The 98,144-nt window shown below is 66.5% G+C and carries 84 protein-coding genes (1 of these 84 cut by a window edge); 45 read left to right on the top strand and 39 right to left on the bottom strand.

Going from position 1 to position 98,144, the window contains the following annotated elements; all coding sequences use genetic code 11:
* A partial coding sequence (locus KYC_RS30115) for a contact-dependent growth inhibition system immunity protein (protein WP_420796102.1) occupies positions 1–92 on the bottom strand: 92 nt, incomplete at its 3' end.
* 233 nt (positions 93–325) lie between these two features.
* Entirely contained in the window at positions 326–1,354 is a 1,029-nt protein-coding gene (locus tag KYC_RS04900; RefSeq protein WP_008159441.1) for an NADP-dependent oxidoreductase, read from the bottom strand.
* 113 nt (positions 1,355–1,467) lie between these two features.
* Here KYC_RS04900 and KYC_RS04895 point away from each other — a divergent pair, with 113 nt between their 5' ends.
* Positions 1,468–2,367: a LysR family transcriptional regulator gene (locus KYC_RS04895; protein WP_008159439.1), complete on the top strand. Its 900-nt coding sequence runs from the start codon at positions 1,468–1,470 to the stop codon at positions 2,365–2,367.
* 24 nt (positions 2,368–2,391) lie between these two features.
* On the opposite strand, the gene KYC_RS04890 is transcribed toward KYC_RS04895, so the two are convergent.
* The gene (locus tag KYC_RS04890) at positions 2,392–3,105 is read right to left on the bottom strand and encodes a hypothetical protein (RefSeq protein ID WP_238531885.1); all 714 of its coding nucleotides are present in this window, start codon (positions 3,103–3,105) and stop codon (positions 2,392–2,394) included.
* A 125-nt stretch (positions 3,106–3,230) separates the two neighbouring features.
* Between KYC_RS04890 and KYC_RS04885 the strand changes: the two genes are divergently transcribed.
* Both KYC_RS04885 and KYC_RS04880 read left to right on the top strand, forming a co-directional pair.
* Positions 3,231–3,974, top strand: coding sequence for a DUF899 domain-containing protein (locus tag KYC_RS04885; RefSeq protein WP_008159433.1), 744 nt, complete (start codon positions 3,231–3,233; stop codon positions 3,972–3,974).
* A gap of 117 nt (positions 3,975–4,091) precedes the next feature.
* Positions 4,092–4,670: a hypothetical protein gene (locus tag KYC_RS04880; protein WP_008159428.1), complete on the top strand. Its 579-nt coding sequence runs from the start codon at positions 4,092–4,094 to the stop codon at positions 4,668–4,670.
* Between the two features lie 3 nt (positions 4,671–4,673).
* Here KYC_RS04880 and KYC_RS04875 read toward each other — a convergent pair whose 3' ends face one another.
* Positions 4,674–5,723 (bottom strand): glycosyltransferase family protein, encoded by a 1,050-nt coding sequence (locus tag KYC_RS04875; RefSeq protein ID WP_008159427.1) that lies wholly within the window; start codon positions 5,721–5,723, stop codon positions 4,674–4,676.
* A 145-nt stretch (positions 5,724–5,868) separates the two neighbouring features.
* Here KYC_RS04875 and KYC_RS04870 point away from each other — a divergent pair, with 145 nt between their 5' ends.
* The 5 genes from KYC_RS04870 to KYC_RS04850 all read left to right on the top strand — a co-directional run bounded on the left by KYC_RS04870 (position 5,869) and on the right by KYC_RS04850 (position 8,738).
* A complete protein-coding gene (locus KYC_RS04870; RefSeq protein ID WP_043517548.1) occupies positions 5,869–6,462 on the top strand; it encodes a BPSL1445 family SYLF domain-containing lipoprotein in 594 nt (197 codons plus the stop codon).
* 67 nt (positions 6,463–6,529) lie between these two features.
* Complete coding sequence (locus tag KYC_RS04865; protein WP_008159425.1) at positions 6,530–7,021, top strand: nucleoside deaminase; 492 nt, start codon at positions 6,530–6,532, stop codon at positions 7,019–7,021.
* A 186-nt stretch (positions 7,022–7,207) separates the two neighbouring features.
* Complete coding sequence (locus KYC_RS04860; protein WP_008159424.1) at positions 7,208–7,879, top strand: hypothetical protein; 672 nt, start codon at positions 7,208–7,210, stop codon at positions 7,877–7,879.
* A gap of 26 nt (positions 7,880–7,905) precedes the next feature.
* Positions 7,906–8,385 (top strand): hypothetical protein, encoded by a 480-nt coding sequence (locus KYC_RS04855; RefSeq protein WP_008159423.1) that lies wholly within the window; start codon positions 7,906–7,908, stop codon positions 8,383–8,385.
* Positions 8,382–8,738 carry an SH3 domain-containing protein gene (locus KYC_RS04850; protein ID WP_008159421.1) on the top strand — a complete coding sequence of 119 codons (357 nt, stop codon included), beginning with the start codon at positions 8,382–8,384 and terminating at the stop codon, positions 8,736–8,738. The genes KYC_RS04855 and KYC_RS04850 overlap by 4 nt, the downstream gene beginning before the upstream one ends.
* A 10-nt stretch (positions 8,739–8,748) precedes the next feature.
* Here KYC_RS04850 and KYC_RS04845 read toward each other — a convergent pair whose 3' ends face one another.
* On the bottom strand, positions 8,749–9,711 hold the full coding sequence (locus KYC_RS04845; RefSeq protein WP_008159417.1) for a GlxA family transcriptional regulator: 963 nt from the start codon (positions 9,709–9,711) through the stop codon (positions 8,749–8,751).
* A gap of 102 nt (positions 9,712–9,813) precedes the next feature.
* Here KYC_RS04845 and KYC_RS04840 point away from each other — a divergent pair, with 102 nt between their 5' ends.
* Together KYC_RS04840 and KYC_RS04835 are read left to right on the top strand one after the other, a co-directional pair.
* Positions 9,814–10,506: a GNAT family N-acetyltransferase gene (locus tag KYC_RS04840; RefSeq protein ID WP_008159415.1), complete on the top strand. Its 693-nt coding sequence runs from the start codon at positions 9,814–9,816 to the stop codon at positions 10,504–10,506.
* A 156-nt stretch (positions 10,507–10,662) separates the two neighbouring features.
* Positions 10,663–11,964 (top strand): UDP-N-acetylglucosamine 1-carboxyvinyltransferase, encoded by a 1,302-nt coding sequence (locus KYC_RS04835; protein ID WP_008159414.1) that lies wholly within the window; start codon positions 10,663–10,665, stop codon positions 11,962–11,964.
* Here KYC_RS04835 and KYC_RS04830 read toward each other — a convergent pair.
* Positions 11,961–12,611 (bottom strand): DsbA family oxidoreductase, encoded by a 651-nt coding sequence (locus KYC_RS04830; RefSeq protein ID WP_008159412.1) that lies wholly within the window; start codon positions 12,609–12,611, stop codon positions 11,961–11,963. The two genes, KYC_RS04835 and KYC_RS04830, sit on opposite strands and share 4 nt — an antisense overlap.
* Before the next feature lie 172 nt (positions 12,612–12,783).
* On the opposite strand from KYC_RS04830, the gene KYC_RS04825 reads away from it, so the two are divergent.
* Complete coding sequence (locus KYC_RS04825; RefSeq protein ID WP_008159411.1) at positions 12,784–13,365, top strand: YceI family protein; 582 nt, start codon at positions 12,784–12,786, stop codon at positions 13,363–13,365.
* 76 nt (positions 13,366–13,441) lie between these two features.
* On the opposite strand, the gene KYC_RS04820 is transcribed toward KYC_RS04825, so the two are convergent.
* From KYC_RS04820 to KYC_RS04800, 5 genes are all read right to left on the bottom strand, one after another.
* Complete coding sequence (locus tag KYC_RS04820; RefSeq protein WP_008159410.1) at positions 13,442–14,746, bottom strand: alpha/beta fold hydrolase; 1,305 nt, start codon at positions 14,744–14,746, stop codon at positions 13,442–13,444.
* A gap of 10 nt (positions 14,747–14,756) precedes the next feature.
* Positions 14,757–15,746, bottom strand: a complete 990-nt coding sequence (locus KYC_RS04815) for a Bug family tripartite tricarboxylate transporter substrate binding protein (RefSeq protein WP_008159409.1) — start codon at positions 15,744–15,746, stop codon at positions 14,757–14,759.
* Between the two features lie 197 nt (positions 15,747–15,943).
* Positions 15,944–16,501: a DUF1415 domain-containing protein gene (locus KYC_RS04810; protein ID WP_008159402.1), complete on the bottom strand. Its 558-nt coding sequence runs from the start codon at positions 16,499–16,501 to the stop codon at positions 15,944–15,946.
* Between the two features lie 69 nt (positions 16,502–16,570).
* Positions 16,571–18,043: a M20 family metallopeptidase gene (locus KYC_RS04805; RefSeq protein ID WP_008159400.1), complete on the bottom strand. Its 1,473-nt coding sequence runs from the start codon at positions 18,041–18,043 to the stop codon at positions 16,571–16,573.
* Positions 18,044–18,121: 78 nt separating this feature from the next.
* Entirely contained in the window at positions 18,122–19,039 is a 918-nt protein-coding gene (locus KYC_RS04800) for a LysR family transcriptional regulator (protein ID WP_008159398.1), read from the bottom strand.
* Between the two features lie 167 nt (positions 19,040–19,206).
* Between KYC_RS04800 and KYC_RS04795 the strand changes: the two genes are divergently transcribed.
* Together KYC_RS04795 and KYC_RS04790 are read left to right on the top strand one after the other, a co-directional pair.
* Complete coding sequence (locus KYC_RS04795; RefSeq protein WP_008159397.1) at positions 19,207–20,163, top strand: alpha/beta hydrolase; 957 nt, start codon at positions 19,207–19,209, stop codon at positions 20,161–20,163.
* Positions 20,164–20,182: 19 nt separating this feature from the next.
* Positions 20,183–21,166 (top strand): Bug family tripartite tricarboxylate transporter substrate binding protein, encoded by a 984-nt coding sequence (locus KYC_RS04790; RefSeq protein ID WP_008159391.1) that lies wholly within the window; start codon positions 20,183–20,185, stop codon positions 21,164–21,166.
* A gap of 86 nt (positions 21,167–21,252) precedes the next feature.
* Here KYC_RS04790 and KYC_RS04785 read toward each other — a convergent pair whose 3' ends face one another.
* A complete protein-coding gene (locus KYC_RS04785; protein WP_008159390.1) occupies positions 21,253–22,881 on the bottom strand; it encodes a methyl-accepting chemotaxis protein in 1,629 nt (542 codons plus the stop codon).
* Between the two features lie 172 nt (positions 22,882–23,053).
* Positions 23,054–27,103 carry a phosphoribosylformylglycinamidine synthase gene (purL, locus tag KYC_RS04780; RefSeq protein ID WP_008159389.1) on the bottom strand — a complete coding sequence of 1,350 codons (4,050 nt, stop codon included), beginning with the start codon at positions 27,101–27,103 and terminating at the stop codon, positions 23,054–23,056.
* Positions 27,104–27,461: 358 nt separating this feature from the next.
* On the opposite strand from purL, the gene KYC_RS04775 reads away from it, so the two are divergent.
* The 3 genes from KYC_RS04775 (at position 27,462) to KYC_RS04765 (ending at position 30,398) form a co-directional block, all read left to right on the top strand.
* A complete protein-coding gene (locus tag KYC_RS04775) occupies positions 27,462–28,004 on the top strand; it encodes a TRAP transporter small permease (protein WP_043517547.1) in 543 nt (180 codons plus the stop codon).
* The gene (locus KYC_RS04770) at positions 28,001–29,299 is read left to right on the top strand and encodes a TRAP transporter large permease (protein ID WP_008159387.1); all 1,299 of its coding nucleotides are present in this window, start codon (positions 28,001–28,003) and stop codon (positions 29,297–29,299) included. The genes KYC_RS04775 and KYC_RS04770 overlap by 4 nt, the downstream gene beginning before the upstream one ends.
* A 70-nt stretch (positions 29,300–29,369) precedes the next feature.
* On the top strand, positions 29,370–30,398 hold the full coding sequence (locus KYC_RS04765) for a DctP family TRAP transporter solute-binding subunit (protein WP_008159385.1): 1,029 nt from the start codon (positions 29,370–29,372) through the stop codon (positions 30,396–30,398).
* A gap of 119 nt (positions 30,399–30,517) precedes the next feature.
* On the opposite strand, the gene greB is transcribed toward KYC_RS04765, so the two are convergent.
* The 3 genes from greB to KYC_RS04750 form a co-directional block, all read right to left on the bottom strand.
* Complete coding sequence (greB, locus tag KYC_RS04760) at positions 30,518–31,069, bottom strand: transcription elongation factor GreB (protein ID WP_008159383.1); 552 nt, start codon at positions 31,067–31,069, stop codon at positions 30,518–30,520.
* A gap of 68 nt (positions 31,070–31,137) precedes the next feature.
* Positions 31,138–31,983, bottom strand: a complete 846-nt coding sequence (locus tag KYC_RS04755; RefSeq protein WP_008159381.1) for a 3',5'-nucleoside bisphosphate phosphatase — start codon at positions 31,981–31,983, stop codon at positions 31,138–31,140.
* Positions 31,984–32,051: 68 nt separating this feature from the next.
* The gene (locus KYC_RS04750; protein ID WP_008159378.1) at positions 32,052–32,984 is read right to left on the bottom strand and encodes an alpha/beta fold hydrolase; all 933 of its coding nucleotides are present in this window, start codon (positions 32,982–32,984) and stop codon (positions 32,052–32,054) included.
* Between the two features lie 200 nt (positions 32,985–33,184).
* Here KYC_RS04750 and cfa point away from each other — a divergent pair, with 200 nt between their 5' ends.
* On the top strand, positions 33,185–34,378 hold the full coding sequence (cfa, locus tag KYC_RS04745) for a cyclopropane fatty acyl phospholipid synthase (protein ID WP_100148255.1): 1,194 nt from the start codon (positions 33,185–33,187) through the stop codon (positions 34,376–34,378).
* Positions 34,379–34,440: 62 nt separating this feature from the next.
* Here the strand turns inward: cfa and KYC_RS04740 are convergent, their stop codons facing one another.
* Positions 34,441–36,066: a GMC family oxidoreductase gene (locus tag KYC_RS04740; RefSeq protein WP_008159372.1), complete on the bottom strand. Its 1,626-nt coding sequence runs from the start codon at positions 36,064–36,066 to the stop codon at positions 34,441–34,443.
* 207 nt (positions 36,067–36,273) lie between these two features.
* On the opposite strand from KYC_RS04740, the gene KYC_RS04735 reads away from it, so the two are divergent.
* Positions 36,274–37,161, top strand: coding sequence for a LysR family transcriptional regulator (locus KYC_RS04735; protein WP_008159370.1), 888 nt, complete (start codon positions 36,274–36,276; stop codon positions 37,159–37,161).
* Between the two features lie 9 nt (positions 37,162–37,170).
* Here the strand turns inward: KYC_RS04735 and KYC_RS04730 are convergent, their stop codons facing one another.
* From KYC_RS04730 to KYC_RS04720, 3 genes are all read right to left on the bottom strand, one after another.
* Positions 37,171–39,573, bottom strand: a complete 2,403-nt coding sequence (locus KYC_RS04730) for a TonB-dependent siderophore receptor (protein ID WP_008159367.1) — start codon at positions 39,571–39,573, stop codon at positions 37,171–37,173.
* Positions 39,574–39,775: 202 nt separating this feature from the next.
* Positions 39,776–40,777: a FecR family protein gene (locus KYC_RS04725; protein ID WP_008159365.1), complete on the bottom strand. Its 1,002-nt coding sequence runs from the start codon at positions 40,775–40,777 to the stop codon at positions 39,776–39,778.
* A 91-nt stretch (positions 40,778–40,868) separates the two neighbouring features.
* Positions 40,869–41,369: a sigma-70 family RNA polymerase sigma factor gene (locus tag KYC_RS04720; protein WP_043517543.1), complete on the bottom strand. Its 501-nt coding sequence runs from the start codon at positions 41,367–41,369 to the stop codon at positions 40,869–40,871.
* Between the two features lie 402 nt (positions 41,370–41,771).
* On the opposite strand from KYC_RS04720, the gene nirB reads away from it, so the two are divergent.
* The 6 genes from nirB to KYC_RS04690 are packed head-to-tail and all read left to right on the top strand — an operon-like array spanning position 41,772 to position 49,379.
* Positions 41,772–44,333, top strand: coding sequence for a nitrite reductase large subunit NirB (gene nirB / locus KYC_RS04715; protein WP_008159361.1), 2,562 nt, complete (start codon positions 41,772–41,774; stop codon positions 44,331–44,333).
* Entirely contained in the window at positions 44,333–44,683 is a 351-nt protein-coding gene (gene nirD / locus KYC_RS04710) for a nitrite reductase small subunit NirD (RefSeq protein ID WP_008159359.1), read from the top strand. The genes nirB and nirD overlap by 1 nt, the downstream gene beginning before the upstream one ends.
* 49 nt (positions 44,684–44,732) lie before the next feature.
* Positions 44,733–45,545: a formate/nitrite transporter family protein gene (locus KYC_RS04705; RefSeq protein WP_008159357.1), complete on the top strand. Its 813-nt coding sequence runs from the start codon at positions 44,733–44,735 to the stop codon at positions 45,543–45,545.
* A gap of 16 nt (positions 45,546–45,561) precedes the next feature.
* Positions 45,562–47,313 carry a bifunctional protein-serine/threonine kinase/phosphatase gene (locus tag KYC_RS04700; protein ID WP_008159355.1) on the top strand — a complete coding sequence of 584 codons (1,752 nt, stop codon included), beginning with the start codon at positions 45,562–45,564 and terminating at the stop codon, positions 47,311–47,313.
* 16 nt (positions 47,314–47,329) lie between these two features.
* On the top strand, positions 47,330–48,103 hold the full coding sequence (gene cobA / locus KYC_RS04695) for a uroporphyrinogen-III C-methyltransferase (RefSeq protein WP_008159353.1): 774 nt from the start codon (positions 47,330–47,332) through the stop codon (positions 48,101–48,103).
* A 13-nt stretch (positions 48,104–48,116) separates the two neighbouring features.
* Positions 48,117–49,379 (top strand): nitrate- and nitrite sensing domain-containing protein, encoded by a 1,263-nt coding sequence (locus KYC_RS04690; RefSeq protein ID WP_008159351.1) that lies wholly within the window; start codon positions 48,117–48,119, stop codon positions 49,377–49,379.
* Positions 49,380–49,385: 6 nt separating this feature from the next.
* Here the strand turns inward: KYC_RS04690 and KYC_RS04685 are convergent, their stop codons facing one another.
* The 5 genes from KYC_RS04685 to KYC_RS04665 form a co-directional block, all read right to left on the bottom strand.
* Positions 49,386–50,912, bottom strand: coding sequence for an MFS transporter (locus KYC_RS04685; protein ID WP_008159349.1), 1,527 nt, complete (start codon positions 50,910–50,912; stop codon positions 49,386–49,388).
* Between the two features lie 7 nt (positions 50,913–50,919).
* Positions 50,920–52,092 carry an HlyD/EmrA/EmrK family protein gene (locus tag KYC_RS04680; protein WP_008159346.1) on the bottom strand — a complete coding sequence of 391 codons (1,173 nt, stop codon included), beginning with the start codon at positions 52,090–52,092 and terminating at the stop codon, positions 50,920–50,922.
* A 62-nt stretch (positions 52,093–52,154) separates the two neighbouring features.
* Positions 52,155–53,645, bottom strand: a complete 1,491-nt coding sequence (locus tag KYC_RS04675) for an efflux transporter outer membrane subunit (protein ID WP_008159345.1) — start codon at positions 53,643–53,645, stop codon at positions 52,155–52,157.
* A gap of 73 nt (positions 53,646–53,718) precedes the next feature.
* Positions 53,719–54,174, bottom strand: a complete 456-nt coding sequence (locus KYC_RS04670; RefSeq protein ID WP_008159343.1) for a MarR family winged helix-turn-helix transcriptional regulator — start codon at positions 54,172–54,174, stop codon at positions 53,719–53,721.
* 117 nt (positions 54,175–54,291) lie between these two features.
* Positions 54,292–56,313 carry a transcriptional regulator gene (locus KYC_RS04665; RefSeq protein WP_238531884.1) on the bottom strand — a complete coding sequence of 674 codons (2,022 nt, stop codon included), beginning with the start codon at positions 56,311–56,313 and terminating at the stop codon, positions 54,292–54,294.
* Positions 56,314–56,450: 137 nt separating this feature from the next.
* Here KYC_RS04665 and KYC_RS04660 point away from each other — a divergent pair, with 137 nt between their 5' ends.
* Positions 56,451–57,299, top strand: a complete 849-nt coding sequence (locus tag KYC_RS04660; RefSeq protein WP_008159339.1) for a class I SAM-dependent methyltransferase — start codon at positions 56,451–56,453, stop codon at positions 57,297–57,299.
* A gap of 246 nt (positions 57,300–57,545) precedes the next feature.
* On the opposite strand, the gene KYC_RS04655 is transcribed toward KYC_RS04660, so the two are convergent.
* Positions 57,546–58,607, bottom strand: a complete 1,062-nt coding sequence (locus tag KYC_RS04655; RefSeq protein ID WP_008159338.1) for a LacI family DNA-binding transcriptional regulator — start codon at positions 58,605–58,607, stop codon at positions 57,546–57,548.
* Positions 58,608–58,719: 112 nt separating this feature from the next.
* Here KYC_RS04655 and KYC_RS04650 point away from each other — a divergent pair, with 112 nt between their 5' ends.
* The 5 genes from KYC_RS04650 to KYC_RS04630 all read left to right on the top strand — a co-directional run bounded on the left by KYC_RS04650 (position 58,720) and on the right by KYC_RS04630 (position 64,881).
* The gene (locus KYC_RS04650; RefSeq protein WP_008159336.1) at positions 58,720–59,742 is read left to right on the top strand and encodes a TRAP transporter substrate-binding protein; all 1,023 of its coding nucleotides are present in this window, start codon (positions 58,720–58,722) and stop codon (positions 59,740–59,742) included.
* A 9-nt stretch (positions 59,743–59,751) separates the two neighbouring features.
* Entirely contained in the window at positions 59,752–61,632 is a 1,881-nt protein-coding gene (locus KYC_RS04645) for a TRAP transporter large permease (protein ID WP_008159334.1), read from the top strand.
* Positions 61,633–61,703: 71 nt separating this feature from the next.
* Positions 61,704–62,243, top strand: coding sequence for a VOC family protein (locus tag KYC_RS04640; protein ID WP_008159332.1), 540 nt, complete (start codon positions 61,704–61,706; stop codon positions 62,241–62,243).
* 20 nt (positions 62,244–62,263) lie between these two features.
* Positions 62,264–63,541, top strand: a complete 1,278-nt coding sequence (locus KYC_RS04635) for a ribulose-bisphosphate carboxylase large subunit family protein (RefSeq protein WP_008159330.1) — start codon at positions 62,264–62,266, stop codon at positions 63,539–63,541.
* The gene (locus KYC_RS04630; protein ID WP_008159328.1) at positions 63,538–64,881 is read left to right on the top strand and encodes a four-carbon acid sugar kinase family protein; all 1,344 of its coding nucleotides are present in this window, start codon (positions 63,538–63,540) and stop codon (positions 64,879–64,881) included. Before KYC_RS04635 ends, KYC_RS04630 begins: the two co-directional genes overlap by 4 nt.
* Positions 64,882–64,944: 63 nt before the next feature.
* Here KYC_RS04630 and KYC_RS04625 read toward each other — a convergent pair whose 3' ends face one another.
* On the bottom strand, positions 64,945–65,433 hold the full coding sequence (locus KYC_RS04625) for a sigma-70 family RNA polymerase sigma factor (RefSeq protein WP_008159326.1): 489 nt from the start codon (positions 65,431–65,433) through the stop codon (positions 64,945–64,947).
* A gap of 122 nt (positions 65,434–65,555) precedes the next feature.
* Between KYC_RS04625 and KYC_RS04620 the strand changes: the two genes are divergently transcribed.
* Positions 65,556–66,569 carry a FecR family protein gene (locus KYC_RS04620; RefSeq protein ID WP_043517538.1) on the top strand — a complete coding sequence of 338 codons (1,014 nt, stop codon included), beginning with the start codon at positions 65,556–65,558 and terminating at the stop codon, positions 66,567–66,569.
* A 134-nt stretch (positions 66,570–66,703) separates the two neighbouring features.
* Entirely contained in the window at positions 66,704–69,163 is a 2,460-nt protein-coding gene (locus KYC_RS04615; RefSeq protein WP_167310235.1) for a TonB-dependent siderophore receptor, read from the top strand.
* Between the two features lie 39 nt (positions 69,164–69,202).
* Here KYC_RS04615 and KYC_RS04610 read toward each other — a convergent pair whose 3' ends face one another.
* Positions 69,203–71,710, bottom strand: coding sequence for a DNA internalization-related competence protein ComEC/Rec2 (locus KYC_RS04610; RefSeq protein ID WP_238531883.1), 2,508 nt, complete (start codon positions 71,708–71,710; stop codon positions 69,203–69,205).
* A 107-nt stretch (positions 71,711–71,817) separates the two neighbouring features.
* Here KYC_RS04610 and KYC_RS04605 point away from each other — a divergent pair, with 107 nt between their 5' ends.
* A complete protein-coding gene (locus KYC_RS04605; protein WP_043517537.1) occupies positions 71,818–72,756 on the top strand; it encodes a LysR substrate-binding domain-containing protein in 939 nt (312 codons plus the stop codon).
* Positions 72,757–72,789: 33 nt separating this feature from the next.
* Here KYC_RS04605 and KYC_RS04600 read toward each other — a convergent pair whose 3' ends face one another.
* From KYC_RS04600 to KYC_RS04580, 5 genes are read right to left on the bottom strand one after another with little or no spacing between them, the layout of a single operon-like run.
* A complete protein-coding gene (locus KYC_RS04600; RefSeq protein WP_008159314.1) occupies positions 72,790–74,334 on the bottom strand; it encodes a M81 family metallopeptidase in 1,545 nt (514 codons plus the stop codon).
* Between the two features lie 11 nt (positions 74,335–74,345).
* Positions 74,346–75,938, bottom strand: a complete 1,593-nt coding sequence (locus KYC_RS04595) for an ABC transporter substrate-binding protein (protein ID WP_043517535.1) — start codon at positions 75,936–75,938, stop codon at positions 74,346–74,348.
* Positions 75,939–75,983: 45 nt separating this feature from the next.
* Positions 75,984–77,834: a dipeptide ABC transporter ATP-binding protein gene (locus KYC_RS04590; protein ID WP_008159309.1), complete on the bottom strand. Its 1,851-nt coding sequence runs from the start codon at positions 77,832–77,834 to the stop codon at positions 75,984–75,986.
* A gap of 3 nt (positions 77,835–77,837) precedes the next feature.
* Positions 77,838–78,671 (bottom strand): ABC transporter permease, encoded by an 834-nt coding sequence (locus KYC_RS04585; RefSeq protein ID WP_008159307.1) that lies wholly within the window; start codon positions 78,669–78,671, stop codon positions 77,838–77,840.
* Complete coding sequence (locus KYC_RS04580) at positions 78,671–79,612, bottom strand: ABC transporter permease (RefSeq protein ID WP_043517533.1); 942 nt, start codon at positions 79,610–79,612, stop codon at positions 78,671–78,673. The genes KYC_RS04585 and KYC_RS04580 overlap by 1 nt, the downstream gene beginning before the upstream one ends.
* A 434-nt stretch (positions 79,613–80,046) precedes the next feature.
* On the opposite strand from KYC_RS04580, the gene KYC_RS04575 reads away from it, so the two are divergent.
* The 7 genes from KYC_RS04575 (at position 80,047) to KYC_RS04545 (ending at position 87,953) form a co-directional block, all read left to right on the top strand.
* A complete protein-coding gene (locus KYC_RS04575; RefSeq protein ID WP_008159303.1) occupies positions 80,047–80,619 on the top strand; it encodes a DUF3455 domain-containing protein in 573 nt (190 codons plus the stop codon).
* 23 nt (positions 80,620–80,642) lie between these two features.
* A complete protein-coding gene (locus KYC_RS04570; protein ID WP_008159300.1) occupies positions 80,643–81,263 on the top strand; it encodes a sigma-70 family RNA polymerase sigma factor in 621 nt (206 codons plus the stop codon).
* The gene (locus KYC_RS04565; RefSeq protein WP_008159297.1) at positions 81,260–82,003 is read left to right on the top strand and encodes an anti-sigma factor; all 744 of its coding nucleotides are present in this window, start codon (positions 81,260–81,262) and stop codon (positions 82,001–82,003) included. The genes KYC_RS04570 and KYC_RS04565 overlap by 4 nt, the downstream gene beginning before the upstream one ends.
* Positions 82,004–82,175: 172 nt before the next feature.
* Positions 82,176–82,886 (top strand): ABC transporter ATP-binding protein, encoded by a 711-nt coding sequence (locus tag KYC_RS04560; protein WP_008159296.1) that lies wholly within the window; start codon positions 82,176–82,178, stop codon positions 82,884–82,886.
* Positions 82,883–84,271: an ABC transporter permease subunit gene (locus KYC_RS04555; RefSeq protein ID WP_008159294.1), complete on the top strand. Its 1,389-nt coding sequence runs from the start codon at positions 82,883–82,885 to the stop codon at positions 84,269–84,271. Before KYC_RS04560 ends, KYC_RS04555 begins: the two co-directional genes overlap by 4 nt.
* A gap of 10 nt (positions 84,272–84,281) precedes the next feature.
* Entirely contained in the window at positions 84,282–85,742 is a 1,461-nt protein-coding gene (locus KYC_RS04550) for an ABC transporter permease subunit (protein WP_008159292.1), read from the top strand.
* 42 nt (positions 85,743–85,784) lie between these two features.
* On the top strand, positions 85,785–87,953 hold the full coding sequence (locus KYC_RS04545) for a TonB-dependent receptor (RefSeq protein WP_008159290.1): 2,169 nt from the start codon (positions 85,785–85,787) through the stop codon (positions 87,951–87,953).
* Positions 87,954–88,008: 55 nt separating this feature from the next.
* Here KYC_RS04545 and KYC_RS04540 read toward each other — a convergent pair whose 3' ends face one another.
* The 5 genes from KYC_RS04540 to KYC_RS04520 form a co-directional block, all read right to left on the bottom strand.
* Positions 88,009–89,328, bottom strand: a complete 1,320-nt coding sequence (locus tag KYC_RS04540) for an MFS transporter (protein ID WP_008159288.1) — start codon at positions 89,326–89,328, stop codon at positions 88,009–88,011.
* Between the two features lie 44 nt (positions 89,329–89,372).
* Positions 89,373–89,846 (bottom strand): RidA family protein, encoded by a 474-nt coding sequence (locus KYC_RS04535; protein ID WP_008159286.1) that lies wholly within the window; start codon positions 89,844–89,846, stop codon positions 89,373–89,375.
* The gene (locus KYC_RS04530) at positions 89,843–90,910 is read right to left on the bottom strand and encodes a DUF4392 domain-containing protein (protein WP_008159283.1); all 1,068 of its coding nucleotides are present in this window, start codon (positions 90,908–90,910) and stop codon (positions 89,843–89,845) included. The genes KYC_RS04535 and KYC_RS04530 overlap by 4 nt, the downstream gene beginning before the upstream one ends.
* Positions 90,911–90,916: 6 nt before the next feature.
* Positions 90,917–91,915 (bottom strand): threonine ammonia-lyase, encoded by a 999-nt coding sequence (locus KYC_RS04525; protein ID WP_008159281.1) that lies wholly within the window; start codon positions 91,913–91,915, stop codon positions 90,917–90,919.
* Positions 91,916–92,105: 190 nt separating this feature from the next.
* Complete coding sequence (locus KYC_RS04520) at positions 92,106–93,035, bottom strand: LysR family transcriptional regulator (RefSeq protein ID WP_008159278.1); 930 nt, start codon at positions 93,033–93,035, stop codon at positions 92,106–92,108.
* Between the two features lie 93 nt (positions 93,036–93,128).
* On the opposite strand from KYC_RS04520, the gene KYC_RS04515 reads away from it, so the two are divergent.
* From KYC_RS04515 to KYC_RS04500, 4 genes are all read left to right on the top strand, one after another.
* The gene (locus KYC_RS04515; RefSeq protein ID WP_081477987.1) at positions 93,129–94,109 is read left to right on the top strand and encodes a LysR substrate-binding domain-containing protein; all 981 of its coding nucleotides are present in this window, start codon (positions 93,129–93,131) and stop codon (positions 94,107–94,109) included.
* Between the two features lie 125 nt (positions 94,110–94,234).
* Entirely contained in the window at positions 94,235–95,212 is a 978-nt protein-coding gene (locus tag KYC_RS04510) for a Bug family tripartite tricarboxylate transporter substrate binding protein (RefSeq protein WP_008159275.1), read from the top strand.
* Between the two features lie 48 nt (positions 95,213–95,260).
* Complete coding sequence (locus tag KYC_RS04505; RefSeq protein WP_008159272.1) at positions 95,261–96,547, top strand: M28 family peptidase; 1,287 nt, start codon at positions 95,261–95,263, stop codon at positions 96,545–96,547.
* A gap of 88 nt (positions 96,548–96,635) precedes the next feature.
* Complete coding sequence (locus KYC_RS04500; protein WP_008159269.1) at positions 96,636–97,085, top strand: PA2169 family four-helix-bundle protein; 450 nt, start codon at positions 96,636–96,638, stop codon at positions 97,083–97,085.
* A 58-nt stretch (positions 97,086–97,143) separates the two neighbouring features.
* Here KYC_RS04500 and KYC_RS04495 read toward each other — a convergent pair whose 3' ends face one another.
* Positions 97,144–97,779, bottom strand: a complete 636-nt coding sequence (locus KYC_RS04495; protein ID WP_008159267.1) for a glycoside hydrolase family 19 protein — start codon at positions 97,777–97,779, stop codon at positions 97,144–97,146.
* A 175-nt stretch (positions 97,780–97,954) separates the two neighbouring features.
* Between KYC_RS04495 and thiM the strand changes: the two genes are divergently transcribed.
* Positions 97,955–98,144: the start of a hydroxyethylthiazole kinase gene (thiM, locus tag KYC_RS04490; protein ID WP_337999268.1), read on the top strand. The gene runs 440 nt beyond the window's last position; only the first 190 of its 630 coding nucleotides appear in the window; it begins with the start codon at positions 97,955–97,957; its stop codon lies off the right edge, out of view.

The following is a 98,144-nucleotide window of genomic DNA, read 5'->3' as shown; positions in this document are numbered from 1 at the left end:
TAGCAAAGGGCCACCTCCTCTATGGTCTCGCCAAAAAGGTCATAGTCCTGATGAAAGTACCCACCCAGCAGTGCGTTTAGCGCGGGATACATCTGCAAGTTCACTGTCATTTGGGTCCCAATGTCACAAAAGGCAGTAGCGCTGACAATCAGGGTTGTCTGAAGCTGGGGGGATTAATTTCTTAGCTATCAGCGTCATAGAGAGAGAGGCCATGCACTCGGCGACGCACTGCCCGCGTTACGAATGATGTTCATAACGCCGCCCCCCCAAGAATCCTGGGCGGATCTTGGGGGCTCAACGCAGCAAAATCTGCCAACTCCGGCCGCTACGCCCCCACCCGCACCACCAGCTTCCCGAAGTTCTTCCCTTCCAACAGCCCGATGAACGCGTCCGGCGCCTGCTCCAGTCCGTCGACGACATCCTCGCGCCAGCGCAGTTTGCCTTCCCGTATCCACCCCGACGCCACGCGCAGGAATTCGTCTTCCTGTTCGCGCGGGAAGTCGTACACGATGAAGCCGCGCATCGTGATGCGCCGGGCAAGAATCTCGCGCATGGTCGCGGGCAGGCGGTCCGGGCCGTTCCTGTCGGCCGGGCCGTCGTTGTAGTTCGCGATCAGCCCGCACACCGGCACGCGGGCGAAGTCGTTGAGCAGCGGCAGCACTGCGTCCCACACATGGCCGGCGACGTTTTCGAAGTAGACGTCGATGCCGTCGGGGCAGGCCTCGGCCAGTTTCTGCGCGAAGTCGGGCGCCTGGTGGTCCACGACGGCGTCAAAGCCCAGTTCGTTTTTTACGAAGGCGCACTTTTCGGGGCCGCCGGCAATGCCGACCACCCGCGCGCCCTTGATGCGCGCGATCTGGCCGACGACCGAGCCGACCGCGCCGCTGGCGGCCGCGACGACAACGGTTTCGCCCGGCTTGGGCTGGCCGATGTTGAGCAGTCCGACGTACGCCGTGAGGCCAGGCATGCCCAATACGCCCAGCGCGGTGGACGGCGGCGCAATGGCGGGATCGAGACGGCGCAGTCCGCTACCGTCGGACAGCGCGTAGCGCTGCCAGCCGGCTTCGGACAGGACGATGTCGCCTTCGCGCCAGTCGGGGTGGCGGGACGCCTTGATGCGGGCGACGGTGGCGCCCACCATGACATCGCCCAGCGCGATGGGCGGCGCGTAGGATTTGGCGTCGCTGACGCGCCAGCGCATGTAGGGGTCCAGGGACAGGGTCTGGACCTCCAGCAGGACCTGGCCGTCGGCCGGTTCGGGAATGGGTGCGCGTTCGACGCGGAAGTCGGTGGGCTTGGGGCGGCCGACGGGCCGGGAAGCCAGGACGACGCGCAGGTTTTGGGAATCAGGCATGGGGTGAATCTCCGTGGATAAGGTCAGCCAATCAGCGGCAGGACTTCATCCTAGGCACCGCCCAGAGATAAAGGTAGACTGATACCTCATATACCAGACTTCATGGATTGATAATGTCAGGCGATTTCGACCCAGCCCTGTTGCGCACCTTTGTGGCGGTCTGCCAGCACGGCAGCCTGAGCCGCGCCGCGGATCACGCCGGGCGGGCGCAATCTGCGCTCAGCACGCAGATCCGGCGGCTGGAGGAAATGGTAGGCAAGCGGCTGCTGCACCGCACGGGCCGGGGGATGTCGCCCACGACGGAAGGCGAGCTGCTGTTGAGCTACGCCAACCGCATTCTGGCGCTGGGCGAAGCCGCGGCGGCGCGGCTGCGCGAACGCGCGGTGGCGGGCAGCGTGCGTATCGGCCTGTCCGAGGACGTTGCCGTGACGGCGCTGCCGGCGGCGCTGGGACGGTTGCGGCGCTCATGTCCGCAATTGCACCTGGAGGTCGTGATCGACGATGGCGAGCGGCTTGCCGCACGCTGGCAGGAAGGCACGCTGGACGTGGCGGTGGGCGCCTGCGCCGGGTTCGTGGACGAACCCATCGAGTCCTGGTCCGTGGACCTGCATTGGGTGTGCGGCATCGACGAGACGCCCGATCCGCACCAGCCGCTGGACGTGATCGTGTACGCGGAACCGTGTTCGTGGCGCCGGCTGGCGTTCGACGCGCTGACGGCGGCGGGCCGGGACTTCCGGGTCTCGCTGACCAGCCACAACGTGGGCGCCACCATCGCGGCCGTGGAAAACGGCCTGGGCGTTGCGCTCCTGACAACCGAATGCCTGCAGCCGGACACCATGCGGATCATTTCCATCGGCCCGGACCGCTCGCAGGCGCTGCGTGCGCAGTTTGGCCTGTACGCGTCGAAGCGCTTGAGTGAAAGCGGCCGGGCCGCCGTGTCGCTGCTGCGCGAAAGCCTTCAGGGATGGACCGAACCCCGGCTGACGCGCGAAGCCGCGCTCGTCCCCGCCTGATACGCGTTCCGCCCGCGCCGGAGGTCAGCGCTGCCCCGCGGCGTTGGGCGCGGCGCAGCAGTCCGGGACGTCGTTGCGGCGGCCACGGCAGGACGGCAATGCGGGCGAACTCTTGCACAGCAGCCCTTGCGGCGGCAGCGCATAGGTGAAGCGCTGGTCCAGCATGCAGAGTTGCGCCGCCGCCATGTCGTTTGGCGCCATCACACCCACGGGCTCGACGACCGTGGCGTAGCCGCAGGCCAGCATGGCGCGCTTGACGCCGTCGCTGTCGGCATCCGGCCGGCTCCATAGCGTGTATGCAGGCGGCCGCGCCGCCCGCCGGTCCAGCAGCGCGGGATCGAAATCCGGATCGGTCCCGAATGTCTTGCCGCGCGGAACTTGGGCGCAGGCGGGTAGTTCGGGGGCATCGGCGCAGATGATGCGGCGCTCTTTGTAGGTGTAGCCTTGGTCCAGCATGCAGAGCTGCGCGCGCGCATAGTCGTTGGGCGACGTCCGCCCGTAGTCGACATGCGCCGCATTGCTGTAGCCGCAGGCCAGCATGGCATCGCGGACGCCCTGCTCATTAACTCCCGGCCGTTCCCATAAGATGTACAGGGGCGGCGCGGGCTGCAGCGGCCGCCCGGAAGAGCATGCGGCCAGCAGGCCCAGGCTTAGCCCGGCGGCGGCCAGTCGGAATCCGGGGCCGGGCATCAGTGCGACGTCACGCGGGTTGTGTCCATGGCGCGCAATTGTAGACAAAGGCGACTGAGTGCTCCTGCCGCAACGTTAAAGACGCCAGATTTGTTACTCCCGGACGTCCGCCTCCGGCGGCAAACTGTCCCAATGCCGCCGACCTGCATCGGCACTACCAGGAGGTTCCGATCATGAACACGCCCCCCATCGTTTCCCCTGAAGACTGGGAAGCTGCGCGCCAGCAGCTCCTGCTGAAGGAAAAGGCCCAGACCCGCGCCCGCGACGCGCTGGCCGCCGAACGCCGCCGCATGCCATGGACTGCCGTGGACAAGCCATACGTGTTTGAAGGCCCCGACGGCAGGCTCGCCCTGCCCGACCTGTTCGACGGCCGCCGCCAGCTCATCGTCTACCGCGCCTTCTTTGAACCCGGCGTGTACGGCTGGCCGGACCACGCATGCCGCGGCTGTTCCATGGTGGCCGATCAGGTCGCGCACCTGGCTCACCTGAACGCGCGCGACACGACGCTGGTCTTCGTATCGCGCGCACCGCAGGCGGATATCGCGCGCCTGAAGTCGCGCATGGGCTGGACGATGCCGTGGTTCACGCTGACCGACAGTTTCGATGCCGATTTCGGCGTGCACGAATGGCACGGCACCAATGTGTTCTTTCGCGACGGAGACCGCGTGTACCGCACGTACTTCCTGAACAACCGCGGCGACGAGCAGATGGGCGGCACGTGGAATTATCTGGACATCACGCCGCTGGGCCGGCAGGAGGCCTGGGAGGATTCCCCGGCAGGCTATCCCCAGACGCCAGCGTACAAATGGTGGAACTGGCATGACAGCTATGTGCCCGATGCGCCGCCGGACCAGAAGTGGGTGGAAATTTCCGACGCGGGAGAAAAGGCGTTCCGGAATCATTGCGACCGGAGCTAGGCAAGGCCCGCCAGAGGCCCTTGCTAAGATATGCGCGATTCGCAATTCTCGCAGCGCGCCCTATGACTATTGAGACCGGCCCACGCAGCGGCCGCAAGCGTTCCAGAGACAGCCAGCATGAGCAGTGAACTGGCTGACTGGAAGCGCGCCTTTCGGCCTTGCAGCATTCCCGCCATCGCCGTGCTGGTGCTGGGTGTGATTTCGTACCAGTTCTTCAGCATGGCCAAGGACATTCGCCTGCCCTACGATCCCGCAACGCTGAACACGATTTCCTTGCGAGTGGACAAGGTGGCGACTTGCGATAGCAAGGCCAAAATACGCGGATGGTGGCAGACCTTTGGTGTGCCTTGCGTGTACTCGGGCAACTATCCCTATGCGGTGTTCAAGTTCCACGGCAAGACCGGCAGTGTTCCCTACATCGAGGGCGAGCGCGTGGAGTTCATGGTGCGCGAAAACGAAGCTGAGCTCACGGACGGCAGGGTTGCCCTGGAATACAAGATCGCCACGCCCGTACGGGTCTATGGCGTGCGCAAGGCCGGTGAAACGCTGGTCGATCCCGTGGCCGTCCATGAATGGAACCTGTCGCGCAAGGTCCAGCGCAACCTGGTCGGATGGATCGCGCTGATCCTGGCGGTCGGCGCGGCGGTCATCACCTTCCGCAGGGCCAAGAGGATCTTGAACGAAGAAATGTGGTGATGTTCAACCTCGCTGGCCTGCCGCAGCATATACGCGGGACCAGGCCTGCGTCAGCGGGGCGGCATCGTCTTTCTCCACACATTGCGGCGCCGCGCGCGCCATCGCGGCGTACAGGAAGGCGTCGCACGCGCCCTGCCACAGGGGCGCCAGCAACTGCTCGGTTTCACCGTCTTCCTCGACGAGGATGAAGGCGTCTTCGCCGTCCACGTCTTCGGCCCGCTTGCGCAACTGCTCATGAATCAGCAGGAAGCCGCCATGGATCGGCGAACGCGCCTTGTCGCCCCGACGCGCTGCGGCAAGCGTGCCGCGCCATTCGTCCTCGGCCGCATCGACAGCTTCTTCGCCGGCCCGCGACCAACGCGCCCAGGCCCGGCCATAGGCGGCCGGAGCATCCGCAGGCAAGCCGCCGGCCAGCGCCTGCGCCTGTGCGCGCGACAGGCCGCCGATCTGTTCAACGATTTCAAGCACGGCATCGCCGTGCGGTCCGAACAGGGTCGCCAGGGGCATCGCTTCCAGCAGTTCAATCGAGGCGGCGCGCCAGTAGCCCGGCTGCGCCACCAGGCCGGACATGTCGCCCAGTTCCTCGACCCGCACGCGCCAGAGCTGACCGGGCCAGCGGCTGCCAATGATGATCGAGTCCAGCGATTGGTCCACCACGATCCAGGGCGGGACGGCCCGGGCAAGCGCAACGCGATCGCCGGTTCTTTCCAGGGTGGAGGATGGGTCGGGATAGTCGTACCAGTAGCCTGTGCTCGGGGTCGTCCGCGCGCCAGCGTCCGCGGCCTGGGTCACATCGCCGCCGCAATGCCGGCACACGCGTGCCTCGCGCAGGATGCGCTTGCCGCACAGCGGACAATCGACGTGCGTGGCAAGAACGGGCTGCCTGGCATGGGGCGACCGGTCGGCGATGCTCATCAGGAACAGGCCCGCGATCACGGGACTGATCAGGCAGGCAAGAATGGTCCACCCGAACCGCTTGCGCCCCCGGCGGGCAGCCATGGCGCCGACCACGATGGCCAGCGCAACCCAGAGAAAGATGATAGAGATGAGCATGGGCGCGATGTTAAACCGGCGGCGGCCCTGCTTTATTTGCGCGGCGAGGTGCGGAACAGCGCCCGAACACGCCGGGCCGGGGTAATCTGCTGCGAATGACTGGTTTTGATGTGCATTGTTGGTCACCAACCCAAAGGGAGCAGACATGCGTGAAATTTCTTCAAAACTGCGTAGAACCAGCGTGGCGGCCTTAGCGCTGGGCATGACCGGCCTGCTGTTTGCCGGCTGCACCACCACGGACACCAAGTCGTCCGCCACCGCTGCCGAAAAAAAGCAGGAGCTGGACGCCGCCACGGACGCCACCCTGACCAAGCTCTACGAGTCCGCCCCCCAATCCAAGGAATTGGTGGCGCGCGCCCGCGGCGTGCTGGTGTTTCCGGCCGTGCTGAGCGCCAGCTTCATCTTCGGCGCGCAGCACGGAACGGGGGTCCTGCGCGTCGCCGGCCAGGACACCGGCTACTACAGCATCACCGGCGGCTCCGTCGGCTTCCAGGCAGGCGCCCAGTCCAAGGCCATGGTCATTCTGTTCATGACGGATGACTCGCTGGCCAAATTCCGCGCCAGCAGCGGCTGGACGATCGGCGCCGACGCCACCATCGCCGTGGCCAGTGTCGGGGCCAACGGCAGCATCGACTCCAATACCGCCCAACAGCCCATCGTGGGTTTCGTCATGAACAATGGCGGCCTGATGGCGGGCGTGTCGGTGGACGGCAGCAAGATTTCACCGCTGCTGCTGTAATGGCGGCTGCTGGCGGGGCGCTGCGTCGCCCCGCCGGCTCCCTTACACCGCAACACGGAGACCCCGCATGATTACCGAACAGGACAAAAAGCACCTCGCGCGCTGCGTCGAACTGGCCAGGCAGGCGCTCGATGCCGGAGACCAGCCCTTTGGATCCGTGCTGGTGTCCGGCGACGGCCGGGTGCTGTTTGAAGACCACAACCACGTTTCCAGCGGCGACCGCACGCGGCACCCCGAATTCGAGATCGCCCGCTGGGCCGCCAGCAACGTGCCCGAAGCGGAGCGCGCCGCGTGCACCGTCTACACGTCGGGCGAGCATTGCTCCATGTGTTCGTCGGCGCACGGCTGGGTGGGACTGGGCCGTATCGTGTACGCCGTCTCGTCCAGGCAGTACGCCGAATGGATGCGGGGATGGGGCGTTCCGGCGTCGAAGGTGCGGCCTTTGTCCATCGCCGAGGTCATCGACGGCGTCGAGGTCGACGGCCCCGTGCCGGAATTCGTCGAACCCGTGCGCCTGCTGCATGAAGAGAACGTGCGGCGGCGGGCCAGTCAGAAATAGCGCGGCCCGAAGCATTTGGTTTTTCGGATAACGAATAGATACACATACTCGAAAGGCAGCAATTTTTTGCGCGCATTGGTCATGCTAAGTTGGCGGCCGTGCCGGAATCGGGGTCAGGTTCGAATGGAGCCGCCCCGCTCGATCATCGAGCAACGGCGCTCCCCTAGTCCCCTCTTGATACAGACCATGCAAATCAACGTTGATCGCGGCGCCGCCCGCGCCTCGGGTATGAAACGCAAGTCCGGCAATCGGGTCCTGGCCCTGGGCCTGGCCATCGCCTTCGCGGCACCGGTCCATGCCGCAAAGGATCCGGGCGCAGCAATCCTTCCCCCGCGCGCCAACTCCTCGCAGCAACAGGCGCCGGCCCAACAGGCTCCCGCGCAGCAGCAGGCCCCGGCTCAACAGCAGGCCCCGGCTCAACAGGCTCCGGTTCAACAGGCGCCAGCCCAGCAGGCCCCCGCGCAGTCCGGCGCCCTCGCCCCCGTGCAGAAGACCCAGGTCAACAGCCAGGCCGCCTACGAGCGCCTGCTGAACAACAGCGGCGTCACCGTGCAATGGCTGTGGTCCGCGCAACGCGGCAAGCTGAACGCCATCGACGACAACGACGTGGTGCGCCTTGAGGGCACCCAGGCCAACTTCGAGGGCACGCTTAAGATCAAGGGCGAAGTCGTCTCCATCGACAGCGACCGCTTCGTCTTTCGCGGCACGATCCTGATCCTGGACGCGCCGGACAAGGGCCGCCGCTGCGAACGCACCGGCGACTACGAGTTCAAGGCGACGGGCAAGCGCAAGTACTGGCGCCTGCAGCAGATGGAATCCTGCGGCCGCCTGACGGATTACGTCGACGTCTTCTATTGATCCGCCAACCTCTTACCTGAAATCCCATGCCGCCCACCGCGATCAAATGGCTTGTCAGCATCGTTTTGGGACTGCTGATCGGCAGCGCCAGCTTCGGCGTCACCAACCCGCTGTTGCAGGTCGTGTTCGGGCTGCAACAGCCCGCGGGCGCGCCGTATGCGCCTTTGGACGACACCGCGCTTGAACGAATGCAGATCGCCAGCGCAATCCTGTACGTGCTGATCGCGGTGGCCGCCGCGCTGCTGCTGGCGCGCATCGCCAATATGCGCCGGCGTATCGGCTGGGGCTGCGCGGCGCTGGGCGTGATGCTGCTCTTGACCGTGCCGATCGCCCTGCTGCAGATGGACCCCGCCCTCCATACCGGCGGCGGCGCGGATGCGCGGGACGCCAACACCGCGCTGTTCTTTTTCTTGATGATCTTTGGACTGCCCTATCTGGGCGGCGGCCTGCTGCTGACGATCGGCGGGGCGGTGCTGATCCGCAAGGGCGGCGGGAAGCCGGCATGAAATTCGTCGCCGTCGGCCAGCATCGCAGCGAATACCCCGAACCGGTCGCGTTCTCGCAGGGCGCGCTTCTCGCGATCGGAGAGCGATACGAAGGCCCGGAAGGCTGGGACAACTGGTTCTTTTGCTCCACGGCCGGTGGAATCGGGGGATGGGTTCCCGGCCAGATTATCGAGCGGATCGACGAGCGCCATGGACGCGCTTTGCGCGATTACACCGCACGCGAACTGGACGTGGACGAAGGCGATGAGTTTTCCGGCTCGGAGCAGATCAATGGCTGGATGTGGTGCAGCCGCCAATCGGACGGCCAGAGCGGATGGGCGCCGCTGAGCCTGCTGCGCGCCATCGAGCGCTGACGCGCCCCAGTCACCCCAGCCGCAACTCCCGCACCCCTCGCCCCAGCTTGCGCCGCAACAGCGTCCGCAACGTCGCGCCGTCCTCATAGCCCACCTCCGCGGCAATCGCGTCGGTGTTCAGATGGCTGGTGCGCAGCAGGTGCACCGCCCGCTCCACCCGCAGGTCCTGGAAGTAAGACAGCGGCGACTTGCCGAGCACGGCTTCGATGCGGCGTTGCAGGGTGCGGGTGCTGGTGGCCAGCGCATCCGCCGCGGCGTCCAGCGAGAAGCCTTCGGTCAGCCTGTCCCGGGCCCAGCGCTCGAAACGCTCCACCAGCGGGTCGGCGCGCGCCAGGTGGTCGGGGATCATGTAGGGCGCCTGCGACGGGCGCGCATCCACCAATAGATAGCGGACAACCACGGCGGCCAGCGCGGGGCTGGCCTGCCCCAGCAGCCACAGGGCCAGGTCCAGGTGCCCCATCGCGGCGCCGGCGGTCGTAAAGCTGCCGGACGGCACCATCATGCGCGCGCTGTCCAGCCGCACGTCCGGGTAGCGCTGGCGGAACAGCGGGGCGAGCCACCAGGAGGTGGTGGCCTCCTGCCCCCCAAGCAGACCCGACTCGGCCAGCACGAAAGTGCCGATGCAGGCGGCCGCGATCTTCACGCCGTCGTCATGGCTTTGCCGCAGCAGGGCCAGCGCATCCCTGACGTCGCGCCGCTCCAGCGCGGGCAACAGCTGTTCCGGCATCTTGGTGGCGATGGCGGGCAGGACCAGCCAATCGGGATTGCCCATTGCGCTGGCCGGCTTGACCGGAACGCGCATGCCCAGGCCGGTGCGCACCTCGCGGCGCATGCCGATCACGCTGATGTCGAACCGGGGACCGGAACCGGGCTGCTGCAGTTCGGCCAGCTCGTTGGCGGTGGTGAATGCGTCCAGGATGGCCGACAGACCCGTGTCGAAGCAGCCGTCCAGGGCCAGAACCGAGATCTTCATGGCGGAAATGACTCCAAAAATGTCACTTACGACAATAGAGCGCGCGCCGGATCCTGTCTACATTGACGCCATGCGCATACGGCGCTGACAACAGGAACCGGCATGGACCAATCAGCACACAGCCTCGACAACCCGATCTGGAACGCGCTTGCAACCGAACAGGCGCACCTGGGCAGCGGCAACGCCCTGGCCTGCCGCTACCACCCTGACGTGGCGCCCTTTGCGGCCATGGCGTCGGACGCCCCCGAAGCCTGGGCTGCACTCGGGCAGCTTCTGTCCGCCGGCCAGCAGGCCGCGCTGCTGTCGTCCAATCCCGTCAAGCCCCCGCCTGCGCTGCGCGCGCAGCCCGTCGGCGTGATCCACCAGATGGTCGCGACGCGCCGCGACGCCTGTGCGGCGGATGATCCGGGCATCGTGACGCTGGGGCCGGACGACGCGCCGCAGATGCTTGCGCTGGCCGAAAAGACCCGCCCCGGCCCCTTCTGCAAGCGCACCCACGAGATGGGTCGCTACATCGGCGTGCGCGCGCAGGGCCGGCTGATCGCCATGGCGGGCGAACGGATGCATCCCGCCGGGCACGTCGAGATCAGCGCAGTCTGCGTGGACGATGCGTGGCGCGGCAAGGGATTCGCCGGACGGCTGGTGCAGCAGCTTGAAGACGAGATCTGGCAGAGAGGGGAATCGCCGTTCCTGCATGTGCTGAGCAATAACGGCAGCGCAATCGGGCTGTATGAGCGGCTGGGGTTTGGGTTGCGGCAGACGTTTTTCCTGACGCTGATCAGGCTTGCCGACTAACGGGCGGACAGGCAATGCACCTCGGCAGGCGTAAACCGCGCCACATCGCAATTGCAGATTGAAATATTTAGCGGTCTTTCGTCAAAAGGCCGCTCGGGAAGACGCCGGTACAATCGCGTCGCTTTCCCTTATTTCTTACCTGGCCGTCCAATCCCCATGTCCAACCTCATCGTCCACGGCGGCACGCCCCTGCGCGGCCGCGTCGTTCCCTCGGCCAACAAGAACGCGGTGCTGCCCATCCTGTGCGCCACGCTGCTGACAGACCAGCCGCTGCGGCTGCATGGCGTGCCGGACATCACCGATGTCCGCAAGATCCTGGACATTTTCCGTACGCTGGGCAGCGAGGTCCGGCTGGACGACAAGACGCGCACGCTGGAACTGCATCACCGCGACACCGCTTTTGACGCCGCGCGGCACCGGCTGCCGGAGGAAATGCGTTCGTCGATCATGCTGGTGCCGCCGCTGCTGGCGCGCTTCGGCGTGGCGCGGCTGGAGGACAACGTCAAGGGCTGCACGCTGGGCGTGCGCGAAATAGATCCGCACGTGGACATCTTCCGCTCGTTCGGCGGCGAGGTGGAACGCGCCAGCGGGTCCCTGCTGGTGCGCGCCAGCGGCCCGCTCAAGCCCACGCACCATTGGCTGGACTACGCGTCCGTGACGACGACCGAGAACTTCGTGCTGTGCGCGGCCGCGGCGCAAGGCGAATCCACGCTGACGAACGCGGCCTCCGAGCCGCACGTGCAGGAGTTCTGCCGCTTCATGGCGATGATGGGCGCGGACATCGACGGCATCGGCACCTCGCGGCTGACGGTGCGCGGCGGCGTGCGCCTGAAGGGCGGCGAGTTCACGTTTGAAGAGGACTTCCACGAGATCACGACGTTCCTCGCGCTGGGCGCGATCACGGGCGGCGACGTGGTGGTGCGCAACAGCACCCCGGGCAATTTCCCGCTGATCGACCGCACTTTCGCCAAGTTCGGCGTGCAGATCGTGCATGAAAACGGCTGGTCGCGCGCGCAGCGTTCGGGCCCGCTGAAGGTGCAGACGCCCTTTACCAGCAACGTGCTGACCAAGGTCGAGGCGGCGCCCTGGCCGTATTTCCCCGTGGACCTGCTGCCGATCTTCATTGCGCTGGGCGTGTGCGCCGAGGGCAATGCGATGTTCTGGAACAAGGTGTACGACGGCGCGCTGGGCTGGACGGGCGAGCTGACGAAGTTCGGTGCGCACGTGTTCTCGTCGGATCCGCACCGCGTGGTGACCTTCGGCGGCAATCCGCTGACGCCGGCGGTGGTGGAAAGCCCCTACATCATCCGGGTCGCGATTGCCCTGTTCATGGTGGCCAGCAGCATCAAGGGCCGCTCCGAAATCCGCAACGCCACGCCGATCCGGCGCGCCCACCCGCATTTTGTCGAAAACCTGCGCAGCCTGGGCGTGCAGGTCGAATGGGCCAACGACGACTAGCCCTCCCCGGCCACCTGCCGCAGGGCCTGTTCAAACGCCTCCGGCGGCTGGCCGCCAGACACGAGGTACTTGCCGTTGATGATCACCGACGGCACCGACGTAATGCCTAGTTGCCGCCATTGCGCTTCTTCGGCGCGCACCTCGTCGGCGTAGCGGCCGCTGGCCAGCACCTCGCGCGCCGCCCGCTCGTCCAGGCCCGCCTCGCTCGCCGCCAGCGCCAGCACCTGCGCGTCGCTCGTGTCCTGGTTCAGAAAGTGGTAGGTCCGCAGCAGGCTTTGCTTCATCGCGGTCTGTTGCGCCTGCCCCTGCAGCCCGGCCCAGTGGATCAGCCGATGGGCATCGAAGGTGTTGAACGAACGGTTGTCGTCCTCCATGCGCATCGGCATGCCAACGGCGGCGGCCCGCTCACTGATGACCTTGCGGTTCGCCTGCACCTGTTCGCGGTCGTACCCGTACTTCGACATCAGGCGCTCGATGGTGTTCTGCCCGCCGGCCGGCATGTCGGGATTCAATTCAAACGGCCGGAAATGCAGGTCGACCTGAGCAACGCCCTCCACCCGGCGCATGGCCTCCAGCAAACCGCCCAGCCCCACCGCGCACCACGGGCACGCGACGTCGGACACGAAGTCGATGTTGATCTTGACCATGAAGCTCTCCGGAATAGGTGTCGATGATCCGAAGAATAAAGCAAACCACCGGCCGGCTTTTTTCGATCTGCGTCCGCTACTGACAAAGAACTGAATGTTATCGTCAGGCTTTTCGTTCTACGCTTGCGGCCACGCCGCAGGCCTAGCGCAACACCGTCACCAAGGAGCCGCAATGAAGCCGATCACGTCCCTGCTGGGCGCCGCCGCGCTGATGCTGACCGTCGCCGCCAACGCCGCGCCGGTCACCTACGACCTGGACCCCTCGCACACCTACCCCAGCTTCGAGGCCGATCACTTCGGCGGCCTGTCGACGTGGCGCGGCAAGTTCAACCAGTCGCGCGGCGTGGTGGTGCTGGACCGCGAGGCGCGCACCGGCACGGTGGAGGTCACCGTGGACATCAATTCGGTGGACTTCGGCCACGACGAGATGAACAAGCACGCCGTCGCGCCAGACATTTTTAACGCGGCCAAGTACCCCACCGCCACGTTCAAGGGCACGTTCACCAAGTTCGACGGCAACCGGCCGGAAGAAGCGACTGGCGACCTGACGCTGCGCGGCGTCACGCGCAAGGTGAAAATGGACATCGACGACTTCAAGTGCATCGACCATCCGATGGTCAAGCGCGAAGTGTGCGGCGCCGATGTTTCCACGGAGTTCAGCCGCAAGGACTTCGGGCTGGACTTCGGCCTGGACATGGGCTTCAAGCCCGAGGTGGAACTGAAAATCCAGGTCGAGGCCGTGCGGCGGCAATGATCAGGACGACAGTGATGCGCGCCGGCCGTTGAGCCTGGCGCGATCATGAAAGGGCCGGCCCTGCGCCGGCCCTTGCCTATTCGTCGGTACCCAGCCCCCGCCGCGCCTGCGCCAGGAAGTCCAGCACGGCGCGGTAAGACCCTTCATTGCCCGCCGCATTCGCCGGCGGCGTGCCGCCCGCATCCAGCAGCAGCCCCGACATCGCATGAGGCTTGCTGATCAGGGTGGCCGGCAGATGGGGATAGTGGACGTGATGGCCCGCCCCCGTGCAGACATAGTGGAACGTCGGCAAGGCATGCGCCTGGCGCTGGCGCACCACCATCTCCGAATACGCGGTGCTGGGCCAGAAACCGTCGTCCGACGCGCTGACCAGCATGACCGGACCCGGGTAGTTTTCCACCGGAATGCGGGCGCGCTCGAATGCCGCGGCATCGCGCGAGGCGCTCAGGAAAGCATGGGTCTGGCGATAGGGCGGATCGGACGCATAGGCGGCGTCCCAGTCGGCCGTGGCGTTGTCCTGCCACAGATGGGGCAAGGGCTCGCCGCCCTTGGTCCAGACCTGCGCATTGCGCCCGGTGCCCGGCGCGCCCGCGCTGACCACGCCGTGCGTGACGGGCGACGGCACGTAGGCCACCACCGCGCTCACCAGGTCGGGATAGTGCGAGGCCACCAGCAAGGAGGTTTCGCCGCCCCGGCTGATGCCCGACACGGCTACGAAACCGTCACGCGGCTGCAGGGTCTTGCGCACCCAATTCAGCGCCGCCTCGAAGTATTCCAGCGGCATGTCGTTCAGGTACTTGGGGCGGCCGTCGTAGTTGAAGATCGCCAGCGCCAGGCACTGGTAGCCGCGCGCCGCGAACAGGGCCGCCCGCGGCGCGTTCACGCCGCCCGACGAGCCGTTCATATAGATCACGACGGGATGCGGTCCGGGCCCGGCCGGCGTATAGAGTTCGCCCGACAGCACCGCGCCGCCGATGTCTTCGCGCACGGCGCGATGCGTGACGCCCTCGGCCAGGAATTCCTGGACCAGCGTGGCCTCGGCCGACAGCGCGCCGCCTTCGGCGCGGATGTGCACCGTCAGCGCATCGGTGCGGTCGGGCGGAAAGACGACGCGGTCCATGTCCTGGCACGCCATGGACCAGACGATGCCCATGGCGGCGGGCTCGGCGTAGGAACCGGACACCGGGCAATCGCGGCGCAGGTCCAGGCGGCCGTCGTGGCCCGCCACAAACACGGCTTCCGAGCGCCAGGTTGCGCCGCACATGGTCATGCTGGCCGTGACGGTGATGAAGGCGTAGGCGGGAAAGCCTTCGATACGGATGTCGCGCTCGACGTCGATCAGCGCGCGCTGGGGCGTTACGGTAATGCTGGGCTGTGTCACGGTCGCCTCCTTAAGCCTTCAGGTCGGTCTTGGGCACGCCGTTGGCCTTGATGACCTGCGCCCACATGGCGGATTCGTCGGCGATGACCTTGTCCAGGTCGGCCGACGACGTGAACTCGACGGCCACGCCCTGGTCCGCGAACTGCTGCACCAGGCTGGGATCGCGCGTGCCTTCGCGCACGGCGTTTTCCAGCGTCTTGACCACGTCGGCGGGCATGGCGGCGGGGCCGGAGATCATCATGCGGGTGTAGAGCTCGAAGCCGTCGACGCCGGCCTCTTTCATGGTGGGCACGTCGGGCAGGCTGGACAGCCGCTTGTCGGCTGTGACGGCCAGCACCTGCAGCTTGCCGGACTTGATGTTGGGCAGCGCGGACGTCGGGAAGTCGAAGGTGCTTTGCACCGTGCCGGCCATCAGGTCCGGCAGCGCGGGGCCGCTGCCCTTGTAGGGCACGTCCTGGAATTGCGTGCCCGTCTTGGACTGGAAGTGCAGCAAGGCCAGATGGTTGATCACGCCGCGGCCGGCATGGGCGCTGGTGATGTCGCCGGGCTTTTTCTTGGCCAGCGCGATGAACTCCTGCACGTTTTTCACGCCCAGGTCGGGATGCACGATCAGCAGCATGGGCGACTTGCCCATCGAACCAAGCTGCTTGAAGTCCGACGGCTGGTACGGCAGGTTGTTGTACAGCAACGGGTTCAGGATCATGCCGTTGGTGCCCGCGAAGCCCAGCGTGTAGCCGTCCGGTTCGGCGCGCGCCACCGCCACGGTGGCGATGATGGCCTGCCCGCCAGGACGGTTCTCGACGACGACGTTTTGCTTTAGGGTCTTGCCCATGCGGTCGGCCAATGCGCGGGCGGCAATGTCGGTCAGTCCGCCGGGCGCAAAGCCCACCAGCAGACGCACGGGCCGCGTCGGGAAGGCATTCTGCTGGGCCCAGGCCGGGCGCGAGATCAGCGGCAGCGCGGCAAGCGCGCCCAGGGCATGACGGCGGGTGAATCGCATACGGCTCTCCAGACAAAGGCAGCGGCTAACGCGGCTCGGAACGGGCCGCGAGGCAAGACAATGAAAAGGGGAAGAACGTACAGGCCGGTCGCCGAGCGGCGGCGGCCACATTGATCGTATATTGTATTCAATCCAACCGATGGGCCATCTAGGGATATCCCGGAGCCGCCCAAAGCGCCATGCGGATGGCGCCGGCCTCAGGCCTTGGTCATCAGCTTCTTCCAGCCTTCCAGGCCAAGCTTTTGCATCGTGTCGATGTTCTTTTCGTAGATTTCGGCGGCATCGGGGAAGGATTCCACCGCGCGGTCGATGCTGTCCTCGCGCAGCAGGTGCAGGATTGGGTACGGCGAGCGGTTGGTGTAGTTCTCGATGTCGTCGGGCTGCGTGTCGGCGAACTGGAACTGCGGGTGGAACGTGGCGACCTGCAGTTCTCCCACCAGGCGCATGCGCTTGAGCAGGCGGTCCGACAGGTCTTCGAAGTCGTTGAATTCCAGGAAGTCGTCCAGCGCGTCCGGGATGATCAGCAGCGTGGTGTCGATCTTTTCGGGATCGGTTTCGGCCAGCAGGGCCAGTTCGTCCTGCAGGTCGGTCAGCACGCCTTCGGCGTCGGTGGCGTCGCTGACGGCAAAGCGGATCTGGTCCTTGACCTGCACCGCTTTGGCGAAGGGACAGAGGTTCAGGCCGATCACGGCCTGGTTCAGCCAGTGGCGGGTTTCTGCGACCACGTTGGCGTAGGCGTCGGAAGTGGAAATCATCGGGGCAATCCTGGAAAAAGAAAGAGCGCAAGGCCGCCGGCCCCGCGCTCTGCATGGGATGCGCGCGCGTCAGGCGGCGGGCATGGCGGCCATGGTCTGGGCCACGGCGGCGGTCAGCTTCTTGCCGTAGGGCACGTGCAGGAATTCGTTGGGGCCGTGGGCGTTGGACTTGGGGCCCAGCACGCCGCAGACCATGAACTGGGCTTGCGGGAAGCCCTTCTGCAGGATGCTCATCAGCGGAATGGTGCCGCCCTGGCCGATGTAGCCGCAGGGCGCGCCGTAGTACTGCTGCGAGGCCGCGTCCAGGGCCTGGGTCAGCCAGGGCACGGTCGCGGGCGCGTTCCAGCCGGTGGCGGCGCCTTCGTTGGCCTTGAAGATCACCTTGGCGTTGTAGGGCGCGTCGGCTTCCAGCAGTTCCTTGATTTCCTGCGAGGCGGCCACGGCGTCCACCAGCGGCGGCAGGCGCAGCGACAGCTTGAACGCGGTGCGCGGACGCAGCACGTTGCCGGCGCTGGACAGGGGCGGCAGGCCCTCGGCGCCGGTCACCGACAGCGTCGGGCGCCAAGTGCGGTTCAGGAGCGCCTGTTCCGGTTCGGTGGTCATGGGCAGCACAAAGCCGCCGTCGGCGCCGCAGCTCCAGGGGAAACGGCGCCAGACTTCGTCGCCCAGGATGCGGGCGGTGGCCGACACCTGTTCGATGCGATCGGCGGGAATTTCACAGTGCAGGCTTTGCGGAAGCAGGCGGCCGGTGCCGCTGTCTTCCAGGCGGTCCAGCAGGTGGCGCAGGATGCGGAACGACGACGGCACGACGCCGCTGGAGTCGCCCGAGTGCACGCCTTCGTCCAGCACCTGGACTTCCAGGGTGCCCGACACCATGCCGCGCAGCGAGGTGGTCATCCAGAGCTGGTCGTAGTTGCCGGCGCCCGAATCCAGGCACACCACCAGGGCCACGTTGCCCAGGCGGTCGCGCAGCGCGTCCACGTACGGCAGGAGGTCGTAGCTGCCCGATTCCTCACAGGTTTCCACGATGCCCACGCAGCGCGGACGCGGAATGCCCTGCTTGTCCAGCGCCATGATGGCGGTCAGCGAGGCGTACACGGCGTAGCCGTCGTCGGCGCCGCCGCGGCCGTAGAGCTTGCCGTCTTCGTATTTGGGCGTCCACGGGCCCAGGCCCGCGCGCCAGCCGGAGAATTCGGGCTGCTTGTCCAGGTGGCCGTACAGCAGCACCGTGTCGCCGTTGTCGCTGCGGGTGGCGGGCGCGTCGAAGAAGATGACGGGCGTGCGGCCCGGCAGGCGCACCACTTCCAGCTTCAGGCCGGACACTTTCTGCGCTTCGACCCATTGCGCCGCGTCGCGCACCACGCGCTCGATGAACGCGTTCTTTTCCCAGTCGGCGTCAAACGCCGGGCTCTTGGCCGGGATGGCGATGTAGTCGGTCAGCGCGGCGATGATTTCGTTGTCCCACTTGTCGTCCACGAAGTCCTGTAGGGCCTTGGGATCGAGGGTGGGCGGCAGTGCGTCTTCGGGGATGCGTGCGTTCATGGCGCTGGCTTCCTGTGTGCGGGGTGGGGGCAAACCGGTATTTTATGCCTGAGCGGCGCAGGTGGCGGTTTTTGTGCGCTACCTGGCCGCGTACGCCTCGATCCGGCCCCATACCTCTCGCGCCAGCGGCTTGGCGTTGCCGACCGACTGGTACAGCCGGATCTCCATGTGGATGTCGTTGCGGGCGCCGTCTGCGCGCACCAGCTTGCCGTCGCGCAGGTCGGATTCAACCAGCGTGTGCGGCAGCCAGGCCAGCCCAAAGCCCTGGCGCGCCATTGCATGCAGGGCGTCGGCCAGGTCCGATTCGTACGTGGCCTGCAGCAGCGGCACTTCGCAAAGTCCGCGCAGCTTGTCGTGCAGGATGCGGCCCAGCGACATGCTGTCGGCGTAGGCCAGGAACGGCACGGGCGGGTCCGAGGCCAGCTTGGGCACGGCGTATCGGGGATAGCGGCCGCCGGGCGCGACGGGCGCCGAGACGGCAACCAGCTTGTCCGCGCCCACGCGTCGGCAGCGGTAATTGGGATTGTCGATCTTGGCGTATAGCGGCTCGTGCGCATGGCACAGCAGGAAGTCGACCTCGCCGTCCTCCAGCATGTCCACCCCGTAGTTCAGCGTTGTGGTGACCACCTTCAGCTGGAATGCCGGCAGGCCGCGCTGCACCCCCGCCATCAGCCCCGGCAGCACCGAATGCGCCAGCGTCTTGCCCGATGCAATGGTGATCTTGCGGGCGCGTTCGAGCTCGGGCTTCTGCAGCGTTTCGCGTGTCTCGCGCAGGATGTCCAGCACGTCGATGGCGGCGGCCAGCATGCCTCGCCCCGCCGCGTTCAGCGTGGACACCTGGTGGCCGCGTTCAACCAGCGGCACGCCCGCCCACTCCTCCAGCGCCTTGATCCGGCGCCCGAAGGCCGGGTGCGTCACGTTGCGCGCCTCCGCGGCCTGGAACATGTTGCGCGACTTCGACAGGGCGACGAAGTCCTCCAGCCATTTGATATCCATCCGTGTCTCTCTTCCAAGCCCCTTGCCCGCCTGATGTTCGTCCCGGCTGGGCTGGTCGTCCGCATGCGGCTCATCGTCTGTGCCGTTCTGGCACAGCGAGTGCGCATTTTGCACAACGTAGAAACACCTTGCAACTAACATCCCCGCAATCCCTACTGGAAAACCCTATGCCCAACGCACCCGTCCTGCTCAAGTCCATCCGCAGCCACTACCTGGGCGGCGCCGAGGTCGTGGCCGGCGGGCTGCCCATGCAGCAGCAGAAAGTGGTCGGCAACGCGTCGCCGCGGCTCATCGACATGAACGGCGGTTACAGCGCGGGACAGCTGTACGTCCAGGAATACCGGTTGGCCGAACCCCGCCGCCCCTACCCCGTGCTGCTGTGGCACGGTGGCGGCATGACGGGCGCGCAGTGGGAAAGCACGCCGGACGGCCGCGACGGCTGGCTCTGGCGGCTGCTGCAGGCGGGCTACGACGTATTCGTGTCCGACGCGCCGGAGCGCGGCCGCGCCTCGTGGGCGATGTACCCGCAGGTGTACGACTCCGCGCCCATCTTCCGCTCCAAGGAAGAGGCGTGGCGCCTGTTCCGCATCGGCCCGGCCGCAGGCTATGCCCCCGCCGGGGAACCGCGCCGGGCATATCCGGGGCAACAGTTCCCCGTGGACGCTTTCGACACTTTCACCAAGCAATTCGTGCCGCGCTGGCTGACGCACGGCGGCATGGCGCTGGACGCCTATCGCGACCTGCTCGACCTGGCGGGACCCTGCATCCTGGTCGGCCACAGCCAGGGCGGAGGCTTCGCCACCCAGCTCGCCCAGGAATACGCGGCCACCGTGCGCGCCGTCGTGGCGGTGGAGCCCACCGGCACCCCGGCCCAGGCCTCCTGTCAGTTGCCCCCGCAACTGCTGGTCTGGGGCGATCACTTTGACGGGGACGACACCTGGCAGCGCTACCGCAGCCAGACGGACGCCTACTGGAACGCCCTGCGCGCGGCCGGCCAACCCGCCGACGTGCTGGACCTGCCCGCTGCCGGCATCGCCGGCAATTCCCATTTCTGCATGTTGGACCGCAACAGCGACCACATTGCCGGATTGATCGTCGATTGGCTGGACCGCAGCCTCGACTAACCTTCTCGTGGAGATAGAGATGACCTTTAAGAAAACGACCATCGCCCTGGCGCTGTTCACCGGCGCCACGCTGGCGGCTGGCGCATCGGCGCAGCAGGCCGACTATCCGAACAAGCCCATCCGCATGATCGTGCCGTTCGCGCCGGGCGGCACCGCCGACATCATCGGCCGCGTCTTCGCCGCGCAACTGGGCACCGAGCTGGGCGTCACGGTGGTCGTCGAAAACAAGGCAGGCGCCGGCGGCTCGATCGGCACGCGCTATGTGGCCGACGCCGCACCCGACGGCTACACCATCCTGCTGGCCTCTTCCAGCACCCACGGCACCAATCCCGCCGTCTACAAGAACCTGACGTACGACGCGTCGCAAGACTTCACCCCCATCACGCAGCTGGTCACCGTGCCGGGCGTGCTCAGCGTCACCAAGGACTTCCCCGCCGCCGACCTGAATGCGCTGATCGCGCAGTCCAAGGCGAATCCGGACAAGTTCACCTACGCGTCGTCGGGCGCGGGCGGCCTGGGCAACCTGGCCATGGAACTGATGAAGTCGATGACGGGCTCCAAGCTCATGCACATCGCCTACCGCGGCGCGGGCCCGGCCTTCACCGACGTGATCAGCGGCCAGGTGTCGATGATCTGGGAACCGGTGCCTGCCTCTCTGCCCTACATCAAGAGCGGTCAGATCCGTCCGATCGCGATCGCTGCCGACGTGCGCTCGCCGGAACTGCCGGACACGCCGACGTTCAAGGAAGCCGGCCTGCCGCGCTACGAAGCGAACGCGTGGAATGGCTTGCTGGCGCCCAAGGGCCTGCCCGAAAACGTGAAGACCAAGCTGCATGACGCGTCGGTCAAGGCGCTGAACACGCCGGACGTGAAGGCCAAGATGGCCAGCCTGGGCGGCACGGTGGTGGCGGGTTCGTCGGACGACTTCCAGCACGTGATCGCCAACGACGTGAAGAAGTGGAAGAACGTGGCCGCCGACGCCAGGATCCAGCTGGACCAGTAAGTGCAAAAAAGGCCCCGGCGCGTTGCGCTCGGGGCCTAGGCAGGAACTTGCATGCCGGCCTTCATGGCCGGCTTTTCATTGGCGGATCAGGCGCCGATCAGTGCGGGCTCGCCGCCGCGGCTCTCCAGGGCGGGCGCCTCGGCGTCGATCACGCGGCCGGTCTGCAGCTTGAACACCGCCACGGCCTCGCGCAGGCGCTGCGCCTGGGTTTCCAGCGACGCCGCGGACGCCGCGGCCTCTTCGACCAGCGCGGCGTTCTGCTGCGTCACGCTGTCCATCTGCGAGACGGCCTGGTTCACCTGCTGGATGCCTTGCGACTGCTCTTCGGAGGCGCTGGAGATCTCGTTGATGATGTCCGTCACGCGGCGCACCGAGGTCACGATCTCCTGCATGGTGGCGCCGGCGGCTTCCACCTGGTCCGAACCCACCGACACCTTCTGCACGGAATCGTCGATCAGACCCTTGATCTCCTTGGCGGCGGCGGCGCTGCGCTGCGCCAGGGCGCGCACTTCGCTGGCCACGACCGCGAAGCCCTTGCCCTGCTCGCCCGCGCGCGCCGCTTCCACGGCGGCGTTCAGCGCCAGGATGTTGGTCTGGAAGGCGATGCCGTCGATCACGCCCACGATGTCCGCAATGCGATTGGAGCTGTCGGCAATGCCGCGCATGGTGCCCACCACATCGCCCACCGCCAGGCCGCCGCGCGAGGCGACCTCGGACGCGGCCATCGCCAGCTGAGCGGCGCTGCGCGAGCTTTCGGCGTTGTTCTTCACGGTAGAAGACAGTTCGTCCATGCTGGCCGCCGTTTCTTCCAGCGATGCCGCCTGCTGCTCGGTGCGCGAAGACAGGTCGATGTTGCCCGCGGCGATCTCGCGCGAACCGGTGTGGATTTCCTCGACGCCCAGGCGCACGGCCGACACGGTGCGCGCCAGGCTGTCCTGCATGCGCTTGACGGCGGCGTACAGCACGCCGATCTCGTTGTTGCCGCGCTGTTCGATGCGGTTGGTCAGGTCGCCGTTGGCGATGCGGTCGAACAGGCGTCCGGCTTCATGCAGCGGACGGAACACGGAACGGCCGAAGACGACATACAGGCCCACGACCAGCGCCGCCACCACAATCAGCAGACAGATCAGGAACACGATCGCGGCATTGATGCGCGTGGCGGATTCGCGCGCCACCCGCTGGCCGACCTCGTCGGCAAAGTCCACGTACTGCTGGATCGACTGGGTGAAGGTGATGCCCATGGGCGTGACCTTTTCCAGGTTGATGCGGCCGGCTTCCTTGGCGTTGCCCGAGCGGATGGCGCCGATCAGCGGCACGATCGCTTCGCGCGCATAGACGTCGTAGGCGGCCAGCGCGGCCTCGAACAGCGGCTTGCCGGTAGGCGACTGCTCGGGCACCTTGCGGGCCGCGTCGATCAGGCCGGTTGCCTTGCTTACGTAGCCGTCCAGCCGCTGCATGCTGGCCATGTTGTCCAGGCTCTTGCCTTCCAGCAGTGCGCTTTGCGCCGCCAGCAGCACCACGCGGGCGCGCAGCAGCTCGGAAGCGGCGTCGTCCAGCGAATTGGCGCGGACCAGGTTGGTGTCCAGCATCACCTCGATGGAGGTGCGGTTGGAGGTGAGTTGCTGGTAAACGGCAATGCCGGTCACTAGAAAGAGAGCAAAAAAGACGGCCAAGGCCGTCGTCAGGATTGCGCGGATACTTAAGTTCTTGAACATGCGAGCCACTCCGGGGGTTACTTACTTACGCTATCCCCTTAACGGCGCAATGCAATGAAAAGTTAAATATCTCATTGGGTTACACGCGCTGGGGCGCCTTGTCGGTGTCCCCAAAAAAACACCCCGCCGGTGACGGCGGGGTGTTTTGGGCAACGGCCTTGATGGCCCGGTATTACTTCAGCCAGGCGCGCGCGTTGCGGAAGATGCGCATCCACGGGCTGTAGGCGCCGCCCGTGTCCGCATTGCCCCATTTTTCAGGCGCCCAAGACATCATGACGTTGCGCGTCACGCGTTCCGGGTGCGGCATCATGACGGTGAAGCGGCCGTCGGCGGTGGTGACGGAAGTGAGACCGCCCGGGCTGCCGTTCGGGTTGAACGGGTAGGCTTCAGTGGCCTTGCCGTTGTTGTCGATGAAGCGCGCGGCGGCCAGCACGCGGCTGGCGTCGCCCTGCTGGGAGAAGTCGGCATAGCCTTCGCCGTGGGCCACGGCGACCGGCACGCGAGCGCCTTCCATGCCCGCGAAGAAGATCGACGGCGACTTGGGCAGTTCGATCATGGACAGGCGCGCCTCGTACTTTTCCGACTGGTTGCGCGTGAAGCGCGGCCAGAATTCGGCGCCCGGGATCATCGGGGCCAGCGCGGCCATCATCTGGCAGCCGTTGCACACGCCCAGCGCGAAGGTGTCGGGGCGCGCGAAGTATGCGGCAAACTGATCCGACAGCTTGCTGTTGAAGCGGATGGTGCGCGCCCAGCCTTCGCCGGCGCCCAGCACGTCGCCGTAGCTGAAGCCGCCCACGGCGACCAGGCCCTGCACCTGCGCCAGGTCCACGCGGCCGGACAGCAGGTCGGTCATGTGGACGTCGATGGCCTCGAAGCCCGAAGTGTCGAAGGCCCAGGCCATTTCAACCTGGCTGTTGCAACCCTGCTCGCGCAGGATCGCCACGCGCGGACGCTTGCCGGTGTTGATGAACGGGGCGGCTACGTCTTCCTGCGGGTCGAAGGACACGTTCGGGCTCATGCCCGGGTCCTTGGTGTCGTTCCAGACGTCGAGTTCGGCCTGGGCGCACGCGGGATTGTCGCGGCGCGCCATGATGCGGTAGGACACTTCGGACCAGGCGCGGCCGAGATCGGCGCGCGGCTGGCCCCAGACCTTCTTGCCGTCGCGGTAGAACTCGACTTCGTCGGCGCCGTTCAGGCCGCCGATAACGTGCGAGTGGGCCGACAGACCCGCGCCGCGCAGCACCTGCATGACGGCGTCGCGCTGCGAGGCCGGCACCTGGATCACGGCGCCCGCCTCTTCCGAGAACAGGGCCTTGAGGGTGAGTTCGTCGCGCTGCACCGCCACCTGTTCGGGGCGGATCTTGTAGTCGCCCCAATCGGCCGACTGCGGATCGAAGGTCAGCATGTCCAGGTTGACCGAGATGCCGGTGCGGCCCGCGAAGGCCATTTCCACCAGGGTGGAGAACAGGCCGCCGTCGGAACGGTCGTGGTAGGACAGGATGGTGCCGGCTTCGGCCAGGGTGCGGATGGTGACGAAGAACGCGCGCAGGTCCTGCGGCGAATCAATGTCCGGCACGGTTTCGCCGACCTGGTTGTAGGCCTGCGCCAGGATGGAACCGCCCATGCGGTGGCGGCCACGGCCCAGGTCGATCAGGATCAGGACGCTGTCGCCCGCGTCGGTGCGCAGCTGCGGGGTCAGGCTGGCGCGAACGTCGCCCACCGGCGCAAACGCGGTGACGACCAGCGACACCGGCGCCACGACCTGGCGCTGTTCGCCGTCCTGCTCCCAGGACGTCTTCATGGATAGGGAGTCCTTGCCGACCGGAATGGACAGGCCGGTGGCCTGGCACAGTTCGCTGACGGCCGACACCGTGTCGTACAGCGCGGCGTCCTGGCCGGCCACGCCGCAGGCGGCCATCCAGTTGGCGGACAGTTTGATGTCTTCAAGGCGCGCCACGTCGGCGGCGGCCAGGTTGGTCAGGGCTTCGGCCACGGCCATGCGGCCCGAGGCCGGGGCGTCCAGCATGGCGATGGGGGTGCGTTCGCCCATCGACATGGCTTCGCCGCGGAAGCCTTCGTAGTCGGCCAGCGTGACAGCGCAGTCGGCCACGGGCACCTGCCACGGACCGACCATCTGGTCGCGGCTGGACAGCCCGCCCACGGTGCGGTCGCCGATGGTGATGAGGAAGGACTTGTTGGCCACCGTGGGGTGGCGCAGCACGCGGTAGGCGGCTTCGGTCAGGTCGATGCCGGCCAGGTCCAGGGGTTCGGACACGCCGGGCAGGCGCTTGACGTCGCGCGTCATGCGCGGCGGCTTGCCCAGGATGACGTCGATGGGCACGTCCACGGGGCGCACTTCGGCGTCGCCTTGCGGGCGGACGGTGTCCAGGCCGGGCAGGCCTTCGCCGTCGACCACGCGGAGCTGGCGCTCTTCGGTGGCCACGCCCACCACCGCGTACGGGCAGCGTTCGCGGCGGGCGATGGCGTCAAAGCGTTCCAGGTCCTTGGGCAAAATCGACAGGACGTAGCGTTCCTGGGATTCGTTGCTCCAGATTTCGGCGGGCGACAGGCCCGACTCTTCGAGGGGCACGCGCTTCAGGTCGAAGATGGCGCCGCGGCCGGCGTCGTTCACGAGTTCCGGGAAAGCGTTGGACAGGCCGCCCGCGCCCACGTCGTGGATCGCGATGATGGGGTTGTTTTCGGCTTGCTGCCAGCAGCGGTCGATGACTTCCTGGGCGCGGCGTTCGATTTCAGGGTTGCCGCGCTGGACGGAGTCGAAGTCCAGTTCGGCCGAGTTGCTGCCCATGCTGATGCTGGAGGCGGCGCCGCCGCCCATGCCGATACGGAAGCCCGGGCCGCCCAGCTGGATCAGCAGCGCGCCGGGGGGAATGACGTCTTTGTGGGTCAGGCCGGCGTCGATGCTGCCCAGGCCGCCCGCAATCATGATGGGCTTGTGGTAGCCCCAGCGCGTGCCGCCGGCGGTCTGTTCGAACGAACGGAAGTAGCCCAGCAGGTTGGGCCGGCCGAATTCGTTGTTGAACGCGGCGCCGCCGATGGGGCCGTCGATCATGATGGACAGCGGCGAGGCGATGCGGTCGGGCAGGCCGTGGTGGTCGGCTTCCCAGGGTTGCAGCGCGTCGTCGAAGCGCAGGTGCGACACGGTGAAGCCCGTGAGGCCGGCCTTGGGCTTGGAACCGCGGCCCGTGGCGCCTTCATCGCGGATTTCGCCGCCGTTGCCGGTGGATGCGCCGGGGAACGGGGCGATCGCCGTCGGGTGGTTGTGCGTTTCCACCTTCATCAGCGTGTGCACAGTGGTGTCGCGGCGGATGTACTTGGCGCCTTCGGCGCCCTCGCCCGTCACGCCCGGCACGCCGGCCTGGAAGCGCTGCGCGGGGCCGCCTTCCATGATGGCGGCGTTGTCGGAATAGGCGACCACGGTGCCCTGCGGCTGCGCCTTGTGCGTGGCGCGGATCATGCCGAACAGCGTGTTGGGCTGTTCCTGGCCGTCGATCACCCACTGGGCGTTGAAGATCTTGTGGCGGCAGTGTTCGCTGTTGGCCTGCGCGAACATCATCAGTTCGACGTCCGTCGGATCGCGGCCCAGGTCGGTGAAGGACTTGGCGAGGTATTCGATTTCGTCGTCGGACAGGGCAAGGCCCAGCGTGGTGTTGGCTTCGACCAGCGCCTGGGCGCCGCGCGACTGGACGTCGACCGTGCGCATGGGCTTGCCGGCCAGCGGCTGGAACAGCGCCTGGCCGTCGAAGCTGGCGTCCACCACGGTTTCGGTCATGCGGTCGTGCAGGCAGTCGGCCGCACGCGCCAGCATGGCGTCGTCGAAGGACTTCGTACCCAGCAGGCCGCGTTCCGGGGTGATGACGTAGCGCACGCCGCGTTCGATGCGGTGCACCGACGACAGGCCGCAGTTGTGGGCGATGTCGGTGGCCTTGCTGGCCCACGGCGAGATCGTGCCCAGGCGTGGGATCACCAGCAACGACAGGCTCTTGGCCGGGGCGTCCGCCGTGCTGGGCGTGCCGTAGTCCAGCAGTTGGGCAAGGTGCTGCTGCTGTTCGGCCGTCAGGGCGGCGTCGGTGCTGACGAAGTGCTCGTAGCGGGCGGATATGTCGGCCACCGGCAGGCCGGCTTCCTTCAGTTGCGCCAGAAGACGATCACGACGGAAGGAGGACAGGACGGAGGAACCAGGCAGATGCTGAACTAGGGACACGATGCGGGCGCCGTATAAAGAGGGGTGCAAAGAATGGATTTTACCCGTTTAAGGGGTTTTCCCGGAGCCGATGTTCAAGCGGAGTTCAGCGGGGACGCTCCGGCCATTGTTACAAAAGAATTCCAGACGGATTGCACCTGGATGGTGCAGAGCAATATCCCGCCAAAAGCGCGGCGTCCGTTCCGCCTTGTACGCGCCGTTGGCCATTCGCCGCCCGGGTCTTGATGCAACGCACCATGTTGCAGCCGCCCTGCACCGCGGGAAAACACGAACACCCGCCCCCGCGGCGCGACGGTAGGATGCAGCGACCCTACCAACAAGAGAAAAGCGCCCGTCCGCGCGCTGGCCGTTGCCGCACATGTCCCGCCAAGAAGCCCCCGCCGAGCCCGTCGAACCGATCATCCCCGCAGAAGCAGATCCCGCCGTGAAGGTGCCGCTGGCCATCGAGGACTGGCTGGCCGTGATCCTGCTGGCGACCCTGGCCATCATTACCTTCCTGAATGTGCTGGTGCGCTACTTCACCGACCAGTCTTTTGCCTGGACGGAAGAGATCTCGGTCTTCCTGCTGATCGTGCTGACCATGGCGGGCGGCAGCGTGGCTTTCGTGCGCAACCACCACATCCGCATCGAGATCCTGGCCGATTCGGGATCCCCGCGCCGCCAGCGCATCATGGCGCTGATCGCCAACGGCTGCGTGCTGGCGTTCTTCGTGCTGCTGACCGTGCTGTCGGTAAAGCTGGTGCTGGATGAATACATGTACGAGGAAACCTCGCCGGCCATCGGCGTGCCCACCTGGTGGTATTCGATCTGGCTGCCCGTGATGGCCGCGGCCATTTCGCTGCGCACCCTGGGCACGCTGCGCCGCATTGCGCGCGGCCCGCAGGGGGAAACGCAGCGATGATCGCCGCCATCCTCTTTACCGTCTTCATCGTCTTAATGGTGATCGGCGTGCCGGTCGGCGTGGCGCTGGGCATCGGCGGCACCGTCGCGATCGTGATGACCAACCTGGATACGCCCTGGTATGGCCTGTTGACCGTGCCGCAGAACTTCTACGCCGGCCTGGCCAAGTACCCGCTGCTGGCGATTCCCATGTTCGTACTGGTCGGGTCGATCTTTGACCGGTCCGGCGTGGCCAAGCGGCTGGTGGACTTCGCCATCGCCATCGTGGGCCGCGGCCCCGGCATGCTGCCGCTGGTGTCCATTGCGGTAGCCATGTTCCTGGGCGGCATCTCGGGGTCGGGCCCCGCGTGCGCCGCGGCGGTGGGCGCGGTGATGATCACCGCGATGTCGCGCGCGGGCTATCCGGGGTCGTTCTCGGCGTCGGTGGTGGCCGCCGGCGCCGCCACCGACATCCTGATTCCGCCGTCGGTGGCCTTCATCATCTATTCCGTGCTGGTGCCCGGCGCCTCGGTGCCCGCCCTGTTTGCCGCGGGCATGGTGCCCGGCATCCTGGCGGGCCTGGCCCTGATCATCCCGGCCGTGTGGCTGTCGCGCAAATACAAGATGGGCGCGCTGGAAGCCCACCTGCCCCGCCCGCCGTTCTGGCAGAGCCTGCGCGAGGCGTCCTGGGGCCTGGCCGCGCCGGTGCTGATCCTGGGCGGCATGCGGATGGGCTGGTTCACGCCCACCGAGGCCGCCGTCGTCGCGGTGTTCTATGGCCTGTTCGTCGGCGGCTTCATCCACCGCACCATCAAATTCCGCGATCTGTACACCATCCTGCGCGAGGCCGCCGAACTGTCCGCCGTCATCATGCTGGTGGTGACGCTGGCCGGCATCTTCGCCTGGGCCCTGTCCACGCTCAGCGTGATCGACCCGATCACCCATGCCATCGTCAATTCCGGACTGGGCGAATGGGGCGTGCTGGCGCTGCTGATCCTGCTGCTGATGACCGTGGGCATGTTCCTGGACGGCATCTCGATCTTCCTGATTTTCGTGCCGCTGCTCATGCCGATCGCCAATGCCTACGGCTGGGATCCGGTGTGGTTCGGCGTGATCCTGACCCTGAAGGTGGCGCTGGGGCAGTTCACCCCGCCCCTGGCCGTGAATCTGATGGTCTCGTGCCGCATCGCGCGCGTGCCCATGGAGTCCACGGTGCGCTGGGTGGTGTGGCTGCTGGGCGCGATGTTCCTGGTGCTGGTCGCGGTGCTGGTGTTTCCCGAACTGGCGCTGTGGCTGCCGCGCAAGCTGGGCTATTGAGCAGACTGGACGGGGCAACCCGGGTATTCATGACAACAACAGACAGACTCGCAAAGAGAGGAGACGCAACATGAAATTCCGCAACCTGATCGGCGCCTTGCTGAGCGCGGCCGCCGTCGTGGGCATGGCCCCCGCGCACGCGCAGAACTACAAGCCCGAGTACAAGCTGTCCATCGTCGTCGGCACCACCTTCCCGTGGGGTCAGGGCGCCGTGATCTGGTCCGACCTGGTGCGCGAGCGCACGCAGGGCCGGATCAACATCAAGGTCTATCCCGGCACCTCGCTGGTCCAGGGCGACCAGACCCGGGAGTTCACCGCGATCCGCCAGGGCGTGATCGACATGGCCGTGGGCTCCACCATTAACTGGTCGCCGCAGGTCAAGCAGCTCAACCTGTTCTCCCTGCCCTTCCTGATGCCCGACTATGCAGCCATCGACGCGCTGGTGCAGGGCGACGTGGGCAAGGAGATGTTCACGCTCATTGAAAAGGCCGGCGTAGTGCCGCTGGCCTGGGGCGAGAACGGCTACCGCCAGGTCAGCAACTCCAAGCGCGAGATCAAGAAGCCCGAGGACATGAAGGGCATGAAGCTGCGCGTGGTGGGTTCGCCGCTGTACATCGACACCTTTACCGCGCTGGGCGCCAACCCCACGCAGATGAGCTGGGCGGACGCGCAGCCGGCGCTGGCCAGCGGCGCCGTGGACGGCCAGGAAAACCCGCTGTCGATCTACACGGGGTCCAAGCTCTACACCGTGGGCCAGAAGTACCTGACGCTGTGGAACTACGTGGCCGATCCGCTGATCTTCGTGGTCAACCGCGAAGTCTGGAACTCGTGGTCCGAGAAGGACCGCGACATCGTGCGCCAGGCCGCGCTGGACGCCGGCAAACAGCAGATCGTGATCGCGCGCAAGGGCGTGACGCCTGAGGATCCGTCGCTGCTGAAGGAAATCGCCGGCCACGGCGTCACCGTGACGTCGCTGTCGCAGGCGGACCACGACGCCTTCGTCAAGGCCACCAAGCCCGTCTACGAAAAGTGGAAGAAGCAGATCGGCGAAGACCTGGTCAACAAGGCCGAAAAATCCATCGCCGAACGCAAGAAGTAAGCCCGCGAGAAATTCGCAGCAAGCCCCAGGGGAACCGGCGGCGCAAGCCGCCAACCGAGGCAGGGACGTAGATCCCGCCCACCGCACGGGCGCCGGCCAAAAGCCGGCGCCCGTTATTTTTATTCCGGATACCGGACTTCCAGGATATCCAGCTCGTCGATGCCCGCCGGCGTGCGCAGCACGACCGTGTCGCCTTCCTTTGCCTTGATCAGGGCGCGCGCCACCGGCGAGATCCAGCTGATCTTGCCGGCCAGGGGCTCGGCCTCGTCCACGCCGACGATGGTGACGGTGTGCTCTTCGCCCGCCTTGTCCACGTAGTAGACCGTCGCGCCGAAGAACGCCTGGTCGCGGTTGGGCTGGGCCTTGGGGTCGACGACCTCGGCGATGTCCAGCCGCTTGGTCAGGAAGCGCATGCGCCGGTCGATCTCGCGCAGGCGCTTCTTGCCATAGAGATAGTCGCCGTTTTCCGAGCGGTCGCCGTTGGACGCGGCCCATGACACCACCTGCACGACGGCCGGTCGTTCCACGTTCATCAGCTGCGTCAGTTCGGTGCGCAGGCGCTCGTACCCTTCCGGCGTCATGTAATTCTTGGTGCCGGCCGGCAGGGCCTGGGCTTGCGGCAGATCGTCGTCGTCCTCGTGGTCGGACTCTTTAACAAAGGCTTTATTCATGGCGGTTGCGCCGCTTGGGCGCGGTCACTGTCGGTATCTAGCAGGATGGGCGGCGCTTGCCGCCCGCGTCAGAACCAGTCGTGCCAGACCGGTTTCAAGTCGGATGGCAGCGGCGGCAGGCTGCCCAGGTCCATCCGGCTTTCCTTGGGGCTGTGAAAGTCGGAACCGCGCGAGGCCAGGAACCCGTAGCGGCGCGCCACGTCGGCGTACTGGCGGGCTTCTTCCACGGTATGGCTGCCCGTGTTGACCTCGATGCCCACGCCGCCCAGTTGCAGGAATTCGTCGAACAGCGCGGCAAACTGCAGGGGCGTGTACTTGTAGCGGCCCGGATGCGCGATGACGGCCTGCCCGCCCGCCCCGCGAATCCAGGCGACGGCGTCGGCCAGCGTGGCCCATTGCATCGGCACGTGGCCAGGGCAGTCGTCGCCCAGGTGCTTGTTGAAGACGGTCTGGACATCGGGGCAGTATCCGGCTTCCACCAGATACCGCGCAAAGTGCGTGCGGCTGATCAGTTCCGGGTTGCCGGCGAACGGCAGCGCGCCTTCGTAGGCGCCGGGCATGCCCATGCCGGCCAGGCGTTCGCCGATGCGCTTGGCGCGGTCGGCACGGCCGGAGCGGGTCTTGCGCAGGCCCTCGATCAGGGTGGCGTTTTGGGGGTCGAACCGCAGGCCCACGATATGCACCGTCAGGCCCGCCCACGTGACGGAAATTTCGACCCCGGTGACAAAGCGCATGCCCAGCTCCTGGGCTGCGGCGGAGGCTTCGGCCAGGCCGCCTACTTCGTCGTGATCGGTCAATGCCCAGACATCCACGCCATTGGCGTACGCCCGCTGCGCCACGTCCCGGGGCGCAAGAGCGCCGTCCGAGACGGTGGAATGGCAATGCAGGTCGATGTTCAAGGTGGGCGATTTCATCCGGCTATTGTAGAGAAGGCCCGCCGCCAAGCCTAGCGCCGTGCTGTCCCCACATTGCCGCCCGCCGTTCAGGCCAGCAGGAAATTGGCCACCGGGTCGATCTGGTCGTCAGCGATGAGCGTGGGCGCATGCCCCACGCCGGGCACTTCGTGCGCCCGCGCGCGCGGATTGCGCTTGAGCATTTCGTCGACGGTGGCGCGCGTCAGCAGGTCGGACAGCGCGCCGCGTACGATCAGGATTGGGCAATCGACGGCGTCATAGGAACGCCACAGGATCTGTTCGCCCGCGGCCAGTTCTTCAGGCATCTGCGCGGCCAGCGCCTGGGCGATCGCCAGGTCGTAATGCTTGACCCATTTGCCGCCCTGCTCGGGGTACAGGTACTTGGCCAAGTCCGCCCACTGCGCATCGGTATGCGGCCCGAAGGTTTCCGAATTGGCGCGCATGGTCTTCACGGCGTCTTCGAACGAGGCGAATTCGCCGGGTTCGCCCACATACTGGCCGATGCGGGACAAGGCGCCGTTCTCCAGGCGCGGGCCCACGTCGTTGAGCACCAGCTTGTCCAGGCGGATGGCCTGGTCGGGCGGCAGCATGCCTGCATGCGGACGCATGGCCAGCATGGCCTTGGCGAACACGGCGGCGCCGGACAGCGCCATGCCGATCAGGCCGCCCATCGACGTGCCCACCCACGACAGGCTGGCGGGGCGCAGCCGCGCAATCAGGGTCACCATGTCGGACACGTACTGCGGAACGGTGTAGAACGCCGGATTGACCAGCCAGTCGGAGCGGCCGCGCCCGACCACGTCGGGGCACACCACGCGATAGCTGCCGGCCAGGCGCCGCGCCAGCGCATCGAAGTCGCGCCCGCTGCGGGTCAGGCCGTGGACGCAAAGCAGCACCCGGTCATTGGCGGGATCGCCCCATTCCCAATAGGCCATGCGGTGCAAGCCAGCCGGACTGGCGCAGGCGACGTATTCCAAACGGGGTTCCAGGCGGGCGTCCACTGTCAATACTCTCCACGGATCGGCGCGCGGCGGCGCATGTGGCCGCTATCTTATAGGAGGCGCGCCCGGCGCGCGGACATTGCCATTGCCTATGACGCCGATGCAATCATTAAATTGGAGTTGCGCACCCTGAAGGGCGCACAGTAAAAAGCATCAAGGCATTGCCAGATCAGTCATCCCAAAATTGATATGGAGTCCGTATGCAGCAAAGCAGTCCTGTCTCTCCGCTGACCGAGCAGCCTGCCGGTCAATCCAGCGTCACCGCCTCCCCTCCCCCCGAACCCCCTAAAGTCCTGCAGGACGTGCTTGCGCGCGCAGACGTCCAGATCAATGGGACGCGCCCCTGGGACATTCAGGTTCATGACAAGCATATGTACGAACGGGTGTTCGCCAGCTGGTCGCTGGGCCTGGGCGAATCGTACATGGACGGCGAGTGGGACTGCGAGCAACTGGACGAGCTTTTCACCCGCCTGCTGCGCGCGGACATGGGGTCGGCGGCGCTGGGCGTGGCGCGTATCAAGCTGATCGCCGAGCACCTGCGCCACAAGCTGTTCAACCTGCAATCCAAGAACCGGGCGTTCGAAGTCGGCGAGCAGCACTACGACGCCGGCAACGACGTGTTCGAGGCCATGCTGGACAGCCGGATGATCTACTCCTGCGCCTACTGGGAACACGCCCAGACGCTGGAAGAGGCACAAGAGGCAAAGCTGGAGATGATCTGCCGCAAGCTGCAATTGAAGGAAGGCGAGACCCTGCTGGACATCGGCTGCGGCTGGGGTGGCCTGGCCAAGTTCGCGGCCGAGCGCTACGGCGTCAAGGTCACGGGCGTGACGGTGTCCAAGGAACAGCTTGCCTTGGCGCAAGAGCGCGTGAAGGGCCTGCCGGTTGAACTGCTGCTGCAGGACTACCGCGACCTGCAGGGCCGCTTCGATAAGGTGGTCTCGGTGGGCATGTTCGAACACGTGGGACCGAAGAACTACGACACGTACTTCACCAATGTGCAACGGCTGATGGCCCCGGAGGGCGTGTTCCTGCTGCACACCATCGGCATCGCCTCCACCAGCCAGAGCACCGATCCGTGGATCGACCGCTATGTGTTCCCCAACGGCAAGCTGCCCTCCGCGCGGGAGATCGCCACGGCCGTCGAAGGCCGCTTCATCATCGAAGACTGGCACAACTTCGGCGCCGACTACGACCGCACGCTGATGGCCTGGTGGGACCGGTTCGACCACGCCTGGCCCGCGCTGGAATCGCGCTACGGCACCCGGTTCTACCGGATGTGGAAGTACTACCTGATGTGCTGCGCCGGGTTCTTCCGGTCGCGCGAGGGCCAGCTCTGGCAGGTAATGCTGACGCATCCGCAGCGCCAGCAGACGTATCGGTCGCTGCGCTGAAAGTCAGCGGGCCCATGCGAGGAAGCCGCCCTCAATGGCGGCTTCTTTGCGTGGAGGGATCACTACCCCGCCATTGCACCCGCCTCCTCCCGGATCATATCGGCAGCGCGCTCCGCGATCATGATGGTGGGCGAATTGGTGTTGCCCGAGGTGATCAGCGGCATGATGGAGGCGTCGGCGATGCGCAGGCCCTTCAGGCCGTGTACCCGCAGGCGCGCGTCGACCACTGCCCCGCTGTCGGCGTCCCGGCCCATCGCGCAGGTGCCCACGGGATGGAAGATGGTGGTGCCGATCTTGCCGGCCGCCTGCCGCAGTTCGTCTTCGGTCTGGAAGGCCGGGCCCGGCAGCCATTCATCCGGCCGGTAGGCCTGCAGGGCCGGCGCGGCCGCGATGCGGCGGACCAGGCGGATGGAATCCGCCGCCACGCGCAGGTCTTCTTCGGTGCTGAGGTAGTTGGGGCGGATGAGGGGCGCCTCAAAGCCCTTCTGGCCCGCCGGCCCCTGCGCGTGGACGCTGCCGCGCGACGTGGGCCGTAGGTTGCAGACGCTGGCGGTAAAGGCGTCGAAGCCATGCAGGGGTTCGCCGAAGGCGCCCAGCGACAGCGGCTGCACGTGGAATTCCACGTTGGCGCGCGCCTGGCCGGGATCCGACTTGGCGAAGGCGCCTAGCTGCGACGGCGCCATGCTCATGGGGCCGCTGCGGTTGACCAGGTATTCCAGGCCGATGCCGGCCTTGCCCAGCAAGGTCGATGCGATGCGGTTCAACGTCTTCACGCCGTTGACCTTGATAATGACGCGCAGTTGCAGGTGGTCCTGCAGGTTCTCGCCCACGCCCGGCAGGGCGTGGCGCAGGGCGATGCCGCTTTCGCGCAGGCGCGCGGGTTCGCCAATGCCGGAGACCTCCAGCAGTTGCGGCGTGTTCACCGCGCCGGCCGCCAGGATGACTTCGCGCCGGGCCCGCAGCGTGGTGGTGCGTCCGCCCTGGTGCACGCGCACGCCGGCGCAGCGCGTGCCGTCGAATTCCAGTTGCTCGGCCAGGACGCCGGTCATGACGTGCAGGTTCCGGCGCTTTTGCACCGGGCGCAGGAACGCCTTGGAGGTGTTCCAGCGCCAGCCGCGCCGCTGGTTGACTTCGAAATAGCCGCAGCCGAAGTTGTCGCCGCGGTTAAAGTCCTGCACGCGCGGGATCCCTTCCTGTTCGGCCGCGCTGGCGAAGGATTCCAGGATGTCCCAGCGCAGGCGCTGCGATTCCACGCGCCACTCGCCGCCCGCGCCGTGGAATTCGTCCGCGCCGCGGTGGTAGTCCTCGCTGCGCTTGAAAACGGGCAGGACCTGGTCCCAGCCCCAAGCCGGATCGCCGGACAGCGCCGCCCAGTCTTCGTAGTCCTGCTTCTGGCCGCGCATGTAGATCATGCCGTTGATCGACGAACAGCCGCCCAGCACGCGGCCGCGCGGGTAGATCAGCGACCTTCCGCCCAGGCCAGGCTCTTCCTGCGTGCGGTACATCCAATCCGTGCGGGGGTTGCCGATGCAGTGCAGGTAGCCGACCGGAATGTGGATCCAGTGGTAGTTGTCGCGCCCGCCGGCTTCCAGCAGCAGGACCTGCACGGCAGGATCGCGGCTCAGGCGGTTGGCCAGCACGCAGCCGGCCGAGCCCGCGCCCACGATGATGTAGTCGTATGTCTCCATAAGCTCTTCTTATCTGGTTCCGGGCCCGTAGCGGGCGTCGGCGGGGTGAGCCGACCCGGCTGCGGAGTCATGTGCGCGCCGGGCATCATGCGAGACTGTGGCGCAGGCCGGGGCGCCTGTCCAATCAAATGTTGAAAAGCGGAACATAAGCATCTTTAATAATGCTGCCCCATTTTTGCCCTTGTCCTTTTCCCGATGGACTCCGTCATGGACCTGAAGCACATCCGCACCTTCGCCGCCGTGGCTCGTGAAGGCAACCTTACCCGCGCCGCCGAGCATCTGCACCTGACGCAACCGGCGCTGAGCCTGCAGCTCAAGAACTTCCAGGAGTCGCTGGACCTGACCCTGTTCTCGCGCACGGCGCAGGGCCTGGCTCCCAATGCCGACGGGCGGGCGCTTCTGCCGCCTGCGCTGCGGGTGCTGGATGCGCTGGACGATTTCCAGCGCGCCATCGGCGCCCTGCGCGACACGGTGCAGGGCGAATTGCGCATCGGCACCATCCTGGACCCTGAATTCCTGCGGCTGGGCGCCACGCTGCAGTACCTGGTGGAGCATTACCCCAAGATCCGCCCCACCCTGCGCCACGGCATGTCCGGGTCGGTCGGCCGGCAGGTGCGCTCGGGCGAGCTGGATGTGGGCTTCTATCTGGGCCCGCACGAGCCCAGTGGCAATCCGCCGGGGCTGCACGCGCGGCCGCTGGCGTCGTTCGCCTATTACGTGGTGGCGCCCAAGGGCTGGAGCGCACAGGTGGCGGGCCGGGACTGGGCCGAGATCGCGGCGTTGCCGTGGATCTGGACGCCGCCCGACTCCGTGCACCACCGCCTGCTGTCCGCGAAGTTCGACGCGCTGGGCATCGCGCCCCACGCCGTGGCCGAGGTCGACCAGGAGGCCTCCATGCTGGACCTGGTGCGCTCGGGCGTGGGCCTGTCGCTGGCCCGCGACTCCATCGCATTGCGTGAATCGCAGGCCAGCGGCCTGCAACTGGTGAAGGGGCTGTCGATCCAGGCCGAGCTGTCCTTCATCACCCTGGCCTCGCGCCGCGAGGATCCGCTGGTCGCCGCGGCGTTCGCCGCGGTGCAGGCGGCGTTCGGCTGATGATGCGGGCTAGAAGGCGTATTTAACCGTCAGCATCGCCTTGGTCGGCGATCCGTAGAATCCCTGCCCGTCGCCAGTCAGGTTGAAGTACTTCTTGTCGAAGAGATTGTTGACGTTGAGCTGCGCCGACAGATTGGGCGTAAAGCGGTAGGTGGCCATCAGGTTGGCGATTGTCACCGACCCTTGCTCCCTTCTGGCTTTCACGCCACTCGAGGTTGTCTGATCAATATAAACGGCGCTGCGCCACTGGACGCCGCCGCCGACAGTCAGCTTGCCTGACGTGCCCGGCACCACATAAGTCGTAAAGAGATGCGCCAGGTTCTGCGGCCGGTACGGCGTGTAGCGGCTACCGTCGGGATTGCGCACCAGCGCGCGCGAAAAGCCAGCCGACAATTGCCACCCTGGCGTGAGTTCACCGGATGCCTGCAGTTCAAACCCCTCGCTCGTCAGGCCCTTGGCGCCGCGATAGGCGAATTCGGATGTGCCGGGAACGAAATTCTCGCCATCGCGTTCGGCCACATTGTCCTGTTCAATCCGGAAAATCGACAGCGCGGTGGTGAGCCGCCCTTCAAAGTAGTCGGCCTTCACGCCGGTTTCGTAGCTCTTCCCCACGACCGGATCCAGGAATCCGCCGTTGGCGTCGCGATACGACTGCGGCTGAAAAATGTCGGTGTAGCTGACATAGCCCGAATAGACCTCATTGAAGTCGTAGACCAATCCGGCATAGGGCGTGAATTCGTTGTGCCGCATGCTGTCGGCGCCGTTGTCGCGCTTCCAGCGGGTCTGCCGGCCGCCAACGATGAGCTTGAGCGAATCGCTCAGGGACAGTCGCACGGCGCCGTAAAGCGCGGTTTGCCGGGTCACTTCCGTGGGCAGGCTGTAGAACTCGCCCCAGGTCGGCTCCGGATACGAGCCGTCCCACGCGAATATGTTGCCGATGGGACTCGTTTCAAGCGGCGGATAATTGCCGGCCCGGTGGCGGGAACTGCTGCCGACCAGCCCGATCACCGCTTCGTGCCGCCGTCCAAACAGCTCGAACGGTCCCGATGCCTGCAGCGAGCCGCTGTTCTGGTCGAACTCCTGACGCGAACGGTTGGCAAATGCGCCCAACCCTTCCCCCGTCACACGGTCCGGCTGCCCCAGCAGGTAAAGCAGCTTCGAGTTGTATTTGCTGTCGAGACGACTCGCGTTGGCCGTGAGCGTCCATCCATTGGCGAATTCGTGGTCAATTCCCGCGTAGACCGTATCGCTGGTGGTGTTCCAGTTGGTCCAGTAGGCGCCAATGCTGAAATGACGCGACCAGTCGGCGGGGCTACCATCGCTATACAGCATGGGCAGGCCGCCCCAGGTGACTTCGGTCGGGCGCTTGGCCTGATGCTCGAATCCAATCCTGACCGTGGTGTTGGCGGTCAGGTCGGCCTCGGCCGTGAAGAGCATTGCCCGGTTGCGTGTGTGATAGCGATCCAGGTAGGAATCGCGCTCCTCCATCATGCCCGACACCCGCGCGCGGACCGAACCATTTTCATTGAGCGGGGTGGAAAGGTCGACGGTTGCGCGATGATGGTCCCATGAACCCACGCCAACCCCCAGCGCGCCCGTGAAGACTTTGCTGGACGCGCGCTTGCGCACCAGGTTGACCGACGCCCCCGGATTGCCAGCGCCCGTCATCAGTCCCGTCGCGCCCCGCACGACCTCGATCCGGTCATACAGGATCGGGTCGAAATTGGACGTGCCGAAAAAGTCGTTCTTGGTCGACACCGGAATTCCGTCGTACTGATAAGTGTCGACAAAAAAGCCTCGGGAATGGATGTCGGTGCGATCGACGTCGGACGTGGAAGTCACGATACCCGTCACGCTCTTGAAGGATTCCCCCAGCGTCGTGAGGTTCTGGTCCTCGATCTGCTGCCGGGTGACAACGCTGACGGACTGCGGCGTTTCGCGCGGCGAAAGCCGCAGACCCGTTGCTGCGGCGGTTTCGCGCACGGTGTACGTGCCCGTGCCTTCGGTGGTGGCGCCGTAGCGCCCATCCACGGTCACCGGCGCCAGCACGGCCGCGCCCGCCCCTGCCGGCCGCGAAAGCGTCACGTTATTGCCCTGGCGCGAATACTCGAGATTGCTGCCCCGGAGCAACTGCTGCAGCGCCTGTTCCGGCGTAAGGGTTCCCGAGATGGCGGGAGCATGCAGGCCTTGCACCAGATCCTGTGCGTAGAAAATCTGCAGGGAAGTCAGTCTTCCCAATTGCAGCAGCGCCTGGCCCAGCGGCTGCGCGGGAATGGAGACATGCACGGCGGCATCTTGCGCATGCGCGGGCGGCGGCGCAATGCCCAATCCCAGGGCGATTGAAATCGCTAGCGCGCCCACGGCCAAAGGTGCGCGCGAATCGCGCGCTTTGCGTTGTACTTCGGTTTTCACGGTCTTCCGTTTCCAGATCAGATGATGATCGGCGCAGTGCGCCGCAACCCTTGGCCAAGGTCCTCCCGAGGCATGCCCGCAATGCGGGACTGCCTTCTCATAGGGGTAGACGGACAGACCGGGTGATCACCTCAATGAAAACGATAACTATTTTGTAACTGCCGGCCATATCCCCTGGGCAGGCAGTCCGGGGCGAAACGCCCTACTTTGCCGAACGCGCAAGAATGCGGGTGCGCCCGTCGGGCAGGCGTTCGAGCTTGACCGGAGCAATGGCCGGCAGCGCGCCCAACATGGATTGGGGGTCGTCAATGCTGAAGACGCCCGCGACCCGATAGTCGCCAAGGTGCGCAGCGTCCAGGATCGCCGGGTGGGCAAGATAGCGGTTCATTTCGGCAACGGCGTCGCGCAGCGGCGCGTTGTCCAGCACGATCTTTCCTTGGCGCCATGCCGTGACGTTCTGGATGTTCACCGCGCCCTCGCTGAGCACCCCGCTGCCGCCGACCTCGACCGCCTGGCCCGCGCGCAGATCCCGCCGTTCCGTGTTCCACCAGTTGCCCGAAGATACCGTCACGGAACCCGATTCAACCGCCACCTTCACGCTGGATGCATCGCGCCGCACGTTGAAACGGGTGCCCGTGACAGTGACCACGGCATCGCCAGCCTTCACCACAAAGGGCCGCGAACGGTCCGGCGCCACGCTCAGGAAGACTTCGCCCGCCGCCAGCTCGATCACACGCCGGTCCTGGTACAGGGCGACGTCCAACCGCGTGCCCACATTCAAGGTCAGCACGGATCCGTCAGGCAGCACCGATTCGCGGCTCGCGCCTTTTCCCGTATCCATCGACGCCTGATGCAGGGCCGGCGCGGCGAGCATTGCGGGCAGATAGATGGCCCCCGCCGCGACAGCGGCACAGGCCCCTGCCACGCCCCAACCGAATTGCCGCCGCGTCAGCCCCCGCGAATCCAGCCCGGGCGCTTCGCCGCTGGCCAGAATGGCGCGCAGCTTCTTTTGCGGAAGATGGCCCGAGGCCGTCCAGAAAAACTCGACGCTGCGGTAGGCGCGATCATGCTCCGGGTTCGCGCGGCGCCAGGCGGCGCACGCATCGACCTCTTCGTGCGTGGCGTCTCCCGACTGCATCCGGGTCAGCCAATAAACGGCGCGCCGGCGCAGGTCGTCAGGAGTATTCGGATCGTCAAGGGCCATAGTCAAGCGACAGTGTTCACGGCATTGGGGAATACGGGAATTTTCGCACCCTCACATCCAGCAAGACGTTCGAGGGCGCTTGTCGCCGCAGTCAGTACGGCGAGTATTTTTGCAGCCTCTCGTGAATATGCAGCAGAGCGCGGTTCATGTGTTTTTCAACCATGCTGCGCGACACCCCCAGGTCCCGCGCGATCTCCGCATGCGTCCAGCCCTCTATCCGATGACGGATATAGACCTTCTGGCATGCCAGCGGCAATTCCTGCAAGGCAACCATCAGGGCGTCAAGCAATTCCGCCGTGAAGATCGACGCCTGTCCGTCTTCCACCGACGGATGCTCGTCTTCGTCCAGATCGTCCCAAGGGCGAAACTCCAGCAGCGTGCGACGTCGATGGCGGTCGATCAAGCCGTTGGCGGTGCTGCGGGACAGATAGGCTCGCGGGTCATCGACGCCGCCCAGCCCGTTCTCCAGCATTTTGACCACGGCATCCTGGATGGCGTCCTCGCCGTCATGCAAGTTCTTGCGCCGCCATATGCCGAACAGCTCGCGGTAGTGGGCGAGCCATCCCTTTCTTGGCATGGATGAACGAGACATAGGGAAACAGCATCGGGAACGGGGCCAACCCGCAATAATAACAATTATTCTCATTTAAGAACAACTATTGGCGACGGTTCATTTACCCATGGTGCACTGCGCCAAACCGGTGCAACGCGCACAGGGAGTTGCACCGGTTTGAAGCACGGGCCCGGAGCAATGCCAACGCCGGGCCCTGGCTGATTTCTCCCGAGCCAATGCCTTCTTCCCAATGAAAACTGCGTCGTAGTGCGCGAGTCGCCCGCCTCATCCGCAACCTGGCACGGACTTTGCTTGATAAGCCATGTGCGGGTGCAAACCCGGCAAGACAACTTGAGCAGTACCGGCAATGGCGCCCCGACCGAAAGGTCCAGGGCGCCGTTTGTCTTCTGAAACCCGAATTTCCAAGCCTGGGGAAATCCCATGAATGCAGCGGCCACATCCGATTCCTTGCAGACGCTGGTTGTCATCGGCAACGGCATGGTGGGCCATCATTGCGTCGAGCAATTGATCGCCCGCGGCGCCCTGGAGCGCTATCGCATCCACGTTTTCGGCGAGGAAACCCGCCGCGCCTATGATCGCGTCCACCTTTCCGAATACCTGAACGGGCGCGACGCCGAATCAATGGCGATGGGCGAGGCTTCGCTCTATGAACAGGAAGGCGTGACCCTGCACCTGGGCGAGCCGGTGCTGGACATCGACCGCCGCCAGCAGGAGGTGGTTACCGCCAGCGGCCGCACGGCCTACGACAAGCTGGTGCTGGCCACCGGCTCTTACCCCTTCGTGCCGCCGATCGCGGGCGCCGAAGGCACGTCGCGCCTGGTGTATCGCACCATCGACGACCTGGACCTGATCCGCGAAGCGGCCCGCGGCGCGCGGCGCGGCGTGGTCGTGGGCGGCGGCCTGCTGGGGCTGGAAGCGGCCAATGCGCTCAAGTCGCTGAACCTGGAAGCGCACGTGGTGGAATTCGCGCCGCGCCTGATGCCGGTGCAACTGGACGAGGCCGGCGGCGCGGCGCTGAAGGCGCGTATCGAATCGCTGGGCGTGGGCGTGCACCTGTCGCGCGCCACGCAGGACATCAAGCCCGGCACGCAGTACCGTTACCGCATGCGCTTTGCCGAGGGCGCGCCGCTGGAAACCGACCTGATCGTGTTTTCGGCCGGAATCCGCCCGCAGGTGTTCCTGGCGCGCAAGGCCGGGCTGGCGCTGGCCGAGCGCGGCGGCGTCGCCATCGACGACCATTGCCGCACCAGCGACGACCAAATCTACGCCATCGGCGAATGCGCATCCTGGAACGGCGCGGTGTTCGGCCTGGTGGCGCCCGGCTACCAGATGGCGCGCATCGTGGCGGCCGAGCTTTGCGGCGCGCCCGAGCAGCCTTTCACGGGCGCCGATATGTCCACCAAGCTCAAGCTGCTGGGCGTGGACGTGGGTTCGATCGGCGACGCGCACGGCGCCACGCCGGGTTCGCGCAGCTACCGATTCATCGACGAAGCCGGCTCCAGCTACCGCCGGCTGGTGGTGTCGGCCGACGGCAAGCGCGTGCTGGGCGCGGTGCTCGTGGGCGACAACAGCTACTACGACACTCTGCTGCAGTACGCGCAGAACGGCATCGCGCCGCCGGCCGATCCGTCCAGCCTGATCCTGCCGCAAGGCCAGGCCGCGCCGCTGCTGGGCGTGGACGCCCTGCCCGCTGCCGCCACCATCTGTTCGTGCCACAACGTGAACAAGGGCGCCATCTGCGACGCCATCGACGGCGGCTGTACGGACCTGGCAGGCGTCAAGGCCTGCACCAAGGCTGCGTCCGGCTGCGGCGGCTGCGCCGGCCTGCTCAAGCAAGTGGTCGAACATGAGCTGGCCAGCCGCGGCGTCGCGGTGGACAAGAGCCTGTGCGAGCACTTCGCCTACACCCGCCAGGAGCTCTACGCGATCGTGCGCGTGGGCGGCATCGAATCGTTCGAGGAACTGCTGGCCAGCCATGGCCGCGGCCACGTGGGCTGCGAGATCTGCAAGCCCGCCGTGGGCAGCATCCTGGCGTCGTGCTGGAACCGGCCCATCCAGGATCCGCATCTGGTGCCGCTGCAGGACACCAACGACACGTTCATGGCCAACATGCAGAAGAACGGCACCTATTCCGTGGTGCCGCGCATGCCGGCCGGCGAGGTCACGCCCGACGGCCTGATCGCCATCGGCGCCGTGGCCAAGAAGTACAAGCTGTACGTCAAGGTCACGGGCGGTCAGCGTATCGACCTGTTCGGCGCACAGTTGCACGAGCTGCCGTCCATCTGGTCGGAGCTGATTGCCGCGGGCTTCGAGACGGGCCACGCCTACGGCAAGTCCACGCGCACGGTGAAATCCTGCGTCGGCAGCACCTGGTGCCGCTACGGCGTGCAGGACAGCGTGAAGATGGCGCTGGACATTGAGCACCGCTACAAGGGCCTGCGCGCGCCGCACAAGCTGAAGTTCGCCGTGTCCGGCTGCACCCGCGAGTGCGCCGAAGCGCAAAGCAAGGACATCGGCGTGATCGCCACCGAAAACGGCTGGAACCTGTACGTGTGCGGCAACGGCGGCATGCGCCCGCGCCACGCCGAACTGTTCGCCACCGATCTGGACGACGCCACCCTCATCCGCTACATCGACCGTCTGCTGATGTTCTACATCCGCACGGCCGACAAGCTGCAGCGCACCTCGGTGTGGCGCGAGTCCCTGGAAGGCGGCCTGGAATTCCTGAAGCAGGTGGTGATCGACGACAGCCTGGGCCTGGCCGCCGAGCTGGAAGCGCAGATGCAGCTGGTGGTGGACCGGTACGAATGCGAATGGGCCAACGCCATCAGCGATCCCGAAAAGCTCAAGCGCTTCCGCACCTTCGTCAACGAAAGCGGCGGCGATCCCGACATCCAGTTTGTGCAGGAACGCGGCCAGCCCAGGCCGGCCCCGGCGCGCGCCGCCGCGCGCGTCATCCCGATTGCCGAGGAGATCGCCTGATGTCCGCCCAACCCTTGCAACAGCCCGTGTGGCTACACGCCTGCCTGCGACAGGACCTGGTGGCGAATTCCGGCGTGGTCGCGCTGGTCGACGGCGCGCAGGTGGCCCTGTTCTACCTGCCCGACGCCGACGGCCCCACGCTGTACGCCGTGTCCAACCGCGATCCGAAATCGGGCGCCAACGTCATCGGCCGCGGCATCGTCGGCCAGTTGAACGGCGACCTGGTGGTGGCTTCGCCGCTCTACAAGCAGCACTTCCGCCTGGCGGACGGCAGCTGCGTGCAATACCCCGACCAGCGCCTGCGCACCTGGCAGGCGCGCTTTAACGGCGACGCGGTGGAAATCGCCTGACGGGCGCCGCCGCAATCACCAATCCCTCTTTAAAGCAACAGGAAACATCATGTCCTACCTAGCTCCCTCCGAGTTCGTCACCAAGATGGTGGATGCAGGCGAATCCAAGCTTTACATGGCGACGCGCGACGTCCTGATCCGCGCCTTCATGGCCGGCGGCATCCTGGCGATCGCCGCAGTCTTTGCGGTAACCGTCACGGTGCAGACCGAATCGCCCATCCTGGGCGCGGCGCTGTTTCCGGTGGGTTTCTGCATCCTGTATCTGATGGGCTTCGACCTGTTGACCGGGGTCTTCGTCCTGACGCCGCTGGCGCTGTTCGACAAGCGTCCGGGCGTCACCGCCGGCGGCATCCTCAAGCACTGGGGCCTGGTATTCGTGGGCAACTTCCTGGGCGCGCTGACCGTGGCCGTCCTGATGGCCATCGTATTCACCTACGGCTTTTCGGTGCCGCCCAACAAGGTCGGCCAGGTCATCTCGCACATCGGCGAAAACCGCACGCTGGGCTACAAGGAATACGGCGCGGGCGGCATGCTGACGATCTTCATCCGCGGCGTGCTGTGCAACTGGATGGTGTCGCTGGGCGTGGTCGGCGCCATGATCTCCACGACCGTCAGCGGCAAGGTCATCGCCATGTGGATGCCGGTCATGCTGTTTTTCGCAATGGGCTTCGAGCACTCCATCGTCAACATGTTCCTGTTCCCGTCGGCGATGATCATGGGCGGCAATTTCTCGATCATGGACTACATGATCTGGAACGAAATCCCGGTGGTGCTGGGCAACCTGGTCGGCGGCATATCGCTGACCGGCCTGACGCTTTACACCACGCACATGAAGACCGCGCCCAAGCGCCGCTTCAACTGATCCCCGCGCCCTTCGCATGGACAGCTACGCGCCCGGCGCTCCCGCCGCCTCTTTGAAGGTGGCGGCGGGCCAGCACACCGAAGCCGGTGTCAAGCCCGTCAACCAGGACTTCCATGGGATGTGCGTACCGGGCGAGCCGCTGCTAGGCGCCAAGGGCATCGCAATCGCGCTGGCCGACGGCATCAGCAGCAGCAACGTCAGCCACATCGCCAGCGAAACCGCGGTGGCGAGCTTTCTGGAAGACTATTACTGCACGCCGGAAACGTGGTCGGTGAAGAAGTCGGCCCAGAAGGTGCTGGGCGCAACCAATGCCTGGCTGCATTCGCAAAGCCGCCAGCGCCACGGCCAGGACCAGGACCGGGGCTATGTGTGCACGCTGACTGTGATGGTGCTCAAGGGCGCCACCGCACACATCCTGCACATCGGCGACGCCCGCATCTACCGCCTGCGCGACGGCGCGGTGGAACAGTTGACCGAAGACCACCGCGTCTGGGTCGCCCACGACAAGAGCTACCTGGGGCGCGCCATGGGTCTGGCCCCGCACCTGGAAATCGACTACCACACGCAGTCCGTGGAACGCGGCGACGTGTTTCTGCTGGCCACCGACGGCGTGTACGAACACATCACGGACCAGGACCTGCGCGACGCCGTCACCGCCCACGGCGACAACCTGGACGCCGCCGCCCGCGCCCTGGTGCGGCTTGCCCTGGAACGCGGCAGCGACGACAACCTGACGATGCAGATCGTGCGCGTGGACGCCCTGCCCGCGCGCCAGGCCGGCGAGATCGCCCAATACTCCGGCAGCCTGCCCTGTCCTCCCCTGCTGGACGTGGGGCAGGAATTCGAGGGCTTTCGCATCGTGGACGAATTGCGCGCCAGCAGCCGCAGCCATGTCTATCTTGCGAACGACATCGCCAGCGGTGATACGGTCGTCATCAAGATCCCGTCGCTGGACCTGCGGCACGATCCGGCCTACCTGGAGCGGCTGCTGACCGAGGAATGGCTGGCCCGCCGCATCGACAGCCGCCACGTCGTGCGCGCCTGGCCGCGCACGCGCCAGCGCCGCACGCTCTACACGGTCAGCGAATACATCGAAGGCCGCACGCTGACGCAATGGATGGCGGCCAATCCGCGGCCAGCGCTGGAACCGGCCATTGCGATCATCGAACAGGTCGCGCGCGGCCTGCAGGCCTTTCACCGCCTGGAGATCGTGCACCAGGACCTGCGGCCGGACAACATCATGATCACGCTGGACGGCACGGCCAAGATCATCGACCTGGGTTCCACCCGCACGGCCGGCATCCAGGAACTGGGCGCGCCCGACGACGAACCCGGCCCCGTCCTGGGAACCGCGCAGTACGCGGCGCCCGAGTACTTCCTGGGCGAGGCGGGCACGACCCGGTCCGACATCTATTCGCTGGCCGCGATCCTTTACCAGATGCTGTCCGGGCGCCTGCCCTACGGCGCCGACGCCGCCCGCGCCCGCAGCCGCGCCGCACAGATGCGCCTGACCTACGTGTCCGTGCTGGACCGCGACCGCGAGATCCCGGCATGGGTCGACAGCGCGCTAAGCCGCGCCCTGCATCCGGATCCGCGCGAGCGCACGCCCGAGCTGTCCGAGTTCACCCATGCGCTGCGCAACCCCGGCGCCGCAGCCGGCGGTAGCGAACGCCTGCCTTTGCTCGAACGCAATCCGCTGGCCTTCTGGAAAGGCCTGTGCCTGATCCAGTTCATCGTCATCCTTCTCCTGTTCATCAACACCCCCTGACACCCGGAGCCCAAACATGAAACCCACCGTCTGGCTGATTGGCGCAGGCCCCGGCGATCCCGAGCTGCTGACGCTCAAAGCGGTCAAGGCGCTGGGCCAGGCCGATGTCGTCCTGGTCGACGACCTGGTGAATCCCCAAGTCCTGGACTACTGCCCGCAGGCGCGCCTTGTGTATGTCGGAAAGCGCGGCGGCTGCCGTTCGACACCGCAGGCATTCATCCAGCGCCTGATGCTGCGCTACGCCCGCCAGGGCTTGCGGGTGGCGCGCCTGAAAGGCGGCGACCCCTGCATCTTCGGCCGCGGCGGCGAGGAAGCGCTTTGGCTGGGCAGCCATGGCGTCGCCTGCGAAATCGTCAACGGCATCACCGCCGGGCTCGCCGCCGCGACGTCCTGCGGCATCCCCTTGACGCATCGCGGCATGGCCCAGGGCGTTACACTGATCACCGCCCATTCCCAGGACGGCACGACGCCGGACTGGGCGGGCCTGGCGCGCAGCCGCACGACGCTGGTGGTCTATATGGGAGTGGCGAAATTGCAGGACATGAGCAGCCAATTGCTGGCGGCCGGCATGGCCGCCGACACGCCCGTGGCGATGATCGAACGCGCCTCCCTGTCCGATCAGCGCGAATGCCGCTCCACGCTGGCCGCCATGGCGTGCGACGCGGCCGCCTTCGGGCTGCGCAGCCCGGCCGTACTGGTCATCGGCGACGTCGCCGCCTGCCAGATGTACGGCGCTGCGGACGCGCCCATGCCTCACCTGTCTGAACCCGAACTGCGCCGCAGCGCCTGAATCCGGAAGTCCCATGGCCGAACGCCACATGCCGCCCCCGTTGCGCTTTCTGCTTGCCGCCCGGCGCAGCGAACTCCATGGCCTGGAGGCCTTGGCCAGCACCTGCGGGCTGGTGGTGCGCGTCAGCGCGCTGGTGCATGCGCTGCAAAAGGAACGCGGCTATTCCAACCTGACGCTGTGCAGCCAGCAAGAACGCCTGCTGCCCGTGCTGGCCAACCTGAGCGACGAAGCGTCCGCCGTCGAAATGGACGCGCGGCGCTTCCTGGACGGTCTGGCCGCCGACACCACGCACGCCAGCGGCAAGGCGCGCATGCTCAATTGCATCGCCTTCGCGCTGTTCCGCCTGGACGAGCTGCCCGGCCTGCGCCGCCAGGTGCAAGACCGGTCCATGCCCGCGGAAGACGCGGACGCCCGCTACACCCAGTTGATCGGCAGCCTGCTGGCCGTGGTCTTCGAAGCCGCGGACTCTGCGCTGGATCCGGGCGTCACCCGCATCCTGGTGGCCCTGCTGAACTTCATGCAGGGCAAGGAACTGAGCGGCCAGGAACGCGCTTGCGGCGTCATGGGGTTTACGGCCGGCTTTTTCACCGACGCCCAGAAGGCGCGCATGCTGGGTCTGGCGGCCAACCAGGAACGCAGCTTCGACATCTACGCCCAATACGCCGACGGCGAAGCGCTGCAATGCTGGGAACGCATCCAGCAACATGGCCAGCCCGTGCAGCGCATGCGCGAAATGGCGCAGCGCACGGCCAGCGCCCAGCGCGTGGACAGCGCGCTGGCCGAGTTGTGGTTTGACCTCTGCACCACGCGCATGGACGCCATGCGCGATGTCGAAAGCCTGCTGGCCCAGGCGCTGGCGCAGCAATGCGAACGGCGCATCGCCGAAACCCGCCAGGAACTGGACGACCGGCGGCTGCTGCTCAGCCGCTACACCGATCACGCCAGCGGCCGCGCGCCAAGCATGGTGTTCAGCGTGCAGAGCCGCCTGCTGGATGCGCCGCCCCCCGACGGCGTGGGCAGCGAGATGGAGCGGTCTATCCTGGACATGATGCGCGAGCAGGCGCTGCGCATGCAGCGCGCAGACGATGCGCTGGGCAGCATGCGCGGCGCGCTGGAAGAGAAAAAGCGCATCGACCGCGCCAAATTGCTGCTGATCAGCCAGTACGGGCTGACCGAGCAAGCCGCGCACGAGCGCCTGCAACGCGCCGCAATGGACGGCGGCCTGTCGCTGTCGGACGTGGCCCGGCAGGTGATCGGCCAGCTGGCCGGCAATTGATCTTCCCTAGCGGAAGACCCGCTGCGCCAGGCTGACCACGACGCCGGCCAGCGCCACCGCCGCCAGCACGCGGAAGTGATCCAGATTGGCCAGCAGCGCCGATTGCTGGGTGACCATCTGCGCGATCTGGGCCGTGGCCATCTGCTGCGCCAGGGCCGGATCGGCCACCGTCGAGAAGTACTGGGTCAATTGGTTCAACACCGCCTCAAAGCGCGCGTTGCCGGTGGCGACGCCGCTTTGCAGCGCGTCGTAATGCCGGGACGCGAACCACTGCTGGCCCACCGTCGCCACCATGATGCCCAGCGCCTGCCCGATCTGCGCCAGCATGTTCTTGACCTGCTGCGCGTGCGCGAAGACGGCCGGATCCCGGGTCAGACCCGTGAAGGTGTGCATGGCGGTCGTCGGCATGATGATCATGATGAACACGCCATAGCAGGCCAGCGCGGGGAAGACGTCGGTCCACAGGTTGGCGGTCGGCGTCAGGCGCGACATCAGCACGCCGAATGCAGCCAGCGCCAGGAACCCGGCCACGAAGAACTTGCGCGGCGACGGCCAGCGCGGCAGCAACTGCGACATCACGGCAAAGGTCAGCACGCCGGCGCCCAGCCCCATCGCGAGGAACTCGCCCGCCGTGGACCAGCTGTGTCCAAGCGCGCGCTGCAGCATCACCGGCACCAGATAGCCGTTGGCGCCCAGCATCAGGTAGCACAGCATGAAGAGCGCCAGACCGCTCAAGAAGCGCGCCTCTTTCATGCCGCCCAGATTCAGCAGCGGCGCGCCGTTGCGCGTTTCCGACCGCACGAAGCAGGCCAGACCGGCCAGCCCGCCCACGGCGTACAGCAGCAGTAGCCAGCGCTCGCTGAAAAAGTCGTAATAAGACCGCTGCAAGGCATGCAGCAGCAGGAAACTGCCCAGCCCCAGCGCGGCGATCGGCAAAAGACGCGCCTGCCCCGCGACGGTCGCCCCGCCCTCCCGCCCCGGCATCGAGCGCGCCACCGGTATCATGGCCAGCAGCGACAACACCGCCACCAGCCAGAACATCAATGGCCAGCCGTCATGGTCCACGGCAACAGACGCGAGCCACGGCGCCAGCGCCGTGCCCGTGCACAGCCCCGTAGCCAGCGCCTTGATGCCATGGAACCGCGCCGGGCCCGGCGGAATCAGGTTGACCGTCAGCCGCGACGACGTGAGCATCGCCGCACATCCGATCGCCATTGCCACCCGCCCCAGCAGGAACCCCGCCGCATCGTGCGACACGGCGCACACCGCCGCGCCGGCGCCCGCCGCGGCCAGCGACGCCAGCAGGTAGCGCCGCAAACCCAGGCGATGCACCAGCCAGCCCTGCAGGGCGATCATCACCACCGCCACGCAGGCGTAGATCACCGCGATGGTGGTGTATTCCTCGGGACTGGCGCCGATCTCGCCCATGATGGGCGCGGCGCCGAACGTGGCCATGCCGTTCTGCAGGAAGTCGATGAAAGTGAGCGCGCCGATGACCAGCAGGAGCGCGACCGGAGGCTTGGGCTGGGACATGGCCGGGTCAGAGATTCGCGTCGATGATCGCGCGCACCTGCACGTCGGCTTCGGCCAGTTCGTCGGCGTACACCGCCGTCGTGTAGGCCTGCGCCTGCCCTGCCGCCGCGACCAGGCGCTTGCCTTCGCGCGCTTCGGTGTCCACCTCCACCCGCATCGACAGGCCCAGCTGCAGCGGCTGGGCGGCCACCTCCGCCGGGTCGAGTTCGATCCGAACGGGCACGCGCTGCACCACCTTGATCCAGTTGCCGGTGGCGTTCTGCGCCGGCAGCAGCGAAAAAGCGCTGCCGGTGCCGGCGTCCTGGCCCAGCACGCGGCCGTGATACACCACGCCGCTTCCGTACAGGTCGGTCGTCAGCCGGACGGGCTGGCCGATGCGCACGTTGCGCAGCTGCGATTCCTTCAGGTTGGCCGTGACCCACAGATGATCCAGCGGCACCACCGACATCAGCGGCGCGCCCGCCGCCACGCGCTGCCCGACCTGCACGCTGCGCTTCGTGACGACGCCGCCCACGGGCGCCGGGACCCGCGTGCGGGCCAGCGCCACGCTGGCGTTGCGCAGCTGCACGGCGGCGGCCTGCACATCCGGATGGGATTCGACCGTGGTGCCGTCGATCAGCGCATGGTTGCGCTTGAGCTGCTCGCTGGCGGCGTTCAGCGCGGCGCGCGCGGTGCGCACCGCCTGCTGCGCGTGGACCAGCTCCTCGCCGGGGATGGCGCCGATCTTCGCCAGCGCCGAACGGCGCGCCACATCTTCCTGGGCGCGCGCCAGGTCGACCTTGCGCAGTTCCACATTGGCGCCGTCCTGGCCGGCCATCGCGAACTGGCCGCGCACCTGGCGCACGGTGCGCGCCAGTTGCGCGCGGGCCGCGTCCAGCGCCAGCACCGCGTCCACGCCGTTCATCTCCACCAGCAGCGCGCCGGCCTCGACCACATCGGTGTTGTCGGCGCGGATCGCCGTCACCACGCCGCCGACCTGCGGAGTCACTTGCACCACATTGCCTTCTACGTAGGCGTCTTCGGTCGATACCCAGCGGCCGTCGGCGTACGCCGAGTAGGCGCCTGCCAGCATCGCTACGGCCAGGATGGCCGCAGCGCCGGCGGCGGCCTTGCGCGCCAGCCCGCCGCGCGGCCGGGTTTGGGTGGAGGGCGGGTTGGCGGCGGCGGATTCGGTCTTCATGGCTTGCGGTGAGGATTCTGTAGAAGTTCGGGCGGACGGGGATCGGGCGGGGCCGGACAGGTTCACGAGACGCTCCCGGCCGGCTGCGCCGCAAGCGCGGCTTCGGGCGCGTAGCCGCCGCCCAGCGCCCGGATCAACTCCAGGTGCAGGGCGCGGCGACGCGTGTCCAGCTCGATCAGCAGCTGTTTCTGCTGCAGCACCTGTCCTTCAGCGGACAGCACCTGCAGATAGCTGCCCACCCCATTGCGGTAGCGGGCGGTGGCCATGTCATACGCTTCTTGCGTCAGCCGCAGGGCCTCGCGCTGCTCGCTGGCGCGTTCGGCCTGCCAGCGCAGCGACACGATCTGGTCCACGACGTCGTGCAGCGCGGCGACCAGCGTGCCGTTGTATTGCTCCACCGCCGCGTCGTATTCGGCCTGGCGCGCGCCCAGGTTGCCGCGCAGGCGCCCGCCGTCAAAGACCGGCAAGGTGATCGCCGGGCCGACGCCCAACACACGGCTGCCCGCGTTCAGCAGATCCGACAGGCCCAGGCTTTGCAGCCCGGCGAACGCGGTCAGGCTGACGTTGGGATAGAACTGCGCGCGGGCGACCTTGATGTCCTGGCTGGCGGCCTCGACGCGCCAGCGCTGCGCCACCACGTCGGGGCGGCGGCCAATCAGGTCGGCCGGCACCGTTGTGGGAACGGCCGCCGCGTAATCGCCGCGCAACGCCGGCCTGCGCACCTGGACGCCGGCGTCCGGGCCACGGCCCACCAGCGCCGCCACCTGGTTGCGCGTCAGCGCAATCTGTTCGTTCAGGGCCGCGATGCGCTCGCGCGTGGCAGGCAGCGCGGCTTCGGCCTGCTTCATGTCCAGGCGGGAATCCAACTGGGCGGCTACGCGGCGCTGCGTCAACTGCAGCGTGCTTTCGCGCTGGCGCAGCGTCTGCTCGGCCAGGTCGCGCGACAGGTAGGCGGCGTCCAGCTTCAGGTAGGCGCGCACCAGCGACGTCGTCAGCATCAATTCCGCCGCATGCCTGTCCACCTCGGCAGCCTGCGCGCGCTGTAGCGCCGCGTCCAGCGCGGCCTGGTTCTTGCCCCAGAAGTCGATTTCGTAGCCGACGCGCGCCTGCAGATCCGCCGTCCAATCCCAGGAGCCCGCCAGCGGCTGAGGCGTGGTGCTGTTTTCGCTGAAGCGCTGGCGCGTGGCGCGGGCAGCGACGTTGCCCTGTGGCGACAGGGCCGCCCCCGCCACACCCGCCAGCGCATCGGCCTGCCGCACCCGGGCCGCCGCCGCCCGCAGGCTGGGCTGCTCCGCCAGCGCCGCGCGCACCAGTTCATCCAGCTGCGCATCGCCGAAGGTCTGCCACCAGGCCTCTGTCGGCCAGGCGGCGGGCTCTACGGTCGCCTCTTGCAGCGACGCGCTTGCCGCCAGCGCGTTGGCGCTGTCCAGCCGGGCCTGCGTCTGCAGGCCGCCGGTGCCGGCGCAGCCGGCCAGCAGCAGCGCCGCCAGCGGCAGGCCGAGGCCCCGCAGCAGGCGGGCGGGTTTCGCGAGAGGACCAGAAGGGACTTGCATGGTGACGCCTTTTTAATGCCCAGGCTGTATATGCCTAGGCAGATAAATAATCAAAAAAAAGCGGGAACGGGCATCAGCCCGATCTCGCATTGACCAGAATGCGGGACAGCAGCGCGTGCAGCATGCTGGCGTCCGCTTCCGAGAAGCCGCCCAGCAGCCGGCGAAACGCCACTTCGGTGACGCGGCGCGCCTGCGGAAAGGCGGCCTGGCCCTGCTCGGTCAGTTCAAGCAGCGAGCTGCGGCGGTCCGCCTCGTTTTCCACGCGGCGGATGAAGCCCTTGGCGACGATGCGATCCAGCAGCCGGGTCATGGCGCCGGAGTCATAGGCCAGCACGCGGCACAGATCGCTGAGCGTACGCCCCCACCCTTTGACGATGCAGTTCAGCACGACGTACTGCTGCACCGTGATCTGCAAGGGAGCCAGTTCACGATCCAGCGCCTCGTGGATGCCGGTGCGCACGGACGTAATCATGAAGCCAAGTTCGCCGGAGCAGAATTCATCCAGCACGGAGGGAGTTGCGTTGCTCATGTCGGGCCTGGCGCAATGCTGTCGGAAATCAATGCCCGAATATTAACTGCCTAGGCAGTTATATCGCAAGCAGATTCTGCAACCGGGCTCGCTCGGGGCTGACTTCAGCCTTTCCTTTCAACCGATGCCGATGCGCCTGGCGCCCTCGCGGAATACCGCCTGGGTGTCGGGGGTCAGCCGGAACGCCATCAGAAGGTCGTCCACGCGGTACGACGGCGCCGCCTTGCGGATTAACGGCAGAAAGCCGAGCGCTTCGTCCTGTTTGCCGGCCAGCGCCAGGCAGCAGGCGGCGATCGCCAGGATGTGCACGTGCGCATTCGGACGCGCGGCCGCCTTGACCGCCCAGCCGGCGGCTTCGTCGATCCGGCCCAGGCGCATCAGCGCCAGCGCGCGCACGGCCAGCATGCCAAACAGCAGCGGATCGAAGGGACTGAGGTGGCGCGAATGGTCGGACGAGCCGATGGCCGCCTCGGCGTCGCCCGACTGGCAATTAACGAAGCCCAGCGTGTAGTGCCCAAGTGCGAAGTTCGGGCTCAGGTCCACCGCGCTGCGCAGTTCGGTCAGCGACTGTTCCTGGCTGCCGCGCAGCCACAGCGCCCGGCCCATGGCCCAATGGGCGGCGGGATCGCGGTCGTCGGCGATCAGGCCCTGCCCGGCGGTTTCGAACGCCATGTCGATGGCCGGCGCCTGCTCGCCCCAGCGCTGGAAGGCGGTCTGCCAGTGCGTGAAGGACAGCCCCGCGTAGGCGCGGGAAAACGTCGGGTCCAGCCGCACCGCCATTTCGAAGAAGTGCCGCGCCTGCTCGTTGTCGGTACGGTTGAACCGGTACATGTGCCACAGGCCACGGTGGTGGGCCTGCCACGCGTCCAGGGAATTCGGCGGCGTCAGGATGGCGCGGTTGCGCTCGGCGGCTTCAATCTCGATTTCGATAGACGCCACGATCCGGTCGCTGATCTCGTCCAGCGCCTGAAAGGCGTCGTCCAGCTTGTGGTCGAAGACATCCGCCCAGACGATGCGCGCGGTTCGCGATTCGACCAGCTGGACCTCGACGGCGACGCGCTGCCCCTGCCGCCGCAGCGATCCGCTGACGACATAGTCCACGTTGAGGGTGCGCCCCGCCTCCTCGGGCCCCACGCTGCGCTGGTCCAGGGCGAACACCGTGCCCTGCGCGATGACGAACAGGCTGCGCAGCTTCGCCAGCCGGGCGATGACATCGAAGGCCAGGCCGTCCGCCAGCCCTCCGCGCACGCCCGCCTGTGTCGACCGGTCGGCAAACGGCATGACCGCGATCGACGCGCGCCCCGTCCGTTCCGGGACATCCGCGGTGGCGGCCGGCGCCTGTGCGGGACCGGCGGATTCCAGGCTTTGCGCCGGGCTCGCCCGCCGGGCCCGGACATCCCGCCACGCATCGCGCAGGGGCCGCCAGTCCAGCCCTTCGGCCTCGAAGGCGCGCACCGCCGCGGCCAGGTGCTCTTCGCCTTCGCGCCACCGGCCGCGCATTCCCAGCGAATCCAGCAGGCGTTCGTGGACGTGACGGTCGAAAGGCGCCAGCTGAAGCCATTTGTCCAGGCACGCGAAGCGTTCCTCGGAACCCGCGGGCAGACCCGCAGCCAGATGCTCCAGCACGGCCGCATGGCAGGCCCGCAGCCGCCGCCGCTGCGCGGTCAGCCAACTGTTGAAGAACGGGCTGCGGCCGATCTCCAGGCCATCCAGGAAGTCGCCCACAAACAGCGCCGCCAATTCGCGCAGCCGCTCCAGGCCGGCCTTGTCGATGCCCTGCTGCATGGCCTGCCCGATTTCGAGCACGTCGACGCGGCAATCGGCAAGATCCAGCCGCACCGTGTCCTGCGCGGTCTCGATCCGGCGGCGTCCCGGCTCGTCCAGCAGCGCGCGCGCCTTGCTGAGGCACCAGCGCAGTTCGCCGCGCGGATCGTTCGGAATGTCCCAGAGCAGTTCGCACAAATGCGCGCGATTGACGGCGTGCGGCGCCAGCGCCAGGTACGCGATCAGCGCGCGCAGCTTGCGCGACGGCGGCAGCGCCAGCGCGGCGCCTGCCCGGCTGACCGCCATGGACCCCAGCATGCGCACGTGGATGGCCATGCCGCCGGATTCCACCGCGGATTCCACGGCGGCTACCACGCTCGCCTCCACGCACGGTTCCTATCGTAGGCATCGGGGAGCACGGCGCGCGAATGCCTTCGCCGCGCTGGTTGCAGAACCCCGGCGCGTAGGCAACGGATGCCCCCGCGCACCCACCGCTTTAATGGAGACACACCATGTCCATTTCCGCCCTTGCCACCAGTGACGTGCGCGAAACCGCACAGCCGGACCTGGCCGCCGTGAAGTCCCGCCAGCACGGCACCTGGTCCTCCGGGGACTACGCCGTCGTCGGCACCACGCTGCAGATCGTAGGAGAACAGCTGTGCGAATCCCTTGATGTCCGCGCCGGTCAAAAAGTACTGGATGTCGCCGCCGGCAACGGCAACGCGACGCTGGCCGCCGCGCGCCGCTGGTGCGACGTCGTCTCGACCGACTACGTGCCGGCCCTGCTGAGCCGCGGCCGCGAGCGCGCCGCCGCCGAGCGCCTGAAGATCGAATTCCAGGAGGCCGACGCCGAGGCGCTGCCGTTCCCGGACGCGTCGTTCGACGCGGTCATGTCGACCTTCGGGGTGATGTTCACGGCCGACCAGGACAAGGCCTCGTCCGAATTGATCCGCGTATGCAAGCATGGCGGCAAGATCGGCATGGCCAACTGGACGCCGGACGGTTTCATCGGCCAGATCTTCAAGACCATCGGCAAGCACCTGCCGCCGCCTGCGGGCGTCAAGTCGCCCGCGCTGTGGGGCACCAAGGCCCGCATCGACGAAATGTTCGGGGCCCAGGCGTCCTCGATCAAGGCCGAGCCCCGCCATTTCGTGTTCCGCTATCGCTCGCCCGAGCACTGGCTGCAGGTCTTCAAGACCTACTACGGCCCGCTGCTGAAGGCGTTCGGCGCCCTGGAACCCGCGGCGCAGATGGCGCTGACGGCCGACATCACGGCGCAGATCGAGCGGTTCAACCGCTCCGGCGATTCGTCGGTGGTGGTGCCCAGCGAATACCTGGAGATCGTGGTCACCCGGCGGTGACCGGGCGCCGATCCCGTTTCGCCGGCAGTCCGGGCCATCCATGAGGCCGGCAGGCAGGAAGTGATCCATGGCGCAGCGCCTTTCACGGCCGTCCGCGGGCCCGCCCGGACGGCCGATGTTTAGCAACCACATTAGGGTAGGCAATGGCGCGCCGGCCACTGCCGGACTGGGTGCGAGCCCATAAGCGGAATCATACGCCCGCGGGGAGCTGGGTGGCTGACACCGCCCAAGGCCCGCCGCCCTTCCCTACGGCAGGTTTTCCCGGAAAATCACCTGGCTGCGCGCCAGCTCCACCCCGTTCATCGCGCTGCGCTTGTCGCGCAGGTTGCTGAAGATGCGCACGCAGCTCATCAGCGCCTCCATCGGGCTTTGCGTAATGACCGCGTCCATCGTGCCGTCGATCAGCAGCGCGCGCGTGTCCGGCGTCAGGCCGTGTCCGATGAAAACAACCCGGTGCTGCTGGCCTGCCTCTTTCAGCGCGCGCGCCACGCCGTCCGATGCCCCGCCGATGTTGTAGATGCCGGCCAATTGCGGGTATTGCTCAAGCAGTTGGCGTGTCTGCTCGTAGTTGCGCTGCGCATCGTCATAGCCTTCGCGCAAATCGACCACCTGCATGGCCTGGAACTGCTCGGCGTAGAGCTGCAGAAAGCCGCTTTCGCGCTCTTCGTGGGCGCGATAGTGCCGGGACCCCGCGATCAGCGCCACATGGGCTGCGCGCGAGCCGATGAAGCGCGCGATCAGGTAGCCGGCCGTGCGCCCCGCGGCGCGGTTGTCCAGCCCCACGTAGGCCGTGCGGGCGCAGTTGGCGATGTCGGAAATCAGCGTCACGGTGGGCACGCCCTGCTGCGCCAGCGCATTCACGGCCTCGCGCACCACCGGATGCTCCAGCGCCATGAACGCAATCCCGTCGGCCCGCTTGCCATGCTTGGCCAGCGCCTGGGCCAGCGCGTCGGGGTTGAAGCTGTCCACGTATTCGACCTGGCACTTCGCGTTCAGCGGAGCGAAGTGTTCGTGCGCATAACCCACGGTGTCGCCCAGCATTCGCAGATAGCGGTTGCTGCCGCGCGGCAGCAGGAACACCAGGCGCATGGGTTCGGGCGTGGCGGCCGCGTAGACCTCCTGCTCCGGCAGGTAGTCCAGTTCAATGGCCGCCTTGAACACCTTTTGCGCGGTAGCGGCGCGCACGCCGGGACGGCGGTTCAGCACCCGGTCGGCGGTGGCGGTGGACACGCCCGCGCGGGCGGCCACATCCGCCAGACGGGCGAGCTTGCGTTCGGGGGGAGCATTATTCACATCAAAAACCATCATGAATAAGATTTGACGATGTTAGCGGCTATTCACTATTGTCCACTCTGCCGCATGGCTTAGGCGTATTTGTGGCACATCAAAAAACATCATAACCAAGATTATGGAGACAACCATGAAGCTGCTGACACGCCGCAGTGCCCTGCGCCGCCTTTGCGCCGTTCCCGCCCTTGCCGTCGCCGGCGGCGGCTTTCCGCTGATCGCCCGCGCCGCCGACTTCACGCTCAAGTACGGCAACAACCTGCCGGTGACGCACCCGCTGAACATCCGCGCCCAGGAAGCGGCCGAACGCATCCTCAAGGAAAGCAACGGTCGCGTCGACATCAAGATCTTCCCGAACAACCAGCTGGGCGGCGACACCGACATGCTGGCGCAGGTGCGCTCGGGCGGCATCGACTTCTTCACGCCGTCCGCCCTGGTCATCGCCACGCTGGTGCCGGTGGCCGCGATCAACGCGGTCGGCTTCGCCTTCAAGGATTACGACCAGGTCTGGAAGGCGATGGACGGCGCGCTGGGCGCGCACGTGCGCGCCGCCATCGCGCAGCGCAAGCTCTACGCCTTTGAAAAGATGTGGGACAACGGCTTTCGCCAGACCACCAGCAGCAAGGCGCCGGTCAACACCGCCGCCGACATGGACGGCCTGAAGATCCGCGTGCCGGTGAGCTCGCTGCCGATCTCCATGTTCAAGGGCCTGGGCGCCGCGCCCGCCAGCCTGCAGTTCAGCGAGGTGTATTCGTCGCTGCAGACCAAGGTGGTCGACGCGCAGGAAAACCCGCTGCCCATCATCCAGGTGGCCAAGCTCTATGAAGTGCAGAAATACTGCTCGCTGACCAACCACATCTGGGACGGCTACTGGTTCATCGCCAACGGCCGCATGTGGGAAGGCCTGCCCGCCGACCTGAAGACGGTCGTGGCGCGCGGCATCAACGAGGCGGGCCTGGCCCAGCGCGAAGACATCAAGAAGCTCAATGCGTCCGTGCAGTCCGACCTGGAGGCCAAGGGCCTGCAGTTCAACCAGCCGTCCGCCGACACGTTCCGGCAGCAGCTGCGCACCGCCGGCTTCTACAAGGAATGGCAAGGCCGTTTCGGCGACGAGGCCTGGGGCTTGCTGGAGCAGTCCGTCGGCAAGCTGGCCTGAGGTCGCGTCATGTCCTCCCTGTCCGCTCCCCACGCCGCGGCCCCGGCGCTGCCGGCCAACCCCATGCGCCGGGCGGCCGGCGCGCTCGACAAACTGCTGGGCGGCGTGGTCGAACACGTCGCCGCGGCCATCGTGCTGGTCGAGATCATCGTGCTGTTCGCGGGTGTCGTGGCGCGCTATGCGTTCCACAGCCCGCTGGTCTGGTCCGACGAGCTCGCCTCCATCCTGTTCCTGTGGCTGTCGATGCTGGGCGCGGTGGTGGCGCTGCGGCGCGGCGAGCACATGCGCATGACCGCCCTGGTGAACAATGTGAGCCCGGCGCGGCGCGCGCAGCTGGAAACGGCGGCGCTGGCCGCCTCGCTGGCCTTCCTGCTGCTGATCCTGGCGCCCGCCATCGAATACGCGCATGAAGAACACTTCATCATCACGCCCGCGCTGGAACTGAGCAACGCCTGGCGCGCCGCGGCGATCCCCGTGGGCATGGGCCTGATGGGCGTGATCGCCCTGCTGCGCCTCTTGCGCACGCAGCCGCTGCCGCAGGTGCTGACCGCGCTGGCGGGCGTGGCGGCGGTGGTCGGCCTGTTCTGGCTGGCGCAGCCGCTGTTTGCGGGCCTGGGCAAGCTGAATCTGGTGATCTTCTTCGTCGGCATCGTCGCCGCCACGGTGTTTTCCGGGGTGCCGATCGCCTTCTCGTTCGCGCTGGCCACGTTCTCGTATCTGGCGCTGACCACCAATACCCCCATGGTGGTGATGGTGGGCCGGCTGGACGAAGGCATGTCCCACCTGATGCTGCTGGCCGTGCCGCTCTTCATCTTCCTGGGATCGCTGATCGAGATGACGGGGATGGCGCGCGCCATGATCCAGTTCCTGGCCAGCCTGCTGGGCCACGTGCGCGGCGGCCTCTCGTACGTGCTGATCGGCGCCATGTACCTGGTGTCGGGCATCTCGGGTTCGAAGATCGCCGACATGGCGGCCATCGCGCCGGTGCTGTTTCCGGAAATGCAGAAACGCGGCGCCAAGCCCGGCGACCTGGTCGCCCTGCTGTCGGCCACCGGTGCGCAGACCGAAACGATTCCGCCGTCCATCGTGCTCATCACCATCGGGTCGGTGACGGGCGTGTCGATCGCCGCGCTGTTCACGGGCGGCCTGCTGCCCGCGGTGGTGCTGGGCCTGGCGCTGTGCACCGTCGTCTGGTGGCGCTACCGCAAGGAAGACCTGAGCCTGGTCCAACGCTTCACCTTCAAGGAAATCGGCCGCTTCTTCATGATCGCGCTGCCGGCCGTGGCCCTGCCCTTCGTGATCCGCGCCGCCGTGGTCGAAGGCGTAGCCACCGCCACCGAGGTCTCCACCATCGGCATCGTGTACTCCGCCGTCGTGGGCCTGCTGATCTACCGGCGCTTCGACTGGGCGCGGCTCAAGCCCATGCTGATCGAAACCGCCTCGCTGTCGGGCGCCATCATGCTGATCGTGGGCTGCGCGACCGCCATGGCTTGGGCGCTGACGCAATCGGGATTCTCGGGCGACCTGGCCAAGCTGATGGCCGGCATGCCCGGCGGCAGCTACGGCTTCCTGGCGGTGTCCATCGTGGCCTTCATCATTCTGGGCAGCGTGCTGGAAGGCATCCCCGCCATCGTGCTGTTCGGTCCGCTGCTGTTCCCGATCGCAGTGCAGGCCGGCGTGCATGAGGTTCACTATGCGATGGTCGTGATCTTCGCCATGGGCATCGGCCTGTTTGCGCCGCCCTTCGGCGTGGGCTACTACGGCGCCTGCGCCATCAGCCGCGTCGACCCCAACGAGGGCATCGGCCCGATCTGGGGCTACATCGGCGCGCTGCTGATCGGCCTGGTCATCGTCGCCGCCTTCCCCTGGTTCTCTATCGGTTTCCTGTGACGCGAAGCGGCCCCGCACGGCGGGGCCGCGCACTCCCGTCTCTACGCCACCCCTTTTAAGAAGATTCCAACATGAGTCGTTTCCTGGGCGAGATCCGCCAACTCGGTTATGTCGTGCACGACATCGAAGCCGCCATGGACTACTGGAGCACCACGCTGGGCGTGGGCCCCTGGTACTACAACCCGCGCGTGCCCATCGTGAACTACCAGTACGACGGCGTCGGCTACGAGCCGCACAACTCGGTGGCGCTGGCAAATTCCGGCTTCGTGCAGGTCGAACTGATCCAGACCCGCAACGATGTTCCTTCCATGTACCGCGACTTCCTGCAAGCCGGCCGCACCGGCCTGCAGCACGTCGCCTACTGGACGGAAAGCTACGACGCCGACCTGGAACGCCTGCTGGCGCAGGGCTTCAAGCCCAAGATGAGCGGCGAAGTCGGCGAAAAAGGCCGCTTCATCTATTTCGACACCGAATACCACCCCGGCACGGTCATCGAACTCTCCGAAGTGGCCGGTCCCAAGGGCCGCCTCTTCGACCTGATCCGCGAAAGTTCGCTGAACTGGGACGGCAAGGACCCGGTCCGCGCCTTCCCCGACCTGACCCGCCTCTGATACGCCCCAGCCTCGCCACCATGAATTCCCAATCGTTTACCGCCACCTACCTGATCGAAACCCCCATCGACCCCGCCCGGGTCGCCGAGGTCATGGCCGGCGAGCAGTCCTGCGGCACCTTCACGCGGGTTCAGGGCGAAACGGACGAGCTGCGCGCCCGGGCGCGCGCCCGCATCGAATCCATCGAAACCCTGGAATCCGTCGACGCGCCCAGCCTGTCGAACGCCTACCTGGCGCGCCAGCTGGGCGGCATGCCCGGCAAGTATCAGCGGGCGCGGGTGCGCATCGCGTTCCCCGTCGCCAACGTCGGCGCCAACCTGCCCACGCTGGCGGCCACGGTGGCCGGCAACCTGTACGACCTGGGCGAAGTCACCGGCCTGCGGCTGGAAAGCATGGAACTGCCCGCCAACTACCGCGCCCACTTCGACCTGCCGCAAGTCGGCATCGCCGGTACGCGCGCGCTGACGGGCGTGGACAAGGGGCCGCTGGTGGGCACCATCATCAAGCCCAACGTAGGCCTGTCGCCTGAACAGACTGCGCACCTGGTCGCGCAGCTGTGCGCGGCGGGCGTGGACTTCATCAAGGACGACGAGGTCTGCGCCAACCCCGCCCACGCCCCGCTCGCCCAGCGCGTGGCGGCCGTGATGGCGGTGGTGCGCGCACACCGCGAGCGTACCGGGCGCAACGTCATGGTGGCGTTCAACATCAGCGACGAGACCGACGCCATGCGCCGCCACGCCGACCTGATCGAGCGCGAAGGCGGCAGCTGCGTCATGGCCAGCCTGAACTGGTGCGGCTACTCCGCCATCCAGACCCTGCGCCGCAGCACCCCGCTGGCCCTGCACGGCCATCGCAACGGCTACGGCGCGCTGTCGCGCCATCCGCTGCTGGGCATGGGATTCCAGGCCTACCAGACGCTGTGGCGGCTGGCCGGCGTGGATCACATGCACGTGCACGGCCTGCAGGGGAAGTTCTCGCAGGAGGACAGCGAGGTCGTCGACTCCGCGCGCGACTGCCTGGCGTCCCTGACGCCGGGCATCGACGACGCCGTCATGCCCGCCTTCTCCTCCGGCCAATGGGCCGGCACAGTGCCCGCCACCTGGGCCGCGGTGCGCAGCGACGACCTGCTGTTCATGTCGGGCGGCGGCATCCTGGCCCATCCCGACGGTCCGGCGGCGGGCGTGCAAAGCATCCGGCAGGCCTGGCGCGCGGTACGCGACAACCAGCGCCTGGAAGACTACGCCCGCAACGCGCCCGAACTGCGGCGCGCCCTGGACTTCTTCGGAAACCGCGCATGACGATGGACGAGCGCAGCGTCCCCGCGCCGCGGGTGTGCTGGTACGGCGACGACTTCACCGGCGCCACCGACACGCTGGCCGAGGTCGCCCGCGCGGGCCTGCGCGGCCTGCTGTTCCTGGGCGTGCCCACGCCCGCGCAATTGCGCCGCGCAGGCCCGCTTGACGCCATCGGCATCGCCGGCGCCGCGCGCGGCATGGCGCCCGCCGAGATGGATGCCGAACTGGATGCCGTCGGCCGCTTTGCTGCGGCCTCCGGCGTGCGCGTGCTGCACTACAAGTGCTGTTCCACCTTCGACAGCGCCCCGCACGTCGGCAGCATCGGCGCCGCCGTGCGCACGCTGCGTCGCCACATGCCCAACCCGCTGGTGCCCATCGTAGGCGGACAGCCCAGCATCGGGCGCTATTGCAGCTTTGCCCAGCTGTTCGCCCGCGCGGGGTCGGCGCCCGAGATCCACCGGATCGACCGGCACCCCATCATGAGCCAGCACCCGGTTACGCCCATGCACGAGGCCGACCTGCGACTGCACCTGGCCGCACAGGGCCTGTCCGGCATCCGGTCCGTGCCCCATATCGACTACCCCCGCGCCGCGGATGCGTCCACGCTGGACGGGTGGATCAACCATCTGATCGAAACCGCCGACGGGCCCGCGCTGCTGGACGTCGTGGACGACGCTCAGCTGGCCGTGATCGGCCGCCTGCTGTGGCGCGCCGCGCAACGCGCGCCGTTGCTGGCGGTGGGCCCCAGCAGCGTGCAGCAGGCGCTGGCCCGCGCCGCGCCGCAGGAATCGGCGGGCCAATCACAGGCCGCAGCGCTAGGCCGCGCCGACGGCCCCGTGCTGGTCGTTGCGGGCAGCCTGTCTCCCGTCACCGCCCGGCAGATCGCCGCCTGCGAACACTATGTGCGCCAGCCGCTGCAAGTGGAACGGCTGCGGACCGATGCGGAATACGCGTCCGCGCAGGCGCAACTGGCCGCCGCCACGCTGGCCCAGGGCCGCAACGTGCTCGCGCACACGGACAGGCCGTCCGGCGCGCTCAACGCGCAGGACACCGCCGCCACCGCCCGCGCCACCGGCCGCCTCGTATCGAACATCGTGCGCGCCAGCGCGCAGGCCGGCAGACGCCTGTCGCGCATCGGCATCGCCGGCGGCGACACGTCCAGCCAGGCCACGCTGGCGCTGGGGCTGTGGGGGCTTTCGTTCCGCTGCGTGCTGGCGCCCGGCGTCGCCGTCAGCGTCGCCCGCAGCGATGATCCGCTGACCGATGGCATCGAACTGATGCTCAAGGGCGGACAGATGGGGGGAGATCGGTTGTTTGACGAGCTGGCGGCGGGCGGGGCTTGACGCACGGGTGCGCCCGCATCACACCGCGCGGGCGCATCGGCGGCGCAAATCCGGGAAAGCCGCTCAGGTCGGGTCGATGTGCTGGCGCGTGCGCATGTAAAGCCGGCAGTGCTTCATCGCGCGGGCGATGTGCTTTTTCACCATGTCGGTCGACGTGCCCAGCCGGTCTGCGATGCAGCGATGCGACAACCCTTCCACCTGGCGCAGCAGAAAAGCCGTCCGGCAGGCTTCCGGCAACGAACGCAGCGCGTCATTGACCAATTCCAGCTGTTGCTTGCGGTACAGGTCTTCGTCGGGCGTCAGTGCAGTGTCGGGCGCGATATCGTCATGCAACGGCTCGCACTCGCGCCGCGTGCGCCGGCGGTGCAGGTCCACCGAAAGGTTGACGGCGGTCTTGAAGAGAAAAGCCCGGGGCTGTTCGACTGCGCTCTCCGGACTGCGGCCCAGGACGCGGACGCAGGCGTCGTGTGCAACGTCCGCCGCATCGTGGGAGTTGCCCAGGGTGCGGTTCAGAAAGCGCAATAACTCACCGTAATATTTTTCGACCGCCATGCCTTTGCATCGGGCAGACCCGTATTTTCAGTGTTTTGCAGAGGCGTCGCAGTGGGGCTGGAGCTACACTAAACGCCCGACTACCCATTGCTCCCCGTTGTGCCTGACGGCAATTCTATCCCATGACTGCGCCCTCTCCGCCGCAATTTTCTTGCTCGCCGGATGACGAAGCCATTACCGCGCAAGCGGTGGATTGGTGCGTGCGCCTGCATGACCAATCCCCAACCGCCGCCGACCTTGCCGCCTTCGAAGCCTGGCGCCGCAGTGATCCGCGCCATGGGCAGGAGTACGACGAAGTTGTTCAACTGTGGGATCTGACGCGCACACTCCCCTCGCCGCCCATGGGGTCCGGCGCAATGCGAAAAGCCGACGCCCGGCGGCCGCTTCAGCAAAGGTGGAAGTCCGCGGCGCGGTATACATTGGGCGCTGCCGCCAGCGTCGCCGCCATTGCAGTCGCGGGCTGGTCCATCGGCTGGCTGCCTTCGGACTACCAATCCTATGGCGCCCGGCAATCCGCCGCCATCGTCTCATTGCCCGAGGGCTCGGTGGTCGAACTGAACGTCAACACCACCGTGACGTTCATGCAGTACCGCGATCGCCGCGAACTGCGAATGACTCGGGGCGAGGCCTTCTTCAATGTGAGCCACGACGCCGACAGCCCACTGACAGTCCACACCCCCGCCGGCGGGATCACCGTGACGGGAACACGCTTCAACGTTTGGGCGGATGAAGATCGAACGGTGGTCACACTGATCGACGGCTCGGTTTCCGTGCGCACCGCGGACAACATCCAGACCGTCCAGCTGCGGCCCGGAATGCAGGCGGTGCTTCAGCAACAGTCAAACATCAGCGTGGACAGCGCGGCGCAAGTTGAAGACCTGCTCATGTGGAGGCAGGGCAAGCTGGTGCTGAACGATTTGCCGCTGCGCGAAGTTGCGCGCTTGTTGAATCACTATCTGCCTGCGCCGCAGCGCATCGTCGAGGTCGCCCCACAAGTCGGCGACCTGCGCCTGGGCGGCACCTACGACATCGCTGAGGTGCCTCGACTGCTTGACCGGCTACCCAAGGTGCTTCCCGTCGCCGTGCGCAAGGATGGCGACGGCAAGATCCGCCTCCTGGCGCCGCGCCGGGGCTGAATTTCCTCTGATTCATCCACCCTCACAGCCCCTTGGTTTCAACTAGTTACAACAAACCTGGTTCCGTTTGCGTTCCTGAGTCGTCTTAGGAACAAGAACGATTATCAATGTTGTTGCTTAACCTTGGAACCGCCGTGGCCCCTTCATCCCGCAACGCCCGCCATGCCTGCCGCATCCGGCGCGCCGCCTTGAACCTGAGCATTTCTGCTGCGGCCATCACAATGGCCGGAATCCAGCCGGCGGCATGCGCCGCGCCAATACCCGTGAGCATCCAGGCCCAGCCGCTGGCCTCCGCCTTGATCGCGCTGGGGCGCCAATCCAACCTGCAGATCCTGTTCAGCCAGGACCTGGTTCGCGGGCTTCAGGCCAATGCCGTCAACGGCACGATGGAATCCACGGACGCGCTGAACCAGCTGCTGGCCGGCACCCAGCTGACGTTCCAGATCAGCGGCAACAGCGTCACGATTGTTCCGGCCGCGACGCCGGGCGGCGTCACGACGCTGTCGCCGATCTCGGTGACGGGCCGCGTGGAATCGGCCACCGGTCCGGTGGACGGCATGGTGGCCCGCCGCAGCGCCACGGGCACCAAGACAGACGTCAGCGTGCTGGAAACGCCGCAGTCCCTGAGCATCATCACCCCCGACCAGATGGACGTGCAGGGCGCCACGAACCTCGAACAAACCGTGCGGTACACGCCAGGCATCCGCAGCGAGATCCTGGGCGCCGGGACCGAGCGCGACAAGATCTACATCCGCGGTTTCGAGCCGAACTACTACCTGGACGGCATGATGCTGCCCTACGGCGCCGCCGGCCAGGGCTCGCGCATTGAGCCCTACGGCCTGGAGCGCATCGAAGTGCTGCGGGGGCCCTCTTCCGTGCTGTACGGGCAGAACCCGCCCGGGGGCATCATCAACATGGTGAGCAAGCGCCCGACCGCGGAACCGCTGCGCGAAATCGCCCTGGAAGGCGGCAATTTCGACCGCCGCCAGGTAGCCGCCGACTTCAGCGGTCCGATCGACGAGGAAGGCAAGTTCCTCTACCGCCTGACCGCGCTCAAGCGCAACAGCGACACGCAGGTGGACTACGCGCGCGACGACCGCGACTACGTGGCGCCCAGCTTCACCTGGAAGCCGTCCGCCGCCACCACGTTGACCGTGCTGGGGCAGTACCAGCGCGACGACGCCGACGTGTCGGTGATGTATCTGCCAGCGTGGGGCACGCTGTACAAGAACCCATACGGCGACATCCCGCGCGACCGCAACATCGACGAGCCCGACCACGACAAGTTCAAGCGTTACTACCGGTCGATCGGCTATCTGTTCGAACATCACTTCAATGACAAGCTCACCGTCAGGCAGAACCTGCGCTATGCCGACGTGGACGTCACGGCCTATTCCGTCTACGGCACCGGCCTGATCATGAACCCCGTCACGCAATTGCCCAGCGACTACCGCACGCTGTCGCGCTACCAGTGGGACGTGGACCGCTACCAGTCGTTCTTCACGCTGGACAACCAGGCCCAGGCCAAGTTTCAGACAGGTGCGCTCAGCCATGACCTGCTGCTGGGCCTGGACTACAAGCGCGCCACGCTGGACCAGACGGTGCACGGCGGCGTCGGGCCCACCATCGACATCTACAACCCGGTCTATCACGACATCGGCCGCGGCGCGAAGGTGGTGGACGGCTACGAAGAGCAGCATCAGATCGGCCTGTACCTGCAGGACCAGGTCAAGCTTGAGCGCTGGCTGCTGACGATGGGCGGACGCTACGACTGGACCGACAAGACCAACCGCAACCGCCTGACCAACGTCAAGACCACCTCCGACGACAACGTCTTCACCGGCCGCGTGGGCCTGACCTACCTGGCGGAGTCCGGCCTGGCGCCGTACGCCAGCTATTCGACATCATTCGAGCCGGTATCCGGCACCGGCTATGGCGGAACGCCGTTCGAGCCCACCAAGGGCCGCCAGTACGAAGTGGGCGTGAAGTACCAGCCTCACAACTCCAACAGCCTGATCACCGTGTCGGCCTTTCATCTGACGCAGGAAAACGTGCTGACGCCGGACATCGAGCACCGCAACTGCGCGCTCTACCCCGGCACTTGCGGCAACTTCAATGAGCAGACCGGCGAAGTCGAAGTGAAAGGCCTTGAATTCGAGGGCCGCGCAAGCCTCACCGACAGCCTGAACCTGATCACGACATACGCCTACACCACCTCGGAGATCACGCGCAGCAACACCGCCAGCCTGGGCAAGCAACAGCCGCTGATTCCGCGTCACCAGGCGTCGGCGTGGGCGGATTACACGATCGGCGGCGGACCGCTGGCCGGCCTGCGCATCGGCGGCGGGGTCCGCTACGTGGGCACGTCCTACGGCGACAGCACCAACACGCTGAAGACGCCGTCGTACACGCTCGTGGACGCCGCCCTGCAATACGACCTGGGGCAGTTGAGCTCGCAGCTCAAGGGCGCGCGGGTGTCGCTGAACGTGAACAACCTGTTCGATCGCCGTTATCTGACGACGTGCGCCGCCATCAGCGCGTGCTTCTACGGCCCGGGCCGCGTGGTCGTGGCCCAGGTGCGCTACCGCTGGTAGCAGACACAAGCGCGTCGCCGGGCCGCGCTTCAGTATTTCCTAGCGCCCGTGCCAGTACCGCCCGCTCCGCTCCCGCTGCGCCCACACCTCCAGCCCGTCAGCACTGGACTCCGCCACGACAGCCCCGTCGCGGTCGCTGCGCCAGAACCGGGCTCCGGCGCGCATCCATCGCAGTTCCACGGCGCGCGCCGGGTGGCGGAAGCGGTTCAGGCGGCCCGCCTGCGCGATGACATGGCTGGCCTGCGCAGCCGCGACCAGCTCCCTGCCGGAGGATGACCCCGATCCATGGTGCGGAGCCAGCACCACATCCGCTGGCGCCAACCCCTGAGCCGCCAGCTCCCGCTCCTGCGCCACGCCCACATCCCCGGTCAGCAGCAGGGAATGCCGCTTGCCGTCCACGCGCAGCACACAGCTATCGGCATTGCGGTCGTTCGCCTTGGCGCCGCCGCCGGGCGCCGGATGCAGGAACGTGAACACGACCCCGTCCGCCTCCCAGCCCGCACCGCGTTCGCAGCGCGCCATCTCCATGGGCAGGACCGGCTGTACGTTGCCCGCATCCGGCCACATCCTGGCGTCGCGCCGCAGGAAGGCGGGCAGGTCGAACGACGCAAGGCTGCGCGCCACCGGCACGGCCGCCAGCACGGCTCGCGTGCCGCCCACGTGGTCCAGGTCCGCGTGCGACAGCACCAGCACATCCAGACGCCCGATGCCGCGCGCCTGCAGGAACGGCGCGACCACGCGCTCGCCCGCGTCGCTGCCGCCAAAGCTGCGGGGGCCGGCGTCGAACAGCAGCGACTGGGTCGCCGTTTCCACCAGGATGGCGCTGCCCTGCCCCACGTCCAGCGCGCTCATGCGCCAATGGCCAGGTTCCGGCCTGTCGGGCCGCCAGAACAGCAGGGGCAGCATGCAGGCCCAACCTAGATGCCGCCCCGGCCAGCCGCGCGCCTGCAGCGCCCAGGCCATTCCCGCCACCGCCAACAGCAGCCACGGCCAGCCCGCCGCCGCGACAGGCATGCTGGCCCAGCTTGCGTTGCCTACCCATGCCACCGGCGCCATGGTCAGGTCGAAGGCGGCCAGCCCGCCCTGCCCCGCCAGCGCGGCAAGGCCGTCCAGCCCCGGAATGCAGGACAAGGCTGCGCACAGCAGCGCCAGCGGCGTCACGATGAACGTCACCGACGGAATGGCGACGGCGTTGGCCAAGGGCGATCCCAGCGACACCTGATGGACCAGGAAGGCCAGCAGCGGCATCAGGCCCACCGTCACCATCAGCTGCAGCCGCGTCGCCTGCGCCAACATGCGCCCGCACCGCTGGCCCCAACCGGCGTCCGGGTCGGACGGCGCGGCGGCCACGCGCAGCAGCACCGCCACCGCCCCGAACGACAGCCAGAAGCCCGCCGATACCGGCGCCCACGGATCCAGCGCCACCACTGCCGCCGCGGCGCAGGCCAGCACCCTGCCGGCCGACAGCGGCAAGCGCGACAACGCCGCCGCCAGCACCACCATCAGCATGAAAAACGTGCGCCTTGCGGGGACACCCCAGCCGGCCAGCAAGCAGTAAAGCAGCGCGACCACCGCCGCCATCGCGCCGCCCGCGATGCGCGCGGGCACGCGTTCGGCCAGCCCCACGCCCCGCCACCGCACCCGCCGCCACAACGCGGACGCCAGCAGACCCGCGATCCCGGCAATCGACGTGACGTGCATCCCGCTGATCGACACCAGGTGCGTAATGCCGCTGCGGTTGAAGATCCGCCAGTCGTCGCGCGACACGCCCGCCTGATCCCCGATGGCCAGCGCGATCATCACAGAGGCATAGCGGTGCTGACCCAGCGCCGCCCGCATGCCTTCACGCACATGGTGGCGCGCCCGCTCTATTGCGATGCCGGGCGTGGCCCATGGCCGGTCCGCCAGCAGGACCGGCTGCCCACGCACGGTGCCGGTCGCGCGCACGCCAGCAGCAAACAGGCGGCCTTCGGTGTCCGGCCCCGCAGGATTGAGCAGGCCCTGCGGGCGCCGCAGCACCAGCGCCATGCGCCAGACCTGGCCGGGCAGCACCTGCGGCACGCCCTGATTCGCGCCCGTTCCCGCCTGCCAGGCGACCTGGATACGCGCCGGGATGCCCGGCTGCGCGGGCTGGTCCAGTTCCGCCAGGAAGCGCTGGCGCTGGGCATCGCCGTCGGGCAGCTCCGCCACACGCACGACAAGCCGGGAGACCTGGTCCTGGTGCGCATCGGCCAGCGCGTCGTTCAGACGGTGCTGGGCTTGCAGGGCGGCGTTGATAACGCCGACGGACAGCCCCAACACCAAGGCCGCCAAAACTCGCAAGACAGGATGGGCCAACCCAGCCCACACAGCGCAGGCAACCGCGCCGGCAGCCGCCGCCAGCCACAGCGCGACCAGCCCGGGCAACGCCGGCTGCACCTGCACCAGCCCGGCGCCGGCGACGAATGCGAGGCAGAACGATCGGCCCGTGATGGCGCTCTCCCGAAAAAAGGAAAGCGTAAGTCGCGGCCGAACGGAGCAGCTCTTGAAGTGAACGGATTCATCCACGCCGGACGACCCAGGACGCTGGCGCGCCCCGAAATCCTGTCGTGGGACATCAGCGCAGACGCATGCTTTCCGTTAGTATGGAGCGCGCCGCAATCCTACCCGCCGCCATGCTCAATACTGCCCTGCGCTATTTTCTTGAAGTCGTGGACTCGGGCTCGCTTACCGTGGCCGCGCAGAAGCTGCACGTGGCGCCGTCGGCGGTCAGCCGGATGGTGCGCAAGCTGGAAGAAGAGCACCAGACGCTGCTGTTCGACCGTCACGCGCGCGGCATGGTTCTGACCGAGGCCGGGCAACTGTTGAAGGCCTATGCCCGGCGAGCCTCGCTGGAGGCCGAACGCGCCCGCGCCGAGATCCGCGACCTGAACCATGTGGGACAGAAGCTCATCCGCATTTCGGCCAACCAGGCCTTCGGCCGCGAACTGCTGCCGCGGGTCATCGGAGAATTCCGCGCACTCGAACCGTCGCTGCGGTTTGACCTGAATATCCTGCAGTCCTCGGAGATCAACCGGCGCGTGCGCGAAGGCGAGGACGACATCGGCATGAGCTACAACCTGTCCCCGCCCCAGGGCGTGCACGTGCAGTACGCGCGCCGCATGCCGGTCATTGCGGTCATGGCGCCGGACCATCCGCTGGCCGGCCGCAAGACCCTGTCGATGCGCGATATCGGCGACCACCCCGTCGCGCTGATGGGCCCGGGCAGCACCATCCGCTTCATCATCGACCTGTGCTGCATGCACGAGAAGATCGAACTCAACGTGGCCATGACCTGCAACAACCAGGGCGCGATCGAGAACAGTTGCCGGCGCTGGGGCGCGATCAGCTTTTCCGGCGACCTCACCGTCATGAGCTCGACCGAACGCGGGGAATTGATAAAGATCCCCATGTCCAACACCGAGCTGCATCAGCGCAATATGCATATCCAGACGATGGCGGGCCGGCAGCTGCCGTCCAGCGTCACCCGCTTCGTGGAAGCGCTGGGCGCGCACATTGATGCCGCCTATGCCGATCCTGCCTGGATGGCTGCCCGGCTGGACACCGGCCGATAGGCGCGCCGCCTGGGGCGGGCGCCGCACGCTTTTCTATTCCCCCAGATCCGCCGCCCAGTCCGGTTCGCGCCAGGCGGCAGCATCGTCCAGCGGCCAAACCGGCCGGGGCAGCCGCTTGAAGTGGATCTGCTTCAGGTTCGGCGTGGTCAGCCCCGGACTGTCCACGTCGTGGATGCGCTCGTCCGGGAAGAACTCGTCGAAACCCGCACGATAGTGCCCACGGCTCTTGACGATCAGATGCCCGGCCTGCGCGATGTCGATGCCATGCAGCTCCAGCATGGCGGGCTCGGCCAACTGGCGGCGCAGGCTGCCGACCACCACCTTCATGCCCGAATCCAACAGCTCCAGCACGCAGCTCACGCCCATCGAGAACTTGCGCCCGCGCAGGATGCCGCGCCGGCCCATGCCTTCGCCGTCGGTCAGCTTCAGCACCCGGGCGCGCGCCGTGTAACGGTGCGAGTACTCGGTCTCGACCTGGTTGAACACCGCGTCGAATTCCGCCCCGACGCCCAGTTCCGCGGCCCGCGCGGCCAGGGCGGGATCGACGAACACCCCCAGCACCACGCCGGGGATACGCGCCTGGTCGAACGCCCGCAGCAGCCAGGTGGTGTTGCCCCGCCCGCCACCGCCGGGATTGTCGGCCACGTCCGCGAACAGCAAGGGCTGCGCGGCGGCGCGGGCCAGCTCCACGGCGCGCGCCACGTCCACGGTATTGGCGACATAGCGGCCCCGGTCCGCCCAGCCAGCACGCGCCACCTGCATGGCCGTGCGACGAGCCGCCTGCAGGTCTCCGCGCGCGGTGACCGTGATGGTCACTCCGCATTTGGGCAGGTCCGAAAACACGAAGCCCGAACACACCGCCACGTTGGCGATCGGCCCATCGCCGCGCTTCTGCGTCAGGGACGCGCCCAGCGCTACCAGATCCGCGTAAGGTCCGCTGGCGGTCAACAGCGTGACGGAAGGCGGCGTCAGGGGCAGGCGCACATAGGCCGTGACCATGCGCGTGCCGTCCAGGATCTCGCGGATCATGTCGGCCGCTTCCGCCGCCCGCTCGCGCTGGTCCACGTGCGGGTTGGTGCGGTAGGCGATCAGGCCATCCAGCGCGTCCACGGTTTGCGCCGAGACATTGCAGTGCAGGTCGTGCGTGGCCACGATGGGAACGTCAGGCCCGACGATGGCGCGCAAGAGGCGCATCAGCGCCGCCTCGGTGTCGTCCTCGCCTTCCGCGGACGAGGCCCCATGGTTGGCCACGTACACCGCGTCCACGGGCATGGCGGCGCGCAGGCGCTGCTCCGTCCCGGCCAGGAAGGCCGCCCAGACGCTGGCGCTGGCCGGACCGCCCGGCGGCGCGCCGATCACGATCAGCGGCGCCGGCGTCCAGCTTCCCGTCTGGTTCATACGGTCATAAAACCCCGTCACCTCGCTGGGCAGGCGGCTGGGGCCGCGCGCGAGCTCGGAGATGGCCTCGCCCTCCTCCCAACATTGCGCCTCGAAATCGGCCTCGACCGACAGCGGGCAGAATGCATTGGATTCCAGGTGAAAGCCAAGAATGGCGACCTTTGGAGCCTTGCTGCTCATACGAAACTCCTTCAGGCCTTGTGCAACGTGTAGAACAGCGACATCTGGGGCTGGAAGTCCTTCCAGTCGCGGCGCAGCGCGCTGACCGGATAGCTCGCGCCCAGCGGGATGTAGGGCACATCCTCGAACACCTGCAACTGGATCTCGCGGCAGATCTTCTTTTGCGTTTCCAGGTCGGGCGCGTTGAACCATTCCAGGCGCAACTGCTCCAGGCGTTCGCTGGTGGGCCAGCCGAACCAGGCCTGTTTGCCGTTGCCACGCAACGGCAAGTGGCCCGCCGGGTCCAGGTTGTTGGGACCGGTGTTGCCCGTGAACGCGACGCTCCAACCGCCCGCCGTGGGCGCTTCCTGGTTGTTGCGTCGCTGGACAGCGGTGCCCCAGTCCATGGTCTGCAAGTCAACCTTGAAGCCCAGACGCTTGAACAGGTCAGCCGTCACCAGGGCGGCGGCATGCCAGGTCGGGAAGTCCACCGGGTCCAGCAGCACCACCGTCTCGCCCTTATAGCCGGCCTCCTTGATGGCCGCGCGCGCCGCATCAATATCGCGCTTGCCGGTCAGCTTCTCCATGCCCGCGTCGCTGTCCATGGGCGAACCCGGCACGAACACGCCGCAGCGGTCGCTCCAGTATTCCGGGAAGTCGGCGCCATTCATCGCCGTCATGTATTCGGTCTGGTTCACCACGCTGAGCACGGCGCGCCGGATCGCCGGATTGTCGAACGGCGCGTGCAGATGGTTAAAGCGCATCACGCCGATGGTCGGCAGGCTGCGTTTGACCAGCTGGATATTGGGGTCCTGGCTCAGGATAGGCAGAAAGTCGCTGTCCACCATCTCGACGCCGTCGACCTCGTTAGCCTGCAGCGCCGCGATGGCCGTGGCGCGGTCCGGAATGATGTGCCAATGCACTTCGTCCACGTGCGCCACCTTGGGCCCGGCCGTGAACACGGGTTTCCTGTCGTCCTTGCGCGGCGCGTAGCCAGCGAACTTCTCATACACCACACGCGAACCCGACACCCACTTGCCGGCGGCAAAGGTGAAGGGACCGCTGCCGACCATATCCTTGACCTGCTCGGTCTCCGGCAGCTTGGCCAGACGTTCCGGCATGATGCCCGCCATGTTGCCCGACTGGCGGCCCAGCGCGTGAAGAATCAGCGGGAAGGGTTTCTTGAGCTGGAACTGGATCGTCTTGTCGTCCAACGCCGTCAGCGATTCAGTCGACTGCATCAGCGACCGGCCCATCAGGTCCTTCTTGGCCCAGCGCTGGATGCTGGCCACGGCGTCCTGCGCGCGCACCGGCGCGCCGTCATGGAACTTCAGGCCGTCGCGCAGGGTGATCTTCCACAGCAGGCCGCCGTTCTCGCTGACGTGGCCGGCGGCCATCTGCGGGCTGGGCAGGTACTGCTCATCCAGCCCATAAAGCGTGTCGAACACCAGTTGAGCGTGCACCTGGGTCATGGCCACGGTGGTGAACATGGGGTCCAGCAAAGTCAGGTCCGCCTGGGGCACCCAGCGAAACGATGATTTCGCGGGCGCCGCCCACGACAGTCCCGGCAATGCCCAGGCGGCCGCCGAAGCGGAAGAGGCCAGCAAGAAATTCCTACGATCCATGTTCTATCTCCAGGATAAAAATGAAAAAACGACGTTCTGTTGCCGCTAGTACGCGCCGCCGATACGGTGCCGCGCCACGAAATGTCCATCACCCACCTGCACCAGCGGCTGCACGACGGGCTCGTCGCCCACCGCCCGCGCCGGACTGGGCAGTTCGCTCAGTTCCAGCGCGGCGCGGCGCCGCTGGACGGGATCCGCGATCGGCACGGCTTGCATCAGCTTCTTGGTATAGGCGTGCTGCGGATTCTCGAAGATCGCCTGGCGCGGTCCGATCTCGACGATCTGGCCCAGGTACATCACCGCCACCCGGTGGCTGATGCGCTCCACCACCGCCATGTCGTGCGAGATGAAGAGATAGCTCACGCCCAGGTCACGCTGCAGGTCGATCAGCAGGTTCACGATCTGCGCCTGGATCGACACGTCCAGCGCGGACACCGATTCGTCGGCGATCAGCACCTTGGGGTCGACCGACAGCGCCCGCGCGATGCAGATGCGCTGGCGTTGTCCCCCGGAGAATTCGTGCGGCCAGCGCCGCATCATCGACGGGTCCAGCCCCACTCGCTCGAATAGCTCCGCCGCACGCCGGTCCGCCTGCGCGCCGCTGTGCAGGTTGTGAATCAGCATTGGCTCCTTGACGCACTCCCCCACCCGCATGCGCGGGTTCAGCGAGGCGAAGGGATCCTGGAACACGAACTGCATGTTCCGGCGCAGCGCCAGCAGCGATGCCGGATCGTCCTGGCGCACGGGCTTGCCCTGGAATTCGATCGTGCCGCGCGTGGTCTTGGTCAGACGCAGCAAAGAACGTCCGGTGGACGTCTTGCCGCAGCCGGACTCGCCCACCAGGGACAGCGTCTCGCCCGCATGCAGGTCGAAGCTGACCTGCTCCACTGCATGCACCCGCTTTTTTACCCGGGCAAACACGCCGCCGCGCACGTCGAAGCGCGTGACCAGGCCGCGCACGCTCAGCACCACTTGGTCCCCGGCGACTTGCGCAGGCGGCGTCGCCGCCTGTCCCGCGTCCGCGTCGGACAGCAGCGGAAAGCGTGCCGGCAGCGTCGTGCCCTGCATCGCGCCCAGCCGCGGCACCGCGGCCATTAACGCCTGCGTGTACGGGTGCTGCGGCGCCTTGAACAGACCTTGCACATCGTTGTTCTCGACCACGTCGCCGCGGCGCATGACCATGACCCGGTCCGCCACCTCCGCCACCACACCCATGTCGTGCGTAATGAAGATGACGCCCATATCCATCTCGCGCTGCAGCTCGCGGATCAGTTGCAGGATCTGCGCCTGGATCGTCACGTCCAGCGCGGTCGTGGGTTCGTCTGCGATCAGCAGCGCCGGCTTGCAGGACAGCGCCATCGCGATCATCACGCGCTGACGCATGCCGCCGGACAGCTCATGTGGATAGCGCCCCATAATGGCGGCCGCGTCCGGGATCCGGACCTGGTCCAGGACCCGCCGGGCTGCGGCCGCGGCCGTCCTCGCGTCGCCGGGCTGGTGCAGCCGGATCGCCTCGACGATCTGCGAGCCCACGGTGAACACCGGGTTCAGCGACGTCATGGGCTCCTGGAAGATCATGCCCAGATCGTTGCCGCGCATAGCGCGCATGCTGTCCTCGGAGGCCGCCACCAGATCCACCGATTGCCCGGCCCCCCGATGGAAGGTCATGCGCCCGCTTTCGATGCGGCCACCGCCAAATTCCACCAGCCGCATGACCGCCAGCGAAGTCACCGATTTGCCCGAGCCGGACTCCCCCACGATCGCGAGCGTCTCGCCGCGGTCCACGTGCAGGCTCAGGGACTTGACCGCGCGGAACGCGCCGTCGCCGCGGCCAAAGGCAACCGACAGGTCTTCGATCTCCAGCACGCGCCGGCTTTGTGTCGTTGTCTTGTTCATGGTTCAGATCCTCTTGGCCATGCGCGGGTCCACCGCGTCGCGCAGTCCGTCGCCCAGCATGTTGATCGCGAGGATCGTGATGGACAGGAACACCGCCGGGAAAGCGATCAGGTGCGGCTTGATCTGCCACAGCGCGCGCCCTTCGGCCATGATGTTGCCCCACGACGGCACCGACGGCGGCACGCCCGCGCCGATGAACGACAGGCTGGCCTCGGCCAGGATCGCCACACCGCAGATGTAGGTGGCCTGCACCATCAGCGCGGCCAGCGTGTTCGGGAAAATGTGGCGGAGGACGATGCGCAGCCGGCTGGCGCCTGCGGCCACCGCCGCCTCCACATAGGGCTGTTCGCGCAGCGTCAGCACCAGGCCGCGCACCAGTCGCACAACGCGCGGCACCTCGGCGATGGTGATCGCGATGATCACGTTCTGCAGCGACGCGCGGGTCAGCGCGATCAGCGCGATAGCCAGCAGGATCGTCGGGATCGACATGAAGCCGTCCATGATCCGCATCACCACCGCATCCACCCAGCGCACGAAGCCCGCCGCCAGGCCGATCAGCACGCCGATCACGGTGGACAGCGCCGCCACGGTGAAGCCCACGATCAGCGATACCCGGGCGCCGTAGATCACCCGCGAATAGACGTCGCGTCCCAGCAGGTCCGTGCCGAACCAGAACTGCGCATTCGGCGAGCGCGTGCGGTGGATAGGGGACAGCGCCGTCGGGTCTACCGTTCCCAGCCACGGCGCACACAGCGCCACCAGGAACAGCAGCAGGAGCAGCGCACCGCCGACCGCCGTGGTCGGATGCCGCTTGAGAAAGCCGGTAAAGGTATTCATCAGTACTTGATCCTCGGGTCAAAGGCGCGATAAAGCAGATCGACCAGAAGGTTGACCAGCACGTACATGAAGCTGAACAGCAGAATCACCCCCTGAATGACCGGGTAGTCGCGCCGCAGGATGGCGTCGACCACCAGGCGCCCCAGGCCGGGAATGGAGAACACGGTCTCGGTCACCACCGTGCCGCTGATCAGCAGGGCCACGCCGCTGCCGATGACGGTGATGATGGGCACCGCCGCGTTCTTCAACGCGTGGCGGAACAACAGGCCGCGATTGCCTACGCCCTTGGCCCGCGCGGTGCGCACATAGTCCTGGCTCAGGGTTTCAAGCAAAGTCGCCCGCGTGATACGGGTAATCAGCGCGACGTAGACGCTGCCCAGCGCCAGAGCCGGCAACACCAGCGTGTGCACGGATGCCCAGAAACCCGTGGAGAGCGGTACGTAGCCCTGCACCGGGAACCAGCGCAGTTGCAGGCCGAAGATCCAGGCCAGCAGATAGCCCACCGCGAACGAGGGCACGGAAAAGCTGAACACCGCCAGGACCATGATGCCCCGGTCCTGCACGCGGTTGTGCTTCCACGCCGCCAGCGCACCGATGGGGATGGCCACCACGACCGAGACGATCAGCGTCATCAGCATCAGCGAGAAAGTCGGCAGCAGCCGCTGGCTGATCATGTGGCTGACGGGCAGCCCGGTGAACAGCGAAGTGCCCAGGTCGCCGTGCAGCACGTTCCAGCCCCATTCTCCGAAGCGGTGCAGGAACGGCTGATCCAGGCCCAGCGTCGCGCGGATGCGCGCGATGTCCTGCGGCGTGGCGTCCTCGCCGGCCAGCAGCGCCGCCGGATCGCCTGGCGCCAGGTCCAGCAGGCCGAATACGAACAGCGCGACAAACAGCATGACGGGCAACGTCATGAGCAGCCGTCGCAATGTGTACGAGAGCATTGATTCCCCTTGTCTATTACCGGCCCGGTGCAGTGCCCGGCCGAGATCCCGAAAAATCGTCCTGCCTGAGAGCGCAGAACGACTTGCGGCGAATTCTAGATAGCGGGGAGGTTTCCAACCATATCAATATTCTTTAAAAAGCATTGCCTTAATTAGAATTCTCTCGGAAAGCCTTGGCGGAGTTGGATATGCGTGCGGCAAGTGCGAACGGCGGCTAGGGAATTCCCCTAGCGAAAAACGGGCCTGCGGCTCAGGGCTGTCTGGCGCTGTCCAGGATGGCGGAGTACCAGCGAGATACGGCGCTGCCGCGGCGACCTGATCGGAGAAATATTTCTGAATCCTGTGCATCCAGACGGCGCGCTCGCGGGTAGTACCTGCAGCAGCACAAAAAACTGCTGATCAAGTCCTTCATCCTTCCCGTCTGGAGAACCGAAATGTCGACCATCCGAACTGCGCCCCGCCTCGCCGCCATCGCCACCGTTGCAGGAGCCGCGGCTCTGCTTGCCGCCTGCGGCTCGATGCACCCGCCCGCCAGCACCTTTTCGCAAGCTTCGCTGCCCGCCTCCATTCAGGTGCCGGCGGGTCACAAAGTCGCCTGGGAAACCGTGGGCAGCGGCGACATCACCTACGAATGCCGGGACAAGGCTGGCATGCCCGGGCAGACCGAATGGGTCTTCGTCGGCCCGCAAGCCGTGCTCAAGAGCCGCGCCGGCAAGCAGGTCGGCCGCTACTACGGCCCGCCCGCCACCTGGGAAGCCAACGATGGATCCAAGCTCACTGCGACGCAGGTCGCGATGGCGCCTTCCGGCCCCGGCAATCTGCCCTACCAACTGGTCAAGGCCAATCCGGCCATGGGCAGCGGCGACCTGGCGGGCGTGAGCTACATCCAGCGCGTGGCCCTGCAAGGCGGCGTGGCGCCGGCGGACAAGCCCTGCACCGCAGCGACCAAAGGCCAGAAAGCCATCGTGAAGTACCAGGCCGACTACATCTTCTGGAAGCCCATGTAAGTCTCCGGTGCGGCATGGATACAATGGGGAACGAAGTTCCAGCCACTTCCATTCCCCTGCCTCGATTCGTGCCGCCCACTCCCCCCGACGACGACGCTTTCGACCATGACGCCGCGCTTTTGGCCTGTGCGCAGGGCGACCGCGATGCGTTGCGGCGCATCTACGAGCGCGAATCGCGCTACCTGCTCGGCGTGGCCTTGCGCATCGTGCGTGACCGTGCAGCCGCGGAAGATGTGCTGCATGACGCCTTCGTGTCCATCTGGAGCCGTGCATCCAGCTTCGATGCCCGTCGTGGGGCCGGCAGGGGCTGGATCTACAGCGTGGTGCGGCATGCGGCGCTTAACCGGATGCGCGACGGCGTGCACGAGACAGTCCTGGACGAGCCGGCCGCGGCACACCATGAAACACAGGCGGCGCTCGCGGCATGGAGCGACAATGGCGACGAACTGACTCGGCAAGCTGCGCTGGGCCGATTGGGGCAGTGCCTCGAAGAGCTGGAGCCGACGCGTCGCGCCTGCGTGCTGCACGCGTACGTTGACGGTTGCACCCATGGCGAAATTGCGAAGCGGATGCAGGCGCCGCTGGGCACGGTAAAGGCCTGGATACAACGCGGGCTGCGCGCCTTGCGGGAATGCATGCAATGAGCGGCGATAACAACCCTGCACAGCCGATGGACGGCGGCTCCGACGACGACTTGCAGGCGCAGGCCGGCGAATATGTGCTGGGCACGCTTGATGCAGCCCAGCGCCGCGCTATCGAAGCCCGTCTGCCACACGAGCCGGCGTTGCGGGCCGCGATCGACGCGTGGGAGCGGCGGCTGCTGCCACTGACCACATTGGCGGAACCCATTGAACCCGCGCCCGGCCTCTGGACGCGCATCGCCGCCAGCATTGCTCCGGCGCGCCACGCCCAGCCGGTCCCCGCTCGCGGCCGCTGGTGGCATTGGGACAGCCTCGCGCTGTGGCGCGGCCTTGCTGGCGGCGGCTTCGCCGCCGCTGCCGCACTTGCGGCCACGCTGGTGTTGCGTGAAGCCGCTCCGCCCGCGCCTCCCCGCTATTTCGTGGTGCTTGCCGCGCCGCAGAACCAGGCGCCAGGCTGGCTGGTGCAGGCCCAGACCGAAGGGCGGCTGCGGCTCGTGCCGCTCGGCATTGACGTAGTGCCGGCCGACAAATCCCTGCAGTTCTGGACCAAGGCTGATAGCTGGAGCGCGCCGGTGTCCCTGGGCCTGGTCAAGCCAGGCGAAGCCATCGAGGTTCCAGTCGACCAGTTGCCGCCCTTGCAGCCCAACCAGTTGTTCGAGTTGACGCTGGAGCCTGCGGGCGGGTCTCCCATCGGGCGGCCGACAGGCCCGATTCAATTCATCGGACGGGCCGTCAAGATGTAAGGCATGTGATGCCCTGCGTCTGGCCACCGCCGCAGCGTAGCCCCCACATTGAGTAATGTTATAACATCACATACAATGCGCCGCTTACGACAGCAAGGCGTTCCACCGGCGGATCCGCCAGCCCTCCCTTGCCGTGTGCCCCCCGACATCTTCGGTAAAAGAAGGACTTGCAGTGCTCGAAGCCATCGGCCTGACCAAACGCTACGGCAACCAGATTGCGCTCCACCCGCTGGATTTGCGCATTGAGCCCGGCGAAATCTATTGCCTGCTGGGCGCCAATGGCGCCGGCAAGACCACCACCGTCAATCTGTTCCTGAACTTCATTGCCCCGGACGGCGGGCAGGCCCTGATCAATGGGCTGGATGTCACACGCGAACCGTTGGCCAGCAAACGCCATGTGGCGTACATCCCCGAACAGGTCAATCTCTACGGCACCCTCACCGGCCTGGAGAATCTGCGCTACTTCTCGGCGCTTGCGCTGGGTGAAGCGCCGTCGCGCGAGCGGCTGCTGGCCTTGCTGGCCGAGGTCGGACTCGACCCGGCCGCGGCGGACAAGCGTGTCGCGGCCTACTCCAAGGGCATGCGGCAAAAGGTGTGGATCGCGGTAGCCCTGGCTAAAAACGCCCGCGCGCTGCTGCTGGACGAGCCCACGTCCGGGCTGGACCCGTCCGCCGCCGAGGAATTCACCCGGCTTTTGCAGCGCGCCGCCAATCAGGGGGTGGCCATCCTCGCCACCACCCATGATCTCTTCCATGCGCGCCAGACCGCAACGCGCGTGGGCATCATGAAACGCGGCCGGCTGGTCGAAAGCCTGGACGCCAGGCAGATCGGCGATGTCGACCTGCAAGCCCTGTATCTGGCGCACATGAGGGCCGAAGCATGATCATGCTGGTCGCTTTCAAGGACCTGCGCGAGCGATTGCGCGATGGCCGCCTTTACTGGGCCGGCGGCATCGTCCTGATCCTGCTGATGACGGCGCTTGCCGTGGGCTACCAGCATCAGCGCGAGGCGCGCACGGAACAAGCCGCAGCCCAGAACAACGACTATCAGGACTGGCTGCGCCAGGACGCACGCCATCCGCATGACGCCGCCCACCAGGGCATGCATGTCTTCAAGCCCGATACCGCATTGGCGCTGCTGGACCCGGGCATCAATCCGTACATCGGCAGCACCATCTGGCTGCAGGCGCACCGCCAAAGCGAGGTGAAATTCCGGCCTGCGCAGGACGCCTCCGGCCTGCAGCGCTTCGGCGACCTGTCGGCTGCCTGGATTCTGCAGGCCCTGGGGCCCCTGCTCGTCATCGTGCTGGGGTTCAACGCCTTTTCCGGCGAGCGCGAACAAGGCATCCTGCGCCAGACATTGAGCCTGGGCGTGGCCCCGTGGCGCCTGCTCTGGGGCAAGGCCGCAGCGCTCGCGATCAGTCTGAGCCTGCTGCTCGTCCCGGCCGCGGCGGCAGCTATCGTGGCCACATGGCTTGCCGGCGGGCGGGGCGACGCGCTGTTGCGGTTCGGCATGCTGGCGGGCGGATACGCGATGTACCTCGCCACCTTCATCTTCATTACGCTTGGGGTTTCGGCGGCGGCGCGCTCGTCGCGCGTGGCCATTACCGTGCTGCTGGCCATTTGGATCGCCAACACAGTGATCGCACCGCGCGTCATGGCCGAACTGTCGCGCGGGCTCTACCCCAGCCCGACCCGGCTCGAGTTCAATCAGGCGCTGCAAGACGACCTCAAGGCGACCTCAGACCGCGTCTGGATGCAGGCCTTTGGCACCACCGAGCGCTGGAGCCGCGACGTGCCCTTGAATCAATGGGGCCTGGCGCTCAAGCTTGACGACCAGTCCAGTTATGTCGTTTACGACCGCCATTTTGGCCGGCTCTGGGACACCTGGCAGCATCAGCAGACTGTGCAGGAGTCGATGGGCTGGCTCATGCCGCTGCTGGCGGTGCGCGCGCTGTCCGCCGCCATGGCCGGCACCGACTTCGCCCACCACCGCAGCTTCACGACGGCAGCCGAACAGCAGCGCCGCGTGATCCAGGACATTGTCAGCGCCGACCTGGTGGCGCATGCCGATACGCTCGGCCACCAGCACTTCTCGTACCACGCCAGCCCCTCGCTGTGGGCGCGCGTGCCCCCCTTTCAGTATCAGCCTCCCACTGCCGGCTGGGCATTGCACCAGACGCGCCTGAGCCTGTTGATGCTGGGCGCTGCCTTGTTGCTGAGCCTGGCCTTCGCCTGGCGCGCAGTCGCCCGCCAGAAAGCGCTGTAGGAAACACCCGATGCACGATACGCAATTTCGCCGCTTTGGAATGGTCCTGCGGCACGAACTCCGCCTGCTGACGCGCGAGCGCGCGCTGTGGGTATGCGGCCTGCTGTTCCTGCTGCTGGTGGGATACGCGATCTTTAACGGCATGCTGCAGACCTCGCTGCGCGATCAGGCGCAGGCCGCGCTCATGCGCGCGGATGCGCAGAACCGCGCCAGCCAGTTGGCGCAGTTGAACCGCATCATGGACGGCACAGAAACGCCGACACCATTCGGCAATCCCGCAAGCCCCGCCAACATGGGCGGCGGGCTCGGCGCGCATTACGCCGTCATGCCCAGCCTTCCGCTGGCGCCGGTGGCGCTGGGCCAGACCGACCTGTTTCCGTCACAGTTCAAGGTGAGCTACGACAGCAAGGTCGACTTCATCCACAACAACGACATCGAGAACCCCTGGCACCTGCTCAGCGGGCATTTCGATCTGGCGTTCGTCGTGGTCTATCTATTGCCGCTCCTGATTTTCGCGCTTGGGCATAACCTGCTGTCGGGAGAGAAAGAAGATGGCACGTTGCGCTTGCTACTGTCGCAACCGTTATCGCTGGCGACTTTGATCGGCGGCAAAGTCGCCCTGCGCGCCCTGGTGCTGTTGACCGCGGCGGTGCTGGTGCCCGTGGCGGCCTTGCTGATCGCACGCCCACAGGCCCTGCAGGCAGCCGGCCCCACGCTGTGGTGGGCGCTGCTGGTCGGCGCCTACGCGCTGTTCTGGTTCGCCGCCGTGGTGGCCGTCAATGCCTTCGGCAAATCCTCGGCGGCCAACGCCATGATCCTGATGGTCAGCTGGGTCTTGCTGGTGCTAGTGGCGCCGGTACTCCTGAATCTGGCCGCCGCGTACTTCGACCCGGCGCCCTCCCGTGCCGAATTGGCCACCCGCACCCGTGTGGCCACCGCGCTGGCCATGCGCGACCACGCCGCCCTGCTCTCGACCGACTATGAACACATGGACAAGCCCGATGCGTTGATCCCGCGCGACGGGTACCTCAAGATCTCCGGCCGCCCGCTGGGCCATGCGCGTGTCGAACGCCAGGTGGACGCCGCCATGCAACCCGAACTGGACCGCTTCGACGCGCAGATGGTGCGCCAACAAGCGCGTATCGCCCGGTACAGCTTTCTGTCGCCGGCGGCGGCCGCCTTTGAAGGCATCACCGCGCGGGCCGGCACTGGCCAACGCCGCCACGCCCACTTCATGCGGCAGATCGACGTTTACCACCTGGCATGGAAGGATTTTTTCCTGCCCCGTATCGAGGCCAGCCGCGCCATTTCGCCCGAGGACTTCCCACGCATACCGGTCTTCCACTGGCAGGAAGAGGATCCCGCCGCCGTTCGCCATCGGGCCTTGCGCTCGCTCGTGCAACTGCTGGCGCCCACGGCGCTGCTGCTGGCCCTGGCGTGCTGGCGCCTGCGCCGCTACCGCGTGGTCTAACAACTTATTCCTCCTCCTTCATCGAAACATCCGGAAAGCATCATGAGAAGAGTCGTCACCACCGCTGCGTTTGCGGCCTGCACCGCCGTGCCCGTCGCACAGGCCCAGGAAGCGGAAATGCCGTCCATACGGGTGGAGGCCGCCAGCGAAGACGATAGCCTGCACCTGGACAGCACCAGCGGCAGCGCATCACGGTTGGGTCTGACGATCCGCGAAACACCCGCATCGGTCGAGATCCTGACGCAGCAGACACTCCGCGAGCGTGGCGCAACCACGCTCAGCGAAGCATTGCGCGGCGCCACGGGTCTGGCCGGCGGCGGTCCGCCATCCTCGCCCACCACGCTGTCTTCGCGCGGCTTCACCGACATTCTTTATCTCTATGACGGCTTGCGCATGTCGGGGGCCGGCACCAACAACCGGGTGCAGGACACCTGGAACTATGAGCGCATCGAAGTCCTGAAAGGCCCTGCGTCCGTGCTGCAGGGCGACAGCGCCATCGGCGGCATCGTGAACTTCCAGACCAAGCGTCCCGACCGCGACAATCCCTCGCGCGAAGCCATGTTCTCCTATGGCAGCTATGGCAACATACGCGCCGGCATCGGCCTGGGCGACAACTTCGGCGAAACCGGCGCCTACCGCATCGACTACAGCCACAACGACAGCCGCGTCGGCACCATCGACCGCAACAGCAATAAGCTCGACCACCTGACCACCGGCGTCGCCTTCGACGTGGCGCCGCGGACGCGCCTGGACCTTTCTTTCGATTACTCGCGCGACACCGGCCACGCCTACTGGGGTACGCCGCTAATTCCGCGCAGTCTGGCCAAGGATCCCACCGGCGTCGTCAGCACTCCGGACGGACGCGTGCTTGATCGCGCCCTGGCCGGCAACAACTACAACGTGCTCAATGATCGCAACGAAGCCGAAGCCTATTGGTGGCGGGCACGGGTCACGCACCAGCTCTCGTCGTCCTGGACGCTGCGCAACGAGTTGGCGATGAACAAGGTCGACCGCCTCTGGAAGAATTCCGAATCGGCCACTTTCAGCGCGCCCGATTCGGTCGACCGCGACCAAACGCTGATCACGCACAACCAGCGCTACTTGATCAATCGCTTCGACGCCACGCACACCGGCACGCTGGGCGGCCTGTCGAACAAGTTCGTGATCGGCGGCGAGCTCAGCAAGACCTCGCTGGACAACAAACGGCGCTTCTCGAACCGTTCGGCCAGCACCGCCGATGCGCTGCGCGTGTCGCTATGGAATCCCGATGTAGGCTACTACAACGACGATCCTGCACTGATGAGCGGACCGGGAAACCGAACCAACTACTCAAGCGATGTCCGCGGCGCCGCGCTGTTTCTGGAGGATGCGCTCAAGCTGACCGACCGCTGGACCGTGGTGGGCGGCTACCGCTATGACCGCATCCATGTCGATCGCGGCGTCACCGACCTGAACGCGGGCACCCATTCTTCTTTCAGCACCCGCTACAACGCGAATTCGGTCCGACTGGGCACGGTATTCGACGTCACGCCCTCCTCCTCCATCTACGCGCAATACACCAACGCCACCATTCCCGTGGGATCGTTGTTCCTGCTGTCAGAGGCGAATTCCTCGTTCCCGCTTGCAAAAGGGGAACAATGGGAGGCAGGTTTCAAGCAGACCCTGGGCGATGTGGAATGGACCGCTGCCGTCTATCACATCAAACTCGAGAACGTGCTGACGCGCGACGCCAACGACCCGCGCGTGACGGTCAACAACGGCCGCCAGTCATCCCGCGGCGTGGAACTGTCGGCCGACTGGCGTATCACCCCGCAACTGACAGTCTCGGGCAACATCGCCGCGCTGAATGCCAGGTACGATTCGCTGACCGAAGCCGACGGCACGTCCAGGATAGGAAACACGCCGCCGAACGTCCCCGAACGAGTCGCCAATCTTTACGCGACTTACCGCCTCAAGGATGTGCCCATGGACCTGTTCGTCGGGCTGAATCACACGGGGAAGATGTACACGGATAGCGCCAACCAGATCCGCATCAACGGACACACCACCGTGGATGCGGCCATCAGCTACCGTTTGCAGCCGGCGGTCATCACGTTCCGCGTTCGCAATCTGACCGACAAGCTTTACGCCTACTACGGCGGACGCGCCACCAGCCAGGTGTTGCTGGCGCCTGGCCGCACTTATGAACTGGGAGCGACGTTCTATTTCTGACGGGCACGCAGGACCATCAACGCGCCGCAGCGCATGATGCGCTGCGGCTGGCTGATCAGCGGTTCACCAGCTTCTTGGGTAGCGTTAGCGTTAGCGCCGCACCGACAAGCGCCACGCAGGCAATGAAAATGACGCCGTTATCAGTGCTGCCGGTCATGTCCTTCACCACGCCCACCACATAGGGGCTGACGAATCCACCCAGACCGCCAAAGCAGTTGATCATTGCCACCCCCGCCGCCATGCCCACGCCCGACAGGAACAGGCCCGGGATCGTGAACAGCATCGACGTCGTGCTGTACGCGCCAACGGCGGCAATCGTAAGCGACAGTAGCGCCAGGCCCATGGAGCCATGGAACCAGACACTGCCGATCAGACCGACGCACACGCACGTGAACGGCCCCACCAGATGCCAGCGGCGCTCACGCATGCGATCAGAACTGCGGCCGATCAGGTACATCACCACAAACGCAGCGGTGAACGGCACTGCCGTGTACAGCCCCACGTGCATCACATCGCCCACGTTGAGCTGCTGCACCAGCGTGGGCAACCAGAAGGAAACGCCGTAAGAGCAGATGGCCGAGCAAAAGCAGATGCTCGTCATCTTCCACACGCGACGATCTTTCAACGTAGCCGCAAGCGACGCCGTGGACTTGTCGTGGCGAGTGAGGTCCCGCTCCGCTTCCAGCTCGCCTTCGACCAATTCCCGCTCTTCCTTGGTGAGCCAGCCGGCTACGGCCGGGCTGTCGGCCAGGTACTTCAAGCACAGCAAGCCCAGCAGCAGCGAAGGCACGGCCTCAATGATGAACATCCATTGCCAGCCCGCCAGCGAATGCGCGCCATGTCCCCATTCGATGATGGCGCCCGACAGCGGAGCGCCGATCATGCCCGACAACGGCACCGCCCCCACGAACAGCGCCACCATCTTCGCGCGCTTGTTTGCCGGGAACCAGTACGTCAGATAAAGGATCACACCCGGATAAAACCCTGCCTCGGCCGCGCCCAGCAGGAAGCGCAACACATAGAACTGCGTTGGCGTTTCGACAAAGGCGAAGCAGGCGGAAATGATGCCCCACAGAATCATGATGCGCGAGATTGTCTTCTTTGCGCCGATGCGCATCATCAGCAGATTGCTTGGCACCTCGAAAATCAGATAGCCGATGAAGAACAATCCCGCGCCCAGGCCGTAGACCGCATCGCTGAAGCCCAGATCATTGAGCATATGCAGTTTGGCGAAACCGATATTGATGCGGTCGAGGTACGCAGCCACGTAGCACAGCATGAGAAACGGCATGATGTGCAGCGCCACCTTGCGGTAGACGGCGTTGCGGTCTGGCGCCTGCCCCGCATAAGCGGGGGAATTCAGGGTTGCTTGCACGGTTTTTTCCCCTTGAGGATGTCAGGCGGTGGTCCCGCCCTGAATCATGGTTTGAGTTGGAAGATAGCTTCGACTTCGACCGCCATGCCCGTAGGCAGCGACGAGGCGCCGGTGGCGATACGCGCATGCCGCCCGCGATCGCCCAGAACGGCCGACAGCAGATCCGATGCGCCATCAAGCACCTTCGAATGGGCGTCGAAGTCCTCGGCGCAATTGACCACGCCGGCAAGGCGCACCGCGCCTGCGACACGGGCCAGATCGTCGCCGCAGGCATGGGCCAGATGGCCGAGCACATTAAGCGCGCACAGCGCCGCGGCTTCCCGGCCCGCTTCGACACTGAGGTCGCGGCCCACCTTGCCCGAAAACTCCAGGACACCGTTGCGCCGAGGCGCCTGTCCCGCCACAAACAGCAGGTCGCCAGCGCGGACGGCAGGCACGTAACTGCCCCGCGGCGGATTGGCAGCCGGAAGCGACAGGCCAAGTTCGGCCAAACGACCCGAGATCGTGTTTGCGCTCATTTCAATTGCCTCCAGTCGCCCTGGTGCCCCTGCCAATTGATGGAGTGGCCCAGCGCACGCATCACACTGCCCCGCAACGCGCGCACCATGCCCGCATACTCCTGCATCGCAATGCCGTCATGGGCCGGCTCGGGCGCCATGAACATGCCGTCCACGCCGCCGCTGGCCACGCACAGTTCGGTACTGCGGGTTTCGAGCTCGGGCTCGTGGAAAACGACGGGGTTCTCCAGCAGCGCGGACAGTGCCGCCACCACCCCGGTGGCGCCGAAGTTCGATATGTTGGATACCACCAGCCAATCGGCGGCCGTAACCGCCGCGACCCCGCCGCGGCCCGGCGTGCCCGTATCAGCCGCCTTCGGCGAGAAGCGCGGCAAATCCTCGGCAATGACGCCCATGCCCAATTCATTGCCCCCGTCGCCGATGCCAATGAACGGAATCGCCGCCGCCTTGACCTTCTCGAACAGGTAATCCAGGTTGGCCACCAGCCCGTCCAGCGGGCGCCCGCCCAGACCGTGATACAGGCCCTTCGCATTGCGCCCCGGGCGCTCGATGGCGATCGCCGCGCACGGGCGCGTTACCGTCACCAGGGCGTCGCAGATCGCATGCGCGCCGCGATCATCCTTGGGCACCGTCTTTATATACACGGGCCGCAGGAAATCGAATGGCTTGATGACGCCGTCCTCGGGAAATGGCATCGGAGCCAAGCCTGCGCCTCGGCAGGTGGCGATCATCATGTCTTCCCAGTCCTCGTCAATGACGATCACGGTCTCGCGCCGCAACCCAAGGAAAAATGCGCGCGCCATCAGGGCCGCGCCGATCGGACCATCAGTCTCGGGCGCGCCGCCTCCTTCCGGAAAGCCGGTTGCGATCAGGATCGGTCCGGTGCTTTCCTGCGCCGCCTTGTGCAGCCGCTCGGCGGCGCCCATGCAGGCATAGCCAGGCTGGCGCGATTGCAGCGCTTCATAGAGATTGCCGATGAGGCCCACGCCGGTGTAATCGACGCGCATAAAGTCGTCGATGGTGCGGGCAACGCGATGGTAGGTTTTGGAGTCAGAATTCAGCATGATGGGTCAGGCGTTCAGCGCCTCAATGAAAACGGAGGTATCGACGTTGCCGCCGCTCAGCACCACGGCAACGGTCTTGTCAGCCAGATCGAGCTTGCGTGCCAGCACGGCAGCCAGCGGGACCGCTCCGCCGGGTTCCACGACCAGGCGCAGATGCTGGTATGCGGCTTTCATGGCGCGTCGCACGTCGTCGTCGCTTACCACCAGGCTTCCCGCAAGCAGATGCAGGTTGATCGGGAACGTCAGCTTGCCGGGCCTGACCACTTGCAGCGCATCGCAGATCGACGTTGCGCCCGGAGCGTTGCTTTCGGGCTGGCCCGATGCCAAAGACCGCGCCAATTCATCGAAGCCTTCCGGCTCGCCGGCGTACACCGCCGTGGAAGGTGACAGCGACTTGACCGCCGTGGCCACGCCTGCAACCAGTCCGCCGCCGCTGGACGCCGCGATCACCGCGTCAAGCGTCGCCCCCATGTCGCGGGCCTGCTCAATGATCTCCAGCCCGACGGTGCCCTGGCCCGCCATGATGTCGGGGTCGTCGTACGGAGGCACGATTACGGCGCCGGTGCGGCCTGCTATCTCGGCGCCGATTGCCTCGCGGTCGTCCTTCTGGCGGTCGTAGAGCACGACTTCGGCGCCGTTGGCGCGCGCGCCTTCGATTTTTGCCCGGGGCGCGTCAGCCGGCATGATGATGGATGCGGGAATGCCCAGCTTGCGCGCCACCAGCGAGGTAGCCAGCGCATGGTTTCCGGACGAAAACGCCACCACGCCGGCGCGCTTCTGTGCGTCGCTCAGTTGCAGCAGGCGATTGACGGCGCCGCGGAACTTGAATGCGCCGGCTTGCTGCAGCGATTCGGCCTTTACGAGAATACGTGCGCCGGCCAGCTCATTGAGCGACGCGCTTTCCAGCAAAGGGGTGCGCACGATGTGCGATCGGATACGTTCATGCGCCTGCTGCACATCACCGAGCGTGACGGCGAAAGCGGCGCTGGAGGTTGCGGAATTCAAAGCTGCTCCTGGCTGATTGCGACATTGCGCAGCCATTACAGCTTGGGCGTTTGATAACGACCAATCCTATGTTTGGATCGAAATCAATAAGATCACCTTATGATTGAACGATCCTCCCGGCAGAGCCTTGCTCGCGTGGCGAACTAAGCATGTGGCAATCAGGGAAACCACTGATAGTGACTGGCCGGCGCTAGCCCGCTGGCGCACGAGGGGATCTGCGGCGTCGGCGGTGGCCCAAGGTCGAAGCGCGCGCGATCTCGCCCGCAAGCTCGGACAGCGCCTCCTTGGTCTGCTGGTCGCTTCCAGGCGCGTAGGCCACTGCGAAAGACAAATCGCGCAGCTGCATCTGCGCCTGACGGACCTTCAATCGCCCCTGCTCGACTTCCTTGAGCACGGCCAATCGAGGCACGACGCACACGCCATAGCCATCTTCGGCCATGCGGACGATGGTCGAGAGGGACCAGTTCGTGAATATCCGGGGCGCGCCATGTTCGGGCGTGGTCAGCTCTCTGTGCAAAAACGTATAGGGATAGGTCCGCTTGGGAAACGTGATCAACGGATGCCGCGCCACCGCGTCGTTCGACAGGGGCTCCTTGCCCACCTTCAGCGACGGCGCGGAAAGAAAATTGAGCTCGTAGCTGCAAAGCGGCCTCTCGATCAGCTCGTCGTCGTTCAATGGCCCCAGCAGAAACGCCATGTCCAACCCGCCTGACTTCAACTCCTCGCGCAGGGTGGGCGTAATGTCCACGACGAAGTCGATGATCACGTTGGGATAGCGCTTGCGGCACTGCTCCAGAAACTCCACCAGCCACGTGTGGACAATGGTCTCGGCCACCCCCAGGCGTATCACACCGCTGATCGCTTGCTCCTCCGCGACCTTCAGCATCATCTCGGCGTGCAACGCCATGAAGCGCTCGGCATATCCATACAGGACCCGGCCCTTCGCCGTGAGCTTCACCGCGCGCGAGTTTCGATCCAGGGCTTTGATGCCCAGCTCTTTCTCCAACGACGCAATCCGCTGGGAGACGGCCGGCTGAGTGGTGTGCAGTTTCGCGGCGGCTTTGTTGAAGCTGCTGAAATTGACCACCCAGTAAAAGACCTCGAGGCTCTTGAAATTCATATGCTTTCGGCGTCGGCAAGGGTTTCGGCGTAACGGGACATTGTGAACTACCGCGGGCCTGATTGGCCATCGCAGCGCATTGAACTCGATAGAATGTTGATCCGACATACGCCCGGACAACACCCCGGCAACACCAGCTTCCCCGCCCCCATGAAAGGCACCCGCAACTCCCTATCTTCCCTGCGCATCTTCCTCACCGCCGCTGAAACCCTGAACTTCAGCCGCGCGGCCGAAGCCCTGAACCTGACGCAAAGCGCGGTCAGCAAGCACGTCGCCGCGCTTGAAGACCGCCTGGGCACGGCCCTGTTCAAGCGCATGCCGACCGGCCTGCGACTGACCTACGCCGGCGCCCTGTACCTGGAACGCATCAGCGCGGCGGTGCGCCTCATCGACGAGGCGGACGCGCTGGTCGCCAATCCCGCCTCGCGCGTGGCGCTGAACGTTGCGGTGTCTCCGTCCTTCGCGCAGTTCTTCCTCTTGCCCAGGCTGTCCGAATTCTTCGAGTCGCACCCCGAGATCCGCGTCAACATCCGCCCGCGCCTCTTGCACGGACGCGACCGCTCGGAACGGTTCGATGCGGAGATCCAGCTCCATACGGGCTACGTTTCGGGCATGAGCGCGCAGTATCTTTGCGGCCGCGAAATGACGCTGGTCGCCGCGCCGTCGCTGCTGGCGCGCCATCCCGTCAATGCCGTGGAAGACATTGCCCAACTGCCCCTGCTCAAGCGCGCGCAGCGCGGCTATGGCTGGGACGAATGGCGCGCCGACGTCGCGCCGCTATGGTCCGGACCGGCTGCCACCGCGGCGGAATATGAAGGCTTTTCGATTCTGCTGCCCGCCGTGCTGAACGGGTTGGGCGCGGGCATCATGCCCTTGTGCATGGTGCTGGACCCGCTCAAGTCCGGTCAGTTGGTCCGCCCCTTCGGAGAGACGGTCGAAGGCCGCTACGGCTACCACCTGATGCAGCCGCGCCCCAATGTCGGTGGGCCCTATTGCCAGGCCTTCTGCGACTGGGTCATCGCGCAGGGCCAGGAACTCAATGCCCGGACGCGAAGCTACGCAGGGCTGGCTTAATCGTCTCGGCACCCCTGCTGCATCGGTATTCCAGATTGGAATATCCCATGCGCATACTTCCTTTGCCCGGCGCGGCGGCCGCCACCACAATGACGTGAAATTTCTCATGGATCATCAGAAAAATCATGTTCAAGTGGAAAAAACTCATGGCCGCCCTGGCCGCCCCCGCGCTCCTGGCAGCCGCGCAAACGGCGTCGGCCGCCTATCCCGATAAGCCCGTCAAGATTGTCGTGCCCTACTCGGCCGGCGGCAGTTCCGACGTGGTCGCCCGCGCCATCAGCGACCAGCTTGCCGCGCAACTCGGCCAGTCCGTCATCGTCGAGAACCGCGCTGGCGCGGGCTCGATGCTGGGCACCGCTTACGTGGCCACCGAAGCGCCCGATGGCTATACGCTGCTGCTGGCCGACGTGCCGTTCACCATCGTCCCAGCGCTTTACAAAGACCGCGTGAAGTACGACGCGAAGAAGGATTTTGCGCCCATCACGCTGCTGGGCCTGTCGCCCACCTATCTGTTCGTCAATCCAAAATTCGAGGCGCAGGACGTCAAGTCCCTGGTGGCCGCAGCCTCCGCCAAGCCGGACACGATTTCCATCGGTTCCGGCGGCAACGGCTCCCTGACCCATCTGATGGCCGAGCTGTTCATGCTGACCACGCAGACCAAGCTTGCGCATATCCCGTACAAGGGCGCGTCCGCCTCGGTCAACGATCTGGCCGGCGGCCAGATCCAGGCCAGCTTCACCACCATGCCCACCGCCGTGGCGTTGTATCAGGGCGGCAAGATCAAGCCGCTGGCCGTGTCGTCCCCCACGCGCCAGGCGGATACGCCCGATGTGCCGACGTTCCAGGAACTGGGCTACTCCGGCCTGACGGTGCAGAGCTGGTGGGGCCTGGTGGCGCCGGCTGGCACGCCCGACGACGTGCAGAAAAAGCTGGCGGACGCGATGGCCAAGGTCATGCAGTCCGACGCCGTCAAGCAACGGCTGTCCAGCGTGGGCATGAATCTGCCGCCCGACACCAGCGCCGCCGCCCTGAAGGCCCTGCTGGCGCAGGACTTCGCGCGCTGGGCCGACGTCGTGCAGCGCGCCAATATCACTTTCGAATAACAGACCTAGGCGCGCCGCGCGCATCGCAGCGCGGCGCCGGAGACAACGATGACATCCTGGCAACAGGCGGCCGCCAAAGACACGGCCCTGATGAATGATTTTCAAGCCATCTGCGGCTTTGGCGGACGCCTGTCCGGCTCCGGGCAGGACGAGGCGGCCATGGCGTGGGCGCTGGAGCGCCTGCGCGAGGTCGGCCCCGACGTGCGCCGGGTGGCCGTGCCCTATGACGGCTGGCGCTGTCTCTCCAGCAGCCTGACCTTGCTGGGCGACACGCCCCTGAGCCTGGATTGCGTGCCCCTGCTGCGCTCCGCGTCCACCGACGCCGCGGGTCTGGAAGGCGTCGTCCTGGATTTGGGCGCCGGCCGCCAGGAAGACTTCGACCGCGCGGGCGACGCGGTGCGCGGCAAGATCGTGCTGGTGCGCCACGAGTATCCGTTTTCCCAAGGCCACCTGCACCGCCGCCGCAAGTACGACATGGCGGTGGCCCGGGGCGCGGCCGCGTTCCTGATCGCCAATACGCTGCCCGGCGCCGGCCCCTTGTCCGGTTCGTCGGGACGGCCGCGCGACGGCGCGGGCATTCCGGCGGCCTATATCGACCATGAAGGCGCGCAGGCATTGGCCGCGCAGCCCGGCGCCCGCGTGCGCCTGCAGATCCAGGGGGAAGAGCTGCGGGACTCCATGGCCTGCGCCGGCATCCTCGACCTGCCCGGCGGGCGGGACAGCCGGATCGTCATCAGCGCGCACATGGACGGCCATCACCTGGGCAACAGCGCGCTGGACAACGCCACAGGCGTCGCCGTCGCGCTGGCGGCGGCGCGCATCCTGGCGGGATCCGTGGGACCGGACACGCCGGGGCTGCGCGTGTGCTTCTTCACCGCCGAGGAATGGGCGCTGGCGGGGTCGGCGCGATACCTGGCCGACATGCCCGCTGCGGAACGCCGCGACTTGAAGCTCAACATCAATCTGGACACCGTAGCGGGCGACGACACGCTGTGCGCGCTGATCAGCCAGTACCCTGCCCTGGCGGGCGTGGTGGACAGGACCGCAGAGCGGGCAGGCGTGCCCGTGTCGCACTGGCTGCCCTTCATGCCCAACTCGGACCATGCCAATTTCGCCAAGCACGGCATACCCGCGCTGCGCCTGGTGGCGGGATTTGAAAAGCCCGAATCGCGCGTGCGTCACATCCTTTCCCGCGGCGACGTCCCGGACATCATCCTGGAAAGCGAAATGCGCAATGCCCTGGCCGTGACCTGCGCGATGGCGTCGCTGGCCCTGAGCATGTCGGATCATGAACTGGACGCCCTGAAGTCCGGATCGACCTGCCCCGGCATCTAGGAGGCTAAGGTCAGGCACGCTACATGCTGAGTCTTCCATTCGACAGGCGGCACACGCCGCCTGGTGGATGAAATCCCAGGAGACCGATATGGCAGACCATGTAATCAAGGTGCTGAACGACCTCATCGAAACCTCAAAGGACGGCGAAAAGGGCTTCGCCGCCGCTGCCGACGACACCAAGACCGCGGAATTGCAAGAACTCTTCCGGAACCGCGCCCGCGACTGCGGCACGGGCGCCGCGGAGTTGCAGGCGCTGGTGAGCCAATTGGGCGGCAAGCCGGAAGACAGCGGCACCGTGTCCGGCGCCATGCACCGGGGCTGGACCAACATAAAGGCGGCCGTCGCCAGCCGCACGGACCTTGTCCTGCTCGAAGAATGCGAGCGCGGCGAGGACGTGGCCAAGGCGGCCTACTCCAAGGCCCTGAAAGACATGCTGCCTGAGAACGTGCGCGCGGTCGTCGAGCGCCAGTATCAAGGCGTGCTGCGCAATCACGACCAGATCCGCGACCTGCGGGACCGGTACCGGGCCGCGACTTAAGCGTCCTGGCGCTGATGCGGCAAGGCGCGCGCCCGCAACGGGCGCGCGCTGCACATCGTTATCGCACCAATTCCGCGTAGACCCGCTTGAACAGCTCAAAGCGGTCTTTCAATCCCACCACGCCTCCGTTGATGCGGCGCGTAATCCGGGAAAAATCCTCAAGATCGTCATCATGGGTCCGGTCATCGGCAAGCTCATTCAGCCCGCGCGACTGCCAGAACCATCCCGCACTGAGCGCGGCCCATTTGGGCTCGGCCAGCAATTCGGGGGTAGAGATCAAGTCCACGCCCATGGCTTCCCCCGCGGAATCGTAGTTGCTGCGGCCGGTCAGCTGGATGATGCCCCTGCCCCGGAAACGGTAGCCGTCATCGCTCTGCGCATCGCCATTGCCCATCCGGTTCGCATACACCATATTGGCAAGCCTCTGCGGATTGTTCACATACGGCATGGCGGACGCTTCGTTCGGGAATCGCCTGGGCCAAACCCTGGTCAGCCGCGCCGCGGTCGTGTAATTGAGGTTTTCTTCAAGCCGGTTGTACTGGCCTGATTCATAGCCGGTCTGGGCGAGAAAGCTCGCGATCCGGTCCGGAGTTTCGATTTCGTATTTCTGAAATGCCGGCGCAAGCGCATCCACCCATACCGCGGGAGCTTTGCAGTTGGGAAAGATGCGCTGGAGCTGATCGGGACTCAGCATAATGTTCCCCCGTCGCAGAATCGGCCGCTCCAGGCCCGCGGCCAAGCCAAATAGCATCGGACAAGCAAAATACTCAACAAAGCAAGTTTTGAGCCATCCGCATCGTTCGCTAATACCCAATTTTGGGTATGCGGCGCTTGACACCCGTTCGATCCGTGCGGACCATACCCCATCCATGACGCACACCACCCTCCAAGCCCTAGCCCAGCACTCGCAAGTCCTCCTGGCCGCCCTGCGCCGCGACGCGCCCCTGGTGCAGTGCCTGACCAATTTCGTCTCCATGAACTACGCCGCCAACGCCGTGCTGGCAATTGGCGCATCGCCCGCCATGGTGCACGCCGAGCAGGAAGCGCCCGAATTCGCGC

It is taken from the genome of Achromobacter arsenitoxydans SY8, assembly GCF_000236785.1.
Taxonomy (GTDB): domain Bacteria; phylum Pseudomonadota; class Gammaproteobacteria; order Burkholderiales; family Burkholderiaceae_B; genus Achromobacter; species Achromobacter arsenitoxydans.
The sequence above is the reverse complement of the archived record's forward strand: the minus strand, read 5'-3'. Positions and strand labels throughout refer to the sequence as shown.

Coding starts and splice junctions, on each gene's coding strand:
- KYC_RS04900 (WP_008159441.1), bottom strand. CDS start 1,354: ATGCCTGATTCCCAAAACCTGCGCGTCGTCCTGGCTTCCCGGCCCGTC.
- KYC_RS04655 (WP_008159338.1), bottom strand. CDS start 58,607: ATGATGGTTTTTGATGTGAATAATGCTCCCCCCGAACGCAAGCTCGCC.
- KYC_RS04580 (WP_043517533.1), bottom strand. CDS start 79,612: ATGCTCTCGTACACATTGCGACGGCTGCTCATGACGTTGCCCGTCATG.
- cobA (WP_008159353.1), top strand. CDS start 47,330: ATGAAACCCACCGTCTGGCTGATTGGCGCAGGCCCCGGCGATCCCGAG.
- KYC_RS04850 (WP_008159421.1), top strand. CDS start 8,382: ATGAAATTCGTCGCCGTCGGCCAGCATCGCAGCGAATACCCCGAACCG.
- KYC_RS04705 (WP_008159357.1), top strand. CDS start 44,733: ATGTCCTACCTAGCTCCCTCCGAGTTCGTCACCAAGATGGTGGATGCA.
- KYC_RS04785 (WP_008159390.1), bottom strand. CDS start 22,881: ATGTTCAAGAACTTAAGTATCCGCGCAATCCTGACGACGGCCTTGGCC.
- KYC_RS04840 (WP_008159415.1), top strand. CDS start 9,814: ATGGACCAATCAGCACACAGCCTCGACAACCCGATCTGGAACGCGCTT.
- KYC_RS04505 (WP_008159272.1), top strand. CDS start 95,261: ATGACATCCTGGCAACAGGCGGCCGCCAAAGACACGGCCCTGATGAAT.
- KYC_RS04835 (WP_008159414.1), top strand. CDS start 10,663: ATGTCCAACCTCATCGTCCACGGCGGCACGCCCCTGCGCGGCCGCGTC.
- KYC_RS04685 (WP_008159349.1), bottom strand. CDS start 50,912: ATGTCCCAGCCCAAGCCTCCGGTCGCGCTCCTGCTGGTCATCGGCGCG.
- KYC_RS04830 (WP_008159412.1), bottom strand. CDS start 12,611: ATGGTCAAGATCAACATCGACTTCGTGTCCGACGTCGCGTGCCCGTGG.
- KYC_RS04675 (WP_008159345.1), bottom strand. CDS start 53,645: ATGCAAGTCCCTTCTGGTCCTCTCGCGAAACCCGCCCGCCTGCTGCGG.
- KYC_RS04860 (WP_008159424.1), top strand. CDS start 7,208: ATGCAAATCAACGTTGATCGCGGCGCCGCCCGCGCCTCGGGTATGAAA.
- KYC_RS04735 (WP_008159370.1), top strand. CDS start 36,274: ATGGACCTGAAGCACATCCGCACCTTCGCCGCCGTGGCTCGTGAAGGC.
- KYC_RS04530 (WP_008159283.1), bottom strand. CDS start 90,910: ATGCTGAATTCTGACTCCAAAACCTACCATCGCGTTGCCCGCACCATC.
- KYC_RS04650 (WP_008159336.1), top strand. CDS start 58,720: ATGAAGCTGCTGACACGCCGCAGTGCCCTGCGCCGCCTTTGCGCCGTT.
- KYC_RS04740 (WP_008159372.1), bottom strand. CDS start 36,066: ATGGAGACATACGACTACATCATCGTGGGCGCGGGCTCGGCCGGCTGC.
- KYC_RS04805 (WP_008159400.1), bottom strand. CDS start 18,043: ATGAACGCACGCATCCCCGAAGACGCACTGCCGCCCACCCTCGATCCC.
- KYC_RS04790 (WP_008159391.1), top strand. CDS start 20,183: ATGACCTTTAAGAAAACGACCATCGCCCTGGCGCTGTTCACCGGCGCC.
- KYC_RS04555 (WP_008159294.1), top strand. CDS start 82,883: ATGATCATGCTGGTCGCTTTCAAGGACCTGCGCGAGCGATTGCGCGAT.
- KYC_RS04545 (WP_008159290.1), top strand. CDS start 85,785: ATGAGAAGAGTCGTCACCACCGCTGCGTTTGCGGCCTGCACCGCCGTG.
- cfa (WP_100148255.1), top strand. CDS start 33,185: ATGCAGCAAAGCAGTCCTGTCTCTCCGCTGACCGAGCAGCCTGCCGGT.
- KYC_RS04535 (WP_008159286.1), bottom strand. CDS start 89,846: ATGAGCGCAAACACGATCTCGGGTCGTTTGGCCGAACTTGGCCTGTCG.
- KYC_RS04870 (WP_043517548.1), top strand. CDS start 5,869: ATGCGTGAAATTTCTTCAAAACTGCGTAGAACCAGCGTGGCGGCCTTA.
- KYC_RS04755 (WP_008159381.1), bottom strand. CDS start 31,983: ATGAAATCGCCCACCTTGAACATCGACCTGCATTGCCATTCCACCGTC.
- KYC_RS04590 (WP_008159309.1), bottom strand. CDS start 77,834: ATGAACAAGACAACGACACAAAGCCGGCGCGTGCTGGAGATCGAAGAC.
- KYC_RS04670 (WP_008159343.1), bottom strand. CDS start 54,174: ATGAGCAACGCAACTCCCTCCGTGCTGGATGAATTCTGCTCCGGCGAA.
- KYC_RS04885 (WP_008159433.1), top strand. CDS start 3,231: ATGAACACGCCCCCCATCGTTTCCCCTGAAGACTGGGAAGCTGCGCGC.
- KYC_RS04770 (WP_008159387.1), top strand. CDS start 28,001: ATGATCGCCGCCATCCTCTTTACCGTCTTCATCGTCTTAATGGTGATC.
- KYC_RS04645 (WP_008159334.1), top strand. CDS start 59,752: ATGTCCTCCCTGTCCGCTCCCCACGCCGCGGCCCCGGCGCTGCCGGCC.
- KYC_RS04855 (WP_008159423.1), top strand. CDS start 7,906: ATGCCGCCCACCGCGATCAAATGGCTTGTCAGCATCGTTTTGGGACTG.
- KYC_RS04520 (WP_008159278.1), bottom strand. CDS start 93,035: ATGAATTTCAAGAGCCTCGAGGTCTTTTACTGGGTGGTCAATTTCAGC.
- KYC_RS04895 (WP_008159439.1), top strand. CDS start 1,468: ATGTCAGGCGATTTCGACCCAGCCCTGTTGCGCACCTTTGTGGCGGTC.
- KYC_RS04550 (WP_008159292.1), top strand. CDS start 84,282: ATGCACGATACGCAATTTCGCCGCTTTGGAATGGTCCTGCGGCACGAA.
- KYC_RS04605 (WP_043517537.1), top strand. CDS start 71,818: ATGCTCAATACTGCCCTGCGCTATTTTCTTGAAGTCGTGGACTCGGGC.
- KYC_RS04880 (WP_008159428.1), top strand. CDS start 4,092: ATGAGCAGTGAACTGGCTGACTGGAAGCGCGCCTTTCGGCCTTGCAGC.
- KYC_RS04570 (WP_008159300.1), top strand. CDS start 80,643: ATGGGGAACGAAGTTCCAGCCACTTCCATTCCCCTGCCTCGATTCGTG.
- KYC_RS04680 (WP_008159346.1), bottom strand. CDS start 52,092: ATGAAGACCGAATCCGCCGCCGCCAACCCGCCCTCCACCCAAACCCGG.
- nirD (WP_008159359.1), top strand. CDS start 44,333: ATGTCCGCCCAACCCTTGCAACAGCCCGTGTGGCTACACGCCTGCCTG.
- KYC_RS04690 (WP_008159351.1), top strand. CDS start 48,117: ATGGCCGAACGCCACATGCCGCCCCCGTTGCGCTTTCTGCTTGCCGCC.
- KYC_RS04515 (WP_081477987.1), top strand. CDS start 93,129: ATGTTGATCCGACATACGCCCGGACAACACCCCGGCAACACCAGCTTC.
- KYC_RS04700 (WP_008159355.1), top strand. CDS start 45,562: ATGGACAGCTACGCGCCCGGCGCTCCCGCCGCCTCTTTGAAGGTGGCG.
- KYC_RS04500 (WP_008159269.1), top strand. CDS start 96,636: ATGGCAGACCATGTAATCAAGGTGCTGAACGACCTCATCGAAACCTCA.
- KYC_RS04575 (WP_008159303.1), top strand. CDS start 80,047: ATGTCGACCATCCGAACTGCGCCCCGCCTCGCCGCCATCGCCACCGTT.
- greB (WP_008159383.1), bottom strand. CDS start 31,069: ATGAATAAAGCCTTTGTTAAAGAGTCCGACCACGAGGACGACGACGAT.
- KYC_RS04565 (WP_008159297.1), top strand. CDS start 81,260: ATGAGCGGCGATAACAACCCTGCACAGCCGATGGACGGCGGCTCCGAC.
- KYC_RS04495 (WP_008159267.1), bottom strand. CDS start 97,779: ATGCTGAGTCCCGATCAGCTCCAGCGCATCTTTCCCAACTGCAAAGCT.
- KYC_RS04635 (WP_008159330.1), top strand. CDS start 62,264: ATGAATTCCCAATCGTTTACCGCCACCTACCTGATCGAAACCCCCATC.
- KYC_RS04810 (WP_008159402.1), bottom strand. CDS start 16,501: ATGATTTCCACTTCCGACGCCTACGCCAACGTGGTCGCAGAAACCCGC.
- KYC_RS04825 (WP_008159411.1), top strand. CDS start 12,784: ATGAAGCCGATCACGTCCCTGCTGGGCGCCGCCGCGCTGATGCTGACC.
- nirB (WP_008159361.1), top strand. CDS start 41,772: ATGAATGCAGCGGCCACATCCGATTCCTTGCAGACGCTGGTTGTCATC.
- KYC_RS04600 (WP_008159314.1), bottom strand. CDS start 74,334: ATGAGCAGCAAGGCTCCAAAGGTCGCCATTCTTGGCTTTCACCTGGAA.
- KYC_RS04845 (WP_008159417.1), bottom strand. CDS start 9,711: ATGAAGATCTCGGTTCTGGCCCTGGACGGCTGCTTCGACACGGGTCTG.
- KYC_RS04630 (WP_008159328.1), top strand. CDS start 63,538: ATGACGATGGACGAGCGCAGCGTCCCCGCGCCGCGGGTGTGCTGGTAC.
- KYC_RS04595 (WP_043517535.1), bottom strand. CDS start 75,938: ATGGATCGTAGGAATTTCTTGCTGGCCTCTTCCGCTTCGGCGGCCGCC.
- KYC_RS04865 (WP_008159425.1), top strand. CDS start 6,530: ATGATTACCGAACAGGACAAAAAGCACCTCGCGCGCTGCGTCGAACTG.
- KYC_RS04775 (WP_043517547.1), top strand. CDS start 27,462: ATGTCCCGCCAAGAAGCCCCCGCCGAGCCCGTCGAACCGATCATCCCC.
- KYC_RS04875 (WP_008159427.1), bottom strand. CDS start 5,723: ATGCTCATCTCTATCATCTTTCTCTGGGTTGCGCTGGCCATCGTGGTC.
- KYC_RS04795 (WP_008159397.1), top strand. CDS start 19,207: ATGCCCAACGCACCCGTCCTGCTCAAGTCCATCCGCAGCCACTACCTG.
- KYC_RS04660 (WP_008159339.1), top strand. CDS start 56,451: ATGTCCATTTCCGCCCTTGCCACCAGTGACGTGCGCGAAACCGCACAG.
- KYC_RS04800 (WP_008159398.1), bottom strand. CDS start 19,039: ATGGATATCAAATGGCTGGAGGACTTCGTCGCCCTGTCGAAGTCGCGC.
- KYC_RS04625 (WP_008159326.1), bottom strand. CDS start 65,433: ATGGCGGTCGAAAAATATTACGGTGAGTTATTGCGCTTTCTGAACCGC.
- KYC_RS04585 (WP_008159307.1), bottom strand. CDS start 78,671: ATGAATACCTTTACCGGCTTTCTCAAGCGGCATCCGACCACGGCGGTC.
- KYC_RS04510 (WP_008159275.1), top strand. CDS start 94,235: ATGTTCAAGTGGAAAAAACTCATGGCCGCCCTGGCCGCCCCCGCGCTC.
- KYC_RS04640 (WP_008159332.1), top strand. CDS start 61,704: ATGAGTCGTTTCCTGGGCGAGATCCGCCAACTCGGTTATGTCGTGCAC.
- KYC_RS04815 (WP_008159409.1), bottom strand. CDS start 15,746: ATGCGATTCACCCGCCGTCATGCCCTGGGCGCGCTTGCCGCGCTGCCG.
- KYC_RS04620 (WP_043517538.1), top strand. CDS start 65,556: ATGACTGCGCCCTCTCCGCCGCAATTTTCTTGCTCGCCGGATGACGAA.
- KYC_RS04720 (WP_043517543.1), bottom strand. CDS start 41,369: ATGTCTCGTTCATCCATGCCAAGAAAGGGATGGCTCGCCCACTACCGC.
- KYC_RS04765 (WP_008159385.1), top strand. CDS start 29,370: ATGAAATTCCGCAACCTGATCGGCGCCTTGCTGAGCGCGGCCGCCGTC.
- KYC_RS04725 (WP_008159365.1), bottom strand. CDS start 40,777: ATGGCCCTTGACGATCCGAATACTCCTGACGACCTGCGCCGGCGCGCC.